The organism is Grimontia sp. SpTr1 (assembly GCF_947387585.1).
Taxonomy (GTDB): domain Bacteria; phylum Pseudomonadota; class Gammaproteobacteria; order Enterobacterales; family Vibrionaceae; genus Enterovibrio; species Enterovibrio indicus.
Map to the genome: position 1 here is coordinate 1 of NZ_CANDOD010000003.1, position 115,343 is coordinate 115,343.

A 115,343-nucleotide genomic window follows, 5' to 3' on the forward strand; every position below is an offset into this window, starting at 1 on the left:
TTGGCGCTTCCGAGAGGGTCAAGGTGTAGCTGGCCGCTTCACCTTCAATGACAGAGGCATCGCCCGTCAGGGTTAAGGTCGGCGCATCCGTGGTGGTGCCATCGTTGATGGTGGTTTCGACGGCAGTTGGGGCCGATGGCTGCGCCTCAAAATCACCGTCGGAGGTAGCATTCACCGAGACGGTAAACACATCGTCATCCGCCGATTCATTCAGGCTGTCGTCCAGGGTATCAACGGTGAAATCGATGGAAGTGGTGTTCGCAGCGATCACCACATCACGGGTCACCGGCGTGACATCACCATCTTCCGTGGTCTTGTGTCCAATGACCACAGTGACCGTGAAGTCCGCGGTTGGCGCTTCCGACAGAGTGAGGGTGTAACTGGCTGCTTCGCCTTCGTTGACAGAGGCATCACCCGTCAATGTCAGGGTCGGCGCGTCCGTGGTGGTGCCGTCATTGATGGTGGTTTCTACCGCAGCTGGGGCGGTGGGCTGCGCCTCAAAATCACCGCCGGAGGTGGCATCCACCGAGACGGTAAACACATCATCATCCGCCGATTCATTCAGGCTGTCATCAAGCGTATCGACGGTAAAGTCGGTGGAAGTGGTGTTCGCAGCGATCACCACATCACGTGTAACAGGCGTGACATCGCCATCTTCCGTGGTCTTATGACCAATGACCACGGTGACCGTAAAGTCCGTAGTTGGCGCTTCACTGAGCGTCAAGGTGTAGCTGGCCGCTTCGCCTTCATTCACTGAGGCATCACCCGTCAATGTCAGGGTTGGTGCATCCGTGGTGGTGCCGTCGTTGATGGTGGTTTCGACGGCTGCCGGTGCGGTGGGCTGCGCCTCAAAGTCACCGCCGGAGGTGGCATTCACCGAGACGGTAAACACATCCTCATCGGCGGATTCATTCAGGCTGTCATCAAGCGTATCGACGGTGAAATCGATGGAAGTGGTGCCTGCCGCAATGACGACATCGCGGGTCACCGGCGTGATATCGCCATCTTCGGTGGTCTTGTGACCCACGACGATACTCACGGTAAAGTCCGCAGTTGGCGCTTCCGAGAGGGTCAAGGTGTAGTTGGCGTTCTCACCCTCATTGACCGAGGCATCGCCAGTTAAGGTGAGCGTCGGTGCATCCGTGGTGGTGCCGTCATTGATGGTGGTTTCGACGGCAGCTGGCGCCGTTGGCTGCGCTTCGAAGTCACCGCCGGAGGTGGCATTCACCGAGACGGTAAACACATCATCATCGGCGGATTCATTCAGGCTGTCGTCCAGGGTATCCACGGTGAAATCGATGGAAGTGGTGTTCGCAGCGATCACGACATCGCGGGTCACTGGCTGAATGTCGCCATCTTCCGTGGTCTTATGGCCGATAACGACAGTGACCGTGAAATCCGCGGTTGGCGCTTCACTGAGCGTCAAGGTGTAGCTGGCCGCTTCGCCTTCATTCACTGAGGCATCACCCGTCAGTGTCAGGGTTGGTGCATCCGTGGTGGTGCCATCATTGATGGTGGTTTCCACGGCTGCTGGCGCGGTGGGCTGCGCCTCAAAGTCACCACCGGAGGTGGCATTCACCGAGACGGTAAACACGTCATCATCCGCCGATTCATTGAGGCTGTCGATAAGAGTGTCTACCGTGAAGTCGACTGAAGTAGTACCGGCAGTGATCACCACATCACGAGTCACCGGGGTGATATCACCCTCTTCTGTCGTCTTGTGGCCAACTACCACAGTGATGGTGAAGTCAGAAGTAGGTGCATCCGAGAGCGTCAAGGTGTAGTTGGCGTTCTCACCCTCATTTACCGAGGCATCGCCAGTTAAGGTGAGCGTCGGTGCATCCGTGGTGGTGCCATCGTTGATGGTGGTTTCCACCGCATTAGGTACAGCAGGTAGTCCTTCAAAGGATCCCCCCGCGGAACTTGTTACTTCAACTTTAAAGGTATCTTCGTCAGCACGTTCATCATAAACATCATTAAGGGCTTCTACAGTAAAGCTTGCTGTTGTGCTGCCTTCAGGAATGACGACTAACTTTTCTGAAACTGTTATATCTCCAGTTTCACTGGAAATGTGGCTAATAGTAACGACTATTTCCATGTCTGAATATGGAGCCTCAGAAAGCTCCAATGTGTAGGTCGCGTCAGAGCCTTCATCCACGACGCTATCGCCACTCAATGAAAGTATTGGAGTGTCTTCACCAGCCTTCAGATCTTCAGTGTCTTCATCCAAAATGGTAGTCGTTAAGGGGGCGGATAAATCGACTAACTGTTGGTTATCGCTGACTTCAGTTTTGATAATAGAAACTTCAAAGCTGTCATCATCGTCACTTTCATCAAGGGAGTCGTCTAATATATCAACGACAAAGATGGCTTGAGTTTGGCCTTTAGGGATCACCAATTCTTGGGAAATAGGTGTTATATCGCCGGATTCTGATGTTTTATGCTGCACACTAATAGTGATCACAATGTCCGACGTTGCAGGCTCTGATAATGTAATGGTATATGTCGCAGTGCCTCCTTCAAATACAGAGTTACTGCCATTTAATGTCGCTTGAAGGAGAGAAGGGACACTTGGCGAAGATGCCCCTGATTCTTGAGTGTTTAATAAAGCGCTTTCTCCAAAAACGTCAAGAAAGGGGGAGCGGTTACCGAAAGTGTAATCGGTATCAAATCCCGCTGAAGTCAATACTGAAAGTGAATTGGCGAGAATGACAGCCTGTGGCGAAAGTGAAGAACCTGGTGAAGCTTCGCCAGCTTGTGGATCCACATCTGCAACTAGTAAAGGGTCTCTACCTTCGCTGATTGCCTTAAGAATTTCCTCGAGATCATCCGTCAGTACCATGTCCGGCGAAACGTCACCGTCCACAAGCAGTACGGTATGCGAAGCTATATCATCCCCAGTTGCAGAGCTATTGTTTTCTTCATTTTGCAGTGGAATAAAAATAACGTCACCCTGATTTATTTTTATTCCACTTTGTGCATATTCAACTCGTCCATTTTTAGAAATAAATACTTTTTTATTAGCCATCTGATCTAGAGTCTCTTCGGACATCCATGAACCCTCAATTATCTACCAGTCTTTTATAAGAATAATCACCTGAATAGAGTAGGGCTTAATTAAGGCTTTGTGACTATGGATATGATGATTTTTTAATTATTATTTAAAAGTGTATTAATATTGAGAATTAATTCATTCTTCAATATTTGATGCAGAGCTCATTCAAATTCAATGGGTTGATTAGACATGTAGTTGCAGTGACATCGGTTGATATCGCAGTATTTAAGGTGTGGAGCTTAGCGGCTGTTCTTTAGATAAATAAACGACAACGTAAGGATGTTGGTTTTGAAGGTGGTGTATTAATAAAGGGTGGTACTTATTATTCATCAAATAATGATGTTGGGAGCTTTATTATTATGCCGATCACAAAACAAAGTCACTTTGACTAGATGATTATATATTGGCTGTTATTTATAGCCAGAAAATCTGTCACTTAAGTGTATTAAAAAGGGGCGGAAATCCGCCCTTTTTAATCGATATGCGCAATTAAGCAAATGCGTCTTGAAGCGGTGGAACGACCTGCTTCTTACGACTCAGAACTCCATCAAGCCAAACGCGGCCGTTTTCGGTTTCTTTACCGTATGCACGCTCAACAACAGAAACGTCATCAGAGATAACCAGAAGCTCAGAACCTTCTTTCATGATGTCAGTCAGTAGCAACATCACAGTATGGCGCTCGCCTTCTGCTTTTAGAGTAGCGATGTCTGCTTCCAGTTCTGATTTAATGTCGTCGAATACTGATAGATCGACTACTTCCAATTGGCCGATGCCTACCAGATTACCGTTCATGTTGAAGTCTTTGTAATCACGCATCACCAGATCACGGATAGGTGTGCCAGCGACTGCTGATTTCACATTGAACATTTCCAGGCCAAGGGCTTCGTAGTCTTCAATACCAGCAATCTTCGCTAGGTCTTCAACACAACGAATGTCTGCGGTGGTGCAGGTTGGAGATTTGAAGATAACGGTGTCGCTCAGAATCGCGCACATCATGATGCCTGCGATCTCTTTTGGAATTTCTACACCGTGGAAGTCATACATCATTTTGATGACGGTGTTAGAACAGCCAACAGGACGGATCCAACATTCCAGTGGGGTAGAAGTAGTTAGGTCGCCCAGTTTGTGGTGGTCAACGATACCGACGATCGTTGCTTCTGCGATGTCGTCAGGTGCTTGAGTCAGTTCAGAGTGGTCAACGATGTAAACTTCTTCGCCTGCATAGCTCAGTTTCAGCTCAGGAGCTTCGAAACCAAAGCGTTCCAGGATGAAAGCAGTCTCTGGAGAAGGTTCTCCAAGACGCGCTGCTACTGCTGGCTCACCGATTTGGTTTTTCAGGTATGCAAGTGCAATTGCACCACAGATAGAATCAGAATCAGGGATCTTATGACCCACAACATACATTGGCATATTTGGCTCTCGTCATGCTCACATTTGAATTTTGGCGCATTTTACCAGAGTGGCCTTAAATGTACATTCATCCATAGTATGAGGATGTAACAAACGCCCAACATGCGTTGAGCGTTAAAGTTACGGCGAAAAATGCTGAAAAACGGCAGCCATCAAAGTGGGAGGATCACACCGACGTTGAGTTGAGGCGCTAAGCCGCTAGGTAGAAAGGTGTCCTGATGTCGGAAGTATCCCATTTCAAGACCATATCTGACTTTGATAGGTAGATTGTAATCAAATACCAATGCTGCGCCGACACTTGGTCCATAGGCCTTCAGATCTTCTCTATCACGGCCAAAGTAGTTTCTTGTGCCTTTGTACTCAGCAATACCAGCTTCGAGCTGAACCGAATACGCTTGGTGTTTACTTTCTAAATATTGAACACCTAAACGGTAGTGTTTAACTGACTCTTTGTCAGAGAACCAGTAGGAATCGGCAATTCCGAAACTGCCATACACGGCTTCAAACCCCATGACATCGTTAACGCCAAGTTGAGCACCCAAGCCCCACTGCATTCCGATTTTCAGGTCAGGAGAAAAATGGATATCTGCGGTTGCCATTGAGCTGAATGCTAGTGCTACAGAGCATACTAATTTTTTCATCGTTACTTCTTCCTGTTAGCGAATGGCTCAGAACTTATAGCCGATGGAAAGCGAAAAGTGGTCAGTGAAGGCATCGTCTGTCAGGCGGTCAATGCGCAGGTCGGTATAGATGGTGTCATTGAAAGTTGCTCTTACACCCGCACCGACGTAAATCGCGCTGTCTGAGTAAGAGCTGGAAGCACTTCCCGCATCACCAGCATGAAATTCGTACTTGTCTTTGTAGCTTGCAAGGCCAATGACGCCGTAAGGTTTTACATGGAATTGATTGAGATCGAAGGTATAGCCGATATCCGCATCTAACTTGTATGTGTTGGTTTTCAAGTTCGTACCGTATCGTTTCCCATCAGCAATGAGCTCGACACTGTCGCTTGTGTTGCTATATGACACGTTGACACCAACTATTCGGTTAATGTCATAGCCATATTCGAGTTTGAAACCATTACCCCAATCAACGCGCTCACCATAAATATTTTCAATATCAGCACTGATAAAGCCAACGCCTGCTCGGTGGCCTGAGAAATCGGCTGCCAAAGCGCTTAAAGGAAGGAGGAAGATGGAACCTGCTAACACTGCTTTTTTCATGATTGCTCTCTTTATAAGGGAGCATCCTTGCTAATTACGTGAGCCAGTCCTTAAGTGGCGAGACCAGAATAGGGGATTAATGTGATAACCCCCAATTAGCAGCAGTTATGTCGGTGATTAGGTCTGGTTATTGGATAGCGAGTTCCAGTTCTTCTTTTACAAGGCTGTTGAGCCATAGAGTTAGAGGGTCGTTACCGTTTCTTTGGTGGAAGAAACTATTGAGGGAGTAGGTTAGTTCGAAATCTTGGGTATCAATATCTATACGACGCAGAGAAGGGTATGAACTGAAGGGAAAGAGATTGCTGGTAGCGAAAAACATGTCTGATTTATGTAAAACATCGACTATCGCCATTGGGTAGGCAGAGCGAAAGCCAACTTTGTAAGGAAGAGATAATTCTTTCATCTTCTTGGCTGCAACGGGAAGGTCTTCACTCCAACCAGGGATGAAAAGAGAGGCAAGCTCGTACTTAGAAAATTCGTTCGGTGTCGCGGATTTTGATTGAATTGGGTGGTCTTTTCTTACCGCGCAACAACCCGTGAGGTCGACTAACTTCTGCTCCCGAATATGTTTAGGCTTAACATCAAGGCCATATGAAATACCCATTAGAAGTTGGCCACTTTCAATGTCTGTAATAGTAGAAGAAGTCCAATTAACAACTTCAACCTCGAGGAAGGGGGCTTTTTCCCTGAGCTCAAGAATAAAAGTGCCGGACAGACGTATCATGACTTGAGGGGCAAATGCGATCCTGATTTTTTTCTTCAGGGTGAGAGGTTCAAACGCTTCCAGTTCATTCAAAGAAGATTGGAGATCGTTTAAAGCCGGAATAATTTTTGCGGCTAATTCTTCCGCTTTGGATGTTGGTTGTAGCCCCTCTGGGACTTTTATAAATAGCTCATCATTGAAAAAATGACGGAGCTTTTTAAGGTTTTGGCTGACGGCAGGTTGTGTTACATACAAACGCTCGGCGGCTTTCCTCGTGTTTTTCTCTTGGAACAAGACAAGGAAAACTCTGAGAAGATTAAGGTCGATAGTATTAAAAATATCTTTAGACATGAAGCGTTAAGCCAGCTCGAAACCAGTAGCCATTATGCAGGATCAATGGTGACTTTAAAAAGAAAAAACGCTGCCGGAGCAGCGTCAATGGGCACTATGGTGCTATGAAATTGTTATAGATCTCTCATCAGTATTTCAAGCTCTTCCGTGGCTTCTTCGATGAGATGCTCCAGTTCCTTGGCGTCATCATTTGCAAGTGGCAATTGCCAATGGACTGGTTTGCCATTTGACGTGTGTTTGCCTACCAACTTCGTCACTCTGCCGCTGCGTTCGAACCTTAAGTGTTCAAACTCTGCAGCGTGGCATTGACGTTTCTCAACGATCTCAATTTCTAACAGGCCGGTAGGATTAACCTGTACGTGAGCGTGTAATTGCTTTGTGTCTTTGAGCAAATAGTTTCTGTGTCGAGCCAACATAAACCACCCCTTAGCTGCGTCCCCATTCCGCACTTCAAGTGTAGTCAACTAGATGTATATGGATCGCAAAAAAATGCGTAAAAATGCACAAACATTGATCAAGATACTGATGCGTATATGGATCTTTTTTCACGTATTAAATACGGTAATTTTTAAGGAGTTGCGGGCTTTAGGTGGGCTAAAAAAGAAAAACCCGAGCAGGGCTCGGGCTTTACGGGCATCACATTGCGCGTACAATTTTTTCCAGTGCTTTTTGCAATGAAGACATCTCTTCATTGGAAAGCAATGAAGACAAAATCAACTTATTGTTGGATTCTGCTTGAGACATCATGTCGGCCATCATTTGTCCTTTTTCAGACAAGGTCAAGATTTTGGATCGGCGGTCATGAATGTCATCACGACGGTCAATATAACCCTCCATCACCAAGCCTTGCACGACACGACTGACTTTCGACTTTTCACTGGCTAAATATGGCAACCCCATCAGATCGCCTTGGCGCAGTTCACCTTTGTCTGCCACTGCGGCGATAGTAATTGCCTGTTCAGAACTTAATGTGACGCCTTGCTGTTCCAACCAATCGTGATGACGCTTGGCTGATTTGAGAGCAACGAGTCGGCATAAAAAACTCAGTTCCGATTGAATATACACGATTATCACTAGTTTATTGGTGTTATAAGTGGCACGCATAGTACAACTGGAAATGAAATAAAGTCTAATCCGCTAGGCAGTTGTGTTATAAGAATGTATCGCAATGAGTTTATTGTTTTTGTAAATATAACATGATGAAAATTAAGAACTTATAATAGGCGTGTGAAATGACTTGTAGCAAGTGTGATACCTGTCACTTATTGCTTTGAGTTTATTTTAAGCAGGGAGATTATTTAATAACCAAAAAAGACCTGAAAGAAAGTTCTAGGTCACATTCTATTATTTTGTAAAACTTTATGAATATATATAAAGCTCAACTTTTTGAATACTTTTAACGCAAGTATTAGTAACAATTTTCTGGATAGAGTGGGGTATAAGTTAAAGTAAAGGGCTAAACATATAAAAGAACTGCTCAATCGGACGATTAAACACAGAACGTCTAGACCACTCGGTTCGGTCAACCAGAGAAGAGTTCGCCATGTAGCCATTTTGCAGCGCAACTAAATCGTCGCAAAATTCAGGGTCATCTACGCAGAGCGTCAATTCAAAATTGAGCCAAAGGCTGCGCATATCCAAGTTCACCGTCCCGATAAGACAGAAATTGTCATCGACCATCACTGACTTAGTATGCAAAAGTCCGCCATTGAAACGATAGATATTAATGCCCGCGCGTAACAGCTCGTTAAAGAAAGAGCGGCTGGCCCATTCCACCATCAGGCTGTCGTTTTTGGCCGGAATAATAATATTTACTGTGACCCCGCGCTGGGCAGTCGTTTGCAGTGCACTAAGCAGGCTCTCACTGGGTACTAAATAAGGTGTGGTGATTGTCAGACTCTTTTTCGCCTGATGAATCGCCAGCATTAATACCTGTTGAATAATGCCATCCGGCATACCTGGTCCGGAAGGTGCAACCTGAACCGAGTGGTTTGCATGGCGATGTTCTTCAATCAAGCTGCACTGAGGCAAATCGGGCAGATAGCGAAGGCCAGTTTCCACCTCCCAGTCCCAGGCAAATATACTGTTGAGAATAGGCACGGATGGACCTTCGGCTTTGACCATAATGTCGACCCATTGGCCTACACCTGCATTCTGTTTAAAGAAACGAGGGTCGACCAAGTTCATCGAGCCTGTATAGCCAATCTTATTGTCGACAATAACGATTTTGCGATGCTGACGGATATCCAGTCTGCGAAGGAACATACGCGCTGGACTGACGGCAAGGGCTTCAATGAGTTCCACCCCGGCTTTACGCATCGCATCAGGCCAATGGCTTCTGAAAAAGGTTTTGCTTCCAGCGGAATCAAGCAGAATTCGCACCGTAACGCCGCGTTTCGCTGCATCACACACCGCTTTGGCGACATCGTCTGCATGTCCGCCAGGATGCCAGATATAGAAGACCATATTGACTGAGTGTTCGGCCTCCCTAACGTCTTGAGCTATGTTCCGGAGAATGTCTGCGGTTTCATTGAACAACGTGAGTTGATTACCCGCCAACGCAGGGATACCTGCCCGTCGCAGGCATAAATCGTGAACAGGGCGAGCGAGGAAACTTTGGTGCTGTGGTCGGTGAGCTTCACATTCATTGATGGTTTCAAGCCATTTACCATAAGGCGCAAACATAGATCTGGCGCGTTCGGCCCTTTTCCTACCAAGGTTGAGCTCGCCAAAAAGCAGGTAAAGAATGACACCAACAATAGGAATGATATAGATGATCATCAACCAGGCGATGGAAACACCGAGCGCGCGACGTTTGAGCACCACGCGAATAGTCACACCAGCGATAAGCAACCAATAAAAGAAGACGCTTGCCCACACCAAAAACTGATAAATCTTATCCATTTCAATCCACTTAGACCCAAAACATCCCCAATATAGGCTGTTAAGAAACAGTATGCACTGTATTTAGCTATGCATATTCCCAATCGCGAGGCAGACGGGAAGTATTTTCCAACTCAACAGACAGTTGTTAATAAATCTTTGTCACTAAGTGTTTATAAAGTAATTAGAAGGAGGGCGGAAATGGGGAATTATGTTGGCTGATCGAAAAATATAGCGCGATCGCTTCAAATTTTATTCTCTAACTGGTTTACTTGCCATGCCTGTGCATCAAACAGGAGTTTTGAGTTCTGTAATTATAAGTTTACAGCCTGGCGATCGCTTCCCAAGGAAAGTCGAACATTACCAGGACAAGAACCACCCAGTTAACTCTCGCTGAATGAGGCTGTCAGGGACGAATTGGGTATAACAACATTAAAAATTTTTAGAGAGTGATTATGGCAAGCGGTAATAGAGCCCAATTTTCTTCCCGTTTAGGGTTTATTCTTGCCGCCGCAGGTTCTGCGGTGGGCCTTGGCAACATTTGGGGTTTCCCTACGCAAGCGGCTAGCAATGGTGGTGCCGTCTTTTTACTGACCTACCTCGCAATGGTATTTATTCTGGCTTACCCACTGTTAGTGGCTGAACTGACCATCGGTCGTTACGGTGCATCTAACCCTATTCGTTCCCTGATTTCTGTTGCACCAAAACAAAAAGTGCTTGGCTCTGCGGTAGGTATCGCCGGTATGTTGGGCGTGAGTGGCATTCTCAGCTTCTATGCCATCGTGGCGGGTTGGTTCTTTGGTTTTCTCGTGGGCCCGTTGCTGAGCGCGGTGGGAATGGATGCAGCAGCGGCTTGGCTGGAAGGCTTCAGTATTGAACGCAATCTGGTATTGATGTTGCTGTTCATGGTGTTGACGATTCTCGTGGTTCGCAATGGTGTCGCAGACGGTATTGAAAAATGGTCAAGCCGTTTGATGCCGGTGTTGTTTGTGCTGTTCATCTTGATGGTGATTTATACCCTTTTCCAACCGGGTGCTGTTGATGGCCTGAAGATGTATCTGGTTCCGGATACTTCGCACTTCTCTCCTGATCTGATGGTCAGTGCGATGGGGCAGGCATTCTTCTCTCTGTCTATCGGTGTGTGCACCATGATGGTTTACGGCTCATACCTTCGCAAAGATGCGGATCTGCCTAAAACAGCGGCTCAGGTTGCTTTGCTAGATACGGGTGTTGCCTTTGTTGCGGGCCTTCTGATCCTCCCTGCAATGTTTGCGGCTCAACACAACGGTGTGCAGATTTACAACGAAGCCGGTGGCCTCTTAGATGGTGATACATTGGTATTCAGTGTGTTGCCAGCAATGTTTGACACCATGGGCAGCGCAGGTCTGATTGTTGGCGTTGCGTTCTTTGCACTGATGGTTATCGCAGCACTGACCTCATCGATTTCTATGCTTGAAGTGCCAGTATCTTGTGCTTCTGAAGAACTGAACAAAGACCGTAAGACAGTCGTATGGTGGATTGGTGGTGCAATTGCGCTGTTCTCAACCGTTATCATCTTTAACTTTGGTTCACTGTTTGGTCTGGTGATCAGCATTACCACAGAGTACATGCAGCCAATTCTGGGGCTTATCATGGCGCTGATTGCGGGTTGGATTTGGAAGCGTAACCAGGTACTGGAAGAGTTGCGTCAAGGTAACCCAGAAATTTCGGAGAGTCTGTTCTGGAAAGTGTGGCCAACCTACGTTCGTGTAGTTTGTCCAATCCTGATGGCGTTGGTTTTCCTATGGCCCTTGATTAAGTAATCCTCATCAAGCGCAAACTCAACCTCGTATCCCCGGTAAATACCGGGGATTTTCTTTTCTGATTAGAGAAATTTGGGGCGATTGGGTTTACACTCTGCGCTTATTTTTCCGCAGCGACAGGTTTACCCATGTTCAGTCTGGTTTTTCAGAATGATGACTTTCTGGTCATCGATAAATATCCCGACATTAGCGTTCACAAAGACGATAATGATCAGCCTCTTTTGAGTGAAGTGGCGAGGCAAACGGGGGACGAAAAGCTCTACCTGATCCATCGACTGGACAAAATGACCTCTGGCTTGCTTCTATTAGGACGTCATCAACAAGCGGCGTCTGAGCTTTCTGCAATGTTTGCTGATAAAACGGTGCAGAAGTTTTATCTGGCTGTGTCTGCAAAGAAGCCGAGTAAAAAGCAGGGAACCATTATTGGTGATATGACCAAAAGTCGCCGCTCAATGTGGAAGCTTCTATCCACCAAAACCAATCCTGCTATTACCCAGTTCTTTTCCACGTCTGGTGGTGAAGGTAAACGCTTATTTCTCTGCAAGCCTTACACAGGAAAAACTCACCAGATCCGGGTGGCGCTAAAAAGTGTTGGGTCGTCAATTATGGGTGATGAAACCTACAGCGGGGCGGGGGCAGACAGGGGATACCTTCATGCATTTGCCCTTAGGTTCAATCACGGTGGCGAGGCATTTTCATTCCAACAAAAGCCAAGCATTGGCAGTGAATGGCCTGAACTGCCAGAAGAATGGCAAACACCGGAAGCGTTAAACTGGCCGAAGTTGCCGCACCAGAAATAGTAATTAAGTACTCCAAGGATGGAAGTATGGAGTCGAAAATGGCACTTAAACAAAAGAAAACACGCACGCTTAGAAAGTCAGGCTCTTCGAGTCGTTATTGGAGCTTGGCGAACTTTCGTCGCCAACTGAGAAAGAAAAAAGCGCGCGGGTGTAACCGCCGCAACTGTGAATTTTATAACTTGCAGTTGAGCAGTCAGATTGTCGAACAGAATGTCTTTACCGAAAACGCAAAGGAAACGATTGAATGATGAATGCCGCTTCGCTGCCTACATTTTTTGACGTGCTTAGCGCTCGCCTTGCTGAATGTAACCAAGAAGTACGCCGTGTTTTCCATGGACGTGGGCGTTGCTACGAAGGTTTAGAGCAGCTAACCGCAGATTGGCTGGGTAAAGGCGTGCTTCAGATTGCGATATTCAAAGAATCAGATAGTGAATTCTATGCAGCGTTGCAAGAAGGCATAAGCGCTTTGGTAGCAAGTGATGTGTGGACGAAATGCCAAGGTACGACGGTCATTCTTCAGCATCGCGACCGTGAAGGCTCAGAAACCGAAACCTTGGTGGGCGAAATGCCAAACCAGATTGAAGTGGTTGAGAATGGCCTTAACTACAAGTTGGACTTGGGTAAGCGCCAGAATAACGGTCTGTTTCTGGATATGCGCCTTGGCCGTCAATGGGTGCAAGAAAATGCAGCTGGCAAACGCGTATTGAACTTGTTTGCGTACACCTGTGGTTTCTCTGTGGCGGCTATTGAAGGTGGCGCAGAAAAAGTGGTGAACCTGGATATGGCGAAATCTTCGCTCTCTAGAGGCCGAGAAAACCATCACCTGAATCAGCACGATTTGAGCAAGGTAAGTTTCCTTGGTCACGAGCTTTTCAAATCATGGGGCAAGGTGAAAAAGTTTGGTCCTTACGATCTGGTGATAATCGACCCGCCTTCATTCCAGAAAGGCAGCTTCGTACTGACCAAAGATTACGCCAAGATCCTGAGACGTTTACCAGAATTGGTCGCTGACGGTGGTGATGTGCTGGCTTGTGTTAACGCGCCAGACGTGAAACCTGAATTCCTGACAGAGCAAATGAAAGAGCAAGCTCCAGCGTTCAGCTACATCTCTCGACTCGATAATCCACCGGAATTTGAAGATATTGATACTGACAGTGCGCTGAAAGTGATGCATTTTAAACATAGGGCTTAATTTAGGTTCGAAGCTTTATGGATGCCTTCCAACGTATAGAAACACTAGACTCAGGTCATTATGACGTTCGGTACAAAGATGAGCGTTGGGGACTTTCAGTGAAGCGCTACAGCAACGGACATGCGGCAAAAGTTTACGCAGAGTCTCTGGCGGGATCTGATTTTATCAGCGGGAATTTGTATCTTGTTGATGATATCTGGTCGTTGAAACCCTGCGAAATGCCGAGAGAGAAAGTGATGTCATTTATTCTCGGTTTCGAGCTACAAAAATAATAAAGCCCGCGTTTGCGGGCTTTGTTTTATAAGTGTTTTTCGCAATCTTCACTGCGAATGATTCGTTCTAAAACCGGGCGCCCGCGTGCATCGCGGAAAAGCAGTTTGTAGTGCACGCCTTTTTCCATCAGCGAATAGATTTCGTTATCCGTACAATAGGTTTTCTCCAAACCTTCAGCCAGTGCAGCGGGGGCGACATCTCCACTACCTGAATACAGCAACGTCAGTTCAATTTCAGTGCTGTTAGATTTCGCGCGCACCAAGTTGTATCCGTTCATTTGAATCGGTACTAGTTTGCTCAGCATGTCTGCACGCTGTGAAGCGAAGGATTCCGCTATCTCGAGATCTGAAGTGCTTGAACAGGCCGAGAGCACCAGTGCTGCGGCACTCATCAGCGCGATACGTCCTGTTTTAAGAGTCTTTCGCATTGAACATTCCTGTGCGTTTAATCTGCCGCTGAAATTACGCGGGCAAAACTTTTTTAAATGGCTTCACGATAACGTCTTTGTAGACGCCCGCCTCGATATAAGGGTCTGCATCTGCCCATGCTTTGGCATCTTCCAAGCTATCAAACTTAGCAATCACGGTTGAGCCAGTGAAACCCGCTTCGCCTGGATCTTCACTGTCGACAGCTGGATTTGGGCCTGCCACCAGAAGACGGTCTTGAGCTTCCAAATCGCGTAAACGGGCGAGGTGTTGTTCCCTCACTTGCATTCTTAACGGCAAACTGTTTTCAACATCTTGTGAAAAAATGACGTACCACATCCGTGCTTTCTCCGAGTTTTTCTCGCCTAGTGTCTTCGGCCTATTGTATGCAAGGCTACACGATTGCGCAGGCAAGTTTTTCTGATTTATGACTTATTTATCGGTCTTGGGCGCCCATCACCATCAATAGCAACATAATTGAACGTTGCTTCACAGACTTTGCGGCGGGTTCCAATGCCGTCTGTTGCCACGGGTTTCACCCATACTTCCAGGCTTACACTCATCGACGTTCGGCCAATACGGGTACATTCACCATAACAACAAACGACATCGCCCACTGAGACAGGAGTTTTGAACACAATTTCCTGAACAGAGACGGTAACCACGCGACCGTGGGAGATCTCCTTCGCCAAAATGGCACCAGCTAAATCAAGCTGGGACATAATCCAACCGCCAAAAATATCACCATTAGCATTGGTGTCAGCGGGCATAGCAAGCGTTCGCAGTAAGAGTTGACCGCGAGGGCAATTATTCGTTTCCGACATGATACGACTTCCGGGAAATGAAATTGAAAAAGGGTGAGCCTAATCACCCTTAGAGTGATTTATATGCGAGTTATTGTTCTTCTGAATCGGTTTCTTTTGGCATGTGCTTGTAGATGTAAACTCCGCTCACCATGGTAAATACCAACGTCAATGCTAACAAACCAAACACTTTGAAATTCACCCAAACATCCAGTGGCATCTGATAGGCGACATAAACGTTGAGCACCGCCAACGCTGCAAAAAAACCAACCCAAGCTGAGTTGATGTTTCGCCACACATTGTCTGGCAGGGTAATCTCTTTGCCAAGCATACCTTTGATAAGTGGTTTCCCCAGAACCTGAGAAACCATCAACCCAATGGCAAACAGGGCGTAAACGATCGTTACTTTCCATTTGATGAAATTGTCATCTTGGAAAAACAGCGTCATGCCGCCGAAAACAGCCACCAATACCGCCGTTACAATCTGCATTTTCTCGACTTTTTTGTAGAGCACCCAGGTAACGGCGACTTGAATGATTGTGGCGACAATCAGCGCTCCCGTTGCCGTGTAAATGTCGTACATCTTGTAAAGCGCGAAGAAAATAATGAGCGGGATAAAGTCGAGAAGCTGTTTCATTCAGATGGTGATCCTTGTGGCAGAGCTTTAGGCTTGCTCAATAAGACACAAAGTTTACCGAAAACTTCCGGCAGTTAAAACGCAAAGGAGCCAGAGAAAAGAAAAGGCCATCGGATGATGGCCTTTAATATCGGAGATTTGGGACGGCTTCGTCTTACTTGGTTGTTGCGGCTTTCATGTTTGCAACGAACTCGCCAAGCTCTTTCAGCATGTTTGCTTCATCAGCAACATTGCGCTCGATGATTTTCACCACCGCTGAACCTGAAATCGCCCCCGCAGCGCCTGCAGTAATGGCTTCTTTAACTTGTGCTGGCTCTGAAATACCAAAGCCCAGTAAAGGACGAGGTGCATCGAATACCGACAGTTGAGCGAACAGGTGCTCAATTGGTTTACCTGCTTTGGTTTCTGCACCAGTAACACCAGCACGGGAAAGCAGGTAGGTGTAGCCACCGCCTAGTTCAGAGATGGTTTTCAGGGTTTCTTCGTTCGCATTTGGTGGCGCGATAAAGATAGCGTGAACACCATGTTTGGCAGCGGACTCACGGAACTCGGCAGATTCACCTGCTGGCACATCAGCAATCAGCACTGAATCTACGCCAGCGTCTGCGCATTTCGCGTAGAAGTTGTCGATGCCATTAGCGAAAACCAGGTTCGCATACATCAGAAGGCCAACAGGAATATCAGGATGACGCTCACGCACTTCCTTCAGAATGCCGAAGCAATTGTCTGGCGTAGTGCCAGATTCCAACGCACGAATAGTAGCGCCTTGAATGGTTGGGCCGTCGGCAAGTGGATCTGAGAACGGAATGCCCAGTTCCAGCGCGTCAGCACCATTTTCAATCAGGGTTTCAATGATACGCAGTGATTGCTCTGGATTTGGATCGCCAATGGTGACAAAAGGAACGAATGCGCCTTCACCTTTAGCATCCAGCTGTTCGAACATCGCTTCATAGCGGTGAGACAAGGTAGCAGCCATTACATCACTCCTTTTTCTTTCAAAATGTCGTGGACAGTAAAGATGTCCTTGTCACCGCGGCCTGACAGGTTCACTACAAGCAGCTGCTCTTTTTCTGGGTTTTCTTTTGCCATCTTCAGCGCATACGCCAAAGCATGAGCAGATTCCAATGCAGGAATAATGCCTTCGTGACGAGCCAGTTCCTGAAAAGCATCCAGCGCTTCGTCATCGGTAATTGCCACGTATTCGGCACGGCCAATAGAATTCAGATGCGCATGCTGAGGGCCAACCGATGGGAAGTCGAGACCGGCAGACACAGAGTAAGACTCTTCTACCTGACCATTTGGATCCTGCATCAGTGGCGCTTTCATGCCAAAGAAGATGCCGAGTTTACCGTGTTTGAGCGGCGCACCATGTTGGTCTGTGTCCAGACCCAGACCTGCAGGCTCAACGCCAATCAGACCCACATCGGTTTCTTCGATGAAGTCGGCGAACATACCAATAGCGTTAGAACCACCGCCCACACAGGCGATCACGTTATCAGGTAAGCGGCCCTCGATTTCCAGAATTTGCTGCTTGGTCTCTTCACCAATCATCTTCTGGAATTCACGAACAATCGTCGGGAATGGGTGAGGGCCCGCCGCAGTACCCAGCAAATAGTGGGCTTCTTCGTAACTTGCAGACCAATCACGCAGTGCTTCGTTACAGGCATCTTTCAGCGTGGAAGAACCAGAATGAACAGGGATGACCTCTGCGCCCATCAGCTTCATACGGAATACGTTCGGGCTTTGGCGTTCAACGTCTTTCGCGCCCATGTATACGCGGCATTTCAGATCCAGCAGGGCACAAGCCAGTGCTGTAGCAACACCATGTTGACCAGCGCCAGTTTCGGCAATGATTTCTTTTTTGCCCATACGCTTAGCCAGTAGCGCCTGACCCAATACCTGATTGGTTTTGTGTGCTCCGCCATGGAGCAGGTCTTCACGCTTCAGGTAAAGCTTGGTTTTGGTCCCTTTGGTCAGGTTGCGACAAAGGGTGAGGGCAGTAGGACGACCCGCATACTCTTTCAGAAGAGAAATGAACTCTTCCTGAAAAGCTGGATCGTTCTGTGCGTCAATAAACGCTTGCTCCAGTTGGTCTAACGCTGGAACCAGAATTTGAGGAACATACTGTCCGCCAAACTCTCCAAAATAGGCGTTCAACTTAGTCATAACAGTCCTTAGTAATCTCTCAGCGCCGTAAATGCAGCGTCCAATTTGTCTTTATCTTTGATACCCGGTTCGCTTTCCACGCCCGAGTTAAAATCGAGTCCCGCACAGCCGATTTGCGCGGCTTCTTTTGCGTTCTCTGATGACAGGCCACCGGCCAGCATCAGGCTTTCTTTTTGTTCATCCGGTACCAATGACCAGTCGAACTGTGTTCCTGTTCCGCCGCTTTGATTGCCGACACGGCTGTCCAGAAGATTACGGTCAGCGTGAGGCTCAATGTGAGGAACCGTGTCGCTTACGCCATGCGCTTTCCAAATCTGAGTATCTTTCGGCAATTCGGCACGAAGTTGTTTCACATATTCGCTGTCTTCAGCGCCGTGAAGTTGAACCGCTGCCAGATCCAGCGCTTTTGCGGTGTCAGCGACATGGCTCAGGTCGTGGTTCTGGAACACGCCAACGTATTGCAGCGGCGCGCCTTCCATCACTTTTCTCGCTGCTTCTAAATCGACATAACGAGGCGACTTCTCAACGAAGATCAGGCCACCGTAGTTGGCATAAGAATCGTAAGCCGCTTTGGCGTCTTCCGAGCGGGTCAGGCCACATACCTTATTGTCACCATAAAGCACACGGCGAACCGCTTGCTCGACATCCGCTTCTGCCATCAGCGAGCTGCCAATCAGGAAGCCATTCGCAAACGGTGCTAATTCGCGGATTTGCTGGTGGGTATAAATACCCGACTCTGAAATTACAATGCGGTCATCAGGCAGACGAGGTGCCAGTTCTTTGGTACGGTTCAAGTCGATGCTAAGGTCACGCAGATTGCGGTTATTGATGCCAACAACTTTGGCATTGAGAGCAATCGCACGCTCCAGTTCTTCTTCGTTACTGACTTCCGTCAACACACCGAGGTTCAGCTCATGCGCGACCGCTGCGAGTGTGCGGTATTCTTCATCGTTAAGTACAGACAGCATCAACAGGATGGCGTCGGCTTGATGGTGGCGCGCAAGGTACACCTGGTAGGTGTCGACCATGAAATCTTTGCAAAGCACAGGACAAGGGACTTGCGAACGAACAATTGGCAGAAAATCGAAATTGCCCTGGAAGTACTTTTCATCCGTCAACACTGAAATCGCAGCGGCATGTTTGCCGTAAACACCCGCGATGTAGTTCAGATCAAAGTCATCACGAATTAGCCCTTTGGACGGTGACGCCTTTTTGCACTCGAGAATGAACTTTGCCGGGTTGCCAGAGAGCGCGTCGTAGAAGCTACGATCGCTGGGTACGACGTCGTTAATAAAACTCTCTAGTGGTTGCGACTCTTTACGCGCCGCTACCCACTGTTTTTTGTCTTCAACAATTTTTGCCAGTACCGTTTCCATTAGTTGCTCCGAGATGCCAGTTGCTGAACCAGTTCGAATGGCTTACCACTATTCATTACATCCAGCGCTTTTTGCGTGTTAGCTTTGAGATCTTCTTGTCCAAACAGGCGCAGCAGTAATGCCACGTTAACAGCGACAGCAGATTGCTGCGCGTCGGTGCCATTGCCTTGTAGAATTTGCGAAATGATTTCGCGGTTTTCTTCTGGGGTACCGCCTTTGATGGATTCAAGCGGGTAGGTTTGAACGCCAAAGTCTTCCGGTGTCAGTGTGTATTCAGTAATCACGCCGTCTTTGATTTCCGCGACCGTTGTTTCACCGTGAATCGCTACCTCATCCAAACCACTGCCGTGAACAACGGCTGCGCGTTTCATGTTGAGGTTCAGCATGGTTTCGGCGATTGGGCGAACCAGTGCCTTGTCGTACACACCCATCAATTCCAGCGTTGGCTTCGCAGGGTTAATCAGTGGGCCCAGCAAATTGAAGATGGTGCGGGTTTTCATCGTTTGGCGAACCGGCATCGCATGGCGAACACCGCTGTGATACTGAGGTGCAAACAGGAAGCACACGCCCAAGTCATCCAGTGCGCGGCGTGCGGTGTCTGGGCTCATTGCCAGGTCGATACCAAATGCCGCTAGCAGATCAGAAGAACCCGACTTGCTTGATACACCGCGGTTACCGTGCTTGGCGACTTTCACGCCACATGCTGCGGCAACGAATGCTGCGGTGGTTGAAATGTTGATGGTGTTTGCGCCATCACCGCCGGTGCCAACGATGTCAGCAAAGTCGTAATCCGGCGTTGGGAATGGGTTGGCGTTTTCAGTGAGTGCAGACGCTGCACCTGCAATTTCTTCTGGCGTTTCGCCTTTGATTTTCAATGCGGTCAGCGCTGCTGACAACAGAATGGGGTCAAGCTCGCCTTTGATAATGGTATCAAACAGCTGATGGCTCTCTTCCTGTGACAAAGATGTCTGGTCGTAAAGTTTGTTAATAATCGCTTCCATAATGCTCTCCTTGTCCTTGTCGATCAGCGCGCTTGTGTAGCCCAGTTAATGGTATTGGTTAAAAGGTCTGCGCCTTTTGTTGTAAGAATGGATTCCGGGTGGAATTGGAAACCCACGACTTTGTCTGCGTCGTTAACGACAGCCATCACCAATCCATCCACATCCGCAATCACATCAAGTGAATCTGGTACCTTGGTCGCGACCAAAGAGTGGTATCGGGCAATCGTCAACGGACTTTCGATGTTTCCAAATACATCGTGGCCGTTGTGTGTCATGAGTGACGCTTTGCCGTGAACAATTTCACCTGCGCCGGCAACAGTACCGCCGTAGGCTTCTGTAATCGCTTGTTGGCCCAAACAAATACCAATCATGGGCACTTTGCCTTTCAGCTTTAGAATCAGCTCTGGCATACAGCCTGCTTCTGAAGGTGCGCCAGGGCCGGGCGACAGCACAACCACTGGGTTGTTGAGTTCAGACAGCGCCTGTTCGATTTGGTCTGCACTCAGGCTGTTTCGGTAAATCGTGACCGGATAACCGAGTGAGCGGAACTGATCGACCAGGTTGTAAGTGAATGAGTCGAAGTTATCGACGAGCACAATATGTGCATTGACCTGATTGCTCATGCTTATGCTCCTGTATGTGCTGCGCGAATGGCGGTAAGAACGGCAGCGGCTTTGCCACGGGTTTCGTCTGCTTCTGCCTGAGGCAAAGAATCAAACACCACACCTGCACCGGCTTGTACCTGCGCTACGCCATCTTCTACATAAGCAGAGCGGATAACGATACAGGTATCCATATCGCCGTGACCGGTAATGTAACCGACTGCGCCACCATAGCTGCCGCGACGGCTTTGCTCGAACTCACGAATCAATTGCATGGCTCGGATTTTCGGGGCACCCGTCAAGGTACCCATGTTCATGCAGGCTTGGTAAGCATGCAGAGCATCCAAATCATGACGAAGCTGTCCGACAACGCGCGACACCAAATGCATCACGTGACTGTAACGGTCAACTTGAAGAAGATCAGCAACATAGCGGGTACCAGGTTCACTGATGCGAGCCACATCGTTTCGCGCCAAATCAACCAGCATCATGTGCTCGGCTTTTTCCTTGATGTCGTTGCGAAGTTCAAGTTCTATACGACCATCCAGATCAAGGTTGATGGAACCATCACTGTTTTTACCGCGATGGCGTGTACCTGCGATCGGGTAGATTTCAACTTGATTGGTGTCTTTGCTGTATTTCAGTGCACTTTCCGGAGACGCGCCAAACAGGGTGAACTCCTCATCCTGCATGTAGAACATGTAAGGGCTCGGGTTGCCTTGTTTGAGTTTCAGGTAAGCGTTCAGTGGAGAAGGGCATGGCAAAGTGAAGCGACGGCTAGGCACGACTTGGAAAACATCGCCTTTTACCACATAGCCTTTGAGCTCATCGACAGCATTGCAGAAATCTTCGTCGCTGACAGAGACTGCCACATCAACACTGTCCAGTTGCTTCGCAGAAGGCATTTCGGTTGGATTCAGGCAGCTTTCCCGAATTGCCTGTAAGCGACGGCTTAAATCAAAGTAGGTTTCGGTGTTTTCGTTGCCACCAAACTGGGTTGCCTGAAGCTTGGCTTTGCGACGTTGGTGGTCGATAACCAAAAGGGTTTCCGCAACATAAAACAGGTAGTCAGGACAACGGTTACCGGATTCCACTTCTGGCAACGGTTCAAATTGTGCGACTAAGTCGTAGGCAAACAAACCACCGACAAACAATGCTTCGTCTGGCAGACCATCCAGTTTGAAAGCATGCTGAACCAAACGCAGCGCATCAAAAGGGGATGGCTGGCGCAGACGGGCGTCTTCATCCAGTGTGCGGTTTTCTTCAGCAAAGTGTAAGGTCAGCAGCTCTGGCTGACGTTCACTTTCAATAGCAAGTTGTTGGCTGGTGAGTTCAGCTTCAACGGCATCAAGCACGTTGTGGCCGTTTTGGCTCTTAGCTTCGAGTTCAACCGTGCGGCCACGACAAACGATACGCACAGCTGCATCGACCAACATCAGGCTTTTGAGATCCTGTTTGGAATCAATCTCGGCAGATTCAAGTAACAGGCTATGTGGGCGATCCTGACAGATCGCCGCATACAGTTCAGTGGGTGCAGCGACGTATGGCACATCCAGGCTCAATACGTCGAGTTCGCCTTTATTTAAAGCGTGGTTTTTCACAGCGTTCTCCCTGCTGCTTCTACAAATGGTTTCAATTCTTGCATTAACTGCGCGAACATTTCCCCTGTCAGTGCTTGATGCCCATCTGACAGCGCTTCTGCTGGATTGAGGTGGCTTTCAACGATGATACCGTCGGCGCCTACCGCTGCTGCCGCACGAGACAATGGAATGACAAGCTCACGTACGCCGGTGCCATGACTTGGGTCGACGACCACTGGCAAGTGGCTGCGCTGTTTGATGTAAGCGACTGCATTTAAATCCAAAGTATTACGCGTTGCTGTTTCAAATGTACGAATGCCGCGCTCACAGAGAATAATGTTCGGGTTGCCAGCATCATAGATATATTCTGCCGCCAGCAACAGTTCCTCGATAGTGGCGGAAAGTCCGCGTTTTAACAAGACCGGTTTACCTGTTTCGCCAACTGCTTTTAACAATCCGTAGTTCTGCATATTGCGTGCGCCAATTTGCAAGCAGTCGATGTATTCACACAATGAATCAACTTGACCGACTTCCATGACTTCAGAAACGGTTGGCATGCCGGCAGCTTCACTTGCTTGTTTAAGCAGTTTCAGGCCTTCAACGCCCATGCCCTGGAAGTCATAAGGGCTGGTGCGGGGCTTGTAAGCGCCGCCACGAAGGGCAACTGCGCCATGACCTTTGACGACATCTGCAACAGACATCAATTGTTGTTCGGATTCTACAGAGCATGGACCTGCGATAACCGCGAATTTGTCGCCGCCAACTGGCACATTACCGATGCGGACCACGCTGTTGTGTGCCTGTACTTCGCGGGACACCATTTTGTATTTGGTCAGGATAGGTTTGACTTCTTCAACCAGTGGATCGCTGTCCAGATGAAGCTTCTGCAATACGCGTTCATCACCCAGTGCGCCCAAAACAATGCGCTCTACACCCGGCATGTAAAGTGGCTTCAGGCCAGCGTTCTCAATCTTGTTCAGGATGTGTTTTGCTTCTTGTTCTGTTGCCTGAGGCTTTAGCACAATGATCATAATCTGAGTCCTTAGCTTGTCATTCCCAATCCAGTTCCCGGGAAAAAAATAGGAACAAAAAAACCCGCGTTATGCGGGCTTGGTGTCGTCTTTCCTTGAGATATCACTCATCACACCGCCCGCTATTGGGAGTGCCACCACCAGTTAATCAGTGCTGTTTGTTGGATGAGGTTATGCTGTACCATGAAGACGAAATCCATTTGAATAAGTAATCGTGTACTAGTTAACTAGTATATGGTGGCGAAGTCAAGCAACAAATAGAAGAAAATGAATGCTATTTGATCTACATAGCCACACAACAGCGTCGGATGGGCGCTTCACACCGGAAGACTTGGTCAAGCGCGCGGTTGATTTTCGCGTCAATGTACTTGCGATTACCGATCACGATACGGTGGCAGGGCTGGAAGAAGCCAAAGCAGTGGTTGCCCGTGACAATCTGCCATTACACATCGTCAATGGTATTGAAATATCGACGGTTTGGGAAAACAAAGACATCCATGTCGTCGGTCTCAACATCGACCCAGAATCTCCTGAATTGCAGAAACTGATCGTTGAGCAGTCAGCACGCCGCGATGAACGTGCAGTACAAATTGCAGAACGCTTGGAAAAGCAGCGTATGCCCGGCGCGCTCGAAGGCACAAAAGCGCTGGCAGGCGATGTCGCGCTTACACGCGCCCACTTTGCCCGTTGGATGGTGGAGCAGGGGCATGTGAAAAACATGCAGGCCGTATTCAAAAAATATCTGACCCGCGGCAACCCAGGTTATGTACCACCAAACTGGTGTACGATTCAGGAAGCCGTTGATGTTATTCACAAAGCGGGTGGTCAAGCCGTGCTGGCTCATCCTGGTCGGTATAAACTTACCGCTAAATGGCTGAAACGCCTGCTTCAGGTTTTTGTTGATGCAGGTGGTGATGCAATGGAAGTTGCACAGCCACAACAATCGCCCAATGAACGTCGTCTGCTGGGCGACTACGCTATTCAGTTCGGGTTAGCCGGTTCCCAAGGCTCTGATTTTCATTACCCTTCACCGTGGCTGGAGTTGGGTCGTAACTTATACTTACCGAAAGGTTGTAAGGAAGTCTGGGAAAACTGGTCTTTGCCCGAGATTGCCGAGGCAGAAATGTCTCATGAGGAGGAAGTGTGAGCCAATTCTTTTACGTGCATCCTGAAAACCCGCAAGCACGTCTTATCAATCAAGCTGTTGCGATTGTTCGCAACGGTGGTGTGATTATCTATCCAACGGATTCTGGCTATGCGCTGGGTTGCCAGTTGGAAAACAAACAAGCACTTGAGCGAATCTGTCGCATTCGTCGACTGGACGACAGACATAACTTCACGCTGATGTGCCGTGATTTGTCTGAACTTTCGGTCTATGCCCGCGTCGACAACAGTGCTTACCGCCTGATTCGTAACAACACGCCGGGTTGTTACACTTTCATCTTGAAAGCGACCAAAGAAGTACCTCGCCGACTGATGAATCCTAAGCGTAAAACCATCGGTATCCGTGTGCCGGACAACCAAATTGCGCTGGATTTACTTGAGGCGTTGGGCGAGCCGATGATGTCCACTTCGCTAATCTTACCGGGGAATGAGCATACAGAGTCTGATCCGGAGGCGATCCGTGACCAGTTGGAACATGCCGTCGACTGTATTCTCAACGGTGGTTACCTGGGCGAGCAGCCAACTACAGTCATCGATCTCAGCGAAGATGAGCCTGAAATTCTCCGTCGTGGTACAGGCGATACCTCTCCTTTTGAATAGGCTAGAAGAGGGGCAATTGGGCAAAAACTCTCAGTTAAATAAAATGGCTGAGTGCAAACGAAAATTGCCAGATTCAGCCATTATCGATTCCGTGAAATTATGTGGTGTCATTGTGTGCATTTTGGCATAATACGCCGTTGCCTTAGATCCGCGCTCAGTCGCGCCTCCAAAGGTTTTCTTTCCGACATCGACGCCTGTGAAGGCGACAGTAAGGTAGTTAGTCAATGAGCGAAAAATTACAGAAGGTGCTGGCCCGTGCAGGTCTTGGTTCACGTCGTGAAATCGAGGGCATGATTCAGTCCGGCCGAGTGAGTGTTAACGGTGTAGTAGCAAAACTGGGTGACCGTTTGGAAGACCTGAATGCTAACGTACGTGTTGATGGTCACCATGTGCAAATTTCTGCGTCTTCTGAACAAGTTTGTCGTGTTCTGGCATACAACAAGCCGGAAGGCGAATTGTGTACCCGCAGCGATCCAGAAGGTCGCCGCACCGTGTTTGACCGCCTGCCACGCCTGAATGGCGCACGCTGGGTGGCAGTAGGCCGTCTGGACGCAAATACCTCGGGTCTTCTGCTTTTCACCACAGATGGTGAACTGGCAAACCGTTTGATGCACCCAAGCCGTCAGGTGCAGCGCGAATACATGGTTCGTGTATTCGGCGAAGTTAACGAAGAGATGGTTCGTAATCTGGTTCGCGGTGTTGAACTGGAAGACGGTGAAGCACGTTTCGAAGACGTGGTTTACGCAGGTGGTGAAGGTTCAAATCACACCTTCTACGTGGTGATCACTGAAGGTCGTAACCGCGAAGTACGTCGTCTGTGGGAAACTCAGGGCGTGACTGTGAGCCGTCTTAAGCGTGTTCGCTACGGTGATATCTACCTGAGCAAAGAATTGCCACGTGGCGGCTGGATGGAGCTTGAACTGAACGATGTGAACTACCTTCGTGAGATGGTAGAACTGCGTGCAGAACAAGAAACCATGATCGACCCAGAAACCAAGAAACGTAAAGCGCGTGCGCAAAAGATTCGCCGTGCAGTACGCCGTTATGAAGAGCGTGTTGAGTCTGGTGAAACCCGCAAACCACGTAACCGTCGTGGTGGTCAACCAGCTGGTAACCGCACCCGCACAGGTGGTGGTCGTCCAGGTAAACCTGGTGCAAACCGTTCCGGTCAGCCTTCTACCCGTCAGAAGAAGACAGGTGGAAACCGCAAGCCACGTTAATGGTTTGGAATATATAAAGAAAAAGCCAGCAGAGATGCTGGCTTTTGTCGTTTTCTAGCATCTAGAGCCTAGATGCTTTATTTCGGCTGAGCATCAATACACTGACCATTCACGTCTTTGCCTTCAGGTGCCATCAGGTAAAGGTACAGCGGCATGATATCCAATGGTGTTTTAAGGTTGTTGGCATCTTCAGCAGGGAAAGCCGATGCACGCATTTTAGTGCGTGTACCACCTGGATTGATGGCGTTGACCTTCACCGTGGTGTTGCTGAGCTCATCAGCCAGCACTTGCATCATACCTTCAGTCGCGAATTTAGAGATAGCATAGGTGCCCCAAAACGCACGTCCTGAATGCCCTACTGTCGATGAAGTGAAAACGATACGGCCATCTTTAGACTTTTGAATCAAAGGCATCAGTGCCTGAGTCATCATGAAAGTCGCTTTCACGTTCACCTGCATGACTTCGTCGTAGGCTTTTTCTTCGATTTGGTCGAATGGGCTCAGCACGCCCAGCATGCCTGCGTTGTGTAAAACACCGTCCAGCTTACCGAACTGCTGCTCGATGGTGTCGGTCATATCCAAATAATGCTGGCGGGTTGCACCCATCATATCGAGTGGAATGATCGCTGGTTGCGGGTAACCTGCTGCTTCGATTTCGTCGTAAACGCTTTCCAGTTTCTTCACTGTGCGTCCCAGCAAAATAACTGTTGCACCGTGTTGTGCGTAACTGATGGCAGCCTGGCGGCCAATACCGTCGCCTGCGCCGGTCACCAGAATCACTTTGCCATTCAATGCGTCGGCTGCTACTTGATACTCCACGTTACAATATCCTTTTCATTTTGATCTTGCGTGCCTGCTAAACTTGCCACTCGTCATCATGCGAGTGAAAGGCACTGTTGTAAGCTCGCATTTTAAGGCTGCTTGGGAAGAAGAAACAACCTGGTGATGTAAAGAAAGCGACATACGAGGTTGTTTGGGTATTCATGTCTAGTAGAATGACAGGATTCACATAAATCTGTGCTCAATAAAAGTACACAGAAACAAAAATAAACGAGGAACTAAGTTTGGAATTCTTGCTTGATTACGGCCTTTTCCTGGCGAAAGTGCTGACCTTTGCAGTCGCCGTGATCGTCGTGCTTATTATTGCTAAAAGCGCTGGCGGAAAACAGTCTCAAAAAGGTGAGTTGGAAATCACTAACCTGACTGAAAAACATAAAGATTTAGTGCATTCGATGGAATCGCATCTTTACGATGAAGCGGCATTAAAAGCGCGCGACAAAGCAGATAAAAAAGCGGAGAAAGCGAAGGCTAAAGATGCCAAGAATGAAGCGAAGAAAATGACAGATACGGCAACGCTGGAACAAAGCCGTAAACCACATGTTTTCGTCTTGGATTTTAAAGGCAGTATCGATGCACGTGAAGTGGCTTCTTTGCGAGAAGAAGTGACGGCAATTCTGGCTGTCGCCAAAGAGGGTGATGAAGTGCTGGTGCGCCTTGAAAGTGGTGGCGGTATGGTTCACGCATATGGCCTTGCTTCTTCACAACTTGATCGCATCAAGCAAGCAGGCATACCGTTGACAGCTGCGGTGGATAAAGTGGCTGCAAGTGGCGGTTATATGATGGCATGTGTGGCAGACAAGATCGTTGCAGCACCTTTTGCCGTAGTAGGTTCCATCGGTGTAATTGCACAGTTGCCAAACTTCAACAAACTGCTTAAAAAGCATGACATTGAGTTTGAGCAATTGACTGCAGGTGAATTCAAACGCACGTTAACCATGTTTGGCGAAAACACAGACAAGGCGCGTGAGAAGTTTGTTAGTGAGTTGGAAGAAACTCACACACTGTTCAAAGACTTTATTGCCGACCACCGTCCATCGTTGGATCTTGAAAAAGTGGCTACTGGTGAGCATTGGTTTGGCAATCAGGCACTGCCACTGGGATTAATTGACAGCATTGGTACCAGTGACGATTATCTGGTGTCGGCAGTTAAAGAAAAAGATGTGCTGGGCGTACGTTATGTTCAACGTAAGAAACTGGCAGAAAAACTGGCCGGTGCGTCGGCAGAAGCGCTAGACCGCGTGCTGCTGAAGTGGATTAGCCGCGGTCAGCGACCAATCGTTTAGGAGTAAAAATGAACAATCAAAAGTGGGCACTGCTCTCGTTTGAAGGCCGGATGCGACGCCGAGATTACTGGCTGTACAGCGTGCCGGTATTGATTATGGTGCTGCCAACTTTCTTCTATCAGGGCGGGAATGTGGTGCTTGATGCACTGGCATTGGCGATTTCACTGTTTGCCATTTATGCTTCTATCGCGCTGAACATCAAACGGCTGAAAGACAGAAACAAGAGTCCTTGGTGGATTATTGTGACTTTTCTGCCGTTGGTAGGTCCTATCTTCGCGCTGGTGGAGTTAGGCATTCTTGATGGAACGCCGGGTCCAAATCAGTTTGGCCCAGATCCAAAAGGACGCGGTCAGAAGCCGGGTTCTGGCGGCGGTGATGATGCCCATCAGGACGAGAAAAAAGACACAGCAGTGTTTGAAGGTTAAAGATAAAAATGCCACCGAAAGGTGGCATTTTTATCACTGAATCCAGCATTTTCAGGTCATTTGAGTTTATAAAACTACTGAATCGTATATTGCTTTGACAACTGGTGTGCCAGGTACTTAAACATATTAAATACGGCAGTGGTTTTAGGGGTTGGCAGTCCGTTGTCGTCTAAAAAATACTCCCCTTTGAAGACCATGACGCCGGCTTTTTCTTCGACAGAGTCAGTGTTCATGCCTTCGATGTAAGCATCGTGCTCACGGATCATTTCGTTTGCGATTTTCAATAAATCGTCAGCGCTGATAGGTGTTTTCTCAGCCATTTTCTTCTCGATTCGGGTAGTGAAATGAAGGGGCATTATAGCGCCGGGAAAGGAAAAAACAGTAGGTTTGAACAAAGCCTCATTATTTTGCGGCTTCCGCTACTTATTGTGAGCCAAGCCAGAAAAATTCGATGTGAAATGGTAAAGATGCTTCGGTCAATGGTAATGATTAGCGCGCCTGTCTGCTTTAGGCTGCACTTTCAGTCATGCTTTCTTAGCAATGACGAATAGAGGGTAAAAGTGCGGCGCTAAAGGGCTAGCGGTCTAAGATATCCTCGACTAATAAAAGTGAGACGGCAACATTTCCCTGATAGTGCAGACTTGTTGTTAACAAATGAACAACAACTGGGGAAGCAGCGACCAATCAGGGGAAATTAGATAGAAACTGGTTGATATTCGGATCGAGTCGCTCAATATTAAAAAAAGCGTCAGCATGGCACTGGAGTTGGAAAGCTCATCGATTGCCAGCGATCTGAATGAATTTTATGAATGAGAAACGCGAGGGCGTATTGGGTCACTATGGGTAAATCTCTCGTTATCGTGGAGTCCCCGGCAAAGGCAAAAACGATCAATAAATATCTGGGCAAAGACTTCATCGTTAAATCGAGCGTAGGTCATGTCCGAGATCTGCCTACCGGCGCCGCGCAAGGCGGCAAGAAAGCAACGCCAGTTTCAACCAAAGGGTTGAGTGCGGAAGAGAAAGAGCGCATCAAAAAAGAGAAAGACAAAAACGCGCTGATCAACAAAATGGGTGTCGACCCATACCGCAACTGGAAAGCGAATTATCAAATCCTGCCGGGCAAAGAAAAAGTCGTGCAGGAACTGAAAACGTTGGCAGAGAAAGCTGACCACGTTTATCTCGCAACGGATTTGGACCGCGAGGGAGAGGCGATTGCCTGGCACTTGCGGGAAATCATTGGCGGTGACGAAAGCCGCTTCAAGCGCGTTGTGTTTAACGAAATCACCAAAAACGCAATCCAGCAGGCGTTCGAAGCACCGGGCGAGCTGAACATGGATGGCGTAAATGCTCAGCAGGCGCGTCGTTTCCTCGACCGTGTTGTGGGCTTTATGGTATCTCCGCTGCTTTGGAAAAAAGTCGCGCGTGGTTTGTCTGCGGGCCGTGTTCAGTCAGTTGCTGTGAAGCTGCTGGTTGAGCGTGAGCACGAAATCAAAGCCTTTATTCCAATGGAATACTGGGACATTCACACTGATACCACCACGGCGAGCCAAAATGCGTTGCGTCTGGTTGTTGCCCAGCAAAATCGTGAAGCGTTTAAACCGCTGAACGAAGAGCAGGCAATGGCAGCAACGGCAGCGTTGCAGAAAGCGACTTACAAAGTGGTTGACCGTGAAGACCGTCCAACCTCAAGCAAGCCGTCTGCACCGTTTATTACCTCGACGCTGCAACAAGCGGCGAGCACCCGCATGGGCTTCGGCGTTAAGAAGACCATGATGTTGGCTCAGCGTCTGTACGAAGCAGGTTACATCACCTACATGCGTACTGACTCGACCAACTTGAGTAAAGAAGCGGTTGAGGCAGCGCGCAGTTTCATTGGCTCAGAGTATGGTGACAACTATCTGCCATCATCAGCAAATGTCTACGGTTCAAAGGGTAATGCACAGGAAGCGCACGAAGCGATCCGTCCTTCAAGTGTGGATGTGAAAGCTGATGATCTTCAGGGCATGGACCCTGACGCACATCGTCTTTACGACCTGATCTGGCGTCAGTTTGTGTCTTGTCAGATGGTGCCAGCGAAGTACGACTCCAGCACCATTACTGTGGAAGCAGGCGAATTTACCCTGAAAGCAAAAGGCCGCACCTTACGCTTTGACGGTTGGACACGTGTTCAACGTCCAATGGGTAAAAACGAAGACACCACACTGCCGCATGTTGATGTGGGCGAGATTCTGTCTTTGGAAAAAGTGGATCCGAAGCAACACTTCACCAAGCCGCCTGCGCGCTACACAGAAGCTGCGCTGGTTAAAGAACTTGAGAAGCGTGGCATCGGCCGTCCATCGACTTATGCAGCGATCATTTCTACGATTCAGGATCGTGGCTATGTGCGTGTAGAGCAGCGTCGCTTCTACGCAGAGAAGATGGGTGAGATTGTGACAGACCGCCTGGATGACAGCTTTGCTGATCTGATGGACTACGATTTCACTGCGCGTATGGAAGAGCACCTCGACCAAATCGCGATGGGTTCAGAAGATTGGAAAAATGTTCTGAACAACTTCTTCAAAGACTTCACCGGCGATCTGGAAAAAGCAGAGCTGGAAGAAGGTGAAGGTGGCATGAAGCCTAACAGCATCGTGATGACCGACATCGACTGTCCAACCTGTGGCCGCAAGATGGGTATCCGTACTGCATCGACTGGCGTATTCCTGGGTTGTTCTGGTTATGCACTGCCGCCGAAAGAGCGTTGTAAAACCACTATCAACTTGATGGATGAAGAAGGCATCGTTAACGTTCTTGAAGAAGACGTTGAAACCGCAGCACTACGTGCGAAGAAACGTTGTCCGAAGTGTGAAACGGCGATGGATGCTTACCTCATCGACCAAGACCGCAAGCTGCATGTTTGTGGTAACAACCCAAGCTGTGATGGCTATGTGGTTGAGAAAGGTGAGTTCAAGCTGAAAGGTTACGACGGCCCAGTGGTCGAGTGTGACAAGTGTGGTTCCGACATGGTGCTGAAAAACGGCCGTTTCGGTAAGTACATGGATTGCACCAGCGAAACCTGTAAGAACACCCGTAAGATCCTGAAGAACGGGGAAGTCGCGCCACCGAAAGAGGATCCAGTTCACTTCCCTGAACTGCCTTGTGAGAATTCAGACGCGTACTTCGTGCTTCGTGACGGTGCATCAGGTCTGTTCCTGGCGGCAAGTAACTTCCCGAAATCGCGCGAAACCCGTGCACCATTGGTTGAAGAACTGGCACGTTTCAAAGAACGCCTGCCTGAGAAGTTCAAATATCTGGCAGATGCACCATCGGAAGATCCAGATGGTCGCAAAGCAGTGGTTCGCTTTAGTCGTAAGAGCAAAGAGAACTACGTGCGTACCGAAGATGACGGCAAGCCTTCTGGCTGGACGGGTCTGTTTATCGACGGTAAGTGGGAAATCACTGACAAACGCAAGAAGAAGTAATCTCTTCACGCTAAAAAGAAAAAGCACCTTCGGGTGCTTTTTTTGTGTCTGTTCCGAGCCTTAAGGCAATCTCTATCTTTTCTATGGCCTATGCTATCTAGCAATACTTCGACAAGGAGAAAGTCATGGCACTAACCCCATTTCATGTCGCCATTCCAGTGCGACACTTGGAAGAATCCCGACGTTTCTATGCGGATATCCTCAATTGTGGAGAAGGGCGCAGTAGCGATGAGTGGGTTGATTTCAATCTCTATGGTCACCAACTGGTGATTCATCATGATCCAAACATTGGCGAAAACAACACACTCAAGCTTCATCACAATGCTGTTGATGCCAAGTCAGTGCCTGTTCCGCACATTGGTGTTGTGCTGGAAATGGAAGACTGGCAACAACTGGCGGATAGATTGAAATCCAAAGGCGTCGAATTTGTGATTGAGCCCTACATCCGTTTTGTTGGCCAGCCCGGTGAGCAGGCCACCATGTTTTTCCTTGACCCAACCGGGAATGCGCTCGAATTCAAAGCCTTCAAAGATATCGAAGGCCAGCTGTTTGCCAAATAATCCCGGCTACTTGCCGCATGCGCTTTCAACCTTACGCTGATACGGCGTGATTGAAATCGGCTTTGCGTTCCCAATAAATTGTCCTAATTCCGCCACGCAGGAGCCGCAGCCGGTTCCTGCGCCATTTAACTCACCCAGCGATTTCACAGAACAAACACCAGTGTTATCGATGGCATTCTCAATGTCTGCTTTGGTGACTTTTTTACAGGTGCAGATGGTTCGTGATTTGGCTTTCAGCGTGCCGGCAAGAAAACCGTGCATGACTTCTGGCACTGTTTCCGCTGAAACTAACTGGGAAATATCGGGTTGAGACCCGGCTAGCGATGATGGATATATCGCAGCAGCAAGTTCGAATTCTCCTGACCTAAGAGAGACTACCCGTTGCGCCTCGCCACTGGATGCGGTGACCAGAATAGGCTGCCCATCATCCATCAATGCAGCTAATAAATCCTCCAACTCCAATGTTTTAACAGTTAGTTTTAGTGAATACAAAACGCCGCTATCACATTGCTGTGATACCCAAAAAGCAGCGGGAATCGCGTTTAGCTTGGTTTTGTCCAATGGAGACTTGGAAACAATCTGCGCATCGAGATAGGTTTTTACCGATTTCACCTCAACAGGCGTCGCTTTGAACTCAGGTTGACCAGAGAATGGATCCGTGTTGGAAGGAATGACGGTACACACCTTGCCATCTGAACAGTTGGTATGTGTCCAATGAATAGGGGCATAGCATTGCCCGACGGAAACCTTGCTAGTGACCTTGGCAATGAACATCTGTTCTCCAATGGCACTCACGACTTTTACCAAATTTCCGTCTTTGATGCCTCGATCGGCTGCATCAAAGGGATGGATTTCAAGCTGAGGCACGCTGTCGTTCTCTGAAAGCGACGGAGAGAGCCCAGAGCGGGTCATGGTATGCCATTGGTCTCGAATTCGCCCAGAATTCAATATAAGCCCGTAGCGCTCGCTTAAAGAGAGTGCGGGTGGCTTGAAATCAACGGCAACAAATCTGCCTTTACCATTCGGCGTCACATAGTTTCCATCGCCAAATAGACGTTCTGGGCAAACACCATCTTTTGCAGGCCATTGCCTAGGTGGAAAAGATTGATAACTTTCTGGCGTCATACCTGAAAGGCTTTCCAGCGTCAGGGTACGTGCGGTTGGTGTGCCGACTTCATTTCCCAATCGGGTTTGCTCTACATACTCGTTGAAAATATCCAGTTCCGAGCGGTAGCTGAACTGCTGTTCGAATCCCATTTTCTTTGCGACTTCACTGACTATCCACCCGTCGGGCTTGCCCATACCAGGGGTAGCCAACAAGCGACGCTGACGCGAAATCCGGCGTTCGGAGTTGGTGACAGTGCCTGACTTCTCGCTCCAACCTTGTGCGGGGAGGCGAACGTGGGCGTACTTCAGGGTGTCATTGCTTTCAACACAATCAGAGACGACAACATAGGGACAGCTGGCGAGGATCGCATTAATCCGGTTACTTTCGGGGAGGCTGACGGCTGGGTTGGTTGCCATCACCCAAAGAGCCTTAATCTTTCCTGTCTCAATCGCCTCGAACATGTCCATGGCTTTGAGGCCGGGCTTAGTCGCAAGGTTGGAGGTATCCCAAAATTCACTGAGTAGTTCTGATTGTTCTGGATGACCAAATTCCATATGTGCGGCCAGCGTGTTGGCCAGACCGCCAACTTCACGGCCTCCCATGGCGTTAGGTTGTCCAGTGATGGAAAACGGCGTGGAACCCGGCTGACCAACCCGACCTGTTGCTATATGGCAGTTGAGAATGCTGTTTACTTTGTCTGTCCCACTGGTGGATTGGTTGACCCCCTGCGAATACACAGTCACGGTTTTCGGCGTTGAGCGGAACCACTGGTAGAAGGTTTCTATGTCGGCAGTTTTGAGGCCAGTAGCCAAAGACACAGACGTGATATTTGAGAAACGCTTAGCGAGGTCTAATGCTTCATTAAAACCTTCGGTATGCTGATCGACATATCGCTGATTAATCTGATTCAGTTTGGCCATATAGGCGAGTAAGCCGTTGAACAAAGCAATGTCAGAGCCCGGGAATAAGGGAAGGTGGAGGTCAGCAATTTCGCAACTTGCTGTTTCTCGTGGGTCGATGACCACGATCTTAGTGCCATGACGTGCTTTTGCGGCTTTAAGACGTTGATACAAAACCGGGTGGCACCATGCGAGGTTTGAGCCTGTGAGAATCACAAGATTAGCTAGCTCCAGATCTTCATAGTTGCCAGGCACTACATCTTCGCCGAATGCGCGTTTGTGTCCGACGACAGAAGAGGCCATACATAGTCGGGAATTGGTATCGATATTGGCGCTGCCGATAAAGCCTTTCATCAGCTTGTTGACGACATAGTAATCTTCGGTCAGCAACTGTCCTGACACGTAAAAAGCGACCGAGTCTTGTCCGTACTTGGCGATGGTATCGCTGAAGGTGGAGGCGACATGGGAGAGAGCTTCATCCCATGAGCAATCTTCGCCGTGAACGGAAGGGGAGAGCATGCGCCCTTGAGTAGTGACGGTTTCCCCTAGCTTTAAGCCCTTTGAACAAAGCTTTCCCAAATTTGCTGGATGTTCTTCATCGCCACGAACTTCCAGCTTTCCATTCGCTTGTACTTTGGCCTCAATGCCACAGCCTACTCCGCAATATGCACACGTCGACTTTATCCAACTGGAATCATTATTTTCAGTCATTTTATTCCTCTGAGATTCTCTTATCTCTATTCGGGGGAATAAAGCAACTCTCACGCCAACTACTCATTGTTAAATATGATTTTTTATATTCGAGTTTTTATTTAATGAAAACCAATGAATAAGCATGAGAAAAGTTTTAGATATTAACTTTCACTGAAATAGTGCCAAATAAATTAAAGTAATAAATTGCGCAATAACAGTGCATTAATGAGAGCTCAATGCACTAATTCGAAGCGAAAGATCTATTTGAAATCTATTTTTTATTCTGGTTCTCTAAAGCTTTTCAGTAAAAATATAACTTTTAAAAACATGACTTTATATCAGGATTTTAAATCTAGGTTTTCCTAATGGCACCCAAATTGCTCTAGCGAGATGAATAACACGCGACATGAGGGGCAAGGATGTCCACCGTTAAAATTACATCTTTTAAACGAGGACACGTCTCATTGGTGGGGGCCGGACCAGGTGATCCGGACTTGCTGACCATTAAGGCACTTCGTTGTATAGAGAATAGCGACGTGGTGGTTTATGACAGACTCGTCAGCAAGGAAATCATTGATCTGATCCCTGAGGGCGTCGAGCTGGTGTATGTGGGTAAAGCAAAAGGGAAGCACAGCGTTCCTCAGAGTGAAACCAACCAGCTATTGATCGAACTCGCCAGCCGAGGCAAAAGAATCTGTCGTTTAAAAGGCGGTGATTCCTTTGTGTTTGGTCGCGGTGGTGAGGAGATGTTAGAGCTACACCGTGAGGGTATATCCGTAGAAGTCGTTCCGGGTATCACCGCAGCGTCAGGATGCACCAGCTATGCAGGTATTCCTTTGACACATCGGGGCCTTTCTCAAGGGGCAACTTTCGTCACGGCACATGCGGAAAAAGAGCTCTCCATCAACTGGCAGGCGCTGGCCTCGCTGAATCACACGCTGGTGTTTTACATGGGCTTGTCGAAGGTTGGGCAAATTGCTCAGTCACTTATCCAGCATGGCCTTTCTACCAGCACGCCGGTCGCCATTATTGAGAATGGCTGCACGCCGCAGCAGCGGGTTTTTACCGCCGATTTGCATTCAATTGAAGCCACCATTCAAGGAGAGGGCGTCAAGTCCCCTGCGCTTGTAGTGGTGGGGGAGGTCGTCACACTGGCTGATGAGCTCAACTGGTTTATCTCTCAGGCTGAAACACAGCTAGAGAAGCTTTCTGCATAGGGAATAACAATGGAAAAGAAACGCATCGTTGTCATTGGTAATGGCATGGTTGGGCACAGATTTATTGAGGAGTTGTGCGACAAAAATGCTGAAGGCACCTTTGAGATTATGACCTTCTCGGAAGAGCCAAGACTGGCTTATGACAGGGTTCAGCTCAGTGGCTATTTCAGTGGGAAATCCGCGGATGATTTGATGTTAACCAGTGAAGAAGCCTACGACGAAAAGGGTGTTCACTACTTCCTGAATGAGAAGGTCACCGCTATTCGTGCTGAAAATCACTGCGTTGTGACAGACAAAGGCAGAGAAGTTTTTTACGACAAGTTAGTGGTCGCTACCGGTTCTTACCCTTTTGTTCCACCTATTGAAGGTAACGATCAGCCACATTGTCATGTTTATCGCACCATAGAAGATTTAGAGGCGATTGAAGCTTCTGGTAAACAAAGTGAATCAGGCGTCGTTATCGGTGGTGGCTTGCTTGGGCTTGAAGCCGCAAACGCTCTGAAATGCATGGGCGTTGACACCCATGTTGTGGAGTTTGCGCCAAGATTGATGGCCGTTCAGCTGGATGAGGGCGGCGGTGAATTACTCAAAGAAAAAATCGAATCTCTGGGCGTTAAAGTCCACACCGAAAAAGCCACCAAATGCATTACGGCGGGTAACAATTCGCGCTATAAACTGATGTTTGCGGATGGCTCTGAGCTTGAAACTGACATGATTGTTTTCTCTGCAGGTATCCGTCCGCAGGATGAGCTTGCGAGGGAGTTTGGCCTTGAGATTGGTGAGCGTGGCGGGATTGTGATTAATGATCAGTGTCAGACCAATGAAGAGGATGTTTACGCCATAGGTGAATGTGCGCTATGGCAAGGCAAGATCTTTGGTCTGGTGGCTCCGGGCTATCAAATGGCCAAGGTGGCCGTCGCCAACATTTGCGGTGAAGACGCCGCTTTTAAAGGCGCTGACATGAGCACCAAGCTCAAGTTGCTGGGTGTTGATGTGGCAAGTATTGGTGATGCGCAAGGCAACACGCCTGGCGCGCAATCTTACACGTATGCAGACAGCGTGGAGCAAATCTACAAACGCATTATTGTCTCTGAAGACGGCACCAAACTGCTGGGTGCTGTGCTGGTCGGAGATACCGAGAGCTATCCGACTCTTCTGCAAACCATGTTGAACGACATGCCATTGCCAGAGTATCCCTCAGTGTTACTTCTGTCTGACGGTGCGGCTTCTTCTGACTCTGGCGCGGCTGGTGTTGCAAACCTTCCTGATGAAGCACAAATCTGTTCTTGTTATGACGTCACGAAAGCAGACATCAAAGCAGCCGTTGTCGCGGGTTGCACCAACATGGCAGATCTTAAAGCGGAAACCAAAGCATCAAGCGGATGTGGCGGTTGTTCAGCACTTGCCAAGCAGGTGATGGACGCAGAGCTGGCAGCGCTTGGTCATGAAGTAAACAACAACCTTTGTGAGCATTTCCATTACACCCGTCAGGAACTGGCAGACATTGTTCGAATCAAGAAAATCAAAACGTTCGACGAACTGTTAGACAGTCATGGCGAGGGTCTGGGCTGTGACATCTGTAAACCTGCTGTCGGTTCAATTCTGGCGTCTTTCTGGAATGACTATGTGTTGAAAGAAGAACACATGGGATTGCAGGACACCAACGACATCTACCTTGGCAACATGCAAAAAGACGGGACGTATTCTGTCGTGCCGCGTGTGTCTGGCGGTGAGATCACGCCAGATAAGCTGATTGTACTGGGTCAGGTGGCTAAGCAGTTTGACCTCTACACAAAAGTGACTGGTGGTCAGCGTATCGACTTATTCGGCGCGCAATTGCATGAGCTGCCTGAAATCTGGCGAATTCTGGTCGATGCAGGTTTCGAAACCGGCCATGCCTACGGGAAATCTGTGCGTACCGTGAAATCCTGCGTTGGTTCTACCTGGTGTCGTTACGGCGTGGATGACAGTGTGGGCTTCGCGATTGATATCGAGAACCGCTACAAAGGCCTGAGATCGCCGCACAAGCTGAAGTTCGCTGTATCGGGATGTACTCGCGAGTGTGCAGAAGCGCAATCAAAAGACATCGGTATTATCGCGACAGAAAACGGCTGGAACCTCTATGTGTGCGGCAATGGTGGTATGCGTCCGCGCCACGCTGACCTGTTCGCATCAGACCTGGATAGTGAAACCCTGATTAAATACATCGACCGCGTGTTGATGTTCTACATCCGAACCGCAGACCGCTTGCAACGCACGTCAGTTTGGCTAGAAAACCTCGAAGGAGGATTGGACTACCTGCGTCAAGTGGTGATCGAAGACAAGCTCAACATTGGTGAAGAGCTGGAAGCAGAAATGGCGGCAAGCCTGGGTAACTATCAATGCGAGTGGAAAACCACGATTGAATCACCGGAGAAACTCAAGCGCTTCAAACATTTCGTGAATAGCGAAGCGCAGGATGAGAGTTTGAAATATCAAACTGTTCGTGGTCAGCGTATTCCTGCTGAACTTGCATCGCAAAATATCGATATCGTCACGCTGGAAAGTTAAGGAGAAAGCAATGAGCCAGTGGCAAACCATTTGTGAAAAGTCTGACTTGGTCAAAAACACCGGCGTGTGCGCATTGTTGGAAGACAAGCAGGTGGCGGTATTTCTTTGTGGCCGAACAGACTCGCTATATGCCGTTGATAATTATGATCCAATCGGAAAAGCCAATGTGCTTTCTCGCGGAATGATCGGCTCGATAGGTGACAAAACAGTGATCGCCTCACCGCTCTATAAACAGCATTTTTGCCTGGATAGCGGTATTTGTCTGGAAGACGAAAACGTATCGATCACCACCTACCCAGTCCGTTGTCATGAAGGTGCTGTGCAACTGAGTCTGGTTTAAATATTTATTCCCCTGATTACCCAATCAGGGGAAGTTAAAAATTTTCAAATTAAGTTTGCTGTGATTAAAACATCGCGGCACAGGGATTGTTTGTTTGAAGAGGAAGTCAATAATGTCATCTAGTGACAAGTTCAATATATTTTCCTTTACCGGAAAAATGAAAATTCTCCATTTAAGTTGGTTCGCATTCTTTATTACCTTTGTGGTGTGGTTTAACTTTGCGCCATTGCTACAATCGGTAAAAGAATCGCTCGGCTTAACCACCGCAGAAATTAAAACTCTGCTTATTCTCAACGTTGCTTTTACCATTCCAGCGCGTGTTTTAATCGGCATGCTCACGGATAAATATGGCCCGCGGCTAATCTACTCCTTACTGCTCGCTATCTGTTCTATCCCTTGTTTTGTTTTCGCACTTTCAGATAGCTTCGTTCAGGCTGCCATTGCCCGTTTTGCCCTGGGTCTCATCGGTGCAGGCTTTGTTATCGGTATCCGTCTGGTATCTGAGTGGTTCCCACACAATGAACTGGGCACTGCAGAAGGCATCTATGGTGGTTGGGGTAACTTCGGCTCAGCCGCCGCTGCATTCACCCTGCCAACCGTGGCTGTGATGTTCGGTGGTGAAGATGGCTGGCGTTACGCTATGGGTATCACTGGCTTGATGAGCCTGGCTTTCTCTTTCGTGTTTTATCGCAACGTGACGGACACGCCAAAAGGTGCAACCTACTACAAACCAAAGAATGGCGGCGCCATGGAAGTCACCTCAAAAGGCGACTTCTACCTGCTGCTATTCATGAAAACCCCAATGTACGGCGCACTGGCACTGCTGGCTTGGAAACTTTCGCCAAGCGGTATCGGCATGTTTTCTGATACAGCCGTGTACGGTATCTATGCGGTACTTGCGGGTATCTACCTGTTTGATGCCTCCCAAGTATGGAAAGTGAACAAGCATGTCTTTAAAGAAGAGGTGCCAGAAATTCACCGCTACCAATTTAAGCAGGTTGCTGTGCTGAATGTGCTGTACTTTGCGACCTTTGGTTCTGAGCTTGCTGTGGTTTCAATGTTGCCATTGTTCTTCTCTGAAACCTTTGAACTGACCCCTGTAGTGGCGGGTATGGTGGCATCCGCTTATGCCTTTATGAACCTGATGTCACGTCCTGGTGGCGGCTGGTTGTCTGATAAATTCGGTCGTAAACCAACACTGCTTATCCTCACTGCGGGTCTGGCATTGGGTTACTTCGTGATGGGTCAAGTCGACAGTGCGTGGCCAGTTTGGCTGGCGGTTGTAGCGGCAATGGGTTGTTCGTTCTTTGTGCAATCCGGTGAAGGCGCGGTATTTGCGGCTGTGCCACTGATCAAGCGTCGCATGACAGGCCAAATCGCAGGTATGACAGGTGCTTATGGTAACGTGGGTGCAGTTACTTATCTGACGATTTTGTCCCTGGTTGATTACAGCACTTTCTTCTACATCATTGCAGGTACTGCAGTTGTGGGCTTTGTGACGCTACTCTTTATGGAAGAGCCGTCAGGCCAGATTGCTGAAGTGAATGATGATGGTTCAATCACCATGATTGATGTGGCGAAAGCATAAATATGAAACCAGAGTTTCATGAACAGGCAGCGTCGTATGGCGCTGCCGGTACTGAAAACGGGGAGACGCAGGGAGCGGCTTCCCGTTTGATCGTTCGTGCGGGTGGCAGCTCGGTTGCCGGGCGCAAGCCACCTAATCAGGATGCTTTTGCTGTTTACTTGCCAAAAAAGGTAAGCGAGCTGAAACACAAAGGTGTGGTAGCGGCGATAGCGGATGGTGTCAGCACCAGTGAAGTCAGTCAGAAAGCCAGTGAAATGGGCGTGACTGAATTCGTCAACAACTACCTTGATACGCCAATTACCTGGCCAGTGAAAGATGCCGCTGGAAAGGTGATGAAATCTCTCAATTACTGGCTTTACCATCATGGACAACAAGCGGGCACGCAAGCCAGTGCCATGGTGGCTGCTTTTTGCTCGGTGATTGTGAAATCGAATACTGCTCATGTTTTTCATGTCGGAGATTGTCGCGTCTACCTTTGGCGTCAGCACAGACTGAGCCAGATTACGCAGGATCATCGGCACTACCAAAGTAAAAACCAGCACCACTTAACCCGCGCGCTGGGTATTGATAGCCACTTGAATGTGGATTATCAGCCCGTAGCACTTGAGCGTGGTGATCTGTTGTTTCTCGCGACAGATGGTATTCATGACACCATGACAGAGCGGGAAATTGCCCAGCGTCTTTACGCTTCTGATACCACGTCTGATCTCGAACACTTAGCGGCATCGTTTGTTGATGACGCTTATAAGCTGGGAAGCGATGACAACATCACTTGTCTGTTGTTAGCTGTCGATTCTCTTCCTGCTGCGACCTATGGCGAAGCGCTTCGCGATTTATCAGAAAGAAAAATTCCGCCTGTTTTGAAAGAAGGGCAGAAGATTGACCACTACACAGTGGCGAGGGTGCTTTACAGCGGAAGCCGGAGCCATATCTACCTGACGCGCAGTGACTTGGATGGCCGTCAGTATGTATTGAAAATGCCATCGCTCAACTTTGCGGATGACGCAGTTTATCTTGCGGGCTTTATCCGGGAGGGGTGGATTGGTGAACAGGTGAAATCACCCGGCGTGATGAAGATTCATCCGCCATCGAGTTATTCGCCATACCTCTATCATGTCTGCGATTACATCGAAGGTGTCACGCTCAGACAATGGATGATCGATAATCCAACGCCGACGCTCACTCAGGTTCGTACGCTGGCAAAAGGAGCTATTCGAGCGGTTCGGGTGCTTCAACGTCTTTCGGTGGTTCATCGCGATATCAAACCGGATAACCTCATGGTCGACAAAGACATGAATGTCACTTTGATTGACTACGGCACTGCGCAATCAGCGGGCTTAGAAGAGCTAATGGGGAGTGAGGAAGAAGGGTATCCGGTCGGTGACTTAAACTACGCGGCACCGGAATATCTCAAAGGCAACAAAGCCAATTTCTCTTCTGACTTATTTTCATTAGGTATGACGGTCTATGAACTTTTGACCGGACATTTACCTTACAAAGCAGTGAATGCCTCCAACCCCAGAGCGGCAAACCGTCAAAACTATGTACCAGCAACGGTCTATTGTCCTGCTGTGCCGGATTGGTTTGATGAAGCACTCAAAAAAGCCTGTCATCCGATCCCGAAAGCCCGCTATCAGGCGCTTTCTGAATTTGAACAGGATTTGATGAAGCCTAACCCCACGTTCAAATCTTCCAATGAAAACAGGCCGCTTTTAGAAAGCGACCCGTTGCGTTTCTGGAAAGGACTAAGCCTTATCCTGTCCCTGATTGTTCTGGTACAGTTTATTTTTCTTGTCGGTTAGCTCGCCTGTGAAATTAAATCTTCCACTTCGTCTTCATGAATCGGGCGAACAATACGGTCAACTTCCAACCCATCCTGAAGCAGGATCAGAGTTGGCCAGAGCTTCACCTTAAAGGCTCGACCTAAAGGCTTGCCCTTACCGTCGTAAACTTTGGTATGAGGGAAAGACTTTGCTTCCAGCACGGCTTTTACCGCGGGTTCAGCCGCTTGGCAGTGCCCACACCATGGCGCGCCAAACTCTATGATAGTGATGCCTTTTTGATCGCTAACATCCTCAAAAGACGGAGCATCTTCACTGTATTCGGGATTAAAGCCTGTTTCTGTGGCGCGTATCGACATACTGTCCTCCATGACAAGATGAAAAAGGGCCTAGCTAATAGACCCGCTCTGACAGCATATTACGTCCAGCGTTTAATCGCATCTGCCGTGTCGCTTGGATTGGTATTGAAGCAAATCGTCGCCTGTGGCGCGGCTTTATGAACGGCATTCACCAGTTTTTCAAACACCAGAAAATGGTCATCATCACGACGGACGCCTGCGCCAATCAGCACGCAGTCATAAGGTTTGCCAGTTAGTGCTTCAGTCGCTGCATCAAAAGCGGTTTCACCGTCGCGGATATAGTGCAGGTCGACAGCATATCCGAGGGTAAGAAGTCTATCGCGATCGCCTTCCAGTGCCGCGCGGAGTTTCTCTGCAGTCATGCCTGGCCACTTGTCGTAATTCACCACGTCTGGATGCCAGCCAAACAGTGCCACTTTCTTGTTATCCATCGTATCTCTCCTTGTATTGTCCTTCGCTAATGTATCGTGGGAGAGGGACATTCACTGTTCTAAATACGATAAAAAAAGCGAGCAGACCGACGACTGGCTACCTGCTCGCAAGGTTGTTTGGGTTTAAACAGTGTGTGTTTGATATGGAACTAAGTGAGGTCTCGAAGGGGTTCCCACTCACCGTCGTTGTCGCGTGAGCGAACCGCTGCATAAACAAATGCCATACCGTATGCGCCGTCCTGGACGGTTGGGTTCCACAGGCTCAGTGGTTCAGGAGTTTCGCCTGTCAGATCATCAACGATGTTGGAGGCAAAGTCGTAGTAGAGGTTGGCAAATGCCTCGCGATAGCCCTCCGGATGACCGATAGCGACATGGGAAACACGCTCTCCCGCACCTGAAAGACCTTTGCCACCTTTTGTCAGCACATAAGCAGGTTTATCGATAGGGCGGACTGTCAGCTCGTTAGGCTGTTCCTGATGCCATTCCAGGCCGCCTTTGGTGCCGTAAATGGTAAAGCTCAAACCATGCACACCGCCTGCTGCGGCTTGAGTGACCCAGAAGATGCCACGTGCGTTATTGGGGTAGCGAAGTAATATACCGCAGTAATCATCTGCTGTGCGTCCATCGACCAATGCGGTCACGTCTGCGCTCAATGAACTGGCTTCCATACCAGCGACATAACTGGTCAGGTGGTAGCTATGTGTCGCGATGTCGCCAAGGATCAAAGAAGGACCAGCAAGCTCAGGCTTCATATGCCAGTTAGAGCCAGCAAGCTCAGATTCTGTCAGCGCTGCCAAGTGTCCCTGAACGTAATTGCTTTGCACCATGGTGATGTCACCAATCAAACCCTGCGCCACCATTTCACGCGCTTGACGCACCATTGCATAGCCGCTGTAGCCGTAGGCGACGCAGTAACGCTTACCCGACGCTTTCACCCGCTTCACCAAGTCAGCAGACTCATCTTCAGTCATGGTCAGAGGTTTTTCGCAGAACACGTTGAATCCAGCGTCTAATGCGCGGCATGACAGCTCATAGTGACTGTTGTTGGGCGTCATGATGGCGAGCGCATCTATAGGCTCTTCCGCCGCTGCTTCTCCGGCAAACAAGGCATCTGGGTCACCATAAGGACGCGCAATACCCATGGATTTACCAGCAGCAATTGAGCGCTCAGGATTTGAGGAAAACACACCCGCGACAACATCAAACTCTTCATGCATGGTGGCAGATGAGCGGTGAATGGAACCGATAAAGGAATCTGGCCCGCCGCCTATTACGCCGAGTCTTAAACGTCGCCCGAGCTTCTTATACGCCTTGCTCATCGTCACTCCTTATCTGCTGCCAGGAGCGTGAGCACTCGCATGGCTTCTTGCTTCAGTGCAGGCATTGCTTTGCCCGCGAAATATTGTTTATCAAATTTATTCGGTTCTTCAGCCATGGCTTCACGAATGGCGTTGCCAAAAGCCATTCTAAGTGTCGTTCCTACGTTGAATTTACCGATTCGGCGGGTTTTGAGTTCGCGAAGATCAGCTTCAGTGATACCTGTGGTGCCGTGAATCACCAGAGGCAAGCTGGTAGCCGCTTCGATCTCATCAAGCAGGGGGAAATTAATAGGACTTCCCGCTTCTGTCATGCGATGGACATTACCGACTGAAATCGCAAGCACATCGATACCGCTTTGTTCGGCGTAAATACGTGCTTCTTCCGGGTCGGTAAATTCGGATTTGATGTGGTCGCGACCTTCCTGATAAGGCACAGAGCCAAGTTCACCTTCGACGGAAACACCAACAGCATGGGCGGCATCAGCAACCGCTCTTGTTCGGCGGATATTTTCTTCGAGAGGTAATTGTGAACCATCAAACATCACCGAACTGAATCCGGAGTGAATGGCGCGGTACACGATGGCTTCGTCATAGCAATGATCGAGGTGAACCACCACAGGTACAGAGCTGGCATGTGCCATGGGGAGCAGCATGCCCGCCATGGATTCCACACCGGCGAGATCCACCATGTCTTTGTTCACGGCGAGTATCACGGGCAAATTCAGTTCTTCAGCGGCGGCGATAATCGCCTGCGCTTCTTCAATACCAAATACGTTACAACAAGGCACCGCGCCTTGGGACGACGCGGCTTCCAGCATAAGGTCGTTCAGGGTAACTAGCATCCTTGTCTCCGTTATTGCAGGGTAAACAGACCCAAAGCGTTACTTGAACTTGGCGACCATGTCCTTGATGCCGGGAATCGTGTGTACCTGATACTCATGGTGAGGGTCGAAGTACTGCACGAGAGACTTACTCTTTTCACCGACAATGATGGTGAAGTAGTACATCTCATAACCCGGTGCGGCGACGGAAGGGTGGTAGCCTTTGTCTATGGCGATGACGCTTCCGGTTCTGACGTGGTAGACAGGTCCGTAGTCGTCTTCGTGCTCATATAGGAATTGTGCCCCAAACCCGTGACCCGGATTGAATCTGAACTGGTACACCTCTTCGTAACGCGTTTCTTGCGGCGGCCGTTCTTCATCATGTTTGTGGGGAGGAAATCCTGACCAACCTCCTGCGCCGACAGTAAACAGTTCGCTGACGAGCAATCTTCCGCGTTGGTCTGCGTTTTTCTGTCCGAGGATATGTTTGATTTTTCTGTGTGTTTTGGTGTCATCGCTGCCGTATTGCACTTTGTCTGTGTCTTCGGGCTGGATGGCGAATGGGGTGAGTTTTTCGCTGTTTTCTTCCGGCTCATAACGTCCTCCGGCAATCAATACATCGGCATTCTCTGAAACACAGGTAATGGTGGCTTGGCTACCTGCAGGCACATAGACAGCGGCGGGATCACCATCCCAAACTGACGCACGTTTGCCTATGCTGCTGAATGTTTCACCATCCACGGTGATATCGCAGGTGCCTCCAGCCAAGACAACGGCTGATTCGTATTCGTTAAGTTGGTAGCTGTACTGCTCGCCCGAAGCCAGTTTGACCGGGTTGAAATAGCAGAGGGGTGTGGTGTCGTCATTGATACCGATAACTGGCTCGTTACGGTTATCAAATGGCGCTATGTGTTTTCCCATGGTTAACTCCTTTTACCCAATTAGTGGAACTGTCACTTATCATCAGCGAAGTGATAGTCCCGGCTGCGCATGAACGCCTGAAGTGGTGCGAGAGAAGACATCGCATCTGCGCAGGTATCGCCCGTGACATTAATGGCAGCATTGGCTGCCCCCATGGCCACGGCGTCTTGTAGACAATATTGATTTAGCAGACCAAAAAGCAGGCCGGCAGCAAAGGCATCACCAGCACCGTAAGGCTTGCGCGCTTCTACTTTGAATATAGGTTGAGACAGGCTGGCGAGATTATTATCGTTATCCAACCCAAAGACATCACACCCTTCAGCGCCGCCTTTTACGATGACCAGCTCAGTGCTGCCACTTAACAGCTCTGACGCTGCGCTGACATGGCTGTCTTCGATGTCATGGGGAATGCCCATGACTTCGAATTCCTCGCGGTTACCGATCACTACATCACTGAAGGAGGTGGCGAGGCGATAAAAGTGCGGGGGATCTTCCGGCGACGCCCAAGAGTAGGGACGATAGTCGAGATCGAGCACCACCAGAGTGCCCGCCAGCTGCGCCATTTGCATGGCACAGAAGGTCGCTTCCCGTGAAGGACTGGTGGACAGCGCGGTACCTGAAACAAACAGACATCGGGCGTTGCTGAGGTAGCTGCTGTCTATGTGTTCAACACAGAGCGCAAGGTCAGCCGCGTTATTACGGTAAATCACCACTTCGGGTTCTGGACGCAACTCTGCCACAGCAAGGCTGGTGCGGTATTCACCCGTGAGCGTTGCCACACCATCCAGGTTAATCCCTTTCCCTTCCATGTAAGTGCGAACATAACGCCCCTGGGCGTCATCCGTCAGACAGGAAATAAAACCTGCTTTGGCGCCAAGTTCCGTAAGACCAATCGCTACATTCGCAGGTGATCCGCCGACGCATTTTTTGAAGCTGGATTCAGCGTTGAAGTCTGCACCGTCCGTATTGCCATAAAAATCGACCCCAGCGCGGCCCAGACAAACCACGTCTATCGGACGGTCCCTGTTGGCCTGCCAATCTGAAAGGTGAATGGAATCAGTCATAGTCCACCCAAACGGAACCGTTATCGGCCGATTTCACACAGGCATTCACCATCTTCACACCATCGATACCGCCGTCGATATCTGGGTACCAATGGCTTTCAAGGAAGGCTTTGTCATTGCGGTTGTAGGCATCAATCGCAAGTGCGTAGCGGTGATAAAGATTTGCCCAGGACTCGAAGAAACCTTCAGCATGACCACCGCCTTGACGGTTGGCTGAAACGCCAGGATCATCGTTGTGTAGGTAGCCCATACCACGCTCAAGAATACGGACAGGTTCTCCCTGAACTTCATAGCGAAGTTGGTTTGGATATTCATCCCACCATTCGAGGCTGGCTTTCTCGCCGACAATGCGGACTTTCTGCTGGTGCATCGAGCCGCTGTTGATGGCGCTCGCCCACAGTGTGCCGACTGCTCCACCTTCAAATTGGAACACCACATGGGCGTTGTCTTCCAATGGCGCGCGGGATTCGATAAAGCTTTGGCGTGAGCACATCAGGGATTTCACTTTTAGCCCCGTGATCATGCCTGCCATGTAAAATGGGTGCGTACCGCAATCGCCAATGATGAAACTTGGGCCAGATACTTCAGGGTTCATGCGCCATTTTGCGCCCGGGCTGTTTTTTTCAATCTCGGTGTTGTGGAAACCGTGGGCGAAAGACATCTGAATAACACGCACGGCGCCGATGTCACCGCGACGCACCATTTCTCGTGCCTGATGCACCATCTGGAATCCGGTGTAGCCGTACATCACCGCCAGCATCTTGTTTTGTTTTTCCGCCAAGGCTTTCAGTTCAAGCGCATCTTCAACATGAATGGTGGCGGGCTTTTCACAAATCACATGCAAACCCGCTTCCAGCGCCGCTTTGGCAATTTCATAGTGAGTAGAGTTCGGTGTGGCGATAGACACAGCCTGAATGCCGTCTTCGCGTTTGGCTTCTTCTTCAAACAGGGTTTTGTAATCGGGATAGCAGCGCTCGGGAGCAAGACCCAGCTTGGTCCCGAAGTCGCGTCCACGTTCTGCATCCAAATCCAGTGCCGCTGCAACAAAGGTAAACAGACGGTCACGCTGGGCTGCAGCGCGGTGCGAGTAACCAATCTCACTACCGCGGCCGCCGCCAACCATTCCCCAACGGATCGGTGCATCTAGCTGGAATTCTTCGTTAAACATGCGTGTTCTCCTTGTTGTTATTACACGCCACGACGCTGATTAACGCGTCCCTGTTCCCAGTTATCCCGGGCTTCGATGATATTTGGATCGTCAGAGACTTCTGACAGACCGACTTCCCACCACGCATCACAAGACGACCATTTGGTATCGTCGATGTCGACGACCAATACATAGGTGCGATCTGCGGCTTTGGCACGTTCGAAAGCGGCATCAAAGTCGCCCAAGCTGGTGACTTTCTCTGCATGTGCCCCCAGGCCTTTTGCATGACTGACAAAATCGACGCGCGGCAGGTCGTAATCACGCTCGGTGGTGCAGTCTTCCAACTGGTTGTTGAAAGCGGTGTTACCTGTGTTGGTTTGCAGCTTGCGGATCACCGCGAAACCGCCGTTATCACACACCACCACAATCATCTTGTGTCCGGTCAGTACAGAGCTGTAGATGTCGGAATTCATCATCAGGTATGAACCATCACCGACCATCACTATAGATTCATGATCAGGTCTGGCAATCTTGTTGCCCCAGCCGGCGGCGACCTCGTAGCCCATACAGGAGAAACCGAATTCCACATCCAGCGAATACGGATAGGTCGCCTGCCAGTTCATATTGATTTCAGCAGGTAAGCCGCCGGCAGCAGTAATAACCCGGTCGCCCTCATTGATAAGACCATTCACCTTTCCAATGACCTGCGCATATGAAGGCAAGGTTGTCTCCGCAAATGCCGTGCGGCCGTTAACGATATCAGTCCACGCCGCTTTTTCAGCCTTACCTTTTTCAACCCATGCAGCTTCCGTCGTCCAATCGCCGAGCTTGGCATCAAGCGGCTCAATGGTGTCTTTTGCGTCAGCAATGATGGACTGCGCCATGTGCTTGTTGGCATCAAAACGGCCAGCGTTGATGCTGATAAGTTTCATGCCGGGATCGCGGAACAGTGTCCATGAACCTGTGGTGAAGTCTTGTAAACGGGTACCAATGGCGAGCACTAAATCCGCCTCATTACACATGTGGTTGGCACTGTCTGATCCCGTTGCGCCAATCGGGCCGCAATTCAGTGGGTGATCGTCTGGCAACAAGGTACGGCCTGCGATGGTTTCCACTACCGGGATTTGGTGCTTCTCGGCAAAGCTAACCAAAGCGTCACGCGCACCGGAATAGAACACACCGCCGCCAGCAATGATCAGCGGCTTCTTGGCAGTTTTCAGCGCTTCAACGGCTGCATCTAAATCCACTTCTTCCGGCTGTGGACGGCGGATACGGTGAATTTTGGGTTCGAAGAAGCTTTCAGGGAAATCCCATGCCTGACCTTGCACATCTTGTGGAAGGGCAATCATCGCTGGGCCACAATCGGCGGGGTCCAGCATAGTCGCAATCGCTTGTGGCAATGCGACAGTCAGTTGCGACGGCGCATTGATGCGATCCCAGAAGCGGGTAACGGATTTGAATGCGTCATTCACCGTCAGTGAAGGATTGGCAAAGTGTTCCGTTTGCTGGAGCACAGGGTCAGGTAAGCGGGACTGGAATGTATCGCCGCAAAGCAAAAGCAAAGGCAGGCGGTTAGTGTGTGCTACGCCTGCCGCTGTCACCATGTTTGCTGCGCCAGGGCCTACCGACGAGGTGGCAATACCGATGCGCTGGCGCTTGTGAGCACGGGCATAGGCTACTGCAGCCAGCGCCATGGATTGCTCATTCTGTCCCCGCCATGTAGGGAAGACAGACTGGTTCTCATACAGCTGTTGCCCTAGACAGGTCACGTTACCATGGCCAAATATCGCAAAGGCGCAGCCAAACAAAGACTCCACCTTCCCATCAATCTCGATTTGCTGTGCGGCGAGGTAGCGCACCAACGCCTGAGCAGTAGTTAGCCTTATGGTTCCCATCCTTGCTATCTCCAATAATTTTCCTTGTTTGATGAAATAGTAGTCATGTAATGAAAATGTTTTCAAATGGTGAAAGCTAAAAAATCAGATTTAGCGCTCATTTTTCATTCTAGAACGCCAATCACCCGCAAAAAGCCCACTTTTGAGACGCCGTTTGGTTTGACAAAGTGAAATCATTACCATAGATGTTTAAAAAGTGTTAACGAAAAGTTTGATTATCGAAAGATTAAATCGTTTGGCGTTTGAAACGGGTTTAGCCGCGAAGCGTTAAACAGGGATGGAACATTGAATCAAGGAGACATTGCCTTGGAACTGAAAATAGCCAACGCACCATGCTCATGGGGAATTGAGTTTGCTGACAACCCGGCAAACCCAACATGGCAAACCGTATTGGATGAGATTGCTGGTGCTGGGTACGGGGCAACTGAGCTGGGACCGTTGGGTTACCTGCCGACCGATAAAGCTGCACTCAACGAGGCATTGTCAGTACGTTCATTGGGTTTGATTGCGGGGACCTTGTTCGTGCATTTGCACAAGCCGGAAGAACGCGATGCGATTCTGGAGAAAACGCGAGTGACTTGCCAAATCCTCAAGGAGCAGGGCGCGGATTTTCTGGTGGTGATTGACCACGTTTCATCACCACGCACCGATCAAGCGGGTCAGGTAGAAACGGCAACACGTCTGAATGACGAGCAATGGGCGGAAATGATGGAAACGTTACGCGGTGTCGGCACAGTGTGCGCGGAATATGGCATTACGCCAACGCTTCATGCCCATGCTGGTACTTACATTGAATACCGCGACGAGCTGGACAAAGCCATGCGTGACTTACCGCCAGAGCTGATGTCGCTGTGTGTGGATACCGGCCACTGTGTTTATGCAGGCATGGATCCGAGCGAAGTGCTCCGAACCTACAAAGAACGCGTTAAGTACCTGCATTTCAAAGATATTAACGCCGACGTGCATGCGGTATCCGTCAAGGCTGGCACGGATTTCTATACTGCAATAGGGAATAACATTTTTTGTCCATTAGGGCAGGGTTGTGTCGATTTCGACGAGGTAAGACAAACACTTATCGATATTGATTTTAACGGTTGGGTCACGGTTGAGCAGGACACTGACCCGGCAGCGAAAAGCGATGCGAAAACTGATGCCGAGAAGAGCAGAGCTTTCATTGAGAAAGCGGTGATCGCGAAAGTTGCGTAATCGAAAAAAGCTGTCATCCGGCAGCAAGGAGTCGGGCGAAAGCCCGAATACAGCAAGGAATTTGGAGGCAAGTATGTCGGTAAAAGAAGCCGAATCAGGGACAGATTCAAAACCGCTCGCACCGGGAGATGAGCGGGTTCGTAAAGTTTCAACGCTCAATCGTATGTTATCCCGCCCGGAACTGGGTTCTGTATCCGGTGCCATTCTGGTATTCGCGTTCTTCGCACTCGTCGCCTGGGACTCAGGCATGTTCAACGCTGATGGTGTCGTCAACTGGACGGTGGTGTCAGCGCAGCTCGGTATTATCGCAGTCGGTGCATGTCTGCTGATGATCGCCGGCGAATTCGACCTTTCCATCGGCTCAATGATTGGCTTTGCCGGGATGATGATTGCTATCCCTGCCGTATATTGGGGTTGGCCAGTCTGGGCTGCAATCCTATTTGCCTTTGTTGGCGCGATGGCCGTGGGCTTTATCAATGGCTACATCGTGGTTCGTACCGGGCTACCGTCTTTCATTGTTTCCCTCGCTTTCCTCTTCATTCTGCGTGGTCTGACAATCGCACTGTCTATTGCGTTGACCAATAAAACTATCATTTCTGGCGTAGGTAATCTGGCAGAAGGTGATTGGCTGGCTGCCATGTTTGGCGGCGAGATAGGGACAGGGCTATTTAACTGGCTTGGTAGCGCCGGTTGGATTGAAACCTACTCTGACGGTACGCCAGTAGTCACTGGCATCCCAATGGTCGTGGTGTGGTGGTTCTTGCTGACCGCTGTGTGTTCCTTCGTGCTGCTGCGCACCCGTTTCGGTAACTGGATTTTCGCTTCTGGTGGTGATGCCAACGCGGCGAAAAATGTTGGTGTACCGACTGACCGCGTGAAAATCCTGCTGTTCATGTTCACCGCATTCTGCGCAACGGTGTTCGCCGCTTGTCAGGTATTGGAGTTTGGCTCCGCAGCGGCTGACCGTGGTCTCTTGAAAGAATTCGAAGCCATTATCGCGGCGGTTATCGGAGGTGCACTGCTGACTGGCGGTTATGGCTCAGTCATTGGGGCTTTCTTCGGCGCATTGATTTTCGGTGTGGTGCAGATGGGTATCTTCTTTACAGGCGTGGATTCTGACTGGTTCCGCGTATTCCTCGGCGTGATGCTTCTTATCGCGGTGCTGTTTAACAACTTCATCCGCAAGAAAGTCACGAGCGCCCGCTAAACGCGGATCAGGAAACGGAATTCAGGAGAAAGACAATGGCAGAGAACGATAATTTTATCCTCGAACTGAAAAAGGTAAGCCGTTACTTCGGTTCGGTGATTGCCCTGAAAGATATCGATATGCAGGTGAAGATGGGTGAGGTGCACTGTCTGTTGGGTGACAACGGTGCAGGTAAATCTACCCTGATTAAAACCCTGGCAGGGGTGCACAAACCGTCAGAAGGTGAGTTTCTGATGAACGGTAAGCCTACCACCTTTGAATCACCGCGTGATGCGCTTGATGCGGGTATTGCAACTGTTTATCAAGACCTTGCGCTGGTTCCTTTAATGAGTGTTACCCGTAACTTCTTCATGGGTCGCGAGCTCACCAAAAAAATCGGTCCCTTTGAAGTGTTCGATACCAAAAATGCCAACGAAATTGCCAAGGCAGGTATGAAGGACATGGGTATCGACGTGCGTGACCCTGAGCACCCGATTGGCACAATGTCGGGCGGTGAGCGTCAGTGTCTGGCGATTGCGCGTGCAATTCACTTCGGTGCGAAAGTGCTGATCCTCGATGAGCCAACCGCAGCACTGGGCGTAAAGCAGTCTGCTAACGTGCTCAAAGTCGTTGCAAGGGCGCGCGGCAAAGGCCTTGCCGTGATCCTGATTACACACAATGTTCACCATGCTTACCCCATCGCTGACCGTTTCACGCTGCTGAACCGCGGTAAGAGTCTGGGTACTTGGTTGAAGAAAGATGTTACCCGTGAAGAAATCCTCGAGATGATGGCTGGTGGACAAGAGCTGGAATCACTCGAAGCAGAATTGGCTGAATTCCAGCGGGCAGATGCTGCCACGGCGAATTAGGCTTTTAGTAAGAAGAGTTAACGTGACGGGGCAGTTCGCTGCCCAACCCTTAGCTGTAACCGGGTGGGCAGCTGTACAGCTCGCCCCATGGATACAATAAATAATATAACTTGGAGACACCGGATGAATACCCTACTTAAATCTGTAGCAAAGAGAGCGTCCGTCCTTGTGTTAGCAATGGCAGCCAGTTTGGCCGCAATGCTGCCAGGTACTGCACTCGCCGATGGTGAGCGCTTTGTCCTGATCAGCCACGCACCGGACTCAGATTCTTGGTGGAACACCATCAAGAATGCGATTGGTACAGCGGGCGAACAGCTCAATGTAGAAGTGGAATACCGTAACCCTACTACCGGCGACTTGGCTGATATGGCTCGCATCATCGAGCAGGCCGTTGCGTCCAATCCTGACGGTATTATCACCACCATCGCGGACTATGAAGTGCTGAAAGGTCCACTGGAAAAAGCGAAGAAAAAAGGTATTCCTGTTGTCACCATCAACTCGGGTACTCACCAGCAAAGTGAAGACGTGGGTGCAATTCTCCACGTTGGACAACCAGAATATGATGCGGGTTACGGCGCAGGTAAACGTGCTAAAAAAGACGGCGTGAAAAGCTTTGTCTGTGTTAACCACTACATCACCAACCCAGCTTCTGTAGAACGCTGTCAGGGTTTTGCTGATGCTCTGGGTGTTGAGCTTGGCAGCCAGATGATCGATGTGGGTCAGGATCCAACAGGCATCGAGAAGAAAGTGTCTGCTTACCTGCGTGCGAATCCAGATACAGAAGCCGTGCTGACACTGGGTCCAACATCTGCTCACCCAACTATCCGTGCATTGGATAAGAGCCGTCAGCTGGGCAAAATTTACTTCGGTACGTTTGACTTGAGCGGCGAAATTGCTCAGGGCATCAAAGACGGTCATATCCAGTGGGGTATCGACCAGCAACCATTCCTGCAAGGTTATGTGCCTGTTATGGTGCTGACTCTGTACAACCGTTACGGTATTTCTCCATCTAACAACATCAACTCTGGTCCAGGTTTCGTGACTAAAGAGAACGTTGAGTTGGTAGAAAAACTGGCTGGCGAATATCGCTAACCATGAAAAGCGCCCGGCAACCCTCCGCCGGGCGCGCTCTTTTCAGACTTCCTTCACTTGAAATTGTCTGAACCTGACCAGCACTTTTAGTCATTTCTAATGAAAAGGCGTCGGCCCAGCTTGTGCAGCTGAAAACATTTTCATTATTATGGTGTTGCGCCTGGGGCTATATACCTGAGGGCGAAGGAACGACATTGTAAGCAGGAAAGCGTATGACGAAAGAAACCAACGTTGCCGTTGCAGCAACACAGATTCAGAAAAAACGTAAAGTCACTGTCGTTGAAGTGGCTGAAGCGGCAGGCGTTTCTGTCTCTGCGGTCTCCCGCGCGTTTAATCCTGATGCGAGTATTTCCAGACCACTGCGCGAAAAAGTCTTTAAAGCGGCAGCGTCGTTAAACTACAAACCGAACCGTTTGGCGAGGGGGATTAAATCCCGCTCTAGTCTTGTCGGCATTCTGATGACCGACTTCAACAACCCGTTTTATCTGCCCATTCTTTCCCGCTTTACCACTGAAATCCAAAAGCGTAACTGCCATAGCCTTCTTATCCACGTCGATGGTGAGATGGATATTCAGGAAGCCGTCGAGCTGGTGATGGAATACAACGTTGATGGCCTAATCATCACGTCGGCATCACTACCGCAAGAGCTTGTTGATGCGTGCCACTCCCAGAATACACCGGCAGTTATCTTTGGTCGCGACTCCAGTGAAAACAGTGTCACTGTAGTGAGTTGTGACAATGTGCTGGCAGGAAATATGGCGGCAGATATGCTGCTCGATGCTGGCTATACCAAACCGGCTTTTGTGGCAGGACCGATTGGTACATCAGCGACGATTGACCGCCAACGCGGATTTATTAGTCGCCTGATGGAGCGCGGCTGCAATCAGTGGCAAGTCGTTGAGGGTGGAGAGTTCAGCTACGACGCTGGCTACGATGCCACCTTGCGTATTTTCCAGCACACAGAAAAGCCAGACGCGTTGTTTTATGCCGATGACATCATGGCCTGTGGTGGTATGGATGCACTGCGTTATGAGCTTGGCCTGAGTGTGCCTGAAGATATTGGTGTTGTCGGCGTCGATGATATTCGCCTTGCGAAAAGTCGCTCCTACAACCTTTCCACGATTCGTCAGCCGAACGAGCAGATGATTCAAAGTACCATTGATGCCTTGTTCGAGCACATCGCTGATCCACATTTACCGCCACAGTCCATTACCTTACCGTGTGAAGCGGTGGTGCGCGGTTCAACGCAAAAGACGCGCACTTGATATCGGTGTAAACTCTGCCCAGTTCCCAAAAGTCAACAGACCCTATAAAGCATGAACCCTGCACTCCGTTATTTGGGTGGTTACCCTGAAAACCTTATTGAGCAAGTTTCCCGTTTGATTGAAACCGGCAAACTCGGCGCGTGGCTGGAACAGCGCTACCCACACATACACGACATCAAGTCTGAAAAAGCGCTTTACGATTATGTGCAGGAGATAAAGAACCAATACCTGAAGAAGTCTTCGCCGATCAGTAAAGTGGCCTATGATGGCAAAATCCATGTGGTGAACAATGCGCTTGGGCTTCACAGCTTTGTGTCACGCGCTCATGGCGGAAAGCTAAAGGCCAAGAATGAAATCCGCATAGCGTCGATGTTCAAGGACGCGCCGGAGCCTTTCCTTCGAATGCTGGTGGTTCACGAACTGGCGCACTTGAAAGAGAAAGACCACAATAAAGCCTTCTATCAGCTTTGTTGCCATATGGAGCCGGATTATCACCAGTTGGAATTTGATGCGCGCTTGTATCTGATTCATATGGAAAGCCAGAAAAACGCGCTGAAATAGCGCGTTTTTGCCATCTGTGGAATTATTGGATAGAAAACCGCCCAACGATCTGATTGACGTTATCGGTGATTGCGGTGAGGCCATGCGCTTCTTTTGATAGTTTCTCAGCGCCCGAAGCTGTGCTCTTACCCAAGTCATTTAAATGTTCTACGGACAGATTAATGTTTGTTACGACAGTATTTTGCTCTTCGGCAGCGACCGCAATCTGGTGGTTCATGTCTCTGATACTGGCAACTGTGCTGGAGATGGTGGTGAGGGCATCACGAGCCTTATTCGCTTTTTCATATGTCGCGTTAGCTTCGTTTGCACTCACTTGCATCGATTCAACAGAACGCTTCGACTCGCTTTGTAGTCGTGAAATCAGCTCCTGAATTTCTTCTGTGCTTTGCTGAGTGCGACTGGCAAGGCTCCGCACTTCGTCAGCAACGACAGCAAAACCACGCCCTTGCTCACCAGCCCGGGCAGCCTCAATAGCGGCATTGAGAGCGAGTAGATTGGTTTGCTCTGCGATTCCCCGGATGGTATCTAAAATGCAGCCCACATTATTCGTTTCAACTTCAAGGTTGGCGATCACCTGGCTTACTTCGCCAATGTTACCCACGAGATTTTCAATGCTGTTTTGCGTTGCCTCCAACGTGGATTGGCCTTCATGGGCAGCATTGTCAGCTTGATTGGAAAGATCAGAAGCATACTGTGCATTCTGCGCGATATCCTTCACCGTACTGGAAAGTTCATTTATCGCAGTTGCGGTCTGATTGAGTTGTTCAGCCTGTGACTCTGAGTTTCGAGCCGTTTCATCGGTGACCTCTACCAGTGTGGTTGACGCGACATTCAGGGATTTCATTGATTGAGAGAGTTGCTTAATGATATCCCTAAGGTTCACAGTCATTTCCCGCATTGCTGCGTATATACCCGTCACCTTTTTCTCTGGTGAGAGTTCTTTCTTGAGTATACCCTCAGCAATTTCCCGTGCCATGGCCTCAATTTTTCTGGGCTCGCCACCAATAGGTCTACGGATGGTTTTAGTCATAAAAATGCTGAGTAATATGCCAACAAAGATGGCGATACCAGAAACAACAAACACCGCTGTTAAAGCATTGCCACTTTTTTCTATTGTTTGTTCGCCTAAAACACTCTGAGACTCGAGCGACGACATTTTGTAGTTAGTGAGATTTCCGGTGACTTGTGGCCCTACAACATCAATGACTTTAAAGACGCGGTTCGTGCCTTCTTTTACGATTTTTGCGATGTCTTGTAGTGCAACAATATAGTCCATATGGGCATCAGCAAAAGCGTTTAAAAGTTCGTCCTCCTGTCCCGCCAAAATGCCTTCTAGCGAAATAAAAGGTTGGAGTGCTGCATTGAGCTCGAGCAGTGCTGTATTCAAGTCTTGAGGGGAGTAGCTGATGAGATATTTTGCGGTGAAAAGTCGTCCCAAGAGCAGTTTTTCCTGAACTTCAGAAGCGAAGAAAATGACCTCTACATCACCGATGGCTTTGGCATTTGTCATGATCTGTTTGGTGGTCTGGTACATACTCAGGCCATTGGGGTCTAGGCGTTGCTTGACGACATTATTCATGTCCTGAAAATCTTGTACCACTAACGCAAAAGTTTGTGCGTATTCTTCCAGCAAGGTCCGTGACTCTTCTAGCCAAGCCTTGCGCTCTGAATCGGTCTCATTTGCTAGGATGAAGGCTATCTTTTTTTCCACCTTAGTCAGCTTTTCCCCGACCAAGGTAGCATCTTCCGGGTTTTGCGTTTTAAAAAATCTTTGAGCGACAACACGGGCATAGAGTAGGGCAGACTGAGCTTCCGCTGCATGGTTAGAGTTTATCGCTAATGCATGATACTGGCGGGTATTCGTGTAACTATTTGACAAGCCATTGTAGCCAACGACTGATACTACGAGTAGCAAAGCAAGGACGGCTGAGAAAGACAGGGTCAATTGCTTCGCAAGTGTAATTTTGCCTAGCATGGGTCTCTCCTAAATTGGCTGGCACCTCTGCAAGAATTGCGAGCTTCCGCTTTTGTGAGAAGGTCTTGATTCCGGGTTATGCAAAAAAGGCTTACTGACTTAACACTCGGTCGTAATACCAATAACGCGCAGCGAATCTTCAATCCAACAAAAGTGAAACAATCAATCAATAAGTGATTCACATGCGAGTCGCGTGGTTATGGTTTTTTACAGTTATGGGAGTCATGGTGAGATGTGGAGGAGTACATTCCGAAGTTTATAACCGGAAGAGGCTTGCATTGCTCAATGAAATAGCCCCCGGAGGAGGGGGCTAATTCATTACATGGAGAAGAAGTGCGATGGGTTAACCAATCGAGAATTTACCCACGATCTGGTTTACGCCGCTGGTAATCGAAGTAAGTCCGTGGGCTTCTTTCGAGAGTTTGTCTGCACCGGATGCCGTGCTCTTACCCAGCTCATTCAACTGTTCGACCGCTTGGTTAATGCTGGTCACCACAGTGTTCTGCTCTTCTGCTGCGACCGCGATTTGATGGTTCATGTCACGGATGTTCGATACCGACTCTGTGATGGAAACCAGTGCATCGCGGGTTTTGTTTGCTTTTGTCGATGTCTCTTCCGCTTCAGATGCGCTTTTACGCATGGATTCTACCGAACGTTTAGATTCGTTCTGCAAACGGGTGATCAGCGTCTGGATCTCTTCTGTGCTCTGCTGGGTACGGCTGGCAAGGCTTCTTACCTCATCAGCAACCACCGCAAAGCCCCGTCCTTGTTCACCGGCTCGGGCAGCCTCAATCGCGGCATTCAGTGCCAGCAGGTTAGTCTGCTCTGCAATGTCACGGATAGTATCCAGAATACTGCCAACGTTTTTGGTTTCGTTTTCCAGGTTCTCAATAATCTGACTAACTTCACCAATGTTACCCACAAGGTTTTCGATACTCTGGCGGGTATCATCCAACACACTCTGGCCTTCCTGTGAGTAACGATCAGCTTCATTGGCCACATCAGACGCACGCTGCGCATTTTGGGCGATGTCATCCACCGTAGAGGTTAACTGATGCATCGCGGTTGCGGTTTGACCGAGTTGGTCTGCCTGAAGCTCAGAATTTCTGGCTGTTTCCTCAGTGACGTTGACCAAGGTGCCGGAGGCATTGTTCAGAGTATTCACTGAGCTGGACAACTGGCCGACAATCTCTTTGAGGTTGCTGTTCATATCGCCCATGGCGGCAAAGATGCCTGTCGGCTGACCTTTGCTATCGAAAGACTGGGTCAGATCGCCGGTTGCAATGTTACGGGCAAGCTGTTCAATCTGTCTTGGCTCACCGCCAATAGGTCTCCGGATTGCACGCGTGACCACAATGCTCAGGAAAACCCCCACCAAGACGGCAACGGCAGACACGATAATCACCGTTTGAACTGAAGACTGGCTGTCAGACTGAGCCTCTGGCCCCAGGGTATCCTGAGCGGCACGAATGGAGGATTTAAAGTCGTTGAAGTTGGTCGTCACCTGCGGACCAATCACGTCAAGGGTGTTCGAGATACGCTCGTTTCTCGCATTGATAATTTCTGCGGTTTTCTGGAGTGCCGAAATGTATCCAAGGTGTGCATCAGAAAACTCGTTCACCATTTGTCGCTCTGCGGAAGAAACCAACAGGCGTTTGAGGTTGTTGAGGGGAGCGACGACATTGTTAAGTTCAGTCAATGAACGGTTCAAATCGTCATCAGAGTTACTGATCAGGAACTTGGCGGCAAAAAGTCTTCCCAGTAGGAGCTTCTCTTGAGCTTGGGCTGCATAGAACAGGGAATCAACTTCACCGTCTGATGATGAGTCCTCGATGATTTTTGTCATCGTCTGGCGCATCTTAAGGCCGTTAGGATCTAACTCTTGGCTGACTACCGCGTTTCGGTCTGCAAAGTCTTTAACCACCAAAGCAAAAGTTTCGCCGTATGTGGCCATCAGTTTTTTGGACTCGCTGAGCTCATTGATGCGGTTCTGGTCAGTTTCATTAACAAGAATTTTTTCGATGACTTCGTCAATGTGAGCCAGTTCTTTCTCGACCTTGCCGATTTGGGCTGGGTCTTGGGTCTTCAGGAACTTTAACGCTGCAAGTCGGGCGCTGAGTAGTGCCGACTGTGCCTCGCTGGCTTCATTGGAACTTCTCGCTAAGCCGCGGTAGTCGGTGAAATTCTTAAAGCCTTCAGAAAGACCACCATAACCCACGACAGATACAACAAGCAGCAGTGCGATGACAGCTGCAAAAGATACGGTAAGTTGCTGTGCAAGCTTAAGTTTGCCTAACATCTTAGCCTCCCGCTAAATGGCATTAATATAAGTCGCACAAAGCGACGCATGCTTGAACGTGCGTATCACTCCAGTCGCTACTGACTAAGGCTAACAAACCTAAAGCGCACAGATACGGTTTTCTCTCCTTGAAAGGCACGTACTGACAAACTGCTTTTTTTGCTAGTCAATGAAAGGCATTGAGTTATTTGTCAGTTATTAAACAAATAGTTCAATTGTGAGATGCCTTCCACAGCGTCTGACACTTTCGGTGCGCTGATGAGTTGAGTTGAATGAGAGCGCGTCAATCGAAGAAATCGTGAGTATCCCGGAATTTCGGCGCTGATTGATGCTTAATGCGCGCGATATTGATGATATTCGTCGAAACTAATCAGCACAAATTACATGGTGATTACATCGCCTTCCACTGTCGAACTTCTGTACAGTAAAGAAAAAACTTTATTAAAAAACGAAGCAAAAAAGCCGGGGTGTTCCGGCCATGTCAGTCGGCAAAAGGAGATGCGATGTCAGAAGATAATTTCACCTATTTCTTAAAACGGGCTTTGGTTCTGGGCTTGCCACTTGCTCTACAAAGTTTGTTATTCAGCAGTGGCGGTTTCATCGACAACCTAATGGTCAGCCAGTTGGGTACCGAAGAAGTGGCAGCTTCGGGTATTGGCGCTCGTGTATTTTGGTTTACGGGTATCTTCATTTGGGGAACAGGCACCGGCATGGGAGTGCTACTTGCCCAATACTGGGGAGCCAATGACGCAGAAGGATTGAGACGTAACTTTGCACTGGGCGCATTAGTGGCGTCTTTGGCGTCTTTTTTGATTTTCCTATTCTGTTGGACATCACCGGAAGTGGTGCCAGCCATGTTTAAGGTGGAAGGTGAAACAGCCGCGCTCGCAACCGAATATCTTCAAATCATCAGTATTGCACTTCTGGTCGCAGGCCCTTCAATTGCGATGGATGCCGCGCTGCGCGCTTTAGGTAAAACCCAAACTACCTTCTACATGTCCTTCATTGAAATCGCGCTGAATATTGTACTGAGTTTCATCTTAATCTTCGGTCACTTTGGTTTGCCCGCGATGGGGTTAGCAGGAGCGGGATGGGGAACCGTGATCGCCCGTTTGTTCCGTGTGTTCATGTCTCTACTGGTCATTATTTTCTACAACAAGGTGTTGATTCTCGGCCCCGCTGATTTCAGATTCAGAAAATCCACGTTCCAGAAATATGTGAATGTAACTGCACCTGTGATTGTTGGCAGTCTCATATGGAGTGGTGGCATCTTCACGTATCAACTGATCATGGGGCGCATCGGTGAAAATGAACTGGCAGCAATGGCAATCATTTCTCCTCTTGAAGCCATTACCTTATGTGTGGCCTCGGGTTTGTCGGGCGCAACGGCGATTATTGTGGGTAATGCGCTTGGTGCAAATAAGCTTGAGACCAGCGAGAAATACGCAAGGTATGCACTCAAAACAGCTGTGCTAACAGGGCTGACAGCATCGGCTCTTATTCTGATGGCGCAAAGTTATATTTTGTCTCTATATACCCAGGTGAATGACGATGTGCTGGTATTGGTTTCACTTTGCTTCCCTGTTCTCGCTATCAGTGCCTTAGTCAGAAACACCAATATTACTTTGATTGTGGGCGTACTCAGGGCAGGTGGTGATGCCAAATTCTGCATGAACATGGATGCGGTTTGCCAGTGGGTGTGGGCAGTACCAATGACCGCCATCGCAGCGATGTGGCTGGAATTACCGCTACCTTATGTATTTTTGATGATGACATCTGAAGAAATCGTGAAGTTGTATCCCACCATCAGGCGTGTGTTTGGAAACAAATGGGTAAACAACCTGACAATTGAAGAAACCGTATAAATACAGCGGGCTATCTATTAATAAAGTACGATCTAAGCGCTCGTACTTTTTAATTGTTTAAATGTGGCTTATATGATTCTAAGTATTGATAATGTGTTTTACATTTCCGCCATGAATGATGAATTTTAAATAAATCCTTACCGAAATTTATTCTAATTCACTAATATTTGGTATTTTTTCACTCCAAACAATCCATCTTAAATCATTCCAATCTAATTTATTTCTCATGCTTAGGTTTGATATTGTTATTAACATTCGAGCCCTTGTTTGCTCACCTATTTGAATACGTATAAAACGTTTACACCGTGGCTAACTTGTTATTTAGTTGTCTCTAAAGTGAATCAAAACACTGACTGTTTGATAAAACAGTATGGTGATGTTGATGGCGGCAACGATGACTGCTTCCCACGGTGTGTGACTGGAACAACTGCATTTTGTATTTGCAACGCACAAGGATGTTTCCCTCAAATTCGTATTGTTGAACGGCACATCTTTTGGGTTGGAGAAAGGCCTTTCCTGACCATGTTCTTATGTGAAATAGCAGCAACCATGCCCCACTAAAAAAACAAAGATACCCAAACATCCTTCAAATAAAGGCAATAGGTTATGAATAAGTTATTTAGCATGCTGACATGGGTAGTAGGACTATCTATTGCGGTATCTATTAGCAGTGCAGTAAACGCAAACGAGTCTTCGGATGACACGCCAAAAGGTTGCATTGTCAGCTTGGAAACAGGTGCTGAATATTGTCTCCCGGTGGGACAGCGTTCAGGCTACTCCCTGCCAAGCTGGATCAAGTCCCATGAGGTTCGTGTTCAGGCGGAAGAAGGCGCAGCAGTGATGCTGTCTGATTGGGATAATCTCTCGTACAACCGTCTGGCGGTATTTTCGGGTACTGTCACCAACAGCGAACTGACTAATGTTCGTGCGTACAATGGCCAGAACCTAGACTTCTCTGCACCACGTTCTATGCGCGTTGTAGCCAGCAATGACAAACTGGGTTGTATTGTTAGCCTCCAAACTGGCGAGCGTTACTGTCTGCCTGTGGGTAAACGGTCTGGCTACTCACTCCCGAGCTGGATCAAATCTCACGAGGTTTATGTTCAGGCGTCTGAAGGGGCGGCTGTCATGTTGTCAGACTGGGATAACCTTTCCTATAACCGTTTAGCGGTATTCCCAGGTACCGTTGAAAACCAGAAACTGACCAATGTCCGTGCTTACAACGGCCAGAACTTAGATTTCTCAGCACCACGCTCGATGCGTGTTGTGGCTAGCAACGAGAAACTGGGCTGTATCGTGAGCCTAGAAACTGGTGAGAGGTACTGTCTGCCAGTGGGGCAGCGTTCAGGCTACTCACTGCCAAGCTGGATTCGCGCGCATGAAGTGCGTGTTGAGCCATCAGAAGGTACAGCAGTCATGCTGTCAGATTGGGACAACCTTTCTTACAACCGTTTAGGTGTTTTTAACTGTGTGACGCCGAACAGCCAACTGGAAAATGTGCGTGCGCGAAACGGCCAGAACCTGGATTTCTCAGCACCACGTTCAATGCGTGTTTTGGAAGGTACCACAGCGTCTGACCAAATAATTATTGGTACGTCGGGTGACGATGTTCTTCATGGCTGTTCAGGCAATGACACCATTACTGGCTTCAAAGGCAACGACACCATTTACGGTGGTGCAGGTAACGACACGATCAATGGCAGTGCTGGCGACGATGTACTTTACGGCGGTTCGGGTAATGACACCCTGTACGGTGCGGGTGGCAATGATTCATTGTTTGGTGACGAAGGAAACGACGTCCTGCACGCGGGCTATGACGATGACATCGTCATGAATGGCGGAACGGGCCTTGATATCTACATCGGTAGTGAAGGTAACGACACCATGTTCTTTGATCAGGAAGATTTTTCTGATGTGAACTTCCTTACTGAGAACGGAAACATCTACAACGGTGATCGTGGCTTTGACCAACTGATTGTTACTGGTGATGCTAACGTCGACCTCACTGGTGTTTCATATGGTGTCACCTCCGGTCCTAAACCTATTGCTCAGGTTGAAGCGGTGATTGGCGCTGAAGGAAACCAAGCGGTGACCGTCAATGCATTTGCAATCCATGCTCAGTCTGATGGCTTTCAGTCGGCATCTCTGACTGATCCTGGCGATTGGAACGGCTTTGTTGCTCATCTTGGCGCTGGTAACGACACACTGAATGTCGATGCCGGTATCTGGAGTTACGATGCAAATGCATCTGCGTCTGTTGCCATTTCCAATGAGATGATTGAGTTCATGGGTTTGAGCTTCGCGCAGGTGACAGAGCTCCGTGCTTACGTTTTCACTTATGCGGACGAAAAAATCACTATCTGGACGGATGCTGAGATCGTTAAATCCAACGGTAACAACATCTAATTCAGAGCCTTAGTAATGTGAGCCCGGTACTTGGTTGTGCCGGGCTTTTTCAATTGTTGGATGTCGTTTCTATCGCCGCGTATGTGATTGGCTGGGAGAGTGAATAATTCCTGAGTCAATTGCTCTCTTTTTGTTTAAAGCGCGTCAGAAAAGTTCCAATGATGCTGCTGCTGAACCCCGCTCTAGTTCCTCTATTAGGTTAAAACTCATACTTAACTCATTACTATTTAAATAAGGGCTAGAAAGTGCTACTGAGATTAGCGTGATCTTGCTTCAACTCTATTGTTCTTGAGTGTCTTGTCATTAAAACTCTTGTCACATCAAGCGCGGAATGAATGTTAGTAATCTCATATATAAGCAAGTACTTGTAAATGAGGGTCTGCTATGGGAAAGCGGTAGATATATTCCAGCAGTTTCATTCGCGCCATATAAAACCAAGATCAAGATTATGAGGACATAGGTATGGCAGAAATTAATGGAACGACTAACGCAGATTTTTTGTATGGTGATGACAACAATCAAAATCTGTTGATGAATGGTGACTTCGAAGATTGGGGTAACGATTCGTCTGATCAGTGGGGTTTGTTCCAGGATCACCAAGTGGCTGGCTGGTACACGCCAGGCAGTATGAAAATCGAACTGCAACAAGGCGACTTTGGTGGCACGCCAACCAATTCCTCATCTAACACCGTGCTTGAACTGGATTCAACGGGTAACACCTGGGTCCAGCAAGACGTAGACGTCAGCAGCCTGACTTCTTCAGGTGATGCGTCATTGTCACTCTCTTTCGATTACGCAAACCGCTATAAAGGCGACAATCACTCGACCAGCCAGTTCGAAGTGAAGGTTATGGACAGCGATGGCAATGTCCTTTACAGCAAATACTTCGACAACACCCAGTCAAACGAAAGCTACCACAACTTTGAAGTCGACTTCTCTGTACCTGCGGGCACCACAGGTGTGACGCTGCGTTTCGAAGGTAAAGGTCAGTCTGATAGCTACGGCGCGCTGATTGATAACGTATCTCTGACTAATAATGCCAATGGCAGCCTGAACGATAAGATCAACGGCTTTGAAGGCAATGATTACATTGATGGCGGCCAAGGCAACGATACGCTGTACGGTGGCGAAGGTAACGACACCATAAAAGGCGGTGAAGGCGACGACACCATCTACGGTAACAAAGGTTTTGGTGTTGGCGAACGCGAGTTGATGGTTAACGGCGGCTTCGAGCTGACTTACGGCGACAACGTTTCTAACCAGTGGGGCCTTTTCCACGATCATCAAGTCACTGGTTGGTACACGCCGGGCACGAACAAAATCGAACTGCAGCAGGGTACGTTTGGCGGTACACCACAAAACGATGTGACTAACACTGTACTGGAGCTGGACAGCCACACGAACACTTGGGTTCAGCAAGATGTGAACGTTTCAGGTCTGTCTGCTGATGGCGATGTGGTTCTGGATCTGTCATTCGATTACGCGAACCGCTACCGTGGCACAGATACAGCAACCAGCCAGTTTGAAGTGAAAGTGTTTGATAGTGCAGGCAAAGTGCTGTACTCCAAGTACTTCGCTAACACTCAGGCGAATGACCACTACGAGCAATTCTCTACCGAAGTTGTACTGCCGCAAGGTGTTGATTACGTGACTATCCGCTTCGAAGCAGAAGGCCGTTCAGATAGCTACGGCGCGTTGATCGACAATGTGTCCCTGAAGCAAAAAGTGAACGTGGAAGACGACAACGACACCATCTACGGTGGTGCGGGTAACGACACCATTTATGGTGAGCACGGTGACGACGAGATTCACGGCGGTGATGGTGATGACACTATCTACGGCGGTAACGAAGCGAGCAAAACCTTCGACCTCGAACACATTGACGGTGCGACAGTTTACAACCTGCAGGGCGAAGACACGGTGACTATCTCTGTTAGCGATTTTACCCACAGCGCAGGTTACAACAACAGCATTGGTTACTACGTGGTTGACGCGAACGGTAACATTCTCCGCGCAGAAGTTATCGCAGACAACGTGAAAAACGTGTCTGACCTGAGCGTTGATATTGACGTATCTGGCGGTGTCTCTTTCGGTATGTTCCTGATCCCTGATGGCGACCGTAAAGGTTTCGATGTGGGTTCCGTTAACCTGAACCTGTCCGGCACAGCTTCAAGCATCACTCAAGGTACAGCAAGTTCAGTGGTTTATGTTTCCAACGCGGCAGAAAACGGCGATGGCAAAGACCATGAAAAAGTAGACGGTGATACTTCCAAGTGGGAAGACCTCTGGAATCTGGGTGATAACGATTTTAACGACACCACCTTCACCATCACTGTCGAGCAACAAAAACTGTACTCAGACAACGACACCATTTACGGCGGTAACGGTAACGACTTTATCCATTCCGGTGGTGGCGACGACGTGGTCTACGGCGATGCTGGCGACGACAACATCAACGGCGGCAAGGGTGATGACATCCTTTACGGCGGAGACGGTAATGACACCATCTTGGGTGGTCAGGGTAATGACACCATCTACGGTGGTAACGGCGATGATATCCTACGCGGCGCAAGCGGTAGCGACAAGCTGTACGGTGGTGCAGGTAACGATTACCTTGAAGCAGGCTATGATGATGATTACATCCTTGATGGCGGCGCGGGTCTTGACCTCTACGTAGGTAGTGAAGGTAACGACACCATGTACTTCGATCAGGAAGACTTCTCTGACCTGAACTTCCTGAAAGAAAAAGGCACTATCTACATTGGTGACCGTGGCTTCGATAAGCTGATTGCTGACGGTGATGTAAACGTAGACCTTACCGGAAAATCTTATGGTTTGACTTCAGGTCCTAAGCCAATTGCACAGGTAGAAGCTGTGATTGGTGATGAAGGCAACCAGACTGTGACGGCAAATGCTTTCGCAATCAATGCGCAGTCCGACCCATTCCAGGCTGAGTCGTTGACTGACCCGGGTGATTGGGATGGTTTCGTGGCTTACCTTGGCGCAGGTGATGACACCTTTAACCTAGAAGCAGCTGGTTGGACTTATGATGCAGATGCAGCACCAACAGCTGAACTGTCAGCAGACATGATTGCCTTTATGGGTTTGACGAATACCCAAGTTGGCGAACTGGATGCGTATGTGTTTGAGCACAGCTCAGGTGAAACCATCACTGTTTGGACTGACGCCGAGCAGTTCACACAAGACGGTAACGATATCTTTTAAGAGACGCTCATCTCTATTTGTTCAGCCCGGCATTTGCCGGGCTTTTTTTATTCAAAAAGCACGTCACGATTGGTTTAAGGCAGGTAATCATTAGAAGGGCTCTGTTGTTCTTCCAATATCCTAAACTAGCTGTGTTAACTATCTGGACATGATGCCGAAGAGCTGTATTAAACTAATTCTTTTGTAATCATTCCAATGGCACTTCATTCATTATGCTTTTCAACCGTACTAATTCCACTCGCTGACTATATTCTGAATCTGCAATAGATTTGTTGTTTGAACCTGTCTTATCAATAAAACTGTTGTCACAGCAGTCGCTGACTTATGTTAGTTTTCTCGAATATGAGCATCCTCTAAAAAGCAAACGGATGCTCAATAATATTCATACCTTCATTTGTCAGCGTAACCTTAAATGGATGACGAGGACATTGGTGATGGCAGACATTAACGGAACTTCAGGCGCAGACACTCTTTACGGCGATATTGGTAGCAGCAGCGATCAGAAAACCGGTGCAGTATTTGTGATGGGCGCTGATTTCAACATGGACAGTGGCAACTTCCACACTTGGTCTTTCCCGCCAACGCTCAGCTTCACAGGCTCTACGTCAACCGTGACTTACAATGATGACGATGGTCAGCTAAATGGTGATGACTACTGTAACGAAGTTTCTGACGACAAATCCCAGACGGTTTCTATTGATGGTCAGGAATATTCAGCGAACGTTGATTACAGTCTTAAATACTGCGACAGCGACGGCAATATATATACCTTTGCGATCGTTGATGTAGATTCAGATGGTAATGGCCACCACTACTGCAATATTGGTGAAAACGGCAAAATCCTGATCCAAATCGACGGCCCTGAAATCACCAGCGCGACTGACCTGACCTTGGTTCCTAACTCTTACCAGAACGTTAGTAGCCTGAACTACGACGACATCACTGAGCCACAAACTGTCAACCCAGCTGATCTGGATGACACCATCACAGCGGGCGGTGGGGATGACACCGTTTATGGCCTCAAAGGTAACGACCACATTTCCGGTGAAAACGGCAACGACAAACTGTTTGGCGGTGACGGTGACGACATCATCTTTGGTAACACTTCGACTCCAAACTTCAGTGACGAACCAACCGTTACCGTGTTCCAAATGGGTAAAGATTTCACCATGGACAGCGGTAATTTTCACACTTGGTCTTTCCCACCAAAACTGGCGTTTGACGGCACCACCACGAAAGTGACCTTCCAAGACGATGACGGCGTGCTCAATGGTGATAACTACTGCAATGAGTATTCAGACGACAAATCGCAGACCGTGACTATCGACGGTCAGACTTATCCGGTTAACCTTGACTACTCACTGAAGTACTGCGATTCAGACGGCAACGTATATACCTTTGCGATTATTGATGTGGATCTGGATGGTAATGGCCATCACTACTACAACCTGAACGAGAACGGTAACCTGCTGTTGCAAATCGACGGCCCTGAAATTACGGATGCGACCGATTTATCACTGGTTTCCAATTCATACCAAAATGTTAACTCTCTCAACTACGATGATATCGCCATTGAGAAGACAATGAAGTCTAACGACAACGACTACATTGATGGCGGTGCAGGTAACGACACTATTTACGGTCAGTGGGGCGATGATGAGATCCATGGTGGTTCAGGTGATGACATCATCTACGGCGGGAATGTCGCAACGGAAACCATTGAAACCGATCCAACGGCGAAAGTGTTCGTGATGGGTGATGACTTCTCGATGCCATCAGGCGGTGAGTTCCACACCTGGTGCTTCCCATCAAAGCTGGCGTTTGATGGCGGTATGACCGAGGTGACGTTCCAGGATGACGATGGCGTACTTAATGGTGACAACTACTGTAATGAGTATTCAGACGATAAAACCCAGACCGTGACCATTGGTAACAACACTTACGCGGTGAACCTGGATTACACCCTGAAGTACACCGACGGCACCAATGTATATAAGTTCGCGATCATTGATGTGGATCTGGATGGTAACAATCATCACTATTGGAACCTGGAAGAAAACGGCAAAATCCTGCTGCAAATCGAAGGCCCTGAAATTACATCAGCAACCGATTTGACTTTAGTTCCTCACTCCTACGAGAACTTGAGAGAGCTTGATTACACCGATTTCGCTGAAACCACTAAAGAAGTGACTGTGAGTGATAAAGACACCATCTACGGCGGCGATGGTGATGATTTTATCCACGCGGGTGACGACGACGATGTGGTCTACGGCGATGCAGGCGACGACAACATCAACGGCGGCAAGGGTGATGACATCCTTTACGGCGGCGACGGTAACGACACCATCCTGGGTGGTCAGGGTAATGACACCATCTACGGTGGTAACGGCGATGATATCCTGCGCGGTGCAAGCGGTAGCGACAAGCTGTACGGTGGTGCAGGTAACGATTACCTTGAAGCAGGCTATGATGATGATTACATCCTTGATGGCGGCACGGGTCTTGACCTCTACGTAGGTAGTGAAGGTAACGACACCATGTACTTCGATCAGGAAGATTTCTCTGACCTGAACTTCCTGAAAGAAAAAGGCACTATCTACATTGGTGACCGTGGCTTCGATAAGCTGATTGCTGACGGTGATGTAAACGTAGACCTTACCGGAAAATCTTATGGTTTGACTTCAGGTCCTAAGCCAATTGCACAGGTAGAAGCTGTTATTGGTGATGAAGGCAACCAGACTGTGACGGCAAATGCTTTTGCTATCAGCGCACAGTCAGACCCATTCCAGGCTGAGTCGTTGACTGATCCGGGTGATTGGGACGGTTTCGTGGCTTACCTTGGTGCGGGTGACGATACCTTCAATCTGGATGCAGGTGGCTGGACGTTGAGTGAAGGCGCTGCACCTACGGCCGAGCTGTCAGCAGACATGATTGCTTTCATGGGTCTGACCAATACTCAGGTCGGCGAGTTGGACGCTTATGTCTTCGAAAGCAGTGCTGGTGCGACCATCACGGTATGGACAGATGCGGAGCACTTTACTCTGAATGGTGACGACATCATCTAAAACAAATGACGATATTGTCTGAAAATCCGGCCTCGTGCCGGATTTTGTTTTTGGTCATACTTAAGTCAGCCCTAATGTATGTCCGTATCTCATACTGTAAATAATCAAACATCAGGAAATAGACTGACTTTTGATTGATCATCCGTCGAAGGAATTGTCTCATTTTGTCTCGTCCCTGAATATTCCCCTGAAACGCGCGTCCAGCCCAGGCTCGATTTTTCGGTGCTTCTATTCTGAAAGTCTCTTCCGCACCGGTCATGCTGTTCAGCCCTATTTGGTCAGTGCGATATAAAAAAAGCACAGAGGACAAAGGTATGGCAATTATTAATGGCACTAGCGGTGTCGATACGCTCTATGGCGACATAGAACAAAGCAATAATCTTCTTATCAATGGCGATTTTGAAGCCTGGGGTGATGATTCATCCAACACTTGGGGGCTGTTCGACGACAACCAAGTAGCGGGCTGGTACACACCGGGCACCAACAAAATCGAACTGCAACAGGGTACTTTCGGCGGTACACCGACGAACAGTGTGACCAACACGGTTTTAGAACTCGGCAGTCACACCAACACATGGGTGCAACAGGATGTCGATGTCACCACATTGACTGAATCTGGCGACGCAACACTCAACCTTTCTTTTGATTATGCCAACCGCTATCGCGGCTCGGACACGTCAACCAGTCAGTTTGAAGTCAAGGTGTTGGATAACGAGGGCAACCTGCTTTACAGCCAGTTTTTCGATAATACCCAAGCGAATACCAGCTACGTAAACTTTGAAATCGACTTTTCGGTACCTGAAGGGACAACCGGTATCTCGTTGCGTTTTGAAGCCAAGGGTACATCTGACAGCTATGGCGCATTGATTGACAACGTTGCGCTGACAACGTCTACCGTGGGTGATGTTAACGATACCATCAATGGCTATGAAGGCGATGACTTTATCGATGGCCTGACGGGTAATGACACCCTCTACGGTGGCAACGGCAATGATGAAGTCTATGGCAGCGAAGGCGATGACGTTATCTATGGTAACGATGGCTTTGATGTCAACGGCACCCGTGAACTTCTTATCAACGGCGATTTTGAAGATTACGGTAACAACACCACCAATCACTGGAGCCTGTTGGACGACCATCAGGTCACGGGTTGGTACACACCGGGCAGCAACAAGATTGAGCTTCAACAAGGCACTTTCGGCGGTACGCCACAGAATGACGTCACCAACACGGTTTTAGAACTCGACAGCCACACCAACACATGGGTGCAGCAGGATGTCGACATCACAGGTCTTGCCGAAAACGGTGATGCCACACTGTCACTGTCTTTTGATTACGCTAACCGTTACCGCGGTTCTGACACTTCTACCAGTCAGTTTGAAGTGAAAGTCTTCGACCAACAGGGCAATGTTATCTACTCCCAGTTTTTCGATAACACCCAAGCCAATGATCACTATGTATCGTTTGCAACTGACGTGACCATTCCACAGGGCATGGATTTCATCAGCATCCGCTTTGAAGGCAAAGGAAAGTCCGACACCTATGGTGCGCTGATTGACAATGTTTCTCTCAGACAAACACCAGACAGCGAGGGTGACGATGACATGCTGTTTGGCGGTGAAGGTAACGACACCATTTGGGGCGAGCAGGGTGACGATTACATCGAAGGCAACGATGGTAATGATGACATTCGTGGCGGTACCGGGAATGACACCATTCATGGTGGCGCCGGCAATGATGTGCTCTACGGGAATGCGGGTGATGACGTCATATATGGCGGTGAAGGCGACGATTTGCTGAAAGGTGGTAGTGGCAGTGATCAGCTTTACGGTGGAGCGGGCAACGACTACCTTGATGCCGGGTTTGATGGAGACATCATCCTTGATGGCGGCACTGGCATGGATATCTATCGCGGTAGTGAAGGTGATGACATCCTGCTTTTCGATGCGGAAGATTTCTCAGACATCAACTTCATCAACGCCAACGACAATGTCTACTTGGGTGACCGTGGCTTTGATCAGCTGATTATTGAAGGTGATGCTAACGTTGATTTCACGGGTGTTTCTTATGGTGTTATTGATGGCGGAGAGAACCCCATCGCGCAGGTAGAAGCCGCGATCGGTGATGCGGGCGATCAGTCAGTCTCTATCAGTGCGTTTGCCATTCATGAACAATCCGATCTGCCTCAGCCGACCACCTTCACAGATCCAGGTGAATGGAATGGTTTTGTTGCTTACCTTGGAGATGGTAATGATTCATTCAATCTGGAAGCAGGTGGCTGGACTTACAACGCTGCTGCCACTCCATCAGCCACGCTTTCATCTGAGATGATTTCCATCCTTGGTCTGAGCAGCGCACAAGTCGGCGAATTGCAGGCGTATGTTTTCGACCACGCTGTACATAACACCATCACTATTTGGACAGATGCAGAAAGCGTCTATCAAGACGGTGTCAGCATTATCTAAATCGCGCGCAATTATGAAAACACTGAGCCCGGCAACCGCCGGGCTTTTTTTATGCTTTTTGCTTTTCCTTCAATTGAGCAAGGGAAATGTCAAAGGTGTCCGCATCCATGTTTTCATCCAGTGCCCGGCAAAGCAGGGCTTCCATTGTTTCCGGCGCCAGTCCGCCAATCGGTGGATCGGTATCCAGATTGGTTGGGAAGGCATAGCCATCTGCAGCGGCTGTGGCGATGGCGGCTTTTTCAGCCGATGACAGTGAACCGTTTTGCCAGATGGCGCGAAGGGTCGGATAAACTTTGCGACAAATTGCTGCAGAATCGACCGTTTCCATAGGCTTGGCGAAAGCTGAAGAGATTTGTAGTAGATTGGCACTGCGATGGAAATCTTCGGTGACGTTTGCACCTGCTGCATGAAATAAAGCAGGATTAAAGAACACAGCGTCGCCTTTTTCCAAAGAAACCTGAATGTAGTGGGATTCAAAAAAGTCCTGAAAGGCTTTCTGGTGGTATGCGATATAGCCAAGCGGGTATTGCTGGGAAAAAGGCAGCAGCTTGGTTGGGCCACTTTCCAAAGGCATGTCGGTATGCGCGACCGCACCTTGCAACGTCAGCATCGCTGACATCTGCTGTGCATGCAGTGGGTAACGAACCGTTTCTTCCGGCACCTGAAAACCAAGATGATAATCACGGTGCGAAACCTGTGCCTCACCACCGGGACGCACAATATTGACCTGTGCCGTGACCTGATAATGTGGCCCCAACCAAGCTTCACTGACGGAAGTCAGTAGCGGATTTTTGTAGTAATCAACAAAGGTTTCCGGGTCAGCTTCCGCACTTTTCTGAAACACATTCCAAATCCGACCATTGGCTTGTGGACCTGTTTTACCAAAGTGGTCTCCTGCACCAAATCCCTTCTCCGCTTCAAGGATCTTTTCAAATACCTCGCTCATTTCATCAATGACGGTGGTGCTGTCATAGAAATGTTTAATGGCAATCACACCCGGTCCGTATTGCAGCGCATGAGCTATTTCGTCCTGAAAGGCTCCGACATTTGATCCCGCTGATCGCATGGCATCGCCATCAAAAATTACCACGTTATCAATGACGTCATCAGCCAAGGGATAGTCGGTTTTGTTGGTGGATTGTGACGTGCAGATCTTGCGAAAAACCTCAATGTCACAGCTTGCTTTACCATAAAACGATAGGCGAGGAGGGGAGTGCAAATCCATAGCGTTACCTCTTTGGCTGAGTTGTGTCATTACGTTCTTTGTTTCACTATAGCGCGAATTATGAAATGTAAATTTCACTTTGTTGAGAATTGAAAAATATGTTCTATTATTGGCAAGTGGATCTTCAACTATTACATGATCAGTCACGACAAGGAGCCGTTATGTCTGACTTGCTATCTAAACGCAGTCTTCCTGATGAAAAAGGGCGCTATCAGAACATTACTCCCGCCTCTGCCGGCTGGAAATATGTGGGCTTTCAGGCTTACCAAATTTCGCCAAATCAAACGATTACCTTCAATGCCAGCAGTGACGAGGAAATCTGTCTTGTGCTGGTGGGCGGTAAGGCAAATGCCACGTTGGCAGGTGAATCACTGGGTGAAATTGGCGACCGTTCAGGGCCGTTTGAAAAGAAAAAACCGTACTCGCTATATATCACTGCGGGTGACGCTGCTGAACTGACTGCCACCACGGATGTTGAGCTTGCAGTATGTCGCGCTCCGGGCAAAGGCACCTTTCCTTCTCGCCTTATCAGTCCTGAAGAAGTTGGCGCAGAAGCGAGAGGAAACGGCAATAACAAACGCTATGTACACAACATTCTCCCAGACAACGAGAACGCAGACAGCCTGCTGGTGGTGGAAGTCTATACTGACGAAGGCTGTACCAGCTCATACCCCAGCCACAAACATGACAGGGACGCACCGCCGGAAGAAACACACCTTGAGGAAACCTATTACCACAGACTGAACCCGTCTCAGGGTTTCTGCATTCAGCGGGTTTATACCGATGAACGTGACCTGGATGAATGCATGGCTGTTTACGACGGCGATGTGGTCATGGTTCCCCGCGGCTATCACCCTGTGGCGACGATAGCGGGTTACGACAGCTATTACCTGAATGTCATGGCGGGGCCAGTCAGAAAATGGTTGTTCACCTGGGAAGAAGACCATGCGTGGGTGAACAGTCCTGAATATGCCAACAAACACAACAATCAAAAATAGCAGTAGCAAAAGGAGAGGCCATGTTTAATATCGCGTTATTCGGCTGTGGGCGGATAGGGAAAGTCCACGCAGTGAATATAGACGCTCACCCGCTGACTCAAATCAAAGCGGTGATAGACCCTTATCATGAAGGCGCTGCCAAACTCGCAGATGAATATAATGCCGAGGTGATGACGACCGAAGAAGCCATGGCAGATCCGGATATTCATGCCGTGGTGATTTGTTCCGCGACAGATACCCATGCGGATTTGATTGAGCAAGCTGCGCGAGCGGGCAAAGCGATCTTTTGTGAAAAACCAATAGACCTGAGCTTGGAGCGAGTCAGGGGGTGCCTGAATGTCGTGAATGAAAATAATGCCAAGCTACTCGTTGGTTTTAACCGTCGCTACGACCCTCAATTCCGTACCCTGAAAGATTTGTTTGAGTCTGGCGCAATTGGTAAAGCCGAAACCTTGGTGATCACGTCCCGCGACCCATCGCCACCACCTGCTGAATACGTGAAAGTATCCGGCGGCATTTTCCGAGACATGTCGATTCATGATTTAGACATGGCACGTTTCATCATGGGTGAAGATCCGGTTTCAGTATCAGCGCACGGCTCATGCTTGGTTGACCCAGCGATTGGTGAAGCTGGCGATATCGATAGTGCCGTTGTGGTCATGCATTTCGAATCCGGTGCGATGGCAACCATCATTAACAGCCGCCGCTCTGGTTATGGCTACGATCAACGTATCGAACTGCATGGCAGCAAAGGCATGCTGAAAGCTGGCAATGTCCGCGAACATCAGGTTGAACATTGGGGCGATGAAAGCTGTGCTGCGGCTAAGCCTCAGTACTTCTTCCTGGAAAGGTACAAAGAGGCTTACATTGCTGAGTGGCAACACTTTGTTGATGTACTGGAAGGCAAAGCAGAGCCGCAATGTACTGGCGTGGACGGCGAATTGGCCCTTTACCTCGCGGAATGTGCGCTGGAATCGCTGGAAATGCACCAAACGGTGAAAGTGAATTAGTTTCCTCCGACAATATAAGGGGATGTAGTCTCATGATTGCGTCCTCTTTTTTTTGCGCGAATCGCAATTAATATGTATAAATATACAGTATTGGTGTTCACACAAAATACGGGGAAAACATGGAACGTTGCAGCTGGGCGAATGTTAGCGAACTGGACCAGAAATATCATGACGAAGAGTGGGGTGTGCCTGTTCATGATGATCAGCAATTGTTTGAAATGCTGATTCTGGAAGGCGCGCAAGCAGGATTAAGTTGGACCACCATTCTCAAAAAGCGTGAAGGTTACAGAGAAGCCTTTGATAAATTCCACATTGAAACCGTAGCAGCTTACGACGAAAAGAAAATCGCCGAGCTGTTGGAAAACCCAGCCATCGTCCGTAACAAACTCAAAGTGAATGGCACAGTGATTAACGCCAAGTTGGTGTTGGAAATCCAGAAAGAGTTTGGCAGTTTCAATGAGTACATCTGGCAGTTTGTGGGTGGGAAATCCATCATCAATCACTGGGAAACCTTAGCAGATGTGCCGAGCTCCACACCTGAGTCTGATGCTATGAGTAAAGCGCTGAAAAAGAAAGGCTTTAAGTTTGTGGGTACCACGATTTGTTATGCGTATATGCAAGCAACGGGCATGGTGAACGATCACCTGACCAGCTGTTTCCGCTATGGGGTTGATGTCTCTTCCTGATTCCGTTTCAGCCGGCGCTCTTCTTTACTTTGTTGCCAAGCAGCCTCTTGGGCTTGCTTGGCATGAGATATCTCAATCGCTTCTTTACCGTAAATCACGTCGGTTTGCATATGTTTATAGAGGAAATACCCCGCTAAAACCAAACCTATGAGGCCATAGTAGGTCGCCGCGATATCTTGGTGGCGCTTTTCGTAAAATAAACACCCGCAAAGTACGACGCCCATAGGGTAAGCAATGATCATCAGAATGAAATAGTACAGGTAATTTGAGGCTGCCGGCGCTTCACCCATTATCGGCTCCCTTTCTCAGTATTGATGTCAATACCAATCCTAGTAAATATCTGCTCATCCTAGCTTGTTAAAATGCTCGATAACTGCGTTGAAAAATTTGATTGTAGAATAACTACTTATCGAAATTTTCCTCCTTGTTCTCGAGCATTTTTCCTGCGCTATTTCTGATCAGCTACCTACTGTGATTGGTATAGCTACTTGATAGGGGGTTGAGTTTAGCCGATGTATTCTCAAACTTGGCGATCATTTTTTGCTCTTTTGCGATACGTTACCTTTTGATAAATATCGTAATTATGACTTCTTGTTGATCCTCACCACCGCATAAACCACCAGAATCATCCCTAGGCCGTGCCAGATGGTGAATGCTTCATCAAGCAGGGTAATTGCAAAAAGTGCGGTCACAGCGGGGCCAATATTGCTGGTCAGGCTCAGCACAGAAGGGGTTAACCTTGCCATGGCCGCAGCGACAAAGTACGAAGGCAACACCGTACAGAAAAAACCCAGCACGACGCCCAGCGCAATAAGCTCATTCGACATATCACTGAATTGCGCCCCTTTTACCTGATACTGAGCCATGATCACCAGACCCGCACTCCCCATACCAATACTGGTGAAAAGTTGGGAACCCATCTGGCCAATCACTTTCTTGCTCAACACCAGATAAACAGCAAAGGCCAAGGCTGCTGCAATGGCCATCACACTGCCAAGCCAAACCTGTGAACCAAATGAGCTGAAATCATGCAGCACAATCATGGCAACGCCGACATAACCAATGGCAATGGAGAGAAACGTACCTTTTCGCGGTGCTTCTTTCATAAAGACCCAGCTGATGATCACCACAAATGATGGAAACAGGAAGATCAACAAGCGTTCCAGCTGAGCTGAAATAAACTCCAGCGCCATGATGTCCAGCAATGCTGCGAAGTAGTAGCCAAGCACACCAACCAGCGCTGCTTGCCAACCAAACTGTCGTACTTTGCTGCGTTCACTGGCATTACGGCATAGCCAGAGCAGGATGAGGAAGTAAATTGGAAGGGAAGACGCCGCGCGAAGACTCATGATAGCAGTGGCATCACCACCCATTGTGTACGCGAGCTTGATAAGCACAGGCTTGATGGAGAAAAGCACCGTGCCAATTAAGGCGTAAATGATACCGGTTCGGTAATCGGAGGAGTCTTGCGTACTTAAAGACGCGTCATTCATTGTTCACTTCCTTGATATGGGTTTGTTGTTTTAATCAAGGCTGTGAGAGGGCGACATCCGGCTGTTCTACTCACAGCCGGAAACGAGTCACTCTACCGACTGAAGGGCATAAGAAGAAGTAGCCAGAGTGGTAGAGATTGGTAAACCATAAGTGACTCTTTTTTTGGTGATGAATTTTTAAACTACAGAAATAGAGACGGGTGGGCAAGTGAATTTTGGGGGCATAAAGCTGGTAGGGGTACTTAGTTGTGTTTATTCCCAGTTTTCATTCTACGTCGTTCGCTACATAACAACGATTCTCTGTTTGCCAGCATTCATTCCTTTTGTTGGTTGGTTTCGGTTTGACGATTGAATAGGAGGTACAAAACAGACTGAGTTTCCTTCTTACTTTTGAAACCTGTACTTCTCACGTTACTGTGTACTATCGCGATGGCATATCTTTCAAATTTTTTGTGAGGCTGAAATCCAACCATGTACAGGGAAGAAAGGGCAAGTAGCAAGGAGATGAAGTTGTGAAAGGCCTCTTTGGGAGATTGTTGCAGGCTCTGGCTAAAACTAGAGCCGGTTCTTACGTCAAAGAAATTGAAATAGCTCCTGAAAAAAAGATGGCTAGTATGGGCGAATTTACAGACAGCGAACGCGCTGAATTGGCCGCTCAAGGCGTGGTTTTCTATCGAAATAAAGCTATATTCAGAGCGCGTGAACCTATCACCGTAGCAGAAATAGACGCTGTTGAGTCTGCATGCGGCCAGCCAATTCCTCGAAGTGTTTTAAAACTCTGGCAACAATGCTTTGGTGGAGAACATGAATATAATCTCCTCGCTGATTTTTCCGGTTTTGTAGAGACTTTAGGGCTCAATAATATCTGCGCGCCCAAAGACAATGGATATAAAGATCTTTACGGTTGGATTGAAAATGAGTGGCAAAACAGTGATGGAGACTCTATTCCCTCACTGCCCGTAATGGCAGGACAAGACTATATTGAAAGACTTTTTGTTGACTTTAAAAACAATGAAACGGCTTCAGCTTTTCATTGCGGAATCGCTGGATGGGAATATCGGGTTCCTAACGCCGACTTCTTCGATTTTAAAGATGGGTTGAGCTCAGTCTTCGATCATCTCTTTTTATACCCTAGCTATTCTCCGGACGAGTCAAATAGATTGGTGTACGAAATACCTAGCACCTTGATTGAATACCGACGCAAAAATGGATGGACAGACAGTGATCCACCTGATGGTCTTGACGACGCAGTATTAAAAACTGAAAACCCTGAGATTATCGCGAAGTTTAAAATGCTACAAATCGCCAATATGCTTGATTGGAGAGGAGCTCTCGAGCAAGGCACGATAATAAAAGATTGGCGGTTGCCAATTCTTTCTATTGAGGCAGCAATACTTGCAGAAGATATTCACCTTTTGAATCAGCTTGAAGCAGCCGGGTGTGATTTATCTCGCCCATTACAGAGAAATATCCTGCCAGTTGAATTTGCGCTTTTGAACGATAAAGGCACGGTGTTCCAAGTGCTAAGGCAGAGATCATTCAGTTCTCCAAGATTGGCACGTATTGCCCTTGCGAAGAAATCTGACGCAATCATCATCGAAGATATAATAAAAACTTCTCCAAGTTTTGACTACAAAACGTTACTTGAATTTTTGAGCATGCCAGTGACAGATATTACTCTGCTCAACCTCCTATTTGACCACCTCAACAAAGATTGGGCTGATAGTTCTGACTTGAGCATTCAGCAAATCGAACACCTTATTCAGGTGGCAGAGAGAAAGATAAAGTTGTATCAGTCGGATTACGACTCTGTCATGTCTTATAAGTCAGTGGGAGGACCAGGTAACCCGCAGCTAGAAAGGTTTATGGCAGGTCTCAAGGAGGTTATAACTTCCGCAAAGCCGAACTGGCAGGCCGATTTGAAAAACAAGCGTATTCGAGATCGCCCTACGAGCGGATACTTCGCGCTGCTTGAAGCGTTGGTTACGGACAATGTCGAAATCATCGAAGCACTCACTGCCCAAAGCGTTGACTGTCATAAGTACCGGTTCGTCTCAAGCTGGGCGCATAACACAACCCCTCTTCTTTATTGCGCGTTGAACGACAAGCCTAACGCCTTTAAAGCACTGCTCATAGGCTCACATGATCTTTTCGATGTGCTAAGTTCAATGATTTCATGTGGTTGCAATAAATACTACATCGAAACTTTAGTTAATCATTTATGCTCAGTCGGGAAAGAGATCCCCATAGATTCGGTTGTGCATGCGGCTAGCACAGGTAATCTCGATATCGTACAGTACCTTTTGACAGTATTCGGACAGTCGCGAGTTAATGATGAGTTGCTAGACCTCGCGGCGATATTCAATTTACACAGATATGCGTTGGCAAATGAAGAACAAAACCCAGAACTTTCCACCAGAATTACGGACTGGGTTACCAATTGGAAGGGGCGCCTCACCTACAACTCTTGCTTTGGCACTTCCGCACCAGCGTGGACAATGCTCTCTGGGGCAATTTGCTATGACGACAATATTGAATCACCTAGAGAAATTTGGCCACTTTGCTGGGCTAACCTATACTCCGGCCCATTACTTCTGGGTCTGTACGGTGAACTCGGTTTTGAGTACATCACTCGGACTCAAGGGTTCCGGTCTCAATTCAGCTTTGAAAACCCTCCAGAAGAAGCGGTGAAGTTTAGAGGTTTATTATCAGGGTTTCTTGTCCAAGAGCTTGATTTCCCAGATACCTCTTCATTTCTGAATTCGTTTCTTGAGGTGGTTATAAATTGCTATTGGGCGCATCAGAAATTGGCGCTGGCTAGACTCGATGATGCAGATAGAATTGCTATCGATTTGCAATTTTCACCAGAATTTCGCCGTACTCTTAATTCTCTTGCATCGACAAATTTCGATTATGCTCTGGAGCGTGAGCAACTGGCTGATCATACACTCACAGACTCTATGATTGACCTAGCGCATGCGCGCATGGCGTATCTGGCAAATCGACTAACACACAGAGAATACTTGCTGCTTTGCGCGCTCTGGCAACCTCTGGTCTATATACACTTCAATACATGGATAGATATCTATGAAAGCCTCAAGAAAAGCGATCTTGATACTAATTATGTGGATTCGATTTTAAAGGTCATCGAAACGCACTGTTTATCCAATCCACCTCTTAATCGAACAGAAGATGGTGAGGAAGCAGGTCTCTGGAGAGATATAGAATTCAAATTGCCGACGCGTATGCCAAAGTAACTTTTTATCCATGCGCCAGAAAGCCTTCTCGAAACGAACGCCTAAGGTGATAATTGCGAATTCGCTTTTGTCTAAACCGATACAGGTTAGTTGCTAATGAATGTTGCTCAAACCACCAAATCCCGAACCTTTCTGGTCGACCCTTCTTCCAGCACTTGCTGCTTTAACACGTCTTTGTACATATTGAACATGTATGCCTGACCCGCTTGAATACCCATGCCATAGCCTTCATCTAATTTGGATTTTTTCATGGTAAAGCGACCAACAGGGAAGGTGTCTGGTGGCGCAATCACATTCACCACGCAATCCTTTGGCGGATTCTTAATAAACGCCAGCGAGGCGTTATAACGCTCCGCACGTTTACGCATCGCATCTGCAACGTGAGGGTATTTCTTCAGCAGTTGATCCATCAGCTTTGGCATTTTCATTGGAGACATTTCATAGTCGCCAGGCTGTGACAGGATAACTGTGATTTCTCGCGCACCGCGTCGATAGGCTTCTGCAACCGGAATGGAATCTGCCACGCCGCCATCCGTGTAGCAACCGCCAGAGAAACACGGCGTCGGGCGATAAGCGATTGGCAGGGCAGTGGTCGCTTCAATCACTTTGGACATATTGTCTGGCTTAACCCAGTAATAGTCTGCATCACCAGTATCCACATTGGTCACTGCTGCCAGCAAAGGGATATTGTTGAAAAGGGTATTTATGTCGAGAGGGAAGCGGCTCAGAGATTCCTGTTCCAGCCACTGAACGTCAACCAGATTACCGCCACGAACAAAACGTGCAGGGTTAAAGAAAGCATCATCGGTCGCCAAACCAGTGATCACCTGATAGCTGCGGTTAGACTGCTGAGCAAGATAACCCAACAGGTTAGAGGCACCAGCAGATACGCCAATGGCGAAATCAAAAGGATTAAAATTAACGTCCAAAAACGCATCTAACACACCGCTCGCGAAAATACCGCGCATGGCTCCACCTTCAACGACCAGTGCTTTCTTACCTGACATGTTTCTTATCTCTTACTCTGTAGCTATTGGCATTAGGTTAAGGTTTTTCATCTGCTAGCTGAAATCGTTAGTGACTATTCAATCGATAGGCACGACTTAACTTAGGCCAGTGAGTATTAGACTTATGTGTTGCTTTCATTTTATTTCAATGTCTTAACTTGTAAGTGGGTAACGCTCATTCTTTCTATAGCGGCAGTGACGTTAAGGTAAGGTTTCGCAGGGGTATTGAAAGTACCTATTGCATCAGAAAGATTCATTTATCACTGCCGCCATAGATTCTTCTTACCATTCCACCTTGGTATCAGCCATTTTTTCGAGCATTTTTACAATCGACCAGTTATCTCCCTCGGGATACATGGTTTTACCTGCCTGGAATAACTCGAAAGCTGAGGCGGTCGTAAACATAGGCACGCCGTTTTCTTTTGCCATGGCCATTGTGATGCTGAGATCTTTATACATGGTGGCGATATGACTTCCTGTTTTTTCGAATTTCCGGTCCAGAATCAGCTTGGCGCAATTGTTAAAAAGAGGGCTAGCGGCGGCGCTTTTGCCAAAAACTTCAAAGAGGACTTTGCCATCGACACCAGCTTTGGCTCCGAGTACCAATGATTCGAAAATAGCGGTGAAAGAAGCACCAATGTAGGCCTGCAACGAGGCTTTCACGGTTTGTCCTGCCCCTACTTGTTCACCGACATAGAGAATGTTGCTGGAAATGGCCTCTAAAAGGGGACGATTGGCTTCGAGGACGCTGGATTTGGCTGCAGGCATGAGTGTCAATGTTGCATTCTGTGCACCGCCCAAGCCCCCACTGACAGGGCTATCAATCATCTCCAGTCCCTTTTCCTGAGCAATGGCGTAAGCTTCACGAATTTCAGAGGCGTGAATTGTTGCAGTGACAATAATCGTGCTACCAGGCTGCATTGATTCCCCTAACTGCTGTACGACGTTTTTGACTTGTGTCCCGTTCATCACCATAACAAAAGCAACATCGCAATATGTGCCGACGTCAGAACAGGTTGCTGCGGTTACTCCTCCTATCTCTCGTAGCGACTCCATCCTTGATTCACTAAGGTCAAAGCCAATTGGCTGAAACCCACTCTTCTTGAGGTTCATTGCCATCTGTGATCCCATGTCACCTAACCCTATAAAACCTACATTTTTCACTGAAAACCTCCGTGTAATTCAATAAGGGTCAATAAAATCAAAAAACATCAATTACTTTTTATCGATAATAGGAGGTTAGAACTAGTTTCTCTTGTGCTCAAACAAAAGCCCCCCTTGAAAATAGTATGAGTCTCGCTTCTTTCTTGAAAGTAATAAACTAACTATACTTATGTTTTTATTAGTATTATTGGGTTTTTTGTGGAGGTGTTTAGCAATTAGAATGACTTTGGAGCATGGTGGATTTCATCAAATCACATCAATCAGAAACAGCGTGTTCTCTCTGTTGAAAATACATTATCAATTATAAATTTGTTTTTTCTTATTTTTGATAAGGTAGAAAAATGATGGTTTTTGATGTTTATAAATTAAAAACCTCAAATAAAATCATAATAAAAGCTCAACTAGGAATTAACGATGAAACCAAAACAAAAATTCCGCTTGTCTGATATTGCTGACCTAGCGGGAGTCAGCACGGCAACTGTTGATCGTGTCCTAAATCGTCGACCTAATGTCAGGGCACTTACAGCTGAGAGGGTTTGGGAAGCTTATCAAAAGTTAAAAGATACCAAGTTGGGGCAAACGCTAGAGGAGAGAAGGATTAAGTTCAAAGGAGTTATACATTGCATCCTACCTTCAGGCGCTGGACCTTCGATTGATGAAAACCTGAAATTGGCATTGCAGGCTTTTGGTGGGCATTACGAGAGACCAGTGAGTTTTCATTTCTATCGACGTATTGACCCAGTAGCGTTTAGCCATGCGATCGAGCAGGCTCTGAATGAGGGGGCTGGTGCGCTTGTTGTCCTCGGTATTGACCACCCACGCACAACTCAGCGCTTGAGTGCCATCAGAGCAACAGGGATGCCTGTCGTTTCGTTACTTTCTAATCTTTCGGTCTCTCCACAGCTTAGCCATGTGGGTATGGATAACCGCGCTGCTGGTAAAACGGCAGGAGCGTTGATGGGGCGTTTTCTTAGAGCTGATGAAGGTGAAGTGGCGATTTTATGCGGAAGTTCAATGTATCAAAGCCATGAAGACCGCGAAATGGGTTTTAGAGCTGCTCTTAGAGAAAGATGCCCAAGCATTCGAGTGTTGGATGTGTTAGCTGGTAAGGATGGGCCAGAGGATAATCATTACAACGTGGTCGATCTTATACGTTGCCAACCTAATTTAAAAGGAATTTACAACGTAGGCTCAGGTAATAGGGGGGTTGTCAGTGCCTTGGTAGAGTTGGGTCTAGAACGAGATATTGTGGTGATTGCACACAACCTAACTTCTAGCTCTCGGGACTACCTAATTAGTCACGCAGTGGATGCTATTATTCACCAAAATATGAATGACGTTGCGAGAGGAGCTTTTGAATTATTGGCAGGTTCAGCGCCAGCAACTGGAAGCAAAATAATACGTACTGAGGTCATCTTGCAAGAGAACCTGCCCATTGAATAATGTTACTTATAACGCGCTGCGGTAATAAACTCGCCAAAAGATTCACACCAAACAATCACGGTATTGAATTGCGATGGGTCGACATCACTAGGGACTTCTACCAAGAAATTCTGGAAGGTTTTTACATCGCCCACGCGTTGCATTTGTGGCTTCAAGCGGTTGAAGTCGGCTTCTGTTTCAACAAACTCAGGTGAAAGATAGAGTTTATAGTCTGGGCCTGGCGCGAGCTCTCCCATCAGTGAAATCGTTTCTGGGCCGATAGACACTTTGCCTTCACCCCAATGGAAGGTGTCGCTGTCTTTCAGGTCTTTACGAAATTCACCAGAGTAATTGGCTTTAGACGCGGTTGATTCGATCACTTCAACAGAAGGGCCTTCCGGCGCGATAAGAATGGGTAGTGCGTAAATGCCAGCAGCAAAACCGATAGCGATGGCAAAGCCATGAGTGAAAATTAAAACGATCCAGTTTTTCATTGCATCCCCTGCGTGAAATTCTTTCTTAACTACAGTGTAACCTAACACGTTGCTTTCGAAGGTGAAGTGACAAAAAGCCCGCCGGGCGCAAACCGGGCGGGCTTTTTCAATTCCTTCTCAATTGTGGAGCGGGAATTAGAGAGCGATTGGCTCGGCGATTTTCACCACCAACTTGCCGAAGTTTTTGCCTTCCAGCAGACCCATAAAGGCTTCTGGTGCAGCATCCAAACCTTCAACGATTTGTTCTTTGTACTGCATTTTGCCTTCCATCAGCCATTTGCCCATGTCGGCTGCAAACTCGTCGTAGCGGTGACCGTAATCATCAAAGATGATGAACCCTTGCATCTTGATGCGTTTAATCAGCAAGGTTGCCATCAGCAGAGACATACGGTCTGGGCCTTCTGGCAGTGCTGTCGCATTGTATTGAGAAACCAAGCCACATAGCGGAATGCGTGCACCGGTATTAAGCAGTGGAAGTACCGAGTCGAATACTTTACCGCCAACATTTTCGTAGTAAACGTCGATGCCTTTGTCACAAGCAGCCGCTAGTTGTTCTGCGAAGTCTTCCGCTTTGTGATCGATACAAACATCGAAGCCCAGTACTTCAACCGCGTGGCGACACTTCTCTTCGCCGCCTGCGATGCCGACGACTTTGCAGCCTTTTAGTTTGCCGATTTGACCCACTGTTGCGCCAACAGGGCCAGTCGCGGCCGCGACAACCAGGGTGTCTCCTTCTTTCGGCTGACCGATATCCAAAAGACCCATGTAAGCGGTAAAGCCCGGCATACCCATGATACCCAGCGCGAAAGAAGGTTGAGCAGGGGATTTACCCAGTTTCAGCAGACCTTCGCCGTCAGATACGGCGTAAGACTGCCAACCTGTGTATGCCAGCACCCATTCACCTTTTTCAAAGTTTGGATTCAGTGAGTCTTCTACCTGACAAACTGTGGCACCGACCATTACATCATCAAGCTCAACGGGATCAGCGTAAGATTTGGCATCGCTCATGCGGCCACGCATGTAAGGGTCGAGTGAAAGGTAAATGGTGCGAAGCAGTAGCTCGCCTTCTTTCAGTGCCGGAACCGCCTGAGATTCCAAACGGAAGTTATCGGTAACAGGCGCGCCAACTGGGCGTGAAGCTAGAACAATGCGGTTGTTTTCCAACGAAACTGACATGTGCTGATTCCCTTTACGTTGTGATATCACTACTAGACCAGTCGTCTAGTAACTAGGTAAAAAAATCCGCCAAGTGTATCTGGCGGCTTTATCGGCGCGGCTGCACCTTTTGATTAAAAAGCGTGTTGTCCTTTGAGCAGGCGTTCTGTACTTTCCAGCGCCTGTTTCATCGGATCTACATTCTGGTTGAGCTTGCTCATCAAGCTTGCACCAATCCAAAGTTGATAAAGCTGACTGGCAGCTTGTTCAGCGTTACTGACCTGAATTGAACCGTCTTCAATGCCAATCTGAACGCAATCAGCAAGCATAGCGACTATACGGTTTGCGCCATTCAGCAACGAAATACGCATAGACTCAGACAGATCAGACACTTCTGCACTCAGCTTCACCACAAGACAACGCTGACTGCCACACATGCCGTCATTCACTTCAATCCATTTCATCCAGTAACCCATGAGCTTCTCAAAACCATTGAGAGCAGGGTTACTGAAATGCGCATCCAGTTTGGCCTGATATTGAGAGAAGTACTCTTCGATCAAGGCTTCGCCGAATTGTTCTTTGGATTTGAAATAGTGATAGAAGGAGCCTTTCGGCACCCCGGCATGATTAAGCAGTTGCGCCAGACCGACGTTCGAAAAGCCTTTTTCAACAATAAGTTGGTAGCCGACGTCGAGAATGTGCTGGCGGGTAGATTGGGTTTCTGTGTTCATGGTGAAGCAGATTATCTGAAATTAGACCAGTCGTCTAGTGGTGATCTTAAGGATGATCCAACCAGTGAGATAGTACATGAAATGTTTGTTTCATTGGTTGCGATCTTACCGTTTCGATCTTAGTATAAAATGAAACGTACATTTCATAATGCGGTTAGATGAAGTGTATTTTTCAGGTTCAGCCACACTGAACAGGATGGGAAATCTGACAGGAGTCGGGAATGACGACGGTAGAAAAAACATTGGACGTGATTTGCCTTGGGCGAGTCGCCGTTGATTTGTATGGGGAGCAGGTCGGTTCGCGCCTAGAAGACATGCGAACCTTTGCCAAATATTTGGGTGGCTCGTCGGGCAACGTTGCTCACGGTACCGCAAGGCAGGGGCTGAAATCCGGCATGTTGGCACGTGTTGGTGACGAGCACATGGGCCGATTTGTGATGGAAGAGTTGGAACGTGTCGGCGTCGATACCAGCAATATCATCATCGATAAAGAAAGGCTGACGGCACTGGTGCTGCTTGGTATCAAAGATGAAGATACCTTCCCGCTGATTTTCTACCGCGACAATTGTGCCGACAAAGCCATCACCCCAGAAGACATTAATGAAGAATACATTGCTTCGGCCAAATGCTTGGCTATTACGGGCACCCATCTTTCTAATCCAAGCTCCCGTGAAGCGGTCATCACTGCACTGAATTACGCACGCAAACATGGCGTTCGCACAGCCTTGGATGTGGATTACCGCCCGGTACTTTGGGGCCTGACCTCGCTGGGAGACGGTGAAACCCGCTACATCGAATCAGATGAAGTCACCCGCCAGCTTCAGGAAGTGCTGGGCCTGTTTGACCTGATTGTCGGCACAGAAGAAGAGTTCCACATTGCTGGTGGCTCGGAAGATTCCGTGGAGGCGCTGAAATCTGTCCGTACCTTTACGGATGCGACCTTGGTGTGTAAACGCGGGCCACTGGGGTGCAGCGTATTCACTGATGAAATTGGCAGCGTTCTGGATGACGGCATCACGGTGAAAGGCGTGCGCGTGGAAGTGCTGAATGTACTCGGCGCGGGTGATGCCTTTATGTCGGGATTGCTTCGCGGCTACCTGAATGATGAATCATGGGAGCAATGTTGCCGCTATGCGAACGCCTGTGGCGCGCTGGTGGTTTCCCGTCACGGCTGTTCTCCTGCCATGCCTACCAAAGAAGAATTGGATTACTACCTTCAGCATGAGCACGAAATCCCACGTCCAGACAGGGATGGGATGCTGAACCACCTTCACCGAGTGACCACCCGCGAGCTGGCCTGGAGCGACTTGTGTGTGCTGGCTTTCGACCATCGCTCCCAGTTTGTCGAAATGGCTCAGGAAGCAGGGATAGACGTCGCGCATATCCCTTATCTCAAAAAACTCATCTGGCAAGCGGCTCAGGAAGTGGCGCAGGAATCTGGCCTGAAAGGAAAAGCGGGGATTCTGTGCGACTCTACCTTTGGTATGGAAGTGCTGAACGCTGCAACAGGGTTTGGCAATCATGTCAGTGAGCGCTGGTGGGTAGGTCGACCTATCGAGCTGCCGGGCTCGCGTCCATTGCGGCTTGAACACGGCAACATTGGTACTCAACTCGCGAGCTGGCCAAAAGAACAGGTCGTTAAATGCCTTGTTTTCTATCACCCCGACGATACCCGGGGGTTGCAATTGGAGCAGGAAAACATGCTTCGTGAAGTCTATGAAGCCTGTTGCGCGACGGGGAACGAGTTGTTGGTGGAAGTGATTTTGCCGAAAGATATCGAGGTGAGCTCCGCGAAAGAAGCAGATTTTCTTTACTTGCGTGCGATGACCCGTTTTTACAATTTGGGCATCAAACCAGATTGGTGGAAATTGCCTCCACTGACCAAGCAAGGCTGGCAGGCGGTAGATGAACTGATTGAACAACGCGATACGCATTGTCGTGGCGTGGTGCTGTTGGGATTGGATGCACCAGCCGATGAGCTGAAAGCGGGTTTTGCTGCTTCGTCAGTTTCGAAAACCGTTAGGGGTTTTGCTGTCGGCCGCACCATCTTTGGTGAGCCAAGCCGTCAGTGGATGCGCGGTGAGTTGGATAACCAAGGGTTGGTTGCTGCCGTGAAGGCGAATTATCTCGGGTTGATTGAAACCTGGCGTCAACGCGGATTGTAAGGAGACGATCATGGCTGTTGAATTAGGGATTAACCCACTGACGTGGACGAATGATGATTTGCCCTCTCTGGGCGCTGAAACGCCGTTAGAGGTATGCCTTTCTGAAGGCAGACTGGCCGGTTTTACAGGGTTTGAGTTGGGAAACAAATTTCCGCGTAACCCTGATGTGTTGGGCCCGATTTTGGCAAAGCACGACCTGAAGCTGGTATCTGGCTGGTATTCCGGTGAACTGCTGAGCAGAAGTGTTGAGCAGGAAATAGAAGCGATGCAATCGCACCTGAATCTGCTGAAAACACTCGGTGCGAAGGTCATGGTGTTTGCGGAAGTTACAGGTTGTGTTCACGGAAATCAAAACATGCCTGTCGAAAGGCGTCCGGCGTTTCCTGAACATCGCTGGCGGGAATACGGACAAAAATTGACGGAACTGGCGAACTACACCCAATCCCACGGGGTACAGATCGCTTATCACCACCATATGGGCACCGTGATTGAAAGCGAAGCGGATGTGGATCGTTTGATGGCGGAAACTGGCCCAGAAGTGGGCTTGCTGCTGGATACCGGTCATCTGCATTTTGCTGGTGGCGATCCGATTGCCGTTGCCAAGCGTCACGCCGACAGAATTAATCACGTGCATTGCAAAGACATTCGCCAATCAGTTCTGGACGATGCCAAAAACCGCAGGCTCAGCTTTTTAGATGCCGTATTAAATGGCGTGTTCACCGTACCGGGCGATGGTTGTATTGACTATGCGGCGGTGATGTATGTGCTGAAACAGGCAGATTACTCAGGTTGGTTAGTGGTAGAAGCAGAGCAAGATCCTTCGATTGCGCACCCACTGACATACGCAACACTCGGATATAACAATTTGGCGACTTTTGCGCGAAATGCCGGATTGATGTGATTGAGACATGGAGACCCAAGACATGGAAACAGTTCATAACTTTATTAATGGACAAATCGCAGAAAGCAGTACTGAGCGATTTGGTGCAGTATTCAACCCGGCGACTGGCGAGCAGACCCGTCAGGTGGTATTGAGCAAAGCGGAAGAGGCAGAAGCAGCCGTGGCAGCCGCGCATGCGGCTTTTCCTGCATGGAAGAAAACGCCACCATTACGCCGTGCCCGTGTGATGTTCAAATTCAAAGCGCTGCTTGAAGCGAATCAGGATAAGTTGGCTCGCCTTATCAGCAACGAACACGGTAAAGTCTACTCTGATGCCGTAGGTGAGTTAACCCGCGGATTGGAAGTCGTCGAGTTTGCTTGTGGTATTCCTCATCTACAGAAAGGGGAGAGCTCTGCGAATGTGGGCTCTGGAGTTGATAGTCACTCCATTATGCAGCCTCTTGGTGTGTGTGCAGGGATCACCCCGTTTAACTTCCCCGCGATGGTGCCAATGTGGATGTTCCCGATTGCCCTTGCTACCGGTAACACCTTTGTCCTGAAGCCTTCTGAGAAGGATCCTTCTTTGGGTCTGATGCTGGCTGAGTTACTGAAAGAAGCCGGATTGCCAGACGGCGTGTTCAACGTGGTCAACGGCGACAAAGAAGCGGTTGATGTGCTACTGACGGATCCGCGCGTTCAAGCGGTGAGCTTTGTTGGTTCAACACCTATCGCGGAATACATTTACTCCACGGCGTCTGCGCATGGCAAACGCTGTCAGGCACTCGGTGGTGCAAAAAATCACTGTATCTTGATGCCTGATGCTGACCTTGAAATGGCAAGCGGCGCGATAGTCGGTGCGGGCTTTGGTGCAGCAGGCGAGCGTTGTATGGCGCTGTCTGTTGTTGTCGCTGTGGGCGATGAAACGGCTGATAAGCTGGTGGCTTCGCTGTCAGAGAGCATTAACAAAATGCGTGTAGGGCCGGGCATTGTTGACGGCCCTGAGAACGACATGGGACCGGTTATTTCGGCACAACATCGCGACAAAATTGTCGGCTACATTGACGCGGGTGTCGAGCAGGGCGCGAAACTGGTGGTCGATGGGCGTGGTTGTCAGGTGGAAGGACATGACAATGGCTACTTTGTTGGCCCAACCCTGTTTGATGATGTGACGCCTGACATGACCATTTATCAGGATGAAATCTTTGGCCCTGTGTTGTCTGTAGTCCGCGTGCCTGACTACCAAACCGCATTAGAACTGATTAACCGCCATGAGTATGGCAATGGCTCTGCCATTTTCACCCGCGATGGTGAAACTGCCCGCCAGTTCAGCGAAGACGTGTTAGCAGGAATGGTAGGCGTCAATGTGCCAATCCCAGTACCGATGGCATTTCATAGCTTCGGCGGTTGGAAGCGTTCAATCTTTGGGCCATTGAATGTACATGGCAACGACGGCGTACGTTTCTACACCCGAATGAAAACCGTCACCACCCGTTGGCCTGCTAGTGTGCGATTGGAAACCCACGATAGTCATTTCACTATGCCGACCATGGGGTGAGTGGAATAAACGAAAAAGGCCGCAATCGCGGCCTTTTTCTTTGCTGTTAGCGCTTGGTAAGCAGGATTAGCTTTGCAGTACATGCACAGCGTTGGCGGTGTCTTGAATAGACTCCACGGCGGGGCGTGGTGTCCAACCAAACACTTCTTTGGTTTCTGAAGTGTCCGCACTCAGGTTCATGTTTAGCATTCCCAGCATACCTTTCGCTTCGCGGTCGAACAAGGCGGTGAACTTCAACACAAAATCTGGCGCTTTTCTGGTGCTTGGTCCTTTGTAGCCTTGGTCTTTCATGACCTGTGCCATTTGAATAAAGCTGATTGGGTCAGACGTTGCTGCAATGACTCTCTTACCTTTGGCGCTGGCTTCGGTCAGCGCTTTCACATGTAATACCGCCAGATCACGAACATCTACCATTGGAAAAGCAATGTTTGGCAGCATTGGCAGTTTGCCACGTAGCATTTGGTCGGTCAGCGCCATCGTTTGTCCTGTGATGTTTCTACCAAGCGGAGGACCGAATACGCCACCTGGGTTGACCACAACCAACTCCATGGCGTTTTCATCTGAAAGAGTTTCCATGAATTCCCACGCTGCACGCTCCGCCAGCGTTTTACTTTTGGTGTAAGTGCTGATCTCGGTTGAGTTGGTATCCGTCCAGTTGTCAGGGCCGAATGTACCAGTCTTCATCGTACCCATCATCGAAAGGATGGAGCTCGTCAATACAACACGTTTAACGCCAGCAGCTTTACCTGCGCGCAAGGCGCGAAGTGAACCCTGAACAGCAGGGATGATCATTTCATCTTCGGTTTTAGGGTTGGCAATCGTGAAAGGAGAAGCAATGTGCATGATGTAATCGCATCCTGCTGCTGCTTCATCCCAGCCCTTGTCAGAGGTCAGGTCCAAATGAGCAAAACTCAGGTTGGCAGTATCTACCGACGCTGCTTCAAGTGTTGCGCGAACTTCATTTTCTTTCGCTTCACTTCGAACAGAGCCAACAACTTCAAAGCCTTGTACAAGTGCTTCTTTCGCACAGTGGAGTCCAATAAAGCCTGAAATGCCGGTCAGCAGCACTTTTCCGCGAGTATCTTGCGCCATGGTAGATGTCCTCTTCGAATTGTTTATTAAAATACTAGGTGGTACATTAATGCCAATCAGAACATACTGTCAATAATAAAATACCAGCTGGTACTTAAATATGACCCAAGAAAAAACCAAAGCGGCCAGGGGAAGACCCAAGACCATCAACCGGGAACGTATTCTGGATGTGGCAATGAAGGCCTACTGGCAAGAAGGTACCCGAGGTGTTTCCATCAACGAAATCTGCAAGCTGGCAGAAGTGTCCAAACCCGGTCTGTACAGGGAGTTTGGTAATGAAGACGGATTAATGGAGGCAGCGCTAGCAGCTTATATTGAGCAAACCTTTTCCCCTTTGATTGCCACGTTAGAAAGCCAAACTTCGCTAAGCGGTGTGCTGGCGGAATTGGTGGAATTCGTCTGCAATGAGCGAAAAGAGTTACCTGATGGGTGCCTGATGGTCAAAATGCGGGATACCCAAACTAAACTCGGGGACAAAACACAGAATGCGTTAGCGGAAATTCATTACCAATTTATGGCTTTCATCGAGGGTTGGGCGCAGAGAGCGAGGGAAGGCGGAGAGATACCTGAAACCATGTCTAACCAGTTTGTGGCAGATTACATCGATGCACAATTAACTGCAGCTTTGGCGCAGCGTGCGCGTGGAGAAGATGTCGAGAAAGTGAATGCGGTGTTGAAAATGGCGTTTTCTGTACTAGCGTGAGACAGAGGTAAATAGCCGCATTGGCGGCTTTTTCAGTACAAGAAAACACGCGATGAAGCCTATTTGGATTGCTTAACCTGCTCCCGCAACTGGAACTTCTGGATTTTCCCTGTTGGCGTTCGCGGAATCATGGCAAAGGCAAAGTGTTTGGGGACTTTAAACCCAGCCATGTGGTTGCTACACCATGCTTTTAATTCATGCTCTGAGACGACTTTACCTTCTCCGAGTTCAACAAAGGCAAAGGGGACTTCCCCCCATTTTTCATGAGGACAGGCAACCACAGCAGCAACTGCAACGGCAGGATGTTTGTAGAGAACATCTTCAATCTCAATGGATGAGATGTTTTCTCCACCCGAGATAATGATGTCTTTGGAGCGGTCTTTAAGCTGAATGTAGCCATCTGGGTATTTCACCGCTAAATCACCGGAGTGGAACCATCCCCCTGCAAATGCAGACTCAGTGGCGGTCAGGTTCTTGAAATATCCCTTCATCACCACATTGCCGCGGAACATGACTTCACCAATGGTCTTTCCGTCTGCAGGGACGGGATCCATGGTCTCTGGGTTGATCACATCCAATGCTTCAAGAGGCAAGTATCTGACGCCTTGCCGTGCTTTGAGTTTGGCTTGCTCCTGAATCGGCAGGTCATCCCACTCATCATGCCATTCATTCACGACAGCAGGACCATACACTTCTGCCAAACCATAGAGGTGAGTGACTTCAAAACCTGCCTGCTGCATCTTCGCGAGTGTGCTCTCCGGGGGAGGCGCGGCAGCGGTGAAAAACGCCACTTTGTCAGAGAGTGGCTGGGTTTGGTCAGACAGAATAATATCCATGACGATCGGCGCGCCACAAAGGTGAGTGACTTTCTGCTCGGTTAGCGCATGCCAGATTGGCTCTGCGCGAACCTGTCTCAGACAAACGTGTGTGCCGCAGATGGCAGACATCGTCCAAGGGAAGCACCAGCCATTGCAGTGAAACATGGGAAGTGTCCAGAGATACGTCGAATACTTGGGCATCTCCGCAGTGAACACATTCCCTAGAGCCAGAAGGTAAGCGCCGCGGTGATGACACACCACACCCTTCGGGTTGCCCGTTGTACCGGACGTGTAGTTGATGGAAATGGCATCCCATTCATCTTCTGGCATCAACCAGCGAAAGGATTTGTCGCCCTGACTGATAAAGGTTTCGTAGTCCTGATAGGTTGAGTTGGGTGTTTCTTTAGTCTCCTCAATCCATACGGGGTCACAGTAAACAATGACGATTGGCGAACGCTCTGCCAGTTCGAGCGCATCCTCTGCAACGGGTAAAAACCCCTGATCAACGATCAGCACTTTGGCCTCTGCATGATCAAGTTGATAGGCGATGGTGGCAGCTTCTAAGCGGGTATTGATGGAATGTAAAACTGAGCCCGCCATAGGCACGCCATAATGGCATTCCAGCATGGCGGGCGTGTTGGCTAACATAGCAGAAACTGTGTCACCCCGACCAAGGCCGAGATTGGCCAGCTGCGACGCTAACTGACGGCTTCGGTTATAGAAAGTTTGATAAGTGATTTTCATGTCACCATGAATAATGGCAAGCGAGTCTGGATAGTTTGATGCTGTGCGCTCGAGAAAGCCAAGGGGCGTCAGTGGTTGGTAGTTTGCAGGGTTACGGTCCAGTCCAATGTTATAAAGATTCGACATCGCTGAACCTCACTGATTTCGCCAGACAGGAGGGCGTTTTTCAACGAAAGCGCTGATCCCTTCTTCACCGTCTTCCGTCAGCATATTGTTTACCATGACTTCGCTGGCGTAGGCATAAGCTTCTTTTAGATTCATTTCCTGTTGGTGGTAAAACGCTTCTTTTCCGATAGCCAGTGTCAGAGAGGACTTGGCTGCGATCTTATCCGCCACTTCCTGTGTCAGTGCTTTTAAAGAAGCGCTTTCAGTGACGCGATTAATCAGCCCCATTCGCTCTGCATCAGCGGCAGAAAGCATGTCCCCGGTGAGCAGCATTTCCATGGCATGCTTGCTCGAAACGTTTCTGGAAAGAGCAACCATCGGGGTAGAACAGAAAAGACCAATATTCACGCCCGGTGTGGCAAAACGAGACGTGTCAGAGGCATAGGCGAGGTCACAACTGGCCACCAACTGACAACCCGCTGCGGTGGCAATGCCGTCGATTTCTGCGATCACAGGTTTAGGGGAGTTCACAATGGCAGTCATCATCGCGGCACATTGGCTCATGAGAGAGGTGAAAAAGGCACGGCCTTTATCGTCATTATTTCTGGCTGCAGTGATTTCTTTGAGATCATGTCCTGCACTGAATGCGGGGCCATTACCAGATAGAACAACCACTTTTACATCGGATGAAATAGAAGCGTCAGTGATGGCTTGGTGTAGCTCTCCAATCATGGCCTCAGAGAGAGCGTTGCGCCGCTGGGGGTTGTTCAAGGTTAATCGTAATACGCCATTGCTACTGAGCTCTTTTTCTATCTGCGCTGTCATCGGTGGTTCCTATCCTTGGCTATTAGCTAGAAGGTCAGTACAGAACACAACGTCAGGCGATGAAAGGTTAGAAGTAAGACTTGTCGGAAACTCAATATTGAAAGACGCATAACGTTGATAAGAGCCGACAACAAAGAGAGCTGGGTGACTAAGTAAGATTGTTCCTTAGTGCATAGTCGACCATTTCAGCGGTAGAGGAGACGTTCAGCTTATGCTTGATGTTCTGGCGATGGGTTTCCACGGTGCGCACACTGATATCTAATTGCTGGGCGATTTTCTTGCTGCTCAAGCCCTTTGCAACAAGAGCAAGCACAGTTGTTTCGCGTTGGCTGAGTATGTTCTTTTTGTTCTCGGATTTTCGGGACTCTTTGACCATATCAAAAAGCGCCTTACTAGAGCTTTGGCAAAAGTAACTGGCGCCGTCATTAACGGTTTTAATCGCATTGATCATTTCTTCCAGCGAGACATCTTTGAGGATGTAGCCAGAAGCGCCGGACTCCATCACTTTCTGAATGTACTCACGGTTATCATGCATGGTCAAAATGAGTATTTTGGTCTCGGGGTGGTTTTGACTGAATAGTTTGGTGGTTTCGATACCGTTGAGCACTGGCATACTGATGTCCATCAATACCACGTCAGGTTTCAAAACTTTGGCTTTCTCAAGCGCCTCTACACCGTTTACCGCTGTACCTGCGACAGCAACGCCAGGTTCATTTTCGATGCGGGCAACAAACCCTTCCAGAACGGCACGGTGATCATCGACCAGCAATACACGAATGTCATCCATGATTTCTCTCCATGATTATGGTGCTGAGTTCCAACAGAATACTCACTTCCGTTCCCCGCTCTTTTTCTGCACTGATTTCAAAGTCACCACCGATAAATTCGATGCGCTCCCGCATATTTCTTAGACCGATCCCCCGACCTTTGAGCGCTTCGGAAACGTTAAAGCCTTTGCCATCATCGCGAATGATTAACTGCAATCTTTCCCCCAACTTTGACAAGATTATGTCGACGTTTCTGCATTGGCTGTGCTTTTCAATATTCACCAAGGACTCCTGCACCACCCTGTACAAGGTGGTGGTGACTTCCGGAAGCAGTTTGTCATCAAAATCATCCAAATGGGTGTCGATTTGAATGTTCTGTGAAGTAGCAAAGTCTGATGCTAGCAATTCAAGCGCAGCATTAAGGCCAATATCGTCTAACGCGGAAGGACGAAGGTTACGCGAAATGTTACGTACTTCTTTAATCGCTTTTATCAGAGAGGTTTCGCCTTTCTGAAGGTGTTCTCCGGCAGTGGTATTTCCGTTCTGGTGTAGCTCTTTTGACAGCAACTCAATATGGCATTTTGCAGATACCAGTAACTGGTTAACGCAGTCATGTAGTTCACGGGAAATGTACTTTTTCTCGTCTTCTTGCAGCATCACATTGCGAAACGCCAACTCACGTAGCCTTTCATCAGCGATTCGGTGCTCGTGTAAATTAACTGCCAGCGCAATCACCACCATGATGAGCACACTAGAAACCAGAATAACCAATATGGCGATGTAGGTATGATTAATGCTGGTTTGAACATCCTGTTTGACCCCTTCGATCTGCTCGCCAATATCTTCAATGTAAAGCCCCGTACCTACCATCCATTTCCACTTGGGTAGCCATATGGCATAGCTCAGCTTTGGGACGACTTCATTGGTAGAGGGTTTATGCCATAAATATTGATGAAAGCCGCCGCCCGCCTTCGCTGAAGCAAGCAGGTTCTGGATCAGGAAATTGCCATTAGAGTCTTTTAGATTGATAAGATTTTGGCCTTCCAGCTCTGGCATGATGGGGTGAGCGAGGTTAAAGCCCGCTTCGTCATAAACAAAGAAATAGCCATCGTTGCCGTAGCGAAGCTGACGCAGTACTTCCAAGGCCTGATGTTTAAGCTCTGACTCGTTTCTTGATGTGTCATCGTACAGGTAATCGATGCTCTGGATAGCAAGGTGAACGTAGTCTTCCAGTGCTTGCTCTTTGGTCGTGAGCATACTCTCGCGGAAGGTGGAGATTTCCTTTACGCCGAGGGATTGGGACTGGTTAATGGTTATCCAGCCGATGACGTAGCTGATAACCACGAGAGGGATCACTGTCATCAAAATGATCTTCAATTTAAGTGACATGTCCCTCTCTCCTTTAAAATGCAAAGGTCTTTGTAATATTAATCGCTTAACGCGTTTTTGCCGAAAATGGTCCTAATTTCCGCCAAGGCCATAGAAAGCCGGGAAGATCAGAATACTGAGCAGTACCGCAACCTGAATGGCGATAAACGGCAAAACACCCCGGTAAATATCTCCAGTGGTAATAGAGGGTGGGGCGACGCCTTTGAGATAAAAGAGACTGAAACCAAACGGCGGCGTTAAGAAAGAGGACTGCAAATTCATCGCAATCAGAATGGCGAACCAAACCATATCAATACCAATCAGTTGAGCAACTGGCGCTAATATCGGCACGATAATGAAGCAGATCTCCACAAAGTCGATGAAAAAGCCCAGCAGCAGCACAACGAGCATAGTCAGGATCAGAAAGCCCCATTTATCGCCCGGCAATGCTGTCAGCCATTCTTCAACCAAATAATCTCCACCTGTATAGGTAAATGCCATTGAGAAGGCGGTCGCGCCAATCAAAATACCAAAAACCATCGCAGTCACTTTGACGGTTTCTACAGCACTTTCAAACATCAGGCGGACTGAAAACTGTCCGTAAACCAATGCCAACACGATAGCGCCAACACCACCTAAAACGGCAGATTCAGTAGGGGTTGCAATACCCGCGAAAATGGAACCCAACACCACAATGATGAGCGCGAGGGGCGGGATAACGGCTTTCAGTGCATCGATGATTTCTGCGGTTCTGTCCTGATCGGGCAGGCGTGTCATGGCCCTGGCGGCTTGTGGATTAAGAAAGGCATAAATCAGGATGTAAGCGATATAGGCACCAACCAATATCAGCCCTGGTAAAACAGCAGCTTGAAACAGATCGCCCACGGGAATGCCGAGTACATCACCGAGTAAAATCAGGATGATGGAAGGAGGAATGATTTGTCCCAGCGTACCTGACGCGCAAATGGTGCCGCAGGCCAGTGACTTTGCATATTGATACTTCAGCATCACTGGCAGGGAAATCAGCCCCATTGCCACGACAGAGGCGCCCACAACACCAGTGGAGGCCGCCAGCAGACAGCCAACCAATACGGTTGAAATGGCCAATCCGCCTCTAACGCCGCCAAACAGGCGAGCCATCGCTTCTAACAACTGCTCTGCCAATCGGGTTTTTTGCAACACCAGCCCCATGAATACAAATAAGGGCACTGCCATCAACACAGTGTTTTCCATCACACTCATAATGCGAAACGGCATGAAGGCAAACATCTCGACGCCTTCTGCCCAAATACCGAATATCAGCGCGATACCACCAAACGTGAAGGCGACAGGAAAGCCAAGTAGCAGTGCAAAGAGAGCAACCACGAACATTACAATACCAATCATGGTGTTACTCCTTTATTTGGTCGTTGGACATCAAGCGTTGAATGGCATTTAAAGACTTCGATATGCCAATCAAAAACAGAAAAAGGAAAGAGACAGGGATCATCCCTTTGATGACCCAACGATGCGGTAAGCCACCGGGGTCGCCACTGCCTTCACCTAATTGGTAGGCCTCTCGGGTAAAGTCGAGACCGAAATAAAAAATCAGAAAGCTGAAAGGTAACAGCAAGATAAGGCAACCAAGCAAGTCGATGACCGCCTGAAGTTTTTGGGGCCAGCGCTCGTAAAATACGTCAATACGGACATGTCCTCCCGTTTTCAGGGCATAGGGGATACCCAGTAAAAACACAGCGGAAAACAGATGCCATTCAAGCTCTTGGGAACCAATCGATACTTGATTGAAGACGTACCTCATCACCACGTTGTAAAACACGTTGATAACGAGCAGCAGGAAAAGGGTACTGGCTATCCAGCCCAGCACATCAGCGATTCTATTAATGGATCGCTCAATTAATAACAGCGTATACATGCTCACTCCATGAACAAAAAAGCGCCGGGTGGGATATCCCGGCGAAAAACAACTTCATGCCTTCTATTGGCCTTGAAGATAAGCTTCCTCAGAAATGGAGGTCCAACGGCGTATTTTGTCCAAGTAGGCCTGTTGGGAGTCGAGGATCTTTTTCGCTTGCGCATCTTTGTCGGCGTAGTTCGCCAGTAATTTGGTGTTGGCAGAGCGCAAGGCATTAATCACATCATCAGGGAACTGTTTAACCTGAATGTCGGGATATTCGGCGGTCATTTCTTCCCACGCTTCTGCGCTGGCATGCGCGTTTTGGATATACATGTCGTAAGCCGCAGTGCGCATGGCTACGCGAAGGATTTCCTGCAGATCTTCAGGCAGGCGTTCCCAGGTTCGCTTGTTGACGAGAAATTGCAGCTCAGTCGCGGGCTCATGCCAGCCTGTGTAGTAGTAAGGAGCAATTTTGTGAAAGCCCATACGTAAATCCAGCCCTGGGCCTACCCATTCCAACGCATCAATGGTGCGTCTTTCCAGAGCGGTATAAAGCTCACCGGGGGCGATGTTTGTCGGGCTCGCACCTAGCTCAGCCAATACTTCACCAGCAAAGCCGGGAATACGCATCTTAAGGCCTTCCAAGTCATCCACTGAGTTGATTTCTTTTTGGAACCAGCCACCCATTTGAACGCCGGTATTACCGCCGGGGAAGGAAAGAAGATTGTGTGGGGCATAGACTTCTTCCATCAGTGCCATGCCGTCTCCGTGATAGAACCAACCATACTGCTCAGAAGCGACCATACCGAATGGCATGGTGGTGAAGAACAGCGTGTTTGGCACTTTGCCTTTCCAGTAATAAGAGGCTGAGTGCCCCATGTCATATTGGCCTGACTTCACCATGTCGAAGACACCGAATGGAGATTTGTGCTTATTAGATGAGTCGATGCGGATCTTAAGACGTCCATTGGACATTTTCTCCGCCATGGCAGCCATATTCTTTGTAGCATCACCGAAAATGGGGAAGTTAGGTCCCCAGGTTTCGGCTAATGTCAGTCGGTAGGTTTTCTCCGCGGCAAAGGCAGAAAAACTGAGGACGGCAGAGAGGCAAATACATGCAAATGCTGCCAGTGCTTTTTCAGTTTTGGAATGTAGAGGTTTCATGTCGCATTTCCTTATTGCTATAGAAATTCCAACGACACGATGAATAACAATTTGATAACAATGAATTCGTAATACCGCGCAAGTACTCGTATGAATCGCCATCATCACTACTGAGATGTTGCCTACGTATTTTTTCGGATCTTATTTATTTAAGGCTATGAATTCTTGGTGGAATAAGGCTGGTCGTGGCTTCAGGAAAGTAAGCGAATACTACGTATTTCTTGTGATGGATTTAATTTGAAGGTTTGTTGCTTATTTGTGATCGTGGTGGGTTTTGGCCAACACCTCTCCTGAATAATCTGTCTGGGTAGAAAAGAGAAAGGCCTACACGGTAGGCCTTTTAATCAATTGTTTAGCCAAGATTATGGCGAGGTTTTGCAGCCTTTTCGGGTAACATCAACAGTCTTTGACTTAGTGCCTTCACCCAAACAGTAGGTACCAATTAACCTTGTTGTACAGGAAGGCAACCCATTTTCGTCTGCTGTGATAGTGACATAGATAGTGTTAGACAATCTTGTTCCAAGAGTATCACCATGTTGACAGTAATTTTTATAGAACTCAGTCATATAGGCATTTACATTGGTGAGTGTTTTGATCTCCGATTGTCCGATGTAGCCGATACTCATCGCGTCGACTGATTGTGAACCACCCAACTCAGTCTTCCAGGATATGCTTCCTTTGGTTCTCGATGTCATGTAGTACTTCTGAACTGTTGATTTTTCACAGTCCATGACTAAACCGCCGCTAAATGGCGCATCAATGTCAGAGCCTCGGATGTAAGAATAAAGTTTATCGCTGTTGTTACAGTTAAACGATGGCTCGTCATTATCATTGATGGTCCCAGTGCCTGATTTGAGGTCTGATTCATCCTCTTTTACCCAAGCATCAAGAGTAAAGGTTTTCGCAGGCTCATCGTTGTCATCGTTGATAGTGGGGACAATAACGCTGAATATATTGTCGCCCGGTTCAAAATTGACGCTCACGCCTTCATTATTGAGTGTTACATCTTTGGTTGTACCATCATAACCAATCGTTACATCAGCGCTATAATCCACATTCACTTTGGCCGTATTATCTTTTATTGCTAGAACAACGTCCTTGTCTGCTTTTAGCTTTTGGTTAAGAGACACATAAAAGGTTGCATTTTGTCCTTCAGTAACGGTGTCATCTGACACATCTGAGACTTCAATGTGGCGCTCACTTGGAAATATAGTCGCGTCATAGCACTCGTGACTTTCCTGAGTGTTAGTTGCCATAGCACTAATGCGGTTTGGGAATAAACCAACAACGACTTTTTCACCTGTCTCCGGGTTCAGCCGAACCAGTTTGGTGCTGTTGATATTACCCGTTACGTTTTGGTTTTTTGCTGCAATTAAAACCTGTCCGTTCTGATCAAGGGTGGCTGCGGTGATGAAGTCAACAAAGTGGAAAGATTCCAATTTGGCAACAGCATTACTGGTGTTGATGCTGAAGGTTCTGCCGTTAGTAATAAATAGCAAATCGCCTTTATAAAACACAAAGTCCCCCCAGCTTGAAAAACCAGAGTAACCGAGTGTTGGCTTGTCAAACTCTGCGATGTCAGTGGTACTGGCTGTTGAAGGGTCAATAGTAAAGAGTTTTCGGTTGTCAGACGCATACAAAGTCCCGGTGGCGGGCTCAAAAGCCATTCGAAAAACGCTGGGAATATTGCCGACGATAGTATGCGTATTGGTCTGAGAATCGAAATAAGCGAGCTGGTTAGGCTTTAGCTTGGACGCATGGAAATCAAGGCTTGCAAATTCATCCGCCGACGTATCTTGCCCTAATCCCTCAACATAATAGGCTTCGGGTCTCGGCGCACTCACATAATAAATACGGTTGGTGTTTTTGTCGTAAGCCATGGCTGAGGTGCTGAACTCAGCGCGCGATTTTTTAATTGCCCGATCACCGTTGTAGGTGCCTGACAGTTTTTTTGTCTCCTGTAAATCAATCATAAATCCAACATGTCCGCGCCCTGCATTCATGGCATAGACGTTTCCATAACATTCGGCTTTAGCGCCAATAGATATAACACTCGCAAGGATAAAACCTGCAATTAATCGCTTCTTCATGAGCTTCCTCTTTGAATTGTTACACTTGGGTTAAGGAAATGTTTCAATTGCATGTTGATACTACTAATGTGGTTTTATATTGATTGACCCAAATATGAGACGTTGTGATTTTTTTAGCTTCAGTGTTCTCTAATTGAGCTCATTAGTGATTGATTAATAAATTTAATTAGTTAGTGCTAAATATGCAGGCAATGAATATTCGAAGTGTTAATAATGTTTACAGTTCTTGTTGATTTGTGCTTAATAAAACAAGATCTGTATTAACTATCAAAAAGCGGACAGGCCGTGGTTGTGGTATTGAAGTAGAGATGTTCTGGAAGACTTGGCGAAAGGTCAGAAAAAAGGGCCTTTGAGGCCCTATCAAGTATTGCGTCAGTACTATGTCAGACGCTCAAAATCGGTGCCAGCGCTTGTGACACTTCACCTTCTGACGCATCACGGGAAATGGTGAACGAGCGATAGGTATCACCACGGCCGAACGAGCGGTCAATCTCGGCAAGGCAGTGGATAACCGAACCATCCAAGATGAAAGAAAGCTCGATTTCCTTCTTGTTGAACATGCCGCTGTTTTTGAATTCAAGCTCTTGATAACAGCCAGAAACAGAGGCAAAGCCATTGCCACGTAAATGTCCTTTCTCTACATCTGCCTTCACCAAGGCAAAGCCTTCACGTTCAATGGCGGAAAGCACACGTTGTACTGCAGGCAGTGGGCGAACTTCCAGATAATCTCGGTCAGTTGGGTCGATGGCGAAATCGATGTCCAGAACAGTCTCTACCCAGACATGGCTCTGGTTGAGTTTTGCATTAACCGACGTAATTGGCGTTTCGGCATGCAGCTTCAGTTCGAACGGCACTTCTTTTTCTTCACCCGGTTGAATGGTGAAAGGATCATTTGCCTGAATATGACCAAGGACAAAGACCTGATAACCCACACCAGAGTCAGACTCAACTTTGACTTCAGTGCAGAGTTTCAGTGTGATGGAGTCAATCTCTTGCTCGACATCTCCGCCCTTGATATGAACGGTTCCGCGCAGGGTTTCGCCTTGGTAAACAGATTCATTGTGAAGGATGGTATCGACTTTGGTTGCGCCAATACCTAAAGAAGCTTTAAGTTTCTTGAACATAGTAATCCTTGATTGTTCAGTGTCATTCCCTGTTTACCGAACATTGGCTGTCGGTGCAAGTCACAGACAGTATAAAGAAAAAGTCAGGGGAGAAGGCCCTGACTTTGTCGAGTTATGCGGCGAGTGACGGCACGCCACTGTGGAAACGGAACATATCATCTGGTGTTTGGATGAGTTCGGCTTCTTTCTCACCAATCGCTTTTACGCGGTCGGAAATATCTCCGCCAGCAATGGCTGCCGCCAGTTTCAAATAATCCTGATAGTGGCGTGCTTCTGACCGCAGCAGAGAGATATAAAACTTACGCAGTTCTTCATCCAAGTACGGTGCGACTTTGGCAAAGCGCTCACATGAGCGAGCTTCGATGTAAGCGCCAATAATCAGCTTGTCGATAAGCATCGCTGGCTCATGCGTACGGACAATCGACATCAATCCTCGTGCGTAGCGGCCGGCATTGAGCGGGCTGTATGGCATATCACGTTTTTCCATGATTTCGATGACCTGCTCGAAATGATGGAATTCTTCTTTAATCAGTCGAACCATTTTGTCGATTAAATCTGGGCCGTGTTCGAAACCTTCCTTGGGTTTTAGTGGAGCGCTCAGCCCATTCTTTTTAGCGTGGAAAATCCCATCACGCATGCCACGGTAAACGAAATCTTCATAGGGTTTTGCCCACTCCAAAAGTAGCTCGCCGCTGGACGCGTCAATGGCGTACTTGCGGATAAGCCACATTGCGGTTTGGCTGGCTTTTAATTCGCAGTTAGCGTGATCACGCAGAAGTATGGTTTCGTTTTCAGGCTTAATGGCTTCATCAATCCACGCCTGTGGCGTTTCGCAGTGCAGAAACCCGCGCACTGGCTCGAGCAAACTTTTTAATTCTGGGCTTAGCGACATCGATTTTCTTTGGTCTTTTTAGTGCTTTGAAGGCGGCAATTATATACCCAAACGACCTGAATATGCTCGCATTGAGGCACTACTTTCGGGCGAGTTGACTTACGCCATGCCCTTTGTTGTTCCTTTTAGATGTTCGAAAAAGTTGAACATCAAACTCAAATCTCTCTGGTTTTATTCAAGATTGGGATTGCTTAACCTTTAAAGCAATAAGTTAAGCGCAAAAGGAGGTCGAAATGATTGATATCCGTAAATCTGAGAAACGTGGCCATGCAAGCTTTGGTTGGCTGGACAGTCGCCATACTTTCTCTTTTGGTCATTATCATGACCCAGAGCAAATGGGTTTCTCGGCGCTTCGTGTGATTAACGATGATGTGGTGAAACCATCGACTGGGTTTGATACTCACGGTCACCGTGATATGGAGATCATAAGTTATGTTCTGGACGGTGTGATTGAGCATAAAGACAGTGAAGGGAATATCCAGTCTCTGCCAGCCGGTGAATTTCAATTGATGTCTGCAGGGAAGGGGATTTACCACAGCGAGTACAATGGCTCTTCCGACAGTGACCTTCGCTTCCTGCAAATTTGGATTCAGCCTAATGAGAAGGGTGGAGCACCAGGTTATCAGCAGAAGGACTTTGGTAAAGCATTGGGCTTCACTGAGATAGCAACGCCTGATGGCCGTGATGGCACATTGCGCATTAAACAAGATGCCCGATTACTGCAGTTAATCCTTGAAAACGGTAGTTCGGAAACTTTCACCCCGGAAATGGGCAGCAATGTGTATGTGCATGTCGTAGCGGGTGAGTTGTCAGTGAATGACGATGCTCTCTCAGCTGGCGACGGTGCAAAAGTTAGCGGGCTCTCCCAACTCTTGCTGAAAAATAACGGCTCAGAAAACGTCACTGCTTTGGTCTTCGATTTGCCGTAATGTGTTTAAGCTCTTGAAATAGAAGGTCAGCCAAAAGCTGACCTTTTTTTGTTTCTGGGAAACGCTCCTGACACGATCTGTCAGTAGGTGTCAGTAATCTCTTCTCAACCCCACATGAAAGGAGATAACACCATGGATAACATTGTAGAAACCGTAAGATTCAAACTGAAAGACGGCGCGGATATGAAGGCATTTGTTGAGGCAGCAGAAGGCACTATTCCCTTTATTAAAGGATGTGAAGGCTATCTTTACCGTTCGTTGAGTCTTAATGAGCAGACACAAGAATGGACAGACATTGTTTACTGGGCGACACTCGCTGATGCTAAGGCAGCGTCAGACAACTTCATGAAGGATGAAGGTGCTCAGAAGATGGTGTCTTATATTGATGCTTCAACGCTAGTGATGGCCCACGAGCAAATTAAAATGAGTCCTTGTATGACTGAAACAGCTTAGGAAGAGTGAATGAGTAAATCGGAGCGCTTGTTTGAGCTTTTAACACTGCTGCGTAGTAAACGTTACGCGGTGACGGCCAAGTCGTTGTCGGAAGAGCTGAAGGTCAGTGAGCGCACGATTTACCGTGATATCCAATCCCTGCAATTGTCCGGTGTTCCCATTGAAGGCGAAGCAGGGATTGGTTACCTGTTAGGCAAAGGCTCTCACCTTCCACCGCTAATGTTTACTGAAGAAGAAATCGTCGCATTGGAACTTGGCATGCAAATGGTACGAGCATGGTCAGATAAGAGTTTGGCGGCTGCTTCTGAATCTGCCTCAAGAAAAATCCAGTCCATACTGCCAGAACACCTTAAAGCCCAGATTGACGCTTTGCCTCTTGCGGTGCCTGACTTTTACATTGAATCAGAATGCACCGTATGGCGAGAAAGCTTGCGCGCAGCGACGACAGAAAAACAAAAAGTCCGCATCAAATATAAAACTGGCGAAGGAATATACTCCGAGCGGATTGTTCACCCTCTAGGTCAGGTATTTTGGGGCAAAGTCTGGACGCTGGTGGCATGGTGTGAGCTACGGGATGATTATCGAAGCTTTCGCGTTGATCGTATTGAGCGTATGGAAGCCCTCAAAGAGCATTTTGAAGCCGGTGAGTTAAAGTCTTTCCAACATTATCTATCGCTCTGCGAAGAAGAGAATAGGTAATAAAAAAGCGGGCCATTCAGCCCGCTTCTTCATCATTGAAATTCATCACGCCAGAACGTCGGTTGCAACCTTGTAGCTTGGGTCTTCGATGTGGTTAATTTCAACCAGGCTGCCCGCTTTAGTCAGCAGCGCCAAACAGTCTTGTGACAGATGACGAAGGTGGAGCGTCTTACCCGCTTTGCTGTATCGCTCAGCCAGCGTCTCAATCGCTTCAATGGCTGAGTGGTCAGCCACACGGGATTTACCGAAATCGACAATCACGTCTTGTGGGTCGTTCTGAGCATCAAATAGTTCAAGGAAGTTAGCCACTGAGCCAAAGAACAATGGACCATTCACTTCATAGATTTTCGAACCTTCTTCATTGATGTGGCTTGATGCATAGATGTGTTTCGCGTGTTCCCATGCAAACATCAGCGCCGAGACAATCACACCAACGATAACCGCAATCGCCAGGTCAGTCATAACGGTAACAACAGTCACCAGCACGATAACGAAAAAGTCGCGTTTTGGTACACGGCTGGCCAGCTTGAACGTTGCCCATTCAAATGTGCCGATAACCACCATAAACATCACACCAACCAGCGCTGCCAGTGGGATCATCTCAATCAGCGAAGAGGTGAAAAGGATAAAGCAGAGCAGGGCAAGTGCGGCGACGATGCCTGACAGACGGCCACGGCCACCAGAGTTAACGTTGATCATCGACTGACCAATCATCGCACAGCCGCCCATCGCACCGAATACGGAACAAGTTACGTTCGCGACACCCTGGCCTACACATTCGCGGTTACCGCGGCCGCGGGTGCCGGTCATCTCGTCAACGACGGTTAGGGTCAACAGAGATTCAATCAGACCGACAGCTGCCAGAATCAAAGAGTATGGCAGGATGATGTATAGCGTTTCCAGATTGAATGGAACAGTTGGGAAAGCGAAAGTCGGCAGTGAGCCAGCAAGCGTTGCGTTCTCGTCACCACTCATTGAGCGCAGGAAGTCGACAACAGTGCGGGTATCCAGATCTAGCAGGACAACAGCCGCAGTCACAGACACAATTGCTACCAGTGACGAAGGTACTGCTGTAGTGATTTTTGGCAGGAAGTGGATGATTATCATTGTTATTATAACCAACAATGACATAACCATCATTTCGCTACCAAAGAACTGATATATAGCTTCAAATGATACCAACGAAATTAGTGTATTTGGCGAGTATTTAGTGAGTAGATAAGCAGCAAAGAAAATTATGGGTAAAGGAGCAAACTTCAATATTCTGTTTTGTTGTTTGTATGCAAAAACCACTGACATCAGCACTACAGCGATTAGAAGGATCGACGAAAGCCCTTCATAGCCTTGCAGCCATTCCATTTCACCATTAAGACCAGGAACTTGGAATTGCCCAAGCTGCGCCAGGAAGATAACGATGGCCAGACCGTTAACAAAACCAATCATTACCGGGTGTGGGACCATGCGGATAAATTTACCGAGCTTAAATACACCCGCCAGAATTTGAAGAGCACCCGCCAGCATGATTGCCGCAAAAAGATATTGAATACCGTGTTCTGCGACCAGGCTGACCATGACCACTGCCATTGCGCCAGTCGCACCAGAAATCATACCAGGGCGACCGCCAAGGATAGAAGTCAGTAGACCCATGATGAACGCAGCATACAGGCCAACCATTGGGTCAACGCCTGCAACGAAAGCAAACGCAACGGCTTCTGGTACCAGAGCGAGTGCAACAGTCAGACCCGACAGAATGTCGTTCTTGGCCGAGTGTTTAGGAAACTTGGGGAATTCAAACATCTTGTTCGGTTACTTCTCTAAAAGTGGGTTGTTGGCAATTCGACAAAGACGGCGATACTACCTAAAAGTGTGATTTTGTTCAATCTTGGTAACGTATTTGTGAAACTTAAAAGCAGGTTACGTCTAGGCAGAACAGCGGGTTATAACAAAAAAGACGTGCTGCAATTAGCCAAACTGATTAGACATCAAAGCGATGGCAGTTTGATGAATAAGACCTAGGGGCTGTTGACCTTTGGTGGTTGGATTTTGTTCTAGCCCTAAGCGTTTTAGGCGCGGCGAGGTGTGTGCCGCCTAGTCATTCTAAGCAAATACACCTCAACAAAGCATAAAACGCTTAGGGCAGAACCCTTCGGGCAGCGTTTGTGGGGAATTTCTGCTGCGTTATCGGCTTCTCATGTAGGCTAGCTACACATCGAAGCCTCTGCCTTGCATAAAATCCCCACAAACTGCTGCAAAAACCATCACCAAAGATCAACAGCCCCTAGTGGCACATAAAAAAAGAGCCATGCTAGGCATGGCTCTTTCTGATTCATCACTTCTTACTGGAAGTTCGGCTTGGTCGCTGGCGCTGCGGCGCTGTTGGTTGCCGTTTGGCTACCTGCTTGGCGCGTTTCAGCTCGCTCACTGCGGAACTCAGCAATGGCTACTTCAATCGCTGATTCAGCGCTTTCCGGTGCTGGCGCTTTTGTCATTGGAGACGTTGCACGACCGATGCGAATAGCAGGCTTAGCAGGTTTCTCTGCTTCTACAGCAGGGATTTCGCTAGATTCCATAACGCTCTTCACATTGGTTTCTTCAGCTTTTGGCGCTTCTACCTGTTCAGCTACAGCTTCGACAACTGGCTCTGCAGCAGGTGCTTCTACTTCTTCCGGTGCATTAACAGCAACTGGCAGTTCTTCGTTTAGGGCGTCAGCACCTTCGTACTTCGCTTTTTCTTCCAGCACAGTGGGTGCTGAACGACGAACGATGACTTTACCCATTGCCATTTCAGGGAAGGCTACGCCACCAACAGCAACTGTCTTAGGTGCTGGGGCTTCGTCAGTAATAGGTGCTTCTGTCACTGCTTCTGCCACAACAGGGGCTTTCAGTGCAGCTTTCGAAGGCCATACTTTACCCATTGCCATTTCTGGAGAAGCAACACCAGACTTCAGAACGACCTTGTTGCGCTTTTCAACGATAGAAACAGCCGTTTCCATCATGTCCAGTTGGTCAAGGCCTTGCTCAGCGTTTGCTGATTCGTCTTCGCGGTTGCTGCGACGACGACGTTGGCCACTTGCACGCAGGTGACGAGGTGAACGGCGGTTACGACGCTTCTCTTCACGTTGCTCACCATTATCGTTCGTCTCGGCGGTCTGAGGTGCGTCAGTAGTGGTCGCTTCTGCTTTCGCTTCTTCCGCTACAGCTTTACCCATTTCGTGAAGTGGGTTTACTGCGGCGATTTCAACTTCTTCAGTATCACCAACGCGGACTTTCTTGTTCAGCTTACGGCGTTGACGGCGCTGTTTTACTTTCTCCGTCTTTTCCGCTTTCTCTTGCTTGTCAGCTTGAGACTCTTCTTTTACTGGCTTAGCCGCTTTCGCTTGCTGTTGACGTTGGTCAGCTTTTTCTGCCTTGTCAGTCTGCTTGCGGTTTTGCTTCTTAGCTTGTTTTTCCGGACGCTCATTTGAACGTTCGTTATTTTCAGCGCGCTCTTTGCCACGACGTGGTTTCTTATCTCCACGCTCGCTTCGTTCATTGCGCTCGCCATTCTTGCTGTTTTCGTCGCGCTGACCATTGCGCGAGCCACGACGGGTGCGATCTTGAGAACGCTTGTGGTCACGACGGTTACGAGACTCGCGTTTTGGTTCTTCTTTCTTCTCTTCTTCAGCCGGCGCACTTGCGAACAGGCCAGAGATGAAAGATACCAGACGAGAGATCAGACCAGGTTTAGCTTCAACTGCTGCTTTTGCTGCTGGCTTGGCAACCGGTGCCGGAGAAGCAGGGGCAGCGAAACTTTGCAATGCTGGCTCTTCGCGTTTCTTAACAACGCGCTCAGCTGGTGCGTCGTCTTTGCCTTCAGTCTCACGCATTGCTTCCAGTTGTTCTGGAAGGCGGTAAGACAGTGAAGTCACTTCGTCACCACCGCGGATACGAACCACTTCAAAGTGTGGGGTTTCCATGTTGGCGTTAGGTACAACGATAACGCGGACGTTGTGATACTTCTCAACGTGCTGCACTGAGCGGCGTTTTTCGTTGAGCAGGTAAGAAGCAACCGGAACGGGTACAACTGCCATTACCTGAGCGGTGTTTTCCTTTAGCGCTTCTTCTTCGATCAGACGCAAGATAGACAGAGACAAGGATTCGTTATCACGAATCACACCGGTACCTGTACAACGAGGACAGATGTGGTGGCTGGCTTCTGCCAGAGAAGGGCTCAGACGCTGACGAGACATTTCCAGCAGACCAAAGCGTGAAATACGACCGATTTGAACGCGTGCACGGTCCATACGGACAGCTTCACGCAAACGGTTTTCTACTTCACGTTGGTGGCGAACTGGGGTCATATCGATGAAGTCGATAACAACCAGACCACCAAGGTCACGCAAGCGCAATTGACGTGCAATTTCGTCCGCTGCTTCAAGGTTTGTCTGCAGGGCGGTTTCTTCGATATCAGAACCCTTGGTCGCGCGAGCGGAGTTGATGTCGATAGAAGTCAGTGCTTCGGTAGGGTCGATAACAATCGAACCACCGGAAGGCAGACGCACTTCGCGCTGGAAGGCAGATTCAATCTGGCTTTCGATTTGGTAGTGGCTGAAAAGTGGAACTTCACCTTCGTAGCGTTTAACGCGACTCAGGAAGTCAGGACGGGTAGCCTGAATACGCTCACGAGCCTGATTGTAAACTTTCTCACTGTCGATCAGCACTTCGCCGATGTCACGACGCAGGTAATCACGGAATGCACGCGCAATCACATCGCTTTCCTGATAGATCAGGAATGGCGCTGGTTTAGAATCAGCGGCGCCTTGGATGCGTTCCCAGTTGTTCAGCAGGTAGTTTAAATCCCATTCCAGCTCTTCAGCAGATTTGCCAACGCCAGCAGTACGAACGATCAGACCCATGCCCTGAGGCAGTTTCAGACCAGACATTGCTTCTTTCAGTTGGCTACGCTCTTCACCTTCGATACGACGAGAAATACCGCCAGCACGAGGGTTGTTTGGCATCAGAACAAGGTAACTACCGGCGAGAGAGATGAAAGTGGTCAAGGCAGCGCCTTTGTTACCACGTTCTTCTTTATCAACCTGAACAATCACTTCCTGGCCTTCCTTCAACACCTCTTTGATGTTTGGACGACCTTGGTAGCTGTAATTGTCTGGGAAATATTCGCGGGCAATTTCTTTAAGAGGAAGGAAACCGTGACGCTCAGAACCATAGTCTACGAATGCTGCTTCAAGACTTGGCTCAATACGTGTAATACGGCCTTTATAGATGTTTGCTTTCTTCGATTCATGGCCAGGGCTTTCGATATCCAGATCGTATAAGCGCTGACCGTCAACCAATGCGACGCGCAACTCTTCCTTTTGAGTTGCGTTAATCAACATTCTTTTCATATCAAATTGTTCTCGATTATTTGTTGTTATTAGTTGTCGGATACGAGAGAAAGAACGCAATGCTGCCAGGTCCCAAGTCTGATGTTAATGCAGCCTCACGGCTGGGGAATCAGGGACGCTCTAGGGCACTACTTATCCACCCACTGATACGGAATTAAGATATTCACTCCGGTTTATTCAGTCGGCTATTCGCCACAAATGGCGACAGTCTCTTTGACACTGGTTATTTATCCCGTCGTGCCAACAAACTAACGGGTGCTTTATTCCTCATGTCTTACGCCGAGTGCTGCATGATTAAGACACCGTTAACTGCCAGCTGATCAAGATACTACTCAGAAATAGTGCTAGTGGCGGTTAGGGGTCTGAGATAAAGCGGTAAAGATTTACTCTATTTGTCGACTTTTTAGTCGTGGCGAGCAAAAAAGCTTCAAACTTTTCTGCTTTACGGCGCAACTATAGCAGGGACACTTTTTTGCAGCAAACTACTTTGATGCAATGTAGAATCTACGCCCTATGAATACTGAAAAACCTAAAGTGCAATTCATCGACATTTCAGATGACATTGCAGGCCAG

General features: G+C 48.5%; 94 protein-coding genes and 1 other annotated feature (1 of these 95 running past the window's edge). Of the genes, 41 read left to right on the forward strand and 53 right to left on the reverse strand.

Annotation, left to right across the window (positions count from 1 at the left end; all coding sequences use genetic code 11):
- The 8 genes from QL223_RS06800 to cls form a co-directional block, all read right to left on the reverse strand.
- Nucleotides 1-3,028, reverse strand: a 3,028-nt coding sequence (locus tag QL223_RS06800) for an immunoglobulin-like domain-containing protein (protein WP_348651392.1), incomplete at its 3' end; no start/stop codon positions are given.
- Between the two features lie 516 nt (nucleotides 3,029-3,544).
- Nucleotides 3,545-4,465, reverse strand: coding sequence for a manganese-dependent inorganic pyrophosphatase (locus QL223_RS06805; protein ID WP_002540219.1), 921 nt, complete (start codon nucleotides 4,463-4,465; stop codon nucleotides 3,545-3,547).
- A gap of 152 nt (nucleotides 4,466-4,617) precedes the next feature.
- Nucleotides 4,618-5,106, reverse strand: a complete 489-nt coding sequence (locus QL223_RS06810; protein ID WP_002540218.1) for a hypothetical protein — start codon at nucleotides 5,104-5,106, stop codon at nucleotides 4,618-4,620.
- A gap of 27 nt (nucleotides 5,107-5,133) precedes the next feature.
- Complete coding sequence (locus QL223_RS06815; protein ID WP_002540217.1) at nucleotides 5,134-5,688, reverse strand: porin family protein; 555 nt, start codon at nucleotides 5,686-5,688, stop codon at nucleotides 5,134-5,136.
- A gap of 127 nt (nucleotides 5,689-5,815) precedes the next feature.
- Entirely contained in the window at nucleotides 5,816-6,742 is a 927-nt protein-coding gene (locus QL223_RS06820) for a LysR family transcriptional regulator (RefSeq protein ID WP_002540215.1), read from the reverse strand.
- Nucleotides 6,743-6,855: 113 nt separating this feature from the next.
- Nucleotides 6,856-7,158 carry a hypothetical protein gene (locus QL223_RS06825; protein WP_002540214.1) on the reverse strand — a complete coding sequence of 101 codons (303 nt, stop codon included), beginning with the start codon at nucleotides 7,156-7,158 and terminating at the stop codon, nucleotides 6,856-6,858.
- A 220-nt stretch (nucleotides 7,159-7,378) separates the two neighbouring features.
- Complete coding sequence (locus QL223_RS06830; RefSeq protein ID WP_046308062.1) at nucleotides 7,379-7,807, reverse strand: MarR family winged helix-turn-helix transcriptional regulator; 429 nt, start codon at nucleotides 7,805-7,807, stop codon at nucleotides 7,379-7,381.
- 378 nt (nucleotides 7,808-8,185) lie between these two features.
- On the reverse strand, nucleotides 8,186-9,646 hold the full coding sequence (gene cls, locus QL223_RS06835; protein ID WP_281544279.1) for a cardiolipin synthase: 1,461 nt from the start codon (nucleotides 9,644-9,646) through the stop codon (nucleotides 8,186-8,188).
- Between the two features lie 434 nt (nucleotides 9,647-10,080).
- Here cls and QL223_RS06840 point away from each other — a divergent pair, with 434 nt between their 5' ends.
- The 5 genes from QL223_RS06840 (at nucleotide 10,081) to QL223_RS06860 (ending at nucleotide 13,691) form a co-directional block, all read left to right on the forward strand.
- On the forward strand, nucleotides 10,081-11,427 hold the full coding sequence (locus QL223_RS06840; protein ID WP_281544280.1) for a sodium-dependent transporter: 1,347 nt from the start codon (nucleotides 10,081-10,083) through the stop codon (nucleotides 11,425-11,427).
- A gap of 128 nt (nucleotides 11,428-11,555) precedes the next feature.
- Nucleotides 11,556-12,227, forward strand: a complete 672-nt coding sequence (locus tag QL223_RS06845; protein WP_281544281.1) for a TIGR01621 family pseudouridine synthase — start codon at nucleotides 11,556-11,558, stop codon at nucleotides 12,225-12,227.
- 38 nt (nucleotides 12,228-12,265) lie between these two features.
- Complete coding sequence (locus QL223_RS06850; protein ID WP_039850247.1) at nucleotides 12,266-12,475, forward strand: hypothetical protein; 210 nt, start codon at nucleotides 12,266-12,268, stop codon at nucleotides 12,473-12,475.
- A complete protein-coding gene (locus tag QL223_RS06855) occupies nucleotides 12,472-13,419 on the forward strand; it encodes a class I SAM-dependent methyltransferase (RefSeq protein ID WP_281544282.1) in 948 nt (315 codons plus the stop codon). The genes QL223_RS06850 and QL223_RS06855 overlap by 4 nt, the downstream gene beginning before the upstream one ends.
- 17 nt (nucleotides 13,420-13,436) lie before the next feature.
- Nucleotides 13,437-13,691 (forward strand): hypothetical protein, encoded by a 255-nt coding sequence (locus QL223_RS06860; RefSeq protein ID WP_281544283.1) that lies wholly within the window; start codon nucleotides 13,437-13,439, stop codon nucleotides 13,689-13,691.
- Nucleotides 13,692-13,717: 26 nt separating this feature from the next.
- Here QL223_RS06860 and gspS2 read toward each other — a convergent pair whose 3' ends face one another.
- From gspS2 to aroF, 11 genes are all read right to left on the reverse strand, one after another.
- On the reverse strand, nucleotides 13,718-14,119 hold the full coding sequence (gene gspS2 / locus QL223_RS06865) for a type II secretion system pilot lipoprotein GspS-beta (protein ID WP_002540203.1): 402 nt from the start codon (nucleotides 14,117-14,119) through the stop codon (nucleotides 13,718-13,720).
- A 34-nt stretch (nucleotides 14,120-14,153) separates the two neighbouring features.
- Entirely contained in the window at nucleotides 14,154-14,456 is a 303-nt protein-coding gene (locus QL223_RS06870) for a YciI family protein (protein WP_002540202.1), read from the reverse strand.
- Between the two features lie 86 nt (nucleotides 14,457-14,542).
- Nucleotides 14,543-14,941 (reverse strand): acyl-CoA thioester hydrolase YciA, encoded by a 399-nt coding sequence (gene yciA / locus QL223_RS06875; RefSeq protein WP_046306492.1) that lies wholly within the window; start codon nucleotides 14,939-14,941, stop codon nucleotides 14,543-14,545.
- A 70-nt stretch (nucleotides 14,942-15,011) separates the two neighbouring features.
- The gene (locus QL223_RS06880) at nucleotides 15,012-15,557 is read right to left on the reverse strand and encodes a septation protein A (protein WP_281544284.1); all 546 of its coding nucleotides are present in this window, start codon (nucleotides 15,555-15,557) and stop codon (nucleotides 15,012-15,014) included.
- 154 nt (nucleotides 15,558-15,711) lie between these two features.
- Nucleotides 15,712-16,533 carry a tryptophan synthase subunit alpha gene (trpA, locus tag QL223_RS06885; protein ID WP_281544285.1) on the reverse strand — a complete coding sequence of 274 codons (822 nt, stop codon included), beginning with the start codon at nucleotides 16,531-16,533 and terminating at the stop codon, nucleotides 15,712-15,714.
- Nucleotides 16,533-17,723 carry a tryptophan synthase subunit beta gene (gene trpB, locus QL223_RS06890; protein WP_002540198.1) on the reverse strand — a complete coding sequence of 397 codons (1,191 nt, stop codon included), beginning with the start codon at nucleotides 17,721-17,723 and terminating at the stop codon, nucleotides 16,533-16,535. The genes trpA and trpB overlap by 1 nt, the downstream gene beginning before the upstream one ends.
- Nucleotides 17,724-17,731: 8 nt before the next feature.
- A complete protein-coding gene (trpCF, locus tag QL223_RS06895; RefSeq protein WP_281544286.1) occupies nucleotides 17,732-19,099 on the reverse strand; it encodes a bifunctional indole-3-glycerol-phosphate synthase TrpC/phosphoribosylanthranilate isomerase TrpF in 1,368 nt (455 codons plus the stop codon).
- Nucleotides 19,099-20,100, reverse strand: a complete 1,002-nt coding sequence (gene trpD, locus QL223_RS06900; RefSeq protein ID WP_281544287.1) for an anthranilate phosphoribosyltransferase — start codon at nucleotides 20,098-20,100, stop codon at nucleotides 19,099-19,101. Before trpD ends, trpCF begins: the two co-directional genes overlap by 1 nt.
- A gap of 23 nt (nucleotides 20,101-20,123) precedes the next feature.
- Nucleotides 20,124-20,723, reverse strand: coding sequence for an aminodeoxychorismate/anthranilate synthase component II (locus tag QL223_RS06905; protein WP_281544288.1), 600 nt, complete (start codon nucleotides 20,721-20,723; stop codon nucleotides 20,124-20,126).
- Between the two features lie 2 nt (nucleotides 20,724-20,725).
- Nucleotides 20,726-22,303 (reverse strand): anthranilate synthase component 1, encoded by a 1,578-nt coding sequence (locus QL223_RS06910; protein ID WP_281544289.1) that lies wholly within the window; start codon nucleotides 22,301-22,303, stop codon nucleotides 20,726-20,728.
- Nucleotides 22,300-23,313 (reverse strand): 3-deoxy-7-phosphoheptulonate synthase, encoded by a 1,014-nt coding sequence (gene aroF / locus QL223_RS06915; protein ID WP_002540193.1) that lies wholly within the window; start codon nucleotides 23,311-23,313, stop codon nucleotides 22,300-22,302. The genes QL223_RS06910 and aroF overlap by 4 nt, the downstream gene beginning before the upstream one ends.
- A gap of 54 nt (nucleotides 23,314-23,367) precedes the next feature.
- Nucleotides 23,368-23,462: a sequence feature (Trp leader region), on the reverse strand.
- Between the two features lie 122 nt (nucleotides 23,463-23,584).
- Here aroF and QL223_RS06920 point away from each other — a divergent pair.
- The 3 genes from QL223_RS06920 (at nucleotide 23,585) to rluB (ending at nucleotide 26,297) form a co-directional block, all read left to right on the forward strand.
- Nucleotides 23,585-24,460 carry a PHP domain-containing protein gene (locus QL223_RS06920; protein ID WP_281544290.1) on the forward strand — a complete coding sequence of 292 codons (876 nt, stop codon included), beginning with the start codon at nucleotides 23,585-23,587 and terminating at the stop codon, nucleotides 24,458-24,460.
- Entirely contained in the window at nucleotides 24,457-25,077 is a 621-nt protein-coding gene (locus QL223_RS06925) for an L-threonylcarbamoyladenylate synthase (protein WP_002540191.1), read from the forward strand. The genes QL223_RS06920 and QL223_RS06925 overlap by 4 nt, the downstream gene beginning before the upstream one ends.
- 224 nt (nucleotides 25,078-25,301) lie before the next feature.
- The gene (gene rluB, locus QL223_RS06930) at nucleotides 25,302-26,297 is read left to right on the forward strand and encodes a 23S rRNA pseudouridine(2605) synthase RluB (RefSeq protein WP_002540190.1); all 996 of its coding nucleotides are present in this window, start codon (nucleotides 25,302-25,304) and stop codon (nucleotides 26,295-26,297) included.
- A gap of 77 nt (nucleotides 26,298-26,374) precedes the next feature.
- On the opposite strand, the gene QL223_RS06935 is transcribed toward rluB, so the two are convergent.
- Nucleotides 26,375-27,115: a YciK family oxidoreductase gene (locus tag QL223_RS06935; RefSeq protein ID WP_002540189.1), complete on the reverse strand. Its 741-nt coding sequence runs from the start codon at nucleotides 27,113-27,115 to the stop codon at nucleotides 26,375-26,377.
- A 245-nt stretch (nucleotides 27,116-27,360) separates the two neighbouring features.
- Here QL223_RS06935 and sohB point away from each other — a divergent pair, with 245 nt between their 5' ends.
- Nucleotides 27,361-28,419 carry a protease SohB gene (sohB, locus tag QL223_RS06940; RefSeq protein WP_002540188.1) on the forward strand — a complete coding sequence of 353 codons (1,059 nt, stop codon included), beginning with the start codon at nucleotides 27,361-27,363 and terminating at the stop codon, nucleotides 28,417-28,419.
- Nucleotides 28,420-28,427: 8 nt separating this feature from the next.
- Nucleotides 28,428-28,844 (forward strand): DUF805 domain-containing protein, encoded by a 417-nt coding sequence (locus tag QL223_RS06945; protein WP_281544291.1) that lies wholly within the window; start codon nucleotides 28,428-28,430, stop codon nucleotides 28,842-28,844.
- A 74-nt stretch (nucleotides 28,845-28,918) separates the two neighbouring features.
- On the opposite strand, the gene QL223_RS06950 is transcribed toward QL223_RS06945, so the two are convergent.
- Nucleotides 28,919-29,164, reverse strand: a complete 246-nt coding sequence (locus QL223_RS06950; RefSeq protein WP_046306523.1) for a YciN family protein — start codon at nucleotides 29,162-29,164, stop codon at nucleotides 28,919-28,921.
- Nucleotides 29,165-29,683: 519 nt separating this feature from the next.
- Between QL223_RS06950 and topA the strand changes: the two genes are divergently transcribed.
- On the forward strand, nucleotides 29,684-32,305 hold the full coding sequence (gene topA, locus QL223_RS06955; RefSeq protein ID WP_062662311.1) for a type I DNA topoisomerase: 2,622 nt from the start codon (nucleotides 29,684-29,686) through the stop codon (nucleotides 32,303-32,305).
- A 125-nt stretch (nucleotides 32,306-32,430) separates the two neighbouring features.
- A complete protein-coding gene (locus QL223_RS06960; RefSeq protein WP_002540184.1) occupies nucleotides 32,431-32,865 on the forward strand; it encodes a VOC family protein in 435 nt (144 codons plus the stop codon).
- 6 nt (nucleotides 32,866-32,871) lie between these two features.
- On the opposite strand, the gene QL223_RS06965 is transcribed toward QL223_RS06960, so the two are convergent.
- On the reverse strand, nucleotides 32,872-35,583 hold the full coding sequence (locus tag QL223_RS06965; RefSeq protein ID WP_281544292.1) for a nitrate reductase: 2,712 nt from the start codon (nucleotides 35,581-35,583) through the stop codon (nucleotides 32,872-32,874).
- Between the two features lie 401 nt (nucleotides 35,584-35,984).
- On the opposite strand from QL223_RS06965, the gene cobA reads away from it, so the two are divergent.
- From cobA to QL223_RS06990, 5 genes are all read left to right on the forward strand, one after another.
- A complete protein-coding gene (gene cobA / locus QL223_RS06970) occupies nucleotides 35,985-36,782 on the forward strand; it encodes a uroporphyrinogen-III C-methyltransferase (RefSeq protein ID WP_281544293.1) in 798 nt (265 codons plus the stop codon).
- Between the two features lie 9 nt (nucleotides 36,783-36,791).
- A complete protein-coding gene (gene nirB, locus QL223_RS06975; RefSeq protein WP_281544294.1) occupies nucleotides 36,792-39,332 on the forward strand; it encodes a nitrite reductase large subunit NirB in 2,541 nt (846 codons plus the stop codon).
- A gap of 10 nt (nucleotides 39,333-39,342) precedes the next feature.
- On the forward strand, nucleotides 39,343-39,672 hold the full coding sequence (gene nirD, locus QL223_RS06980; RefSeq protein WP_002540180.1) for a nitrite reductase small subunit NirD: 330 nt from the start codon (nucleotides 39,343-39,345) through the stop codon (nucleotides 39,670-39,672).
- A 112-nt stretch (nucleotides 39,673-39,784) separates the two neighbouring features.
- Entirely contained in the window at nucleotides 39,785-41,260 is a 1,476-nt protein-coding gene (locus QL223_RS06985) for a NarK family nitrate/nitrite MFS transporter (RefSeq protein WP_281544295.1), read from the forward strand.
- A gap of 2 nt (nucleotides 41,261-41,262) precedes the next feature.
- The gene (locus QL223_RS06990; protein ID WP_281544296.1) at nucleotides 41,263-43,062 is read left to right on the forward strand and encodes a bifunctional protein-serine/threonine kinase/phosphatase; all 1,800 of its coding nucleotides are present in this window, start codon (nucleotides 41,263-41,265) and stop codon (nucleotides 43,060-43,062) included.
- Here the strand turns inward: QL223_RS06990 and QL223_RS06995 are convergent.
- The 8 genes from QL223_RS06995 to iolD form a co-directional block, all read right to left on the reverse strand.
- On the reverse strand, nucleotides 43,059-43,400 hold the full coding sequence (locus QL223_RS06995; protein ID WP_281544297.1) for a thioredoxin family protein: 342 nt from the start codon (nucleotides 43,398-43,400) through the stop codon (nucleotides 43,059-43,061). The genes QL223_RS06990 and QL223_RS06995 overlap by 4 nt on opposite strands.
- Before the next feature lie 59 nt (nucleotides 43,401-43,459).
- Nucleotides 43,460-43,831: a hypothetical protein gene (locus QL223_RS07000; RefSeq protein WP_281544298.1), complete on the reverse strand. Its 372-nt coding sequence runs from the start codon at nucleotides 43,829-43,831 to the stop codon at nucleotides 43,460-43,462.
- 149 nt (nucleotides 43,832-43,980) lie between these two features.
- On the reverse strand, nucleotides 43,981-45,150 hold the full coding sequence (locus QL223_RS07005; protein ID WP_002540175.1) for a Gfo/Idh/MocA family oxidoreductase: 1,170 nt from the start codon (nucleotides 45,148-45,150) through the stop codon (nucleotides 43,981-43,983).
- A 2-nt stretch (nucleotides 45,151-45,152) separates the two neighbouring features.
- Nucleotides 45,153-45,992 carry a class II fructose-bisphosphate aldolase gene (locus tag QL223_RS07010; protein WP_002540174.1) on the reverse strand — a complete coding sequence of 280 codons (840 nt, stop codon included), beginning with the start codon at nucleotides 45,990-45,992 and terminating at the stop codon, nucleotides 45,153-45,155.
- Nucleotides 45,993-46,031: 39 nt separating this feature from the next.
- Nucleotides 46,032-46,892, reverse strand: a complete 861-nt coding sequence (locus QL223_RS07015; RefSeq protein ID WP_002540173.1) for a 5-deoxy-glucuronate isomerase — start codon at nucleotides 46,890-46,892, stop codon at nucleotides 46,032-46,034.
- A 32-nt stretch (nucleotides 46,893-46,924) separates the two neighbouring features.
- A complete protein-coding gene (gene iolC / locus QL223_RS07020; protein WP_002540172.1) occupies nucleotides 46,925-47,956 on the reverse strand; it encodes a 5-dehydro-2-deoxygluconokinase in 1,032 nt (343 codons plus the stop codon).
- Complete coding sequence (locus QL223_RS07025) at nucleotides 47,949-49,124, reverse strand: Gfo/Idh/MocA family oxidoreductase (RefSeq protein WP_002540171.1); 1,176 nt, start codon at nucleotides 49,122-49,124, stop codon at nucleotides 47,949-47,951. Before QL223_RS07025 ends, iolC (QL223_RS07020) begins: the two co-directional genes overlap by 8 nt.
- A gap of 20 nt (nucleotides 49,125-49,144) precedes the next feature.
- Nucleotides 49,145-50,998, reverse strand: a complete 1,854-nt coding sequence (gene iolD, locus QL223_RS07030) for a 3D-(3,5/4)-trihydroxycyclohexane-1,2-dione acylhydrolase (decyclizing) (protein WP_281544299.1) — start codon at nucleotides 50,996-50,998, stop codon at nucleotides 49,145-49,147.
- Between the two features lie 306 nt (nucleotides 50,999-51,304).
- Here iolD and QL223_RS07035 point away from each other — a divergent pair, with 306 nt between their 5' ends.
- The 6 genes from QL223_RS07035 to QL223_RS07060 all read left to right on the forward strand — a co-directional run bounded on the left by QL223_RS07035 (nucleotide 51,305) and on the right by QL223_RS07060 (nucleotide 57,177).
- Nucleotides 51,305-52,204, forward strand: a complete 900-nt coding sequence (locus QL223_RS07035) for a TIM barrel protein (RefSeq protein WP_002540169.1) — start codon at nucleotides 51,305-51,307, stop codon at nucleotides 52,202-52,204.
- A 73-nt stretch (nucleotides 52,205-52,277) separates the two neighbouring features.
- Nucleotides 52,278-53,411 carry an ABC transporter permease gene (locus tag QL223_RS07040; protein ID WP_002540168.1) on the forward strand — a complete coding sequence of 378 codons (1,134 nt, stop codon included), beginning with the start codon at nucleotides 52,278-52,280 and terminating at the stop codon, nucleotides 53,409-53,411.
- A 35-nt stretch (nucleotides 53,412-53,446) separates the two neighbouring features.
- The gene (locus QL223_RS07045) at nucleotides 53,447-54,259 is read left to right on the forward strand and encodes an ATP-binding cassette domain-containing protein (protein ID WP_002540167.1); all 813 of its coding nucleotides are present in this window, start codon (nucleotides 53,447-53,449) and stop codon (nucleotides 54,257-54,259) included.
- Nucleotides 54,260-54,382: 123 nt separating this feature from the next.
- Nucleotides 54,383-55,351, forward strand: a complete 969-nt coding sequence (locus QL223_RS07050; RefSeq protein ID WP_002540166.1) for a sugar ABC transporter substrate-binding protein — start codon at nucleotides 54,383-54,385, stop codon at nucleotides 55,349-55,351.
- 212 nt (nucleotides 55,352-55,563) lie between these two features.
- Nucleotides 55,564-56,616: a LacI family DNA-binding transcriptional regulator gene (locus QL223_RS07055; protein WP_002540165.1), complete on the forward strand. Its 1,053-nt coding sequence runs from the start codon at nucleotides 55,564-55,566 to the stop codon at nucleotides 56,614-56,616.
- Nucleotides 56,617-56,667: 51 nt separating this feature from the next.
- A complete protein-coding gene (locus tag QL223_RS07060) occupies nucleotides 56,668-57,177 on the forward strand; it encodes a M48 family metallopeptidase (RefSeq protein WP_281544300.1) in 510 nt (169 codons plus the stop codon).
- Between the two features lie 22 nt (nucleotides 57,178-57,199).
- Here the strand turns inward: QL223_RS07060 and QL223_RS07065 are convergent, their stop codons facing one another.
- Nucleotides 57,200-59,152 (reverse strand): methyl-accepting chemotaxis protein, encoded by a 1,953-nt coding sequence (locus QL223_RS07065; protein WP_002540163.1) that lies wholly within the window; start codon nucleotides 59,150-59,152, stop codon nucleotides 57,200-57,202.
- A gap of 343 nt (nucleotides 59,153-59,495) precedes the next feature.
- Nucleotides 59,496-61,451 (reverse strand): methyl-accepting chemotaxis protein, encoded by a 1,956-nt coding sequence (locus QL223_RS07070; protein WP_002540162.1) that lies wholly within the window; start codon nucleotides 61,449-61,451, stop codon nucleotides 59,496-59,498.
- Nucleotides 61,452-61,954: 503 nt separating this feature from the next.
- On the opposite strand from QL223_RS07070, the gene QL223_RS07075 reads away from it, so the two are divergent.
- The 5 genes from QL223_RS07075 (at nucleotide 61,955) to QL223_RS07095 (ending at nucleotide 74,477) form a co-directional block, all read left to right on the forward strand.
- Nucleotides 61,955-63,316 (forward strand): MATE family efflux transporter, encoded by a 1,362-nt coding sequence (locus tag QL223_RS07075; protein WP_002540161.1) that lies wholly within the window; start codon nucleotides 61,955-61,957, stop codon nucleotides 63,314-63,316.
- A 606-nt stretch (nucleotides 63,317-63,922) separates the two neighbouring features.
- On the forward strand, nucleotides 63,923-65,722 hold the full coding sequence (locus tag QL223_RS07080) for a calcium-binding protein (RefSeq protein WP_281544301.1): 1,800 nt from the start codon (nucleotides 63,923-63,925) through the stop codon (nucleotides 65,720-65,722).
- 462 nt (nucleotides 65,723-66,184) lie between these two features.
- Nucleotides 66,185-68,947: a DUF4114 domain-containing protein gene (locus QL223_RS07085; RefSeq protein WP_281544302.1), complete on the forward strand. Its 2,763-nt coding sequence runs from the start codon at nucleotides 66,185-66,187 to the stop codon at nucleotides 68,945-68,947.
- A gap of 434 nt (nucleotides 68,948-69,381) precedes the next feature.
- Nucleotides 69,382-72,012 (forward strand): calcium-binding protein, encoded by a 2,631-nt coding sequence (locus tag QL223_RS07090; protein ID WP_002540158.1) that lies wholly within the window; start codon nucleotides 69,382-69,384, stop codon nucleotides 72,010-72,012.
- Nucleotides 72,013-72,326: 314 nt separating this feature from the next.
- Complete coding sequence (locus QL223_RS07095; protein WP_281544303.1) at nucleotides 72,327-74,477, forward strand: calcium-binding protein; 2,151 nt, start codon at nucleotides 72,327-72,329, stop codon at nucleotides 74,475-74,477.
- Nucleotides 74,478-74,526: 49 nt separating this feature from the next.
- Here QL223_RS07095 and QL223_RS07100 read toward each other — a convergent pair whose 3' ends face one another.
- Nucleotides 74,527-75,702: a phytanoyl-CoA dioxygenase family protein gene (locus QL223_RS07100; protein ID WP_281544304.1), complete on the reverse strand. Its 1,176-nt coding sequence runs from the start codon at nucleotides 75,700-75,702 to the stop codon at nucleotides 74,527-74,529.
- Nucleotides 75,703-75,863: 161 nt separating this feature from the next.
- Here QL223_RS07100 and iolB point away from each other — a divergent pair, with 161 nt between their 5' ends.
- The 3 genes from iolB (at nucleotide 75,864) to QL223_RS07115 (ending at nucleotide 78,396) form a co-directional block, all read left to right on the forward strand.
- Entirely contained in the window at nucleotides 75,864-76,700 is an 837-nt protein-coding gene (gene iolB / locus QL223_RS07105; RefSeq protein ID WP_281544305.1) for a 5-deoxy-glucuronate isomerase, read from the forward strand.
- A gap of 20 nt (nucleotides 76,701-76,720) precedes the next feature.
- Nucleotides 76,721-77,710, forward strand: coding sequence for an inositol 2-dehydrogenase (gene iolG, locus QL223_RS07110; RefSeq protein WP_281544306.1), 990 nt, complete (start codon nucleotides 76,721-76,723; stop codon nucleotides 77,708-77,710).
- A gap of 119 nt (nucleotides 77,711-77,829) precedes the next feature.
- Nucleotides 77,830-78,396 (forward strand): DNA-3-methyladenine glycosylase I, encoded by a 567-nt coding sequence (locus QL223_RS07115; RefSeq protein ID WP_281544307.1) that lies wholly within the window; start codon nucleotides 77,830-77,832, stop codon nucleotides 78,394-78,396.
- Here QL223_RS07115 and QL223_RS07120 read toward each other — a convergent pair.
- Both QL223_RS07120 and QL223_RS07125 read right to left on the reverse strand, forming a co-directional pair.
- A complete protein-coding gene (locus QL223_RS07120) occupies nucleotides 78,372-78,686 on the reverse strand; it encodes a hypothetical protein (protein ID WP_281544308.1) in 315 nt (104 codons plus the stop codon). The genes QL223_RS07115 and QL223_RS07120 overlap by 25 nt on opposite strands.
- A 291-nt stretch (nucleotides 78,687-78,977) precedes the next feature.
- Complete coding sequence (locus QL223_RS07125; protein WP_281544309.1) at nucleotides 78,978-79,889, reverse strand: DMT family transporter; 912 nt, start codon at nucleotides 79,887-79,889, stop codon at nucleotides 78,978-78,980.
- Between the two features lie 512 nt (nucleotides 79,890-80,401).
- On the opposite strand from QL223_RS07125, the gene QL223_RS07130 reads away from it, so the two are divergent.
- The gene (locus QL223_RS07130; RefSeq protein WP_281544310.1) at nucleotides 80,402-83,146 is read left to right on the forward strand and encodes a hypothetical protein; all 2,745 of its coding nucleotides are present in this window, start codon (nucleotides 80,402-80,404) and stop codon (nucleotides 83,144-83,146) included.
- 107 nt (nucleotides 83,147-83,253) lie between these two features.
- Here the strand turns inward: QL223_RS07130 and QL223_RS07135 are convergent, their stop codons facing one another.
- Both QL223_RS07135 and QL223_RS07140 read right to left on the reverse strand, forming a co-directional pair.
- Nucleotides 83,254-84,153 carry a patatin family protein gene (locus QL223_RS07135; protein WP_281544311.1) on the reverse strand — a complete coding sequence of 300 codons (900 nt, stop codon included), beginning with the start codon at nucleotides 84,151-84,153 and terminating at the stop codon, nucleotides 83,254-83,256.
- A gap of 282 nt (nucleotides 84,154-84,435) precedes the next feature.
- The gene (locus QL223_RS07140) at nucleotides 84,436-85,317 is read right to left on the reverse strand and encodes an NAD(P)-dependent oxidoreductase (protein WP_281544312.1); all 882 of its coding nucleotides are present in this window, start codon (nucleotides 85,315-85,317) and stop codon (nucleotides 84,436-84,438) included.
- Between the two features lie 414 nt (nucleotides 85,318-85,731).
- Here QL223_RS07140 and QL223_RS07145 point away from each other — a divergent pair, with 414 nt between their 5' ends.
- Nucleotides 85,732-86,760 (forward strand): LacI family DNA-binding transcriptional regulator, encoded by a 1,029-nt coding sequence (locus QL223_RS07145; protein ID WP_281544313.1) that lies wholly within the window; start codon nucleotides 85,732-85,734, stop codon nucleotides 86,758-86,760.
- Nucleotides 86,761-86,762: 2 nt separating this feature from the next.
- Here the strand turns inward: QL223_RS07145 and QL223_RS07150 are convergent, their stop codons facing one another.
- The 3 genes from QL223_RS07150 to QL223_RS07160 form a co-directional block, all read right to left on the reverse strand.
- On the reverse strand, nucleotides 86,763-87,233 hold the full coding sequence (locus tag QL223_RS07150; RefSeq protein WP_002540145.1) for a DM13 domain-containing protein: 471 nt from the start codon (nucleotides 87,231-87,233) through the stop codon (nucleotides 86,763-86,765).
- A gap of 135 nt (nucleotides 87,234-87,368) precedes the next feature.
- Nucleotides 87,369-88,409 carry an NADP-dependent oxidoreductase gene (locus QL223_RS07155; RefSeq protein WP_002540144.1) on the reverse strand — a complete coding sequence of 347 codons (1,041 nt, stop codon included), beginning with the start codon at nucleotides 88,407-88,409 and terminating at the stop codon, nucleotides 87,369-87,371.
- Between the two features lie 113 nt (nucleotides 88,410-88,522).
- Complete coding sequence (locus QL223_RS07160; protein ID WP_002540143.1) at nucleotides 88,523-89,119, reverse strand: TetR/AcrR family transcriptional regulator; 597 nt, start codon at nucleotides 89,117-89,119, stop codon at nucleotides 88,523-88,525.
- A gap of 221 nt (nucleotides 89,120-89,340) precedes the next feature.
- Here QL223_RS07160 and iolC (QL223_RS07165) point away from each other — a divergent pair, with 221 nt between their 5' ends.
- The 3 genes from iolC (QL223_RS07165) to QL223_RS07175 are packed head-to-tail and all read left to right on the forward strand — an operon-like array spanning nucleotide 89,341 to nucleotide 93,719.
- Nucleotides 89,341-91,284 carry a 5-dehydro-2-deoxygluconokinase gene (gene iolC, locus QL223_RS07165; RefSeq protein WP_281544314.1) on the forward strand — a complete coding sequence of 648 codons (1,944 nt, stop codon included), beginning with the start codon at nucleotides 89,341-89,343 and terminating at the stop codon, nucleotides 91,282-91,284.
- 10 nt (nucleotides 91,285-91,294) lie between these two features.
- Nucleotides 91,295-92,185, forward strand: a complete 891-nt coding sequence (iolE, locus tag QL223_RS07170) for a myo-inosose-2 dehydratase (protein ID WP_281544315.1) — start codon at nucleotides 91,295-91,297, stop codon at nucleotides 92,183-92,185.
- A gap of 22 nt (nucleotides 92,186-92,207) precedes the next feature.
- A complete protein-coding gene (locus QL223_RS07175) occupies nucleotides 92,208-93,719 on the forward strand; it encodes a CoA-acylating methylmalonate-semialdehyde dehydrogenase (RefSeq protein ID WP_281544316.1) in 1,512 nt (503 codons plus the stop codon).
- Nucleotides 93,720-93,785: 66 nt separating this feature from the next.
- On the opposite strand, the gene QL223_RS07180 is transcribed toward QL223_RS07175, so the two are convergent.
- Complete coding sequence (locus QL223_RS07180) at nucleotides 93,786-94,811, reverse strand: NAD-dependent epimerase/dehydratase family protein (RefSeq protein WP_281544317.1); 1,026 nt, start codon at nucleotides 94,809-94,811, stop codon at nucleotides 93,786-93,788.
- Nucleotides 94,812-94,911: 100 nt separating this feature from the next.
- On the opposite strand from QL223_RS07180, the gene QL223_RS07185 reads away from it, so the two are divergent.
- Nucleotides 94,912-95,514 carry a TetR/AcrR family transcriptional regulator gene (locus QL223_RS07185; RefSeq protein WP_002540138.1) on the forward strand — a complete coding sequence of 201 codons (603 nt, stop codon included), beginning with the start codon at nucleotides 94,912-94,914 and terminating at the stop codon, nucleotides 95,512-95,514.
- Nucleotides 95,515-95,573: 59 nt separating this feature from the next.
- On the opposite strand, the gene QL223_RS07190 is transcribed toward QL223_RS07185, so the two are convergent.
- From QL223_RS07190 to miaE, 10 genes are all read right to left on the reverse strand, one after another.
- Entirely contained in the window at nucleotides 95,574-97,202 is a 1,629-nt protein-coding gene (locus tag QL223_RS07190; RefSeq protein WP_281544318.1) for an acyl-CoA synthetase, read from the reverse strand.
- A gap of 9 nt (nucleotides 97,203-97,211) precedes the next feature.
- A complete protein-coding gene (locus QL223_RS07195) occupies nucleotides 97,212-98,006 on the reverse strand; it encodes an enoyl-CoA hydratase (RefSeq protein ID WP_281544319.1) in 795 nt (264 codons plus the stop codon).
- A gap of 148 nt (nucleotides 98,007-98,154) precedes the next feature.
- Nucleotides 98,155-98,793, reverse strand: a complete 639-nt coding sequence (locus QL223_RS07200; protein WP_002540135.1) for a response regulator transcription factor — start codon at nucleotides 98,791-98,793, stop codon at nucleotides 98,155-98,157.
- The gene (locus tag QL223_RS07205; protein WP_281544320.1) at nucleotides 98,786-100,162 is read right to left on the reverse strand and encodes a cache domain-containing protein; all 1,377 of its coding nucleotides are present in this window, start codon (nucleotides 100,160-100,162) and stop codon (nucleotides 98,786-98,788) included. The genes QL223_RS07200 and QL223_RS07205 overlap by 8 nt, the downstream gene beginning before the upstream one ends.
- 72 nt (nucleotides 100,163-100,234) lie before the next feature.
- Nucleotides 100,235-101,527, reverse strand: coding sequence for a TRAP transporter large permease subunit (locus QL223_RS07210; RefSeq protein WP_281544321.1), 1,293 nt, complete (start codon nucleotides 101,525-101,527; stop codon nucleotides 100,235-100,237).
- Nucleotides 101,528-101,531: 4 nt separating this feature from the next.
- Nucleotides 101,532-102,053 carry a TRAP transporter small permease subunit gene (locus QL223_RS07215; RefSeq protein ID WP_281544322.1) on the reverse strand — a complete coding sequence of 174 codons (522 nt, stop codon included), beginning with the start codon at nucleotides 102,051-102,053 and terminating at the stop codon, nucleotides 101,532-101,534.
- Nucleotides 102,054-102,116: 63 nt separating this feature from the next.
- Nucleotides 102,117-103,199, reverse strand: coding sequence for a TRAP transporter substrate-binding protein (locus QL223_RS07220; protein ID WP_281544323.1), 1,083 nt, complete (start codon nucleotides 103,197-103,199; stop codon nucleotides 102,117-102,119).
- A 362-nt stretch (nucleotides 103,200-103,561) separates the two neighbouring features.
- Nucleotides 103,562-105,289, reverse strand: coding sequence for a hypothetical protein (locus tag QL223_RS07225; protein ID WP_281544324.1), 1,728 nt, complete (start codon nucleotides 105,287-105,289; stop codon nucleotides 103,562-103,564).
- Between the two features lie 383 nt (nucleotides 105,290-105,672).
- A complete protein-coding gene (locus QL223_RS07230; protein ID WP_281544325.1) occupies nucleotides 105,673-106,413 on the reverse strand; it encodes a sporulation protein in 741 nt (246 codons plus the stop codon).
- A gap of 112 nt (nucleotides 106,414-106,525) precedes the next feature.
- Nucleotides 106,526-107,305, reverse strand: a complete 780-nt coding sequence (gene miaE / locus QL223_RS07235; protein WP_281544326.1) for a tRNA isopentenyl-2-thiomethyl-A-37 hydroxylase MiaE — start codon at nucleotides 107,303-107,305, stop codon at nucleotides 106,526-106,528.
- Nucleotides 107,306-107,538: 233 nt separating this feature from the next.
- Between miaE and QL223_RS07240 the strand changes: the two genes are divergently transcribed.
- From QL223_RS07240 to QL223_RS07250, 3 genes are all read left to right on the forward strand, one after another.
- Entirely contained in the window at nucleotides 107,539-108,234 is a 696-nt protein-coding gene (locus QL223_RS07240; protein WP_281544327.1) for a pirin family protein, read from the forward strand.
- A gap of 132 nt (nucleotides 108,235-108,366) precedes the next feature.
- Nucleotides 108,367-108,687, forward strand: coding sequence for a hypothetical protein (locus tag QL223_RS07245; RefSeq protein ID WP_002540125.1), 321 nt, complete (start codon nucleotides 108,367-108,369; stop codon nucleotides 108,685-108,687).
- A gap of 9 nt (nucleotides 108,688-108,696) precedes the next feature.
- On the forward strand, nucleotides 108,697-109,386 hold the full coding sequence (locus QL223_RS07250; protein ID WP_002540124.1) for a YafY family protein: 690 nt from the start codon (nucleotides 108,697-108,699) through the stop codon (nucleotides 109,384-109,386).
- A 45-nt stretch (nucleotides 109,387-109,431) separates the two neighbouring features.
- On the opposite strand, the gene QL223_RS07255 is transcribed toward QL223_RS07250, so the two are convergent.
- The gene (locus tag QL223_RS07255; protein ID WP_281544328.1) at nucleotides 109,432-111,183 is read right to left on the reverse strand and encodes a SulP family inorganic anion transporter; all 1,752 of its coding nucleotides are present in this window, start codon (nucleotides 111,181-111,183) and stop codon (nucleotides 109,432-109,434) included.
- A gap of 539 nt (nucleotides 111,184-111,722) precedes the next feature.
- Nucleotides 111,723-114,761, reverse strand: coding sequence for a ribonuclease E (rne, locus tag QL223_RS07260; protein WP_281544480.1), 3,039 nt, complete (start codon nucleotides 114,759-114,761; stop codon nucleotides 111,723-111,725).
- Nucleotides 114,762-115,283: 522 nt separating this feature from the next.
- On the opposite strand from rne, the gene rluC reads away from it, so the two are divergent.
- A protein-coding gene (rluC, locus tag QL223_RS07265; protein ID WP_002540121.1) for a 23S rRNA pseudouridine(955/2504/2580) synthase RluC crosses the window boundary here: on the forward strand, nucleotides 115,284-115,343 show its 5' portion. The gene runs 897 nt beyond the window's last position; only the first 60 of its 957 coding nucleotides appear in the window; its start codon is at nucleotides 115,284-115,286; its stop codon lies beyond the right edge, outside the window.

What these genes read in the sequence shown, in the direction of transcription:
- QL223_RS06805 (WP_002540219.1), bottom strand. Translation starts at nt 4,465, where the DNA reads ATGCCAATGTATGTTGTGGGTCATAAGATCCCTGATTCTGATTCTATC.
- QL223_RS06810 (WP_002540218.1), bottom strand. Translation starts at nt 5,106, where the DNA reads ATGAAAAAATTAGTATGCTCTGTAGCACTAGCATTCAGCTCAATGGCA.
- QL223_RS06815 (WP_002540217.1), bottom strand. Translation starts at nt 5,688, where the DNA reads ATGAAAAAAGCAGTGTTAGCAGGTTCCATCTTCCTCCTTCCTTTAAGC.
- QL223_RS06820 (WP_002540215.1), bottom strand. Translation starts at nt 6,742, where the DNA reads ATGTCTAAAGATATTTTTAATACTATCGACCTTAATCTTCTCAGAGTT.
- QL223_RS06825 (WP_002540214.1), bottom strand. Translation starts at nt 7,158, where the DNA reads ATGTTGGCTCGACACAGAAACTATTTGCTCAAAGACACAAAGCAATTA.
- cls (WP_281544279.1), bottom strand. Translation starts at nt 9,646, where the DNA reads ATGGATAAGATTTATCAGTTTTTGGTGTGGGCAAGCGTCTTCTTTTAT.
- QL223_RS06840 (WP_281544280.1), top strand. Translation starts at nt 10,081, where the DNA reads ATGGCAAGCGGTAATAGAGCCCAATTTTCTTCCCGTTTAGGGTTTATT.
- QL223_RS06845 (WP_281544281.1), top strand. Translation starts at nt 11,556, where the DNA reads ATGTTCAGTCTGGTTTTTCAGAATGATGACTTTCTGGTCATCGATAAA.
- QL223_RS06850 (WP_039850247.1), top strand. Translation starts at nt 12,266, where the DNA reads ATGGCACTTAAACAAAAGAAAACACGCACGCTTAGAAAGTCAGGCTCT.
- QL223_RS06855 (WP_281544282.1), top strand. Translation starts at nt 12,472, where the DNA reads ATGATGAATGCCGCTTCGCTGCCTACATTTTTTGACGTGCTTAGCGCT.
- QL223_RS06860 (WP_281544283.1), top strand. Translation starts at nt 13,437, where the DNA reads ATGGATGCCTTCCAACGTATAGAAACACTAGACTCAGGTCATTATGAC.
- gspS2 (WP_002540203.1), bottom strand. Translation starts at nt 14,119, where the DNA reads ATGCGAAAGACTCTTAAAACAGGACGTATCGCGCTGATGAGTGCCGCA.
- QL223_RS06870 (WP_002540202.1), bottom strand. Translation starts at nt 14,456, where the DNA reads ATGTGGTACGTCATTTTTTCACAAGATGTTGAAAACAGTTTGCCGTTA.
- yciA (WP_046306492.1), bottom strand. Translation starts at nt 14,941, where the DNA reads ATGTCGGAAACGAATAATTGCCCTCGCGGTCAACTCTTACTGCGAACG.
- QL223_RS06880 (WP_281544284.1), bottom strand. Translation starts at nt 15,557, where the DNA reads ATGAAACAGCTTCTCGACTTTATCCCGCTCATTATTTTCTTCGCGCTT.
- trpA (WP_281544285.1), bottom strand. Translation starts at nt 16,533, where the DNA reads ATGGCTGCTACCTTGTCTCACCGCTATGAAGCGATGTTCGAACAGCTG.
- trpB (WP_002540198.1), bottom strand. Translation starts at nt 17,723, where the DNA reads ATGACTAAGTTGAACGCCTATTTTGGAGAGTTTGGCGGACAGTATGTT.
- trpCF (WP_281544286.1), bottom strand. Translation starts at nt 19,099, where the DNA reads ATGGAAACGGTACTGGCAAAAATTGTTGAAGACAAAAAACAGTGGGTA.
- trpD (WP_281544287.1), bottom strand. Translation starts at nt 20,100, where the DNA reads ATGGAAGCGATTATTAACAAACTTTACGACCAGACATCTTTGTCACAG.
- QL223_RS06905 (WP_281544288.1), bottom strand. Translation starts at nt 20,723, where the DNA reads ATGAGCAATCAGGTCAATGCACATATTGTGCTCGTCGATAACTTCGAC.
- aroF (WP_002540193.1), bottom strand. Translation starts at nt 23,313, where the DNA reads ATGATCATTGTGCTAAAGCCTCAGGCAACAGAACAAGAAGCAAAACAC.
- QL223_RS06920 (WP_281544290.1), top strand. Translation starts at nt 23,585, where the DNA reads ATGCTATTTGATCTACATAGCCACACAACAGCGTCGGATGGGCGCTTC.
- rluB (WP_002540190.1), top strand. Translation starts at nt 25,302, where the DNA reads ATGAGCGAAAAATTACAGAAGGTGCTGGCCCGTGCAGGTCTTGGTTCA.
- QL223_RS06945 (WP_281544291.1), top strand. Translation starts at nt 28,428, where the DNA reads ATGAACAATCAAAAGTGGGCACTGCTCTCGTTTGAAGGCCGGATGCGA.
- QL223_RS06950 (WP_046306523.1), bottom strand. Translation starts at nt 29,164, where the DNA reads ATGGCTGAGAAAACACCTATCAGCGCTGACGATTTATTGAAAATCGCA.
- topA (WP_062662311.1), top strand. Translation starts at nt 29,684, where the DNA reads ATGGGTAAATCTCTCGTTATCGTGGAGTCCCCGGCAAAGGCAAAAACG.
- QL223_RS06960 (WP_002540184.1), top strand. Translation starts at nt 32,431, where the DNA reads ATGGCACTAACCCCATTTCATGTCGCCATTCCAGTGCGACACTTGGAA.
- QL223_RS06965 (WP_281544292.1), bottom strand. Translation starts at nt 35,583, where the DNA reads ATGACTGAAAATAATGATTCCAGTTGGATAAAGTCGACGTGTGCATAT.
- cobA (WP_281544293.1), top strand. Translation starts at nt 35,985, where the DNA reads ATGTCCACCGTTAAAATTACATCTTTTAAACGAGGACACGTCTCATTG.
- nirB (WP_281544294.1), top strand. Translation starts at nt 36,792, where the DNA reads ATGGAAAAGAAACGCATCGTTGTCATTGGTAATGGCATGGTTGGGCAC.
- nirD (WP_002540180.1), top strand. Translation starts at nt 39,343, where the DNA reads ATGAGCCAGTGGCAAACCATTTGTGAAAAGTCTGACTTGGTCAAAAAC.
- QL223_RS06985 (WP_281544295.1), top strand. Translation starts at nt 39,785, where the DNA reads ATGTCATCTAGTGACAAGTTCAATATATTTTCCTTTACCGGAAAAATG.
- QL223_RS06990 (WP_281544296.1), top strand. Translation starts at nt 41,263, where the DNA reads ATGAAACCAGAGTTTCATGAACAGGCAGCGTCGTATGGCGCTGCCGGT.
- QL223_RS06995 (WP_281544297.1), bottom strand. Translation starts at nt 43,400, where the DNA reads ATGTCGATACGCGCCACAGAAACAGGCTTTAATCCCGAATACAGTGAA.
- QL223_RS07000 (WP_281544298.1), bottom strand. Translation starts at nt 43,831, where the DNA reads ATGGATAACAAGAAAGTGGCACTGTTTGGCTGGCATCCAGACGTGGTG.
- QL223_RS07005 (WP_002540175.1), bottom strand. Translation starts at nt 45,150, where the DNA reads ATGAGCAAGGCGTATAAGAAGCTCGGGCGACGTTTAAGACTCGGCGTA.
- QL223_RS07010 (WP_002540174.1), bottom strand. Translation starts at nt 45,992, where the DNA reads ATGCTAGTTACCCTGAACGACCTTATGCTGGAAGCCGCGTCGTCCCAA.
- QL223_RS07015 (WP_002540173.1), bottom strand. Translation starts at nt 46,892, where the DNA reads ATGGGAAAACACATAGCGCCATTTGATAACCGTAACGAGCCAGTTATC.
- iolC (WP_002540172.1), bottom strand. Translation starts at nt 47,956, where the DNA reads ATGACTGATTCCATTCACCTTTCAGATTGGCAGGCCAACAGGGACCGT.
- QL223_RS07025 (WP_002540171.1), bottom strand. Translation starts at nt 49,124, where the DNA reads ATGTTTAACGAAGAATTCCAGCTAGATGCACCGATCCGTTGGGGAATG.
- iolD (WP_281544299.1), bottom strand. Translation starts at nt 50,998, where the DNA reads ATGGGAACCATAAGGCTAACTACTGCTCAGGCGTTGGTGCGCTACCTC.
- QL223_RS07040 (WP_002540168.1), top strand. Translation starts at nt 52,278, where the DNA reads ATGTCGGTAAAAGAAGCCGAATCAGGGACAGATTCAAAACCGCTCGCA.
- QL223_RS07045 (WP_002540167.1), top strand. Translation starts at nt 53,447, where the DNA reads ATGGCAGAGAACGATAATTTTATCCTCGAACTGAAAAAGGTAAGCCGT.
- QL223_RS07050 (WP_002540166.1), top strand. Translation starts at nt 54,383, where the DNA reads ATGAATACCCTACTTAAATCTGTAGCAAAGAGAGCGTCCGTCCTTGTG.
- QL223_RS07055 (WP_002540165.1), top strand. Translation starts at nt 55,564, where the DNA reads ATGACGAAAGAAACCAACGTTGCCGTTGCAGCAACACAGATTCAGAAA.
- QL223_RS07060 (WP_281544300.1), top strand. Translation starts at nt 56,668, where the DNA reads ATGAACCCTGCACTCCGTTATTTGGGTGGTTACCCTGAAAACCTTATT.
- QL223_RS07065 (WP_002540163.1), bottom strand. Translation starts at nt 59,152, where the DNA reads ATGCTAGGCAAAATTACACTTGCGAAGCAATTGACCCTGTCTTTCTCA.
- QL223_RS07070 (WP_002540162.1), bottom strand. Translation starts at nt 61,451, where the DNA reads ATGTTAGGCAAACTTAAGCTTGCACAGCAACTTACCGTATCTTTTGCA.
- QL223_RS07075 (WP_002540161.1), top strand. Translation starts at nt 61,955, where the DNA reads ATGTCAGAAGATAATTTCACCTATTTCTTAAAACGGGCTTTGGTTCTG.
- QL223_RS07080 (WP_281544301.1), top strand. Translation starts at nt 63,923, where the DNA reads ATGAATAAGTTATTTAGCATGCTGACATGGGTAGTAGGACTATCTATT.
- QL223_RS07085 (WP_281544302.1), top strand. Translation starts at nt 66,185, where the DNA reads ATGGCAGAAATTAATGGAACGACTAACGCAGATTTTTTGTATGGTGAT.
- QL223_RS07090 (WP_002540158.1), top strand. Translation starts at nt 69,382, where the DNA reads ATGGCAGACATTAACGGAACTTCAGGCGCAGACACTCTTTACGGCGAT.
- QL223_RS07095 (WP_281544303.1), top strand. Translation starts at nt 72,327, where the DNA reads ATGGCAATTATTAATGGCACTAGCGGTGTCGATACGCTCTATGGCGAC.
- QL223_RS07100 (WP_281544304.1), bottom strand. Translation starts at nt 75,702, where the DNA reads ATGGATTTGCACTCCCCTCCTCGCCTATCGTTTTATGGTAAAGCAAGC.
- iolB (WP_281544305.1), top strand. Translation starts at nt 75,864, where the DNA reads ATGTCTGACTTGCTATCTAAACGCAGTCTTCCTGATGAAAAAGGGCGC.
- iolG (WP_281544306.1), top strand. Translation starts at nt 76,721, where the DNA reads ATGTTTAATATCGCGTTATTCGGCTGTGGGCGGATAGGGAAAGTCCAC.
- QL223_RS07115 (WP_281544307.1), top strand. Translation starts at nt 77,830, where the DNA reads ATGGAACGTTGCAGCTGGGCGAATGTTAGCGAACTGGACCAGAAATAT.
- QL223_RS07120 (WP_281544308.1), bottom strand. Translation starts at nt 78,686, where the DNA reads ATGGGTGAAGCGCCGGCAGCCTCAAATTACCTGTACTATTTCATTCTG.
- QL223_RS07125 (WP_281544309.1), bottom strand. Translation starts at nt 79,889, where the DNA reads ATGAATGACGCGTCTTTAAGTACGCAAGACTCCTCCGATTACCGAACC.
- QL223_RS07135 (WP_281544311.1), bottom strand. Translation starts at nt 84,153, where the DNA reads ATGTCAGGTAAGAAAGCACTGGTCGTTGAAGGTGGAGCCATGCGCGGT.
- QL223_RS07145 (WP_281544313.1), top strand. Translation starts at nt 85,732, where the DNA reads ATGAAACCAAAACAAAAATTCCGCTTGTCTGATATTGCTGACCTAGCG.
- QL223_RS07150 (WP_002540145.1), bottom strand. Translation starts at nt 87,233, where the DNA reads ATGAAAAACTGGATCGTTTTAATTTTCACTCATGGCTTTGCCATCGCT.
- QL223_RS07155 (WP_002540144.1), bottom strand. Translation starts at nt 88,409, where the DNA reads ATGTCAGTTTCGTTGGAAAACAACCGCATTGTTCTAGCTTCACGCCCA.
- QL223_RS07160 (WP_002540143.1), bottom strand. Translation starts at nt 89,119, where the DNA reads ATGAACACAGAAACCCAATCTACCCGCCAGCACATTCTCGACGTCGGC.
- iolC (WP_281544314.1), top strand. Translation starts at nt 89,341, where the DNA reads ATGACGACGGTAGAAAAAACATTGGACGTGATTTGCCTTGGGCGAGTC.
- iolE (WP_281544315.1), top strand. Translation starts at nt 91,295, where the DNA reads ATGGCTGTTGAATTAGGGATTAACCCACTGACGTGGACGAATGATGAT.
- QL223_RS07175 (WP_281544316.1), top strand. Translation starts at nt 92,208, where the DNA reads ATGGAAACAGTTCATAACTTTATTAATGGACAAATCGCAGAAAGCAGT.
- QL223_RS07180 (WP_281544317.1), bottom strand. Translation starts at nt 94,811, where the DNA reads ATGGCGCAAGATACTCGCGGAAAAGTGCTGCTGACCGGCATTTCAGGC.
- QL223_RS07185 (WP_002540138.1), top strand. Translation starts at nt 94,912, where the DNA reads ATGACCCAAGAAAAAACCAAAGCGGCCAGGGGAAGACCCAAGACCATC.
- QL223_RS07190 (WP_281544318.1), bottom strand. Translation starts at nt 97,202, where the DNA reads ATGTCGAATCTTTATAACATTGGACTGGACCGTAACCCTGCAAACTAC.
- QL223_RS07195 (WP_281544319.1), bottom strand. Translation starts at nt 98,006, where the DNA reads ATGACAGCGCAGATAGAAAAAGAGCTCAGTAGCAATGGCGTATTACGA.
- QL223_RS07200 (WP_002540135.1), bottom strand. Translation starts at nt 98,793, where the DNA reads ATGGATGACATTCGTGTATTGCTGGTCGATGATCACCGTGCCGTTCTG.
- QL223_RS07205 (WP_281544320.1), bottom strand. Translation starts at nt 100,162, where the DNA reads ATGTCACTTAAATTGAAGATCATTTTGATGACAGTGATCCCTCTCGTG.
- QL223_RS07210 (WP_281544321.1), bottom strand. Translation starts at nt 101,527, where the DNA reads ATGATTGGTATTGTAATGTTCGTGGTTGCTCTCTTTGCACTGCTACTT.
- QL223_RS07215 (WP_281544322.1), bottom strand. Translation starts at nt 102,053, where the DNA reads ATGTATACGCTGTTATTAATTGAGCGATCCATTAATAGAATCGCTGAT.
- QL223_RS07220 (WP_281544323.1), bottom strand. Translation starts at nt 103,199, where the DNA reads ATGAAACCTCTACATTCCAAAACTGAAAAAGCACTGGCAGCATTTGCA.
- QL223_RS07225 (WP_281544324.1), bottom strand. Translation starts at nt 105,289, where the DNA reads ATGAAGAAGCGATTAATTGCAGGTTTTATCCTTGCGAGTGTTATATCT.
- QL223_RS07230 (WP_281544325.1), bottom strand. Translation starts at nt 106,413, where the DNA reads ATGTTCAAGAAACTTAAAGCTTCTTTAGGTATTGGCGCAACCAAAGTC.
- miaE (WP_281544326.1), bottom strand. Translation starts at nt 107,305, where the DNA reads ATGTCGCTAAGCCCAGAATTAAAAAGTTTGCTCGAGCCAGTGCGCGGG.
- QL223_RS07240 (WP_281544327.1), top strand. Translation starts at nt 107,539, where the DNA reads ATGATTGATATCCGTAAATCTGAGAAACGTGGCCATGCAAGCTTTGGT.
- QL223_RS07245 (WP_002540125.1), top strand. Translation starts at nt 108,367, where the DNA reads ATGGATAACATTGTAGAAACCGTAAGATTCAAACTGAAAGACGGCGCG.
- QL223_RS07250 (WP_002540124.1), top strand. Translation starts at nt 108,697, where the DNA reads ATGAGTAAATCGGAGCGCTTGTTTGAGCTTTTAACACTGCTGCGTAGT.
- QL223_RS07255 (WP_281544328.1), bottom strand. Translation starts at nt 111,183, where the DNA reads ATGTTTGAATTCCCCAAGTTTCCTAAACACTCGGCCAAGAACGACATT.
- rne (WP_281544480.1), bottom strand. Translation starts at nt 114,761, where the DNA reads ATGTTGATTAACGCAACTCAAAAGGAAGAGTTGCGCGTCGCATTGGTT.